This window comes from Agromyces salentinus (assembly GCF_009749395.1).
Classification (GTDB): domain Bacteria; phylum Actinomycetota; class Actinomycetes; order Actinomycetales; family Microbacteriaceae; genus Agromyces; species Agromyces salentinus.
The window spans coordinates 1-114,052 of sequence record NZ_WBIR01000010.1 but is presented as its reverse complement, the minus strand read 5'-3'; the positions used below and the strand labels follow the sequence as shown (position 1 = coordinate 114,052).

At 70.9% G+C, this 114,052-nt stretch carries 102 protein-coding genes, 2 tRNA genes and 1 riboswitch (1 of these 105 cut by a window edge); of the genes, 67 read left to right on the top strand and 37 right to left on the bottom strand.

Translation table 11 applies throughout. From position 1 onward, the window contains the following. The 11 genes from GQQ95_RS11685 to mutM all read left to right on the top strand — a co-directional run. Positions 1-1,336 carry the 3' portion of a transglutaminase TgpA family protein gene (locus GQQ95_RS11685; RefSeq protein WP_157427841.1) on the top strand. Its footprint begins 989 nt before the window's first position, so the window shows 1,336 of its 2,325 coding nt (coding positions 990-2,325); the start codon falls outside the window, past its left edge; it ends in the stop codon at positions 1,334-1,336. A 38-nt stretch (positions 1,337-1,374) separates the two neighbouring features. Further along, entirely contained in the window at positions 1,375-1,911 is a 537-nt protein-coding gene (locus GQQ95_RS11680) for a YceD family protein (protein ID WP_157427873.1), read from the top strand. 9 nt (positions 1,912-1,920) lie between these two features. Next, positions 1,921-2,124, top strand: a complete 204-nt coding sequence (gene rpmF / locus GQQ95_RS11675) for a 50S ribosomal protein L32 (protein WP_022887809.1) — start codon at positions 1,921-1,923, stop codon at positions 2,122-2,124. A gap of 76 nt (positions 2,125-2,200) precedes the next feature. Further along, the gene (gene rnc / locus GQQ95_RS11670; protein ID WP_425482576.1) at positions 2,201-2,863 is read left to right on the top strand and encodes a ribonuclease III; all 663 of its coding nucleotides are present in this window, start codon (positions 2,201-2,203) and stop codon (positions 2,861-2,863) included. Positions 2,864-2,929: 66 nt separating this feature from the next. Further along, positions 2,930-4,159, top strand: coding sequence for an ROK family transcriptional regulator (locus GQQ95_RS11665; RefSeq protein WP_157427839.1), 1,230 nt, complete (start codon positions 2,930-2,932; stop codon positions 4,157-4,159). Positions 4,160-4,305: 146 nt separating this feature from the next. Beyond that, on the top strand, positions 4,306-5,520 hold the full coding sequence (locus GQQ95_RS11660) for a glycoside hydrolase family 76 protein (protein WP_212275406.1): 1,215 nt from the start codon (positions 4,306-4,308) through the stop codon (positions 5,518-5,520). A gap of 102 nt (positions 5,521-5,622) precedes the next feature. Further along, a complete protein-coding gene (locus GQQ95_RS11655) occupies positions 5,623-6,972 on the top strand; it encodes an extracellular solute-binding protein (RefSeq protein WP_157427837.1) in 1,350 nt (449 codons plus the stop codon). A gap of 3 nt (positions 6,973-6,975) precedes the next feature. Next, positions 6,976-7,923, top strand: coding sequence for a carbohydrate ABC transporter permease (locus tag GQQ95_RS11650; RefSeq protein WP_157427836.1), 948 nt, complete (start codon positions 6,976-6,978; stop codon positions 7,921-7,923). An 8-nt stretch (positions 7,924-7,931) separates the two neighbouring features. Beyond that, the gene (locus GQQ95_RS11645) at positions 7,932-8,762 is read left to right on the top strand and encodes a carbohydrate ABC transporter permease (RefSeq protein WP_425482573.1); all 831 of its coding nucleotides are present in this window, start codon (positions 7,932-7,934) and stop codon (positions 8,760-8,762) included. Positions 8,763-8,791: 29 nt separating this feature from the next. Next, complete coding sequence (locus GQQ95_RS11640; RefSeq protein ID WP_157427834.1) at positions 8,792-11,827, top strand: alpha-mannosidase; 3,036 nt, start codon at positions 8,792-8,794, stop codon at positions 11,825-11,827. A gap of 37 nt (positions 11,828-11,864) precedes the next feature. Continuing rightward, positions 11,865-12,806 carry a bifunctional DNA-formamidopyrimidine glycosylase/DNA-(apurinic or apyrimidinic site) lyase gene (gene mutM, locus GQQ95_RS11635; RefSeq protein ID WP_157427833.1) on the top strand — a complete coding sequence of 314 codons (942 nt, stop codon included), beginning with the start codon at positions 11,865-11,867 and terminating at the stop codon, positions 12,804-12,806. Here the strand turns inward: mutM and GQQ95_RS11630 are convergent. After that, positions 12,733-13,848, bottom strand: coding sequence for a GNAT family N-acetyltransferase (locus GQQ95_RS11630; protein WP_157427832.1), 1,116 nt, complete (start codon positions 13,846-13,848; stop codon positions 12,733-12,735). The genes mutM and GQQ95_RS11630 overlap by 74 nt on opposite strands. 176 nt (positions 13,849-14,024) lie before the next feature. On the opposite strand from GQQ95_RS11630, the gene smc reads away from it, so the two are divergent. After that, positions 14,025-17,621 (top strand): chromosome segregation protein SMC, encoded by a 3,597-nt coding sequence (smc, locus tag GQQ95_RS11625; protein WP_157427831.1) that lies wholly within the window; start codon positions 14,025-14,027, stop codon positions 17,619-17,621. 69 nt (positions 17,622-17,690) lie between these two features. On the opposite strand, the gene GQQ95_RS11620 is transcribed toward smc, so the two are convergent. Together GQQ95_RS11620 and GQQ95_RS11615 are read right to left on the bottom strand one after the other, a co-directional pair. Continuing rightward, on the bottom strand, positions 17,691-19,352 hold the full coding sequence (locus GQQ95_RS11620; RefSeq protein ID WP_157427830.1) for an alpha-amylase family protein: 1,662 nt from the start codon (positions 19,350-19,352) through the stop codon (positions 17,691-17,693). Next, positions 19,349-20,317: a TIGR03885 family FMN-dependent LLM class oxidoreductase gene (locus GQQ95_RS11615; protein WP_157427829.1), complete on the bottom strand. Its 969-nt coding sequence runs from the start codon at positions 20,315-20,317 to the stop codon at positions 19,349-19,351. The genes GQQ95_RS11620 and GQQ95_RS11615 overlap by 4 nt, the downstream gene beginning before the upstream one ends. A gap of 103 nt (positions 20,318-20,420) precedes the next feature. Between GQQ95_RS11615 and ftsY the strand changes: the two genes are divergently transcribed. The 3 genes from ftsY to ffh are packed head-to-tail and all read left to right on the top strand — an operon-like array spanning position 20,421 to position 23,455. Beyond that, entirely contained in the window at positions 20,421-21,296 is an 876-nt protein-coding gene (gene ftsY / locus GQQ95_RS11610; protein ID WP_157427828.1) for a signal recognition particle-docking protein FtsY, read from the top strand. Positions 21,297-21,325: 29 nt separating this feature from the next. Beyond that, positions 21,326-21,814, top strand: a complete 489-nt coding sequence (locus GQQ95_RS11605; RefSeq protein WP_157427827.1) for a DUF2004 domain-containing protein — start codon at positions 21,326-21,328, stop codon at positions 21,812-21,814. A gap of 60 nt (positions 21,815-21,874) precedes the next feature. Beyond that, complete coding sequence (gene ffh, locus GQQ95_RS11600; RefSeq protein WP_157427826.1) at positions 21,875-23,455, top strand: signal recognition particle protein; 1,581 nt, start codon at positions 21,875-21,877, stop codon at positions 23,453-23,455. Positions 23,456-23,525: 70 nt separating this feature from the next. Here the strand turns inward: ffh and GQQ95_RS11595 are convergent, their stop codons facing one another. Then, positions 23,526-24,326 (bottom strand): spermidine synthase, encoded by an 801-nt coding sequence (locus GQQ95_RS11595; RefSeq protein WP_157427825.1) that lies wholly within the window; start codon positions 24,324-24,326, stop codon positions 23,526-23,528. A 116-nt stretch (positions 24,327-24,442) separates the two neighbouring features. Between GQQ95_RS11595 and GQQ95_RS11590 the strand changes: the two genes are divergently transcribed. Beyond that, positions 24,443-25,894 (top strand): GH1 family beta-glucosidase, encoded by a 1,452-nt coding sequence (locus tag GQQ95_RS11590; RefSeq protein WP_157427824.1) that lies wholly within the window; start codon positions 24,443-24,445, stop codon positions 25,892-25,894. Between the two features lie 4 nt (positions 25,895-25,898). Here GQQ95_RS11590 and GQQ95_RS11585 read toward each other — a convergent pair whose 3' ends face one another. Beyond that, positions 25,899-27,053: a glutamate--cysteine ligase gene (locus tag GQQ95_RS11585; protein ID WP_157427823.1), complete on the bottom strand. Its 1,155-nt coding sequence runs from the start codon at positions 27,051-27,053 to the stop codon at positions 25,899-25,901. 219 nt (positions 27,054-27,272) lie between these two features. Between GQQ95_RS11585 and rpsP the strand changes: the two genes are divergently transcribed. The 5 genes from rpsP (at position 27,273) to GQQ95_RS11560 (ending at position 30,100) form a co-directional block, all read left to right on the top strand. Next, positions 27,273-27,683 (top strand): 30S ribosomal protein S16, encoded by a 411-nt coding sequence (rpsP, locus tag GQQ95_RS11580; protein ID WP_157427822.1) that lies wholly within the window; start codon positions 27,273-27,275, stop codon positions 27,681-27,683. Between the two features lie 3 nt (positions 27,684-27,686). Next, complete coding sequence (locus GQQ95_RS11575) at positions 27,687-27,923, top strand: RNA-binding protein (protein WP_056651189.1); 237 nt, start codon at positions 27,687-27,689, stop codon at positions 27,921-27,923. After that, complete coding sequence (gene rimM / locus GQQ95_RS11570; RefSeq protein ID WP_157427821.1) at positions 27,880-28,515, top strand: ribosome maturation factor RimM; 636 nt, start codon at positions 27,880-27,882, stop codon at positions 28,513-28,515. The genes GQQ95_RS11575 and rimM overlap by 44 nt, the downstream gene beginning before the upstream one ends. 7 nt (positions 28,516-28,522) lie before the next feature. After that, positions 28,523-29,212: a tRNA (guanosine(37)-N1)-methyltransferase TrmD gene (gene trmD / locus GQQ95_RS11565; RefSeq protein ID WP_157427820.1), complete on the top strand. Its 690-nt coding sequence runs from the start codon at positions 28,523-28,525 to the stop codon at positions 29,210-29,212. A gap of 180 nt (positions 29,213-29,392) precedes the next feature. After that, positions 29,393-30,100, top strand: coding sequence for a sirohydrochlorin chelatase (locus tag GQQ95_RS11560; protein ID WP_170297044.1), 708 nt, complete (start codon positions 29,393-29,395; stop codon positions 30,098-30,100). A 15-nt stretch (positions 30,101-30,115) separates the two neighbouring features. Here the strand turns inward: GQQ95_RS11560 and GQQ95_RS11555 are convergent, their stop codons facing one another. The 6 genes from GQQ95_RS11555 to nirB form a co-directional block, all read right to left on the bottom strand. After that, positions 30,116-31,723 carry an FAD-dependent oxidoreductase gene (locus GQQ95_RS11555; RefSeq protein WP_157427818.1) on the bottom strand — a complete coding sequence of 536 codons (1,608 nt, stop codon included), beginning with the start codon at positions 31,721-31,723 and terminating at the stop codon, positions 30,116-30,118. Next, positions 31,720-33,855 (bottom strand): molybdopterin oxidoreductase family protein, encoded by a 2,136-nt coding sequence (locus tag GQQ95_RS11550; protein ID WP_157427817.1) that lies wholly within the window; start codon positions 33,853-33,855, stop codon positions 31,720-31,722. Before GQQ95_RS11550 ends, GQQ95_RS11555 begins: the two co-directional genes overlap by 4 nt. 12 nt (positions 33,856-33,867) lie before the next feature. Beyond that, positions 33,868-35,268 (bottom strand): MFS transporter, encoded by a 1,401-nt coding sequence (locus tag GQQ95_RS11545; RefSeq protein ID WP_157427816.1) that lies wholly within the window; start codon positions 35,266-35,268, stop codon positions 33,868-33,870. A gap of 136 nt (positions 35,269-35,404) precedes the next feature. Then, positions 35,405-36,535 carry a uroporphyrinogen-III synthase gene (locus tag GQQ95_RS11540; RefSeq protein WP_157427815.1) on the bottom strand — a complete coding sequence of 377 codons (1,131 nt, stop codon included), beginning with the start codon at positions 36,533-36,535 and terminating at the stop codon, positions 35,405-35,407. Further along, positions 36,532-37,308 (bottom strand): uroporphyrinogen-III C-methyltransferase, encoded by a 777-nt coding sequence (cobA, locus tag GQQ95_RS11535; protein ID WP_157427814.1) that lies wholly within the window; start codon positions 37,306-37,308, stop codon positions 36,532-36,534. The genes GQQ95_RS11540 and cobA overlap by 4 nt, the downstream gene beginning before the upstream one ends. Continuing rightward, on the bottom strand, positions 37,305-39,914 hold the full coding sequence (gene nirB / locus GQQ95_RS11530) for a nitrite reductase large subunit NirB (RefSeq protein WP_157427813.1): 2,610 nt from the start codon (positions 39,912-39,914) through the stop codon (positions 37,305-37,307). Before nirB ends, cobA begins: the two co-directional genes overlap by 4 nt. A 201-nt stretch (positions 39,915-40,115) precedes the next feature. Here nirB and nirD point away from each other — a divergent pair, with 201 nt between their 5' ends. Continuing rightward, positions 40,116-40,484: a nitrite reductase small subunit NirD gene (gene nirD, locus GQQ95_RS11525; RefSeq protein WP_157427812.1), complete on the top strand. Its 369-nt coding sequence runs from the start codon at positions 40,116-40,118 to the stop codon at positions 40,482-40,484. 66 nt (positions 40,485-40,550) lie between these two features. Here the strand turns inward: nirD and map are convergent, their stop codons facing one another. Beyond that, on the bottom strand, positions 40,551-41,318 hold the full coding sequence (map, locus tag GQQ95_RS11520; protein WP_157427811.1) for a type I methionyl aminopeptidase: 768 nt from the start codon (positions 41,316-41,318) through the stop codon (positions 40,551-40,553). 86 nt (positions 41,319-41,404) lie between these two features. On the opposite strand from map, the gene GQQ95_RS11515 reads away from it, so the two are divergent. The 10 genes from GQQ95_RS11515 (at position 41,405) to GQQ95_RS11470 (ending at position 49,678) form a co-directional block, all read left to right on the top strand. Beyond that, a complete protein-coding gene (locus GQQ95_RS11515; protein ID WP_157427810.1) occupies positions 41,405-41,920 on the top strand; it encodes a hypothetical protein in 516 nt (171 codons plus the stop codon). A gap of 211 nt (positions 41,921-42,131) precedes the next feature. Then, positions 42,132-42,479 carry a 50S ribosomal protein L19 gene (gene rplS, locus GQQ95_RS11510; protein WP_157427809.1) on the top strand — a complete coding sequence of 116 codons (348 nt, stop codon included), beginning with the start codon at positions 42,132-42,134 and terminating at the stop codon, positions 42,477-42,479. A gap of 91 nt (positions 42,480-42,570) precedes the next feature. Next, the gene (gene lepB / locus GQQ95_RS11505; RefSeq protein ID WP_157427808.1) at positions 42,571-43,326 is read left to right on the top strand and encodes a signal peptidase I; all 756 of its coding nucleotides are present in this window, start codon (positions 42,571-42,573) and stop codon (positions 43,324-43,326) included. Between the two features lies 1 nt (position 43,327). Then, positions 43,328-44,029 carry a ribonuclease HII gene (locus GQQ95_RS11500; protein ID WP_157427807.1) on the top strand — a complete coding sequence of 234 codons (702 nt, stop codon included), beginning with the start codon at positions 43,328-43,330 and terminating at the stop codon, positions 44,027-44,029. 5 nt (positions 44,030-44,034) lie between these two features. Continuing rightward, complete coding sequence (locus GQQ95_RS11495; protein WP_156997674.1) at positions 44,035-44,358, top strand: DUF2469 family protein; 324 nt, start codon at positions 44,035-44,037, stop codon at positions 44,356-44,358. A gap of 120 nt (positions 44,359-44,478) precedes the next feature. Next, entirely contained in the window at positions 44,479-44,835 is a 357-nt protein-coding gene (locus tag GQQ95_RS11490; RefSeq protein WP_157427806.1) for a YraN family protein, read from the top strand. After that, on the top strand, positions 44,835-46,373 hold the full coding sequence (locus GQQ95_RS11485; protein WP_157427805.1) for a YifB family Mg chelatase-like AAA ATPase: 1,539 nt from the start codon (positions 44,835-44,837) through the stop codon (positions 46,371-46,373). Before GQQ95_RS11490 ends, GQQ95_RS11485 begins: the two co-directional genes overlap by 1 nt. Next, entirely contained in the window at positions 46,370-47,683 is a 1,314-nt protein-coding gene (gene dprA / locus GQQ95_RS11480; protein ID WP_157427804.1) for a DNA-processing protein DprA, read from the top strand. Before GQQ95_RS11485 ends, dprA begins: the two co-directional genes overlap by 4 nt. Before the next feature lie 22 nt (positions 47,684-47,705). Beyond that, positions 47,706-48,626 carry a metallophosphoesterase gene (locus GQQ95_RS11475; RefSeq protein WP_157427803.1) on the top strand — a complete coding sequence of 307 codons (921 nt, stop codon included), beginning with the start codon at positions 47,706-47,708 and terminating at the stop codon, positions 48,624-48,626. A 71-nt stretch (positions 48,627-48,697) separates the two neighbouring features. Beyond that, positions 48,698-49,678: a tyrosine recombinase XerC gene (locus tag GQQ95_RS11470; RefSeq protein ID WP_157427802.1), complete on the top strand. Its 981-nt coding sequence runs from the start codon at positions 48,698-48,700 to the stop codon at positions 49,676-49,678. Positions 49,679-49,720: 42 nt separating this feature from the next. Here the strand turns inward: GQQ95_RS11470 and GQQ95_RS11465 are convergent, their stop codons facing one another. Continuing rightward, positions 49,721-50,161 (bottom strand): M23 family metallopeptidase, encoded by a 441-nt coding sequence (locus tag GQQ95_RS11465; RefSeq protein WP_246205428.1) that lies wholly within the window; start codon positions 50,159-50,161, stop codon positions 49,721-49,723. 555 nt (positions 50,162-50,716) lie between these two features. Here GQQ95_RS11465 and rpsB point away from each other — a divergent pair. The 9 genes from rpsB to GQQ95_RS11420 all read left to right on the top strand — a co-directional run bounded on the left by rpsB (position 50,717) and on the right by GQQ95_RS11420 (position 57,400). Continuing rightward, positions 50,717-51,646 (top strand): 30S ribosomal protein S2, encoded by a 930-nt coding sequence (gene rpsB / locus GQQ95_RS11460; protein WP_157427801.1) that lies wholly within the window; start codon positions 50,717-50,719, stop codon positions 51,644-51,646. Positions 51,647-51,685: 39 nt separating this feature from the next. Then, entirely contained in the window at positions 51,686-52,510 is an 825-nt protein-coding gene (tsf, locus tag GQQ95_RS11455) for a translation elongation factor Ts (RefSeq protein WP_157427800.1), read from the top strand. Positions 52,511-52,680: 170 nt separating this feature from the next. Continuing rightward, positions 52,681-53,412, top strand: coding sequence for a UMP kinase (pyrH, locus tag GQQ95_RS11450; RefSeq protein ID WP_157427799.1), 732 nt, complete (start codon positions 52,681-52,683; stop codon positions 53,410-53,412). A gap of 32 nt (positions 53,413-53,444) precedes the next feature. Continuing rightward, positions 53,445-53,999, top strand: a complete 555-nt coding sequence (frr, locus tag GQQ95_RS11445) for a ribosome recycling factor (protein WP_157427798.1) — start codon at positions 53,445-53,447, stop codon at positions 53,997-53,999. 9 nt (positions 54,000-54,008) lie between these two features. Beyond that, complete coding sequence (locus tag GQQ95_RS11440) at positions 54,009-54,989, top strand: phosphatidate cytidylyltransferase (RefSeq protein ID WP_157427797.1); 981 nt, start codon at positions 54,009-54,011, stop codon at positions 54,987-54,989. Positions 54,990-55,009: 20 nt separating this feature from the next. Beyond that, entirely contained in the window at positions 55,010-55,564 is a 555-nt protein-coding gene (locus GQQ95_RS11435) for a DivIVA domain-containing protein (RefSeq protein WP_157427796.1), read from the top strand. A 65-nt stretch (positions 55,565-55,629) separates the two neighbouring features. Then, complete coding sequence (locus GQQ95_RS11430; RefSeq protein ID WP_246205427.1) at positions 55,630-56,283, top strand: aggregation-promoting factor C-terminal-like domain-containing protein; 654 nt, start codon at positions 55,630-55,632, stop codon at positions 56,281-56,283. Between the two features lie 62 nt (positions 56,284-56,345). Beyond that, positions 56,346-56,648, top strand: coding sequence for a hypothetical protein (locus tag GQQ95_RS11425; protein ID WP_170297043.1), 303 nt, complete (start codon positions 56,346-56,348; stop codon positions 56,646-56,648). Continuing rightward, positions 56,645-57,400, top strand: a complete 756-nt coding sequence (locus tag GQQ95_RS11420; RefSeq protein WP_157427795.1) for an alpha/beta hydrolase — start codon at positions 56,645-56,647, stop codon at positions 57,398-57,400. Before GQQ95_RS11425 ends, GQQ95_RS11420 begins: the two co-directional genes overlap by 4 nt. A 56-nt stretch (positions 57,401-57,456) precedes the next feature. On the opposite strand, the gene GQQ95_RS11415 is transcribed toward GQQ95_RS11420, so the two are convergent. Continuing rightward, the gene (locus tag GQQ95_RS11415) at positions 57,457-58,521 is read right to left on the bottom strand and encodes an AI-2E family transporter (RefSeq protein WP_157427794.1); all 1,065 of its coding nucleotides are present in this window, start codon (positions 58,519-58,521) and stop codon (positions 57,457-57,459) included. A 17-nt stretch (positions 58,522-58,538) separates the two neighbouring features. Next, a complete protein-coding gene (locus tag GQQ95_RS11410; protein WP_246205424.1) occupies positions 58,539-60,194 on the bottom strand; it encodes a coiled-coil domain-containing protein in 1,656 nt (551 codons plus the stop codon). A 116-nt stretch (positions 60,195-60,310) separates the two neighbouring features. Here GQQ95_RS11410 and GQQ95_RS11405 point away from each other — a divergent pair, with 116 nt between their 5' ends. Together GQQ95_RS11405 and GQQ95_RS11400 are read left to right on the top strand one after the other, a co-directional pair. Then, positions 60,311-62,308: a DUF8094 domain-containing protein gene (locus GQQ95_RS11405; RefSeq protein WP_157427793.1), complete on the top strand. Its 1,998-nt coding sequence runs from the start codon at positions 60,311-60,313 to the stop codon at positions 62,306-62,308. Beyond that, positions 62,305-63,246 (top strand): tetratricopeptide repeat protein, encoded by a 942-nt coding sequence (locus GQQ95_RS11400; protein WP_157427792.1) that lies wholly within the window; start codon positions 62,305-62,307, stop codon positions 63,244-63,246. Before GQQ95_RS11405 ends, GQQ95_RS11400 begins: the two co-directional genes overlap by 4 nt. 60 nt (positions 63,247-63,306) lie before the next feature. On the opposite strand, the gene glgB is transcribed toward GQQ95_RS11400, so the two are convergent. Further along, positions 63,307-65,496, bottom strand: a complete 2,190-nt coding sequence (glgB, locus tag GQQ95_RS11395) for a 1,4-alpha-glucan branching protein GlgB (protein WP_246205423.1) — start codon at positions 65,494-65,496, stop codon at positions 63,307-63,309. A gap of 4 nt (positions 65,497-65,500) precedes the next feature. After that, positions 65,501-67,522: an alpha-1,4-glucan--maltose-1-phosphate maltosyltransferase gene (locus tag GQQ95_RS11390; RefSeq protein ID WP_157427790.1), complete on the bottom strand. Its 2,022-nt coding sequence runs from the start codon at positions 67,520-67,522 to the stop codon at positions 65,501-65,503. Between the two features lie 83 nt (positions 67,523-67,605). Here GQQ95_RS11390 and glgP point away from each other — a divergent pair, with 83 nt between their 5' ends. Next, on the top strand, positions 67,606-70,179 hold the full coding sequence (glgP, locus tag GQQ95_RS11385) for an alpha-glucan family phosphorylase (RefSeq protein ID WP_157427789.1): 2,574 nt from the start codon (positions 67,606-67,608) through the stop codon (positions 70,177-70,179). A gap of 15 nt (positions 70,180-70,194) precedes the next feature. Here the strand turns inward: glgP and ybaK are convergent, their stop codons facing one another. Both ybaK and glgX read right to left on the bottom strand, forming a co-directional pair. Continuing rightward, positions 70,195-70,698, bottom strand: coding sequence for a Cys-tRNA(Pro) deacylase (ybaK, locus tag GQQ95_RS11380; protein ID WP_157427788.1), 504 nt, complete (start codon positions 70,696-70,698; stop codon positions 70,195-70,197). Further along, positions 70,698-72,839 carry a glycogen debranching protein GlgX gene (gene glgX / locus GQQ95_RS11375; protein ID WP_157427787.1) on the bottom strand — a complete coding sequence of 714 codons (2,142 nt, stop codon included), beginning with the start codon at positions 72,837-72,839 and terminating at the stop codon, positions 70,698-70,700. The genes ybaK and glgX overlap by 1 nt, the downstream gene beginning before the upstream one ends. A 39-nt stretch (positions 72,840-72,878) precedes the next feature. Here glgX and GQQ95_RS11370 point away from each other — a divergent pair, with 39 nt between their 5' ends. The 17 genes from GQQ95_RS11370 to GQQ95_RS11290 all read left to right on the top strand — a co-directional run bounded on the left by GQQ95_RS11370 (position 72,879) and on the right by GQQ95_RS11290 (position 91,412). Beyond that, entirely contained in the window at positions 72,879-74,126 is a 1,248-nt protein-coding gene (locus GQQ95_RS11370) for a cysteine desulfurase family protein (protein ID WP_157427786.1), read from the top strand. Between the two features lie 46 nt (positions 74,127-74,172). Beyond that, positions 74,173-75,294 (top strand): tRNA 2-thiouridine(34) synthase MnmA, encoded by a 1,122-nt coding sequence (mnmA, locus tag GQQ95_RS11365; protein WP_281352030.1) that lies wholly within the window; start codon positions 74,173-74,175, stop codon positions 75,292-75,294. Between the two features lie 220 nt (positions 75,295-75,514). Further along, complete coding sequence (locus tag GQQ95_RS11360) at positions 75,515-76,348, top strand: YrzE family protein (RefSeq protein WP_157427785.1); 834 nt, start codon at positions 75,515-75,517, stop codon at positions 76,346-76,348. Positions 76,349-76,409: 61 nt separating this feature from the next. Then, positions 76,410-77,171: an aminoglycoside 3'-phosphotransferase gene (locus tag GQQ95_RS11355; RefSeq protein WP_157427784.1), complete on the top strand. Its 762-nt coding sequence runs from the start codon at positions 76,410-76,412 to the stop codon at positions 77,169-77,171. A gap of 77 nt (positions 77,172-77,248) precedes the next feature. After that, on the top strand, positions 77,249-79,576 hold the full coding sequence (gene ligA, locus GQQ95_RS11350; RefSeq protein ID WP_425482575.1) for an NAD-dependent DNA ligase LigA: 2,328 nt from the start codon (positions 77,249-77,251) through the stop codon (positions 79,574-79,576). Between the two features lie 22 nt (positions 79,577-79,598). Continuing rightward, positions 79,599-81,389 (top strand): alkaline phosphatase family protein, encoded by a 1,791-nt coding sequence (locus GQQ95_RS11345; RefSeq protein ID WP_157427782.1) that lies wholly within the window; start codon positions 79,599-79,601, stop codon positions 81,387-81,389. Positions 81,390-81,456: 67 nt separating this feature from the next. Beyond that, entirely contained in the window at positions 81,457-81,759 is a 303-nt protein-coding gene (gene gatC, locus GQQ95_RS11340) for an Asp-tRNA(Asn)/Glu-tRNA(Gln) amidotransferase subunit GatC (RefSeq protein WP_157427781.1), read from the top strand. Beyond that, a complete protein-coding gene (gene gatA / locus GQQ95_RS11335) occupies positions 81,756-83,288 on the top strand; it encodes an Asp-tRNA(Asn)/Glu-tRNA(Gln) amidotransferase subunit GatA (protein WP_157427780.1) in 1,533 nt (510 codons plus the stop codon). The genes gatC and gatA overlap by 4 nt, the downstream gene beginning before the upstream one ends. Beyond that, positions 83,288-84,805 carry an Asp-tRNA(Asn)/Glu-tRNA(Gln) amidotransferase subunit GatB gene (gene gatB, locus GQQ95_RS11330; protein WP_157427779.1) on the top strand — a complete coding sequence of 506 codons (1,518 nt, stop codon included), beginning with the start codon at positions 83,288-83,290 and terminating at the stop codon, positions 84,803-84,805. The genes gatA and gatB overlap by 1 nt, the downstream gene beginning before the upstream one ends. 199 nt (positions 84,806-85,004) lie before the next feature. After that, positions 85,005-85,619 (top strand): hypothetical protein, encoded by a 615-nt coding sequence (locus GQQ95_RS11325; protein WP_157427778.1) that lies wholly within the window; start codon positions 85,005-85,007, stop codon positions 85,617-85,619. Positions 85,620-85,659: 40 nt separating this feature from the next. Then, entirely contained in the window at positions 85,660-86,955 is a 1,296-nt protein-coding gene (locus GQQ95_RS11320; protein WP_157427777.1) for a DNA polymerase IV, read from the top strand. A 29-nt stretch (positions 86,956-86,984) separates the two neighbouring features. Beyond that, complete coding sequence (locus GQQ95_RS11315) at positions 86,985-87,317, top strand: hypothetical protein (protein WP_157427776.1); 333 nt, start codon at positions 86,985-86,987, stop codon at positions 87,315-87,317. Positions 87,318-87,434: 117 nt separating this feature from the next. Then, positions 87,435-87,535, top strand: a riboswitch (TPP riboswitch). Between the two features lie 36 nt (positions 87,536-87,571). Continuing rightward, positions 87,572-88,210 carry an ECF transporter S component gene (locus GQQ95_RS11310; RefSeq protein WP_157427775.1) on the top strand — a complete coding sequence of 213 codons (639 nt, stop codon included), beginning with the start codon at positions 87,572-87,574 and terminating at the stop codon, positions 88,208-88,210. Position 88,211: 1 nt separating this feature from the next. Continuing rightward, complete coding sequence (locus tag GQQ95_RS11305; RefSeq protein WP_246205419.1) at positions 88,212-89,711, top strand: ABC transporter ATP-binding protein; 1,500 nt, start codon at positions 88,212-88,214, stop codon at positions 89,709-89,711. Beyond that, complete coding sequence (locus tag GQQ95_RS11300) at positions 89,708-90,487, top strand: energy-coupling factor transporter transmembrane component T family protein (protein ID WP_157427774.1); 780 nt, start codon at positions 89,708-89,710, stop codon at positions 90,485-90,487. The genes GQQ95_RS11305 and GQQ95_RS11300 overlap by 4 nt, the downstream gene beginning before the upstream one ends. A 10-nt stretch (positions 90,488-90,497) precedes the next feature. Further along, positions 90,498-91,142 (top strand): nucleoside/nucleotide kinase family protein, encoded by a 645-nt coding sequence (locus tag GQQ95_RS11295; protein ID WP_212275404.1) that lies wholly within the window; start codon positions 90,498-90,500, stop codon positions 91,140-91,142. Between the two features lie 9 nt (positions 91,143-91,151). Further along, positions 91,152-91,412 carry a hypothetical protein gene (locus tag GQQ95_RS11290; protein WP_157427773.1) on the top strand — a complete coding sequence of 87 codons (261 nt, stop codon included), beginning with the start codon at positions 91,152-91,154 and terminating at the stop codon, positions 91,410-91,412. 40 nt (positions 91,413-91,452) lie between these two features. Here GQQ95_RS11290 and GQQ95_RS11285 read toward each other — a convergent pair whose 3' ends face one another. The 6 genes from GQQ95_RS11285 to GQQ95_RS11260 form a co-directional block, all read right to left on the bottom strand. Then, complete coding sequence (locus GQQ95_RS11285; protein ID WP_157427772.1) at positions 91,453-92,715, bottom strand: D-alanyl-D-alanine carboxypeptidase family protein; 1,263 nt, start codon at positions 92,713-92,715, stop codon at positions 91,453-91,455. A gap of 24 nt (positions 92,716-92,739) precedes the next feature. After that, positions 92,740-93,087: a metallopeptidase family protein gene (locus tag GQQ95_RS11280; RefSeq protein WP_157427771.1), complete on the bottom strand. Its 348-nt coding sequence runs from the start codon at positions 93,085-93,087 to the stop codon at positions 92,740-92,742. 56 nt (positions 93,088-93,143) lie between these two features. Then, positions 93,144-93,219 (bottom strand) — tRNA-His (locus GQQ95_RS11275). Positions 93,220-93,263: 44 nt separating this feature from the next. After that, entirely contained in the window at positions 93,264-93,884 is a 621-nt protein-coding gene (gene orn / locus GQQ95_RS11270) for an oligoribonuclease (RefSeq protein ID WP_157427770.1), read from the bottom strand. Between the two features lie 119 nt (positions 93,885-94,003). Continuing rightward, positions 94,004-94,076, bottom strand: a tRNA-Arg gene (locus GQQ95_RS11265). A gap of 29 nt (positions 94,077-94,105) precedes the next feature. Beyond that, positions 94,106-95,353, bottom strand: a complete 1,248-nt coding sequence (locus tag GQQ95_RS11260) for a cation:proton antiporter (protein WP_246205416.1) — start codon at positions 95,351-95,353, stop codon at positions 94,106-94,108. Between the two features lie 85 nt (positions 95,354-95,438). Here GQQ95_RS11260 and nadE point away from each other — a divergent pair, with 85 nt between their 5' ends. Then, on the top strand, positions 95,439-96,260 hold the full coding sequence (gene nadE, locus GQQ95_RS11255) for an ammonia-dependent NAD(+) synthetase (protein WP_157427769.1): 822 nt from the start codon (positions 95,439-95,441) through the stop codon (positions 96,258-96,260). 75 nt (positions 96,261-96,335) lie between these two features. Here the strand turns inward: nadE and GQQ95_RS11250 are convergent, their stop codons facing one another. Both GQQ95_RS11250 and GQQ95_RS11245 read right to left on the bottom strand, forming a co-directional pair. Continuing rightward, positions 96,336-97,004 (bottom strand): hypothetical protein, encoded by a 669-nt coding sequence (locus tag GQQ95_RS11250; protein WP_157427768.1) that lies wholly within the window; start codon positions 97,002-97,004, stop codon positions 96,336-96,338. A gap of 110 nt (positions 97,005-97,114) precedes the next feature. Next, entirely contained in the window at positions 97,115-98,122 is a 1,008-nt protein-coding gene (locus GQQ95_RS11245) for an aldo/keto reductase (protein WP_157427767.1), read from the bottom strand. 241 nt (positions 98,123-98,363) lie between these two features. Here GQQ95_RS11245 and GQQ95_RS11240 point away from each other — a divergent pair, with 241 nt between their 5' ends. The 4 genes from GQQ95_RS11240 (at position 98,364) to GQQ95_RS11225 (ending at position 101,671) form a co-directional block, all read left to right on the top strand. Next, positions 98,364-98,939: a single-stranded DNA-binding protein gene (locus tag GQQ95_RS11240; RefSeq protein WP_157427766.1), complete on the top strand. Its 576-nt coding sequence runs from the start codon at positions 98,364-98,366 to the stop codon at positions 98,937-98,939. Positions 98,940-99,009: 70 nt separating this feature from the next. Beyond that, positions 99,010-99,504, top strand: coding sequence for a DUF6993 domain-containing protein (locus GQQ95_RS11235; protein ID WP_157427765.1), 495 nt, complete (start codon positions 99,010-99,012; stop codon positions 99,502-99,504). A gap of 5 nt (positions 99,505-99,509) precedes the next feature. Beyond that, positions 99,510-101,192 carry an energy-dependent translational throttle protein EttA gene (gene ettA, locus GQQ95_RS11230; protein WP_157427764.1) on the top strand — a complete coding sequence of 561 codons (1,683 nt, stop codon included), beginning with the start codon at positions 99,510-99,512 and terminating at the stop codon, positions 101,190-101,192. A 2-nt stretch (positions 101,193-101,194) separates the two neighbouring features. Continuing rightward, the gene (locus tag GQQ95_RS11225; RefSeq protein ID WP_157427763.1) at positions 101,195-101,671 is read left to right on the top strand and encodes an acyl-CoA thioesterase; all 477 of its coding nucleotides are present in this window, start codon (positions 101,195-101,197) and stop codon (positions 101,669-101,671) included. A 72-nt stretch (positions 101,672-101,743) separates the two neighbouring features. Here GQQ95_RS11225 and GQQ95_RS11220 read toward each other — a convergent pair whose 3' ends face one another. Then, a complete protein-coding gene (locus GQQ95_RS11220) occupies positions 101,744-102,238 on the bottom strand; it encodes a QcrA and Rieske domain-containing protein (protein WP_157427762.1) in 495 nt (164 codons plus the stop codon). Between the two features lie 95 nt (positions 102,239-102,333). Next, positions 102,334-103,221 carry an acyl-CoA thioesterase gene (locus GQQ95_RS11215; RefSeq protein ID WP_157427761.1) on the bottom strand — a complete coding sequence of 296 codons (888 nt, stop codon included), beginning with the start codon at positions 103,219-103,221 and terminating at the stop codon, positions 102,334-102,336. A 92-nt stretch (positions 103,222-103,313) separates the two neighbouring features. Here GQQ95_RS11215 and GQQ95_RS11210 point away from each other — a divergent pair, with 92 nt between their 5' ends. Then, entirely contained in the window at positions 103,314-103,994 is a 681-nt protein-coding gene (locus GQQ95_RS11210) for a DUF8185 domain-containing protein (protein WP_157427760.1), read from the top strand. A gap of 84 nt (positions 103,995-104,078) precedes the next feature. Here GQQ95_RS11210 and GQQ95_RS11205 read toward each other — a convergent pair whose 3' ends face one another. From GQQ95_RS11205 to GQQ95_RS11170, 8 genes are all read right to left on the bottom strand, one after another. Next, positions 104,079-105,755 carry an FAD-binding dehydrogenase gene (locus tag GQQ95_RS11205; protein WP_157427759.1) on the bottom strand — a complete coding sequence of 559 codons (1,677 nt, stop codon included), beginning with the start codon at positions 105,753-105,755 and terminating at the stop codon, positions 104,079-104,081. Between the two features lie 47 nt (positions 105,756-105,802). Continuing rightward, positions 105,803-106,216 (bottom strand): globin, encoded by a 414-nt coding sequence (locus tag GQQ95_RS11200; protein ID WP_157427865.1) that lies wholly within the window; start codon positions 106,214-106,216, stop codon positions 105,803-105,805. Between the two features lie 77 nt (positions 106,217-106,293). Beyond that, the gene (locus tag GQQ95_RS11195) at positions 106,294-107,391 is read right to left on the bottom strand and encodes a mechanosensitive ion channel family protein (RefSeq protein ID WP_157427758.1); all 1,098 of its coding nucleotides are present in this window, start codon (positions 107,389-107,391) and stop codon (positions 106,294-106,296) included. 87 nt (positions 107,392-107,478) lie between these two features. Next, positions 107,479-110,052: an aminopeptidase N gene (pepN, locus tag GQQ95_RS11190; RefSeq protein WP_157427757.1), complete on the bottom strand. Its 2,574-nt coding sequence runs from the start codon at positions 110,050-110,052 to the stop codon at positions 107,479-107,481. Between the two features lie 49 nt (positions 110,053-110,101). Then, positions 110,102-110,788, bottom strand: coding sequence for a response regulator transcription factor (locus GQQ95_RS11185; protein WP_157427756.1), 687 nt, complete (start codon positions 110,786-110,788; stop codon positions 110,102-110,104). Continuing rightward, positions 110,785-112,101 carry a sensor histidine kinase gene (locus tag GQQ95_RS11180; RefSeq protein WP_157427755.1) on the bottom strand — a complete coding sequence of 439 codons (1,317 nt, stop codon included), beginning with the start codon at positions 112,099-112,101 and terminating at the stop codon, positions 110,785-110,787. Before GQQ95_RS11180 ends, GQQ95_RS11185 begins: the two co-directional genes overlap by 4 nt. A gap of 10 nt (positions 112,102-112,111) precedes the next feature. After that, a complete protein-coding gene (locus tag GQQ95_RS11175) occupies positions 112,112-112,966 on the bottom strand; it encodes an ABC transporter permease (protein ID WP_157427754.1) in 855 nt (284 codons plus the stop codon). Beyond that, entirely contained in the window at positions 112,963-113,874 is a 912-nt protein-coding gene (locus GQQ95_RS11170) for an ABC transporter ATP-binding protein (protein ID WP_157427753.1), read from the bottom strand. The genes GQQ95_RS11175 and GQQ95_RS11170 overlap by 4 nt, the downstream gene beginning before the upstream one ends. Positions 113,875-114,052 lie beyond the last annotated feature (178 nt).

Genomic DNA, 114,052 nt, shown 5'->3' with positions numbered 1-114,052 from the left:
TCCCGTCGGCCTCGAGGCCGAGGTCGAGACATCCGAGCATCCGATCGAGGTGCTCGTCAACGAGGTCCGCACGACGTGGCTCCCGGTCCCGTACCCGTCGACGCGGATCGACGGGCTCCAGGGCTCGTGGTTCTGGGACGACGAGTCGCTGACCGTGCGCAGCGCCGACACCAACACGGCTGGGCAGCGCTACGAGGTCACGCGGCTCGAGGTCGAGCCGACCGTCGAGCAGCTTCGAGGTGCCGGCTCGTCGGCGGGCATCGACGGCCGCTACCTCGAGCTGCCCGAGGAGATCCCCGAGATCATCCCCGCCACCGCGGCGAGCCTGGCGTCCGGATCTGGTTCCGCCTACGACACGGCCGTCGCGATCCAGGCCTTCCTCCGCTCGCCCGAGTTCGCGTACTCGACCGAGGCGCCCGTCGAGGGCGGCTACGACGGCGGGGGCTTCGAGGTGATCGGGTCGTTCCTCGAGCAGAAGCAGGGGTACTGCGTCCACTTCGCGTCGACGATGGCCGTGCTCGCGCGCGAGGCGGGCATCCCGTCGCGGATCTCGATCGGGTACACCTCCGGATCGCCGACGACCGAACGCGTCGACGGGGTCCAGCGGGTCGAGGTCGACTCGCACGACCTGCACGCGTGGCCGGAGCTGTACTTCGAGGGCGTCGGATGGGTGCCCTTCGAGCCGACGCCCGGCCGGGGCTCGGTGCCGGCGTACTCGAGACCGGGTGCCGGCCAGTCGCCGACCTCCGTCCTCCCCACGGGGCCGGCGTCGACGACGGCGCCGAGCGGACGACCCGACCTCGACCCCGACCGCGGATTCGCCGGGCCCGCGAGCGATCCGTTCACGAACAGCGGCTCATGGCGCGTCGTGGCGCTCCTGCTCGGCGTGGCGGCGCTCCTGTCCATCCCCGCGCTGACCCGCGTCCTGCAACGCGCGATGCGGCACCGTCGCATCCGGCGCGGCGATCGGTCGGCGGATGCCGCCTGGCAGGAGTTCGTCGCCACGGCCGCGGACCTCGGCATCGGCATCGCCTCGGGCACGCCTCGCGCGATCGCCTCGTCGGTGGCGGGGCGACCGGCCTTCCGCGATCCCGACACGAGCGCGGCGATGCTGCGGTTGCGCGACGCGGTCGAGCGTGCGCGCTTCGGGCCCGACGATGTCGTCGAGCCGCCACCGCAGGCTCGTCATGCGCTCGCCGACGACCTTCGAGCGGTCAGACGGGCGATGCTGCACGATGCCGGTGCACGAGACCGCCTGGCGGCTGCGCTGCTTCCACGGTCGCTCGTGGAGCGTGTCGTGCGCGTACCCGGCGTTCGTGCAGGCGGCGGAGCGTAGACTCGTCGTTCGTGGCCATCCAGTATTCGCCGTTCCGCATGAACGTGCGCGACATCCTGAACCGTCCGGGCGAGATGCGCGAGCACCGATTCCAGGTGCCCGCGCGCGAGCCCTTCGGAGAGGGACTCGTCGCCGTGCGCGAGGGTTCCGAACTCGATCTCGACGTGCGTCTGGAATCCGTTCACGAGGGCATCCTCGTGAGCGCGAGCGTCGATACGGTGGCCGAGGGGGAGTGCGGTCGATGCCTCATCGACATCGCCCTGCCTGTCGAAGTCGAGTTCCAAGAGCTTTTCGCGTATCATTCTGGAGAAGCTTTCGAGTTCGAGGTTCAAGACGACCACGTGGATCTTGAACCACTCATCCGAGATGCGGTAGTGCTGTCACTGCCGTTCCAGCCGGTCTGCCGGCCGGACTGCCCGGGTCTCGACCCAGAGACCGGGTTGCGACTGGCTGATCATCCGGAACTCGACTCCCCGAATGTGCGCGATCCTCGATGGGCCGCGCTCGCAGGGTTCCAAGCTTCCGAAGACCAGGGCCCGGATGTCGCATCCGACGCCGACCCGAAGAGAGATTGAGAGAGTGTCATGGCTGTTCCCAAGCGGAAGAAGTCGCGAGCAAACACCCACGCGCGTCGTTCGCAGTGGAAGGCTGAGGTTCCCACGTTGGTGAAGACCGTCGAGAACGGCAAGGTCACCTACAGCCTCCCTCACCGCGCGAAGGTCGTCGAGGACTCGGCGGGCACCCCGCTGTTCCTCGAGTACAAGGGCCGCAAGGTCGCCGACGTCTAGTCGACGCCTGACGCAGCATCGACCGGTCGTGACGCGCACGGAGCGCAGAGGGCTCGAGAAGCCGAACCTCGAAGAACTGCAGCAGAAGCTGCACATCGAGATCGATCCCGAGTTACTGCTCCTGGCGCTCACGCACCGGTCTTTCGCGTACGAGAACGGCGGCATCGCGACGAACGAGCGGCTCGAGTTCCTCGGCGACTCGATCCTCGGGCAGGCCGTGACCGTGCGGCTGTTCCGCGATCACCCCGACCTCGACGAGGGCGAACTCGCCAAGCGAAGGGCGAGCCTGGTCTCCAGTGCGGCACTTGCCGAGGTGGCGCGCTCGATCGGACTCGGACCCTACATCCGGCTCGGCCGCGGCGAGACCCTCACCGGTGGCGCCGAGAAGCCGTCGATCCTCGCGGACACGGTGGAGGCCATCATCGGCGCCGTCTACCTCGACGGCGGCGGAGACGTCGCGACGCCGTTCGTGTTGAGCCTCATCTCGCCGCTCATGCTCGACCCCGATCGGTTCGGCGCGTCGATGGACCCGAAGACGAGCCTCCAGGAGATCGCGGCGAAGCGCAACGTCGCGCCGCCGGTCTACACGGTCGTCGAGAGCGGGCCCGACCACCACAAGCACTTCGTCGCCACCGTCGTCGTCGGCGCGCTGGTCACGGCCTCGGGCGAGGGCTCGAGCAAGAAGCAGGCCGAGATGGCGGCAGCCCTCGAGGCCTGGACGTCGCTGAACTCGGCCTGAGCCTCCTCCGTGCATCCGTCGGGCCGAGCGTCATACTGGGTGGCAGACGGTTCGAGGGAGTGACGCATGCGCCGAGGCACCAACGTCCATGCCCTCGGCGGCTTCAACCAGATCGTCATCCTCGACACCATCCGCCGCAGTCGCGAGGGCCTCAGCCGTGTCGAGATCGCCGAGCAGACAGGGCTCAGCGCGCAGACCGTGTCGAACGTCTCGCGCCGGCTCCTCGACGACGGCGTCATCCGCGAGGCGGGTCAGCGCATCCTCGGGGTCGGCAAGCCCCGCATCATCCTCCAACTGGATCCCTCGGGCGGCTATGCGATCGGGGTGCACCTCGATCCGTCGGTCGTGACCTACGTGGTCCTCGACCTCGATGGCAGGGTGGTCGCGCACAGCGCCTCGACGACGCCCTCGGATGTCGCTCCGGACCTGATGGTCGAGCGCATGCGGGAGTCGATCGACGCGATCATCGTCGAAGCGGGCGTGGACCCCGCCAGGATCCTCGGAGTCGGCATCGCGGCGCCCGGCCCGCTCGACCTGGAGCGCGGCGTCGTCCTGGACCCGCCGCTGCTCGAGGGCTGGCACGGCGTCGCCCTCCGGGACGCATTGGCGGAGGCGACGGGGCTCGTGGTCCTGCTCGAGAAGGACGTGACCGCGGCGACGATCGCGGAGTTGTGGACGGGGTCGTCGCACGAGCGCGATGACTTCATGTTCTTCTACTACGGCACCGGCGTCGGGCTGGGCCTGGCGATCGGCCACGAGGCCGTGCGCGGTGCGACGAGCAATGCGGGCGACATCGGCCACCTCATCGTCGATCCGGATGGACCTCTGTGCAGTTGCGGCCGCCGCGGGTGCCTCGGCGATGCGATCATGCCGCGGAGCGTCGTCGCCGGCGCGATCTCGACGGGGCTCATCGGTGCGCATGCGGGCCGGCCCGACGCCGTGGAGGTCGACGAGGCCCTCGCGCGCATCGCACTCCTGGCGGAGTCGGGCGACCGCGGGGCATCCGCAGCGCTGGAGGTGGTGGCGGCGCGGATCGCGGTCGCCGTCGTGACGGTCGCGAACCTGCTCGACCTCGACACGGTCGTGTTCGGCGGCCCGTACTGGAACCACATCTCCGGATCGGTCCTCGAGCGGATCTCGGTCCTCGTCAACACGTCGCCGGCGCTCGTGACCACGCATCCGATCGCCGTGACGGTGTCGAGCATCGGCAACGACGTGGCGGCGGTGGGCGCGGCGTGCCTGGTGCTCGATGACGTCCTCTCGCCGCGGCCCTCGGCGCTCCTCATCACGACCTGACGCGGCGGGTCCGGTCGACCACGGTGCTCGTGCACGTGGTGGGGAAACGGTTGACATGGATTAGTCCATGCGTTTTAGTTATACGCATCGGACCCCCCGATCGGGTGACAGCGGGGGACATCACTTGGAATCAAAGGAGATCCATGATGAAGAGGCGCCTCAACGGAGCGCTCGCGATCGCGACGGCTTCGGCGCTCGCGCTGGCAGGCGCGGCGGTCGCACCCGCAGCGGTCGCCGCTCCAGTACCCGCAGGGCAGACGGGGCACGGCCATCCCGCAGTGGATCGCGTGCTGAACTCGGTTCGCGCCAACGCCGCCTTCCGGGCGATGCAGGAGCACTTCTCGGTCGACGACGGCAGCGGCCTCTACCTCGAGCAGGTTCCCGCGGAGGCCGACGACCGGCCGTACGCGTTCGAATGGCCGTTCTCCCAGGCGCACATCGCCATCGCCGACCTCGCGAACCAGCCACTGACCGGGCACCGCTACGACGATGACCTCGCGACCGCGGCCGCCGCGCAGGAGCACTACTGGGACGCCGACGGCGGCACGACGGGCCTTCCCGGATACGCCTCCTACCCGGTCGGCGCGTACGGCGACGGCGGCGACTACTTCTACGACGACAACGAGTGGGTCGGCCTGCTCGACGTGCAGCGCTACCTCACCGACGGCGATGAGGCGGCGTTGGCCCGCGCGGAGGAGATCTTCGCGCTCGTCGTCTCCGGGTGGGACACCGACCCGACGCACCCGAACCCGGGCGGCGTCTTCTGGACGCAGGCGCCCTGGAGCAGCGACCGCAACACCGTGTCGAACATGCCGGGCGCGCAGCTGGGCCTGCGCCTGCACCAGATCACCGGTGAGCAGTCCTACCTCGACTGGGCGCTGAAGATGTACGACTGGACGAACGAGAACCTGCAGCGTCCCGACGGGCTGTACTCCGACCACGTCGACCTCGCCGGGGTCATCGAGCCCACGGTGTGGTCGTACAACCAGGGCGTCCCCGTCGGGGTCAACGTGCTGCTCTCCCAGGTGACGGGCGAGCGTCGGTATCTCGACGAGGCGAAGCGCATAGCGGAGGCCGCGTACCGCTACTACGTCACCGAGGGACGCCTCGACGACCAGCCCGCATTCTTCAACTCGATCTTCTTCAAGAACCTCCTGCTCCTCGAGTCCGAGACCGGCGGGTCGACCTATCGCACGGCGATGCAGGACTACGCCGACCGCGTGTGGGCCGAGCAGCGCGATCGCTCCACCGGCCTGTTCGTCTTCGAGGGCGAGCACACCCAACTGCTCGAACAGGCTGCGATGACCCAGATCTACGCGGTCCTGGCCTGGTCGCCGCGCCAGTGGCGCGACCTGTACTGAGACGGCGGATGCCGCCGGCATCCGTTCGACCACCGAGACCGTCCGCCGGCAGCAGTGAGGCCATCGGCGGGCGTCCACCAGAGGTACTCACAAGGAGATTCGATGAAGCGCACCATCACGGCCGCCGCGTTCGCCGCGGCCGGCCTGCTCGCCCTCTCGGGTTGCTCGGCCGACGACGGCGGGTCATCCGACACCATCAAGGTCGCCTACCAGAAGTTCGGCACCTTCACCCAGCTCGATGACCACATGAAGCAGGTCAAGGCCGACTTCGAGGCCGAGAACGAGGGCATGACCGTCGAGCTCGTGCCCATCGAGGCGCAGCAGAACGACTACTTCACCAAGCTCGCGCTCATGAACAAGTCGGCGTCCACGGCACCCGACGTCATGTACGAGGACACGTTCATGGTCGAGTCCGACGCCGACGCCGGGTACCTGGCGCCCCTCGACGAGTACACGGCCGAGTGGGAGGACTGGGATCAGTTCTACGACAACGCCAAGAGCGCGGGCCTGGGCGGCGACGGCAAGACCTACGGCATCCCCATGGGAACGGACACCCGCGCGCTCTGGTACAACACCGAGGTCTTCGAGCGGGCCGGCCTGCCCGTCCCGTGGGAGCCGAAGACCTGGGACGAGGTCCTGGATGCCGCGGCGAGCGTCAAGGCCGAGCTGCCCGACGTGGTGCCGCTGAACGTCTACTCGGGCAAGGCGCAGGGCGAGGCGGCCGCGATGCAGGGCTTCGAGATGCTGCTCTACGGCACGGGCGACACGTTGTACGAGGCTGACTCCAAGAAGTGGGTCACCGGCTCGCAGGGCTTCGTCGACTCGCTGGCCTTCATCGAGGACCTGTACCAGGGCGGGCTCGGCCCGACCCCCGAGCAGGCGCTCGACAAGAACGTCGGGAACCTCGTCTCCGCCGAATGGTTCCCGCAGGGCGAGCTGGCCATCGGCCTCGACGGGTCGTGGCTCAGCGGAACGTGGCTCGAGACCGGCACGGCGCCGTGGCCCGAGTGGAGCGAGGTCATGGCCCAGGCGCCGATGCCCACCCAGGAGGGCCAGGAGCCGGGGGCGACCAGCATGTCCGGCGGGTGGACCCTCGCGATGGGCTCGAAGTCCGCGAACAAGGATGCCGCGTGGGACTTCATCGCCCTGGCGCTCGACAAGGACAACTCGCAGTCCTACGACATCGCGGCAAGCCAGATCGCGGTCCGCGGGGATGTCTCCGAGGACCCCGACTACCAGGCGGCCAACCCCACCTTCGGGTTCTTCTCCGAGATCGTCGAGGTCACGAACTTCCGACCGGCGACGAGCGACTACGGCCAGATCTCGAGCGAGATCACCATCGCCATGGAGGCGGTCATGACCGGTCAGCAGTCGCCGGAGGAGGCCGCCGCCGCCTACGACGACGCGGTCGCCGGCATCGTCGGCGAAGAGAACACGACGAGCGCGAAGTAGCCAATGTCGACGCTCGCAGCGGCGCCGCCCGCGACCGCGCCGGGCCGGGGAGATGCTCCCCGGCCCGGCCGGCGGAGGGCCGGGGCCCGCAGGTCGCTCGTGCGCAGCATCCCGCTGCTCCCGGCGATCGTGCTCCTCGTCATCTTCCTGCTCGGCCCCGTCATCAGCTCGTTCTACGGCTCGTTCACGGATGCCTCCCTCACGGGCGCCTCGGCGCAGGGCTCGTCGTTCGTGGGATTCCAGAACTACGCGGAGTTGTTCGCCGACCCCGACTTCCCGAAGTCGGTCATGCTGACGCTCGTGTTCCTGGTCGCCTCGGCGATCATCGGCCAGAACGTCATCGGGCTCGGCCTCGCGCTGCTGATGCGCTCCTCGAGCGGGATCGCGCGGGGACTGGTCGGCACCTTCGTCGTGACGGCCTGGGTGCTCCCCGAGATCGTGGCCTCGTTCGCCGCCTACGCGTTCTTCAACGACACCGGCACGCTCAACACGATGCTCGCCTGGGCGGGGCTCGAGGGCACCAACTGGCTCTACGCGACCCCGATGCTCGCGGTGATCCTCGCCAACATCTGGCGTGGCACCGCGTTCTCGATGCTCGTGTACTCGGCGGCGCTCCAGGACGTGCCCGCCGAGATCACCGAGTCGGCGGAGGTCGACGGGGCGCGGGGGTGGCAGCGGCTCGCGTTCATCACCGTGCCGATGATCCGGCGCAGCATCACCACCAACCTCATGCTCACGACCCTGCAGACCCTGTCCGTGTTCACGCTGATCTTCGTGATGACCGGCGGCGGGCCGGGGACCGACAGCTCCACCCTGCCGGTGCTCGCGTACCAGGAGGCGTTCCAGTTCGGACAGCTCGGATTCGGAACCGCGATCGCCACCATCCTGCTCCTGGTCGGGGCGCTGTTCTCCATCGTCTACCTGCGCGCGCTCAAGCCGGAGGCGGACTGACCATGGGCATGACCTCTCCCAGCCGTCGAAGCCTGCGTCTCGTCTCCAACGGCGTCCTGCTCCTCGTCGGCCTGGCCTTCGCCCTGCCGCTCGTCTGGCTCGTGCTCGCCTCGCTCGACGAACGGGCGACCCTCTCGATCAAGCTGCCGGACGAGCTCTCGCTGCAGAACTTCGTCGAGGTCATGACGCCCGAGAAGGCGTTCATCCCGCTGATGAACAGCCTGATCCTCTCGGCCGGGTGCGCCGTGATCACGGTCGTCGTCGCGGTCCTGGCGGCGTATCCGCTCTCGCGCTACCGCATGCGCATCAACAAGCCGTTCCTCTACGGCGTGCTCTTCGGCACCTGTCTCCCGATCACGGCGATGATGGTGCCCGTCTACAGCCTGTTCGTGGCGTTCAACCTCATCGACTCGATGGCGGGCACCATCCTCTTCCTCGCCGCGACGAGCCTGCCCATGGCGATCTACATGACGAAGAACTTCATGGACGGCGTGCCGGTCACGCTCGAGGAGGCGGCGTGGATGGACGGCGCCTCCATGATGTCGACGCTGACGAGGATCGTCGTCCCGCTGATGCGCCCGGGCCTCGCGGTCGTGTTCATCTTCGTGTTCATCGGCGCCTGGGGGAACTTCTTCGTCCCGTTCGTGCTGCTCCTCTCGCCGGACAAGCTGCCGGCGGCGGTGAGCATCTTCGCCTTCTTCGGCCAATACGGTTCCGTCGCGTACGGCCAGCTCGCCGCATTCTCCCTGCTCTACTCCGTGCCCGTCATCGCCCTGTACGTCCTCGTCTCGCGGGTGCTGGGCGGATCGTCCGCGCTCGCGGGCGCCGTCAAGGGCTGATCGCACCCGATCCGATTGGAACCCACTCCATGCACGACAACTCCTCCCTCGTCCGCGCCCGCATCGCCCGCTTCGTCGAGGAGCGCGTGAAGCCGGCCGTCCACAGCGCGAGCGCACCGCTCTCGCTCACCGCCTGGGAGGTGCCCGACGAGCCGGTGCCGTTCGCGGAGGCGGTGACGCAGCGATTCGACCCGTTCGAGGTCGGGTCGACCTGGGGCAAGCCGTGGGGGACCACGTGGTTCCACGTCACCGGGGAGGTGCCGGTCGGCTGGGATGCGTCCGAGCGGTCGATCGAGGTGCTCGTGGACCTCGGCTTCCTCTCGGGCCAGGCCGGGTTCCAGGCCGAGGGCCTCGTGTTCGACCCCCGGGGACGCATCCTCAAGGCGATCGAGCCGTTCAACAACCACGTCCCGATCGAGGTGGGGCCCGGCGGCCGGATCGACCTCTACATCGAGGCGGCGTCGAATCCGGATGTCGGGAGCGACTGGAGCTTCCGACCGACGGCGGTCGGCGACAAGGCCACCGCGGGAACCGATCCGATCTACCGGCTCGGCCGGGTCGATGTCGCGCTGCGCGAACCGGAGGTCTGGGAGCTCGAGATGGACATCTGGACCCTGATGGGCCTGATGGACGAACTCGGCGACGACCTGCCTCGCACCGCCGAGATCCGACGCGCCCTCGAGACGGTCGTCGATCGCATGGATCCCGACGACGTGGCCGGCACCGCGGCCGTCGGGCGCGCGATCCTGGAGCCGGTGCTCGCGAAGCCGGCATATGCCAGCGCCCACCGGGTGGTCGCGGTCGGACACGCGCACATCGACTCGGCCTGGCTCTGGCCGGTGCGCGAGACCGTCCGCAAGTGCGCCCGCACCTTCTCCAACGTGCTCGACCTGATGGACCGCGACGAGGGCTTCGTCTTCGCCGCCTCGTCGGCCCAGCAGTACGCCTGGATGAAGCAGCACTATCCCGACCTGTTCGAACGGATCCGCGCACGCGTGCTGGAAGGCCGCTTCGTGCCGGTCGGCGGCATGTGGGTCGAGTCGGACACGAACATGCCCGGGGGCGAGGCGCTCGCGAGGCAGTTCGTCGCGGGCAAGTCGTTCTTCATGCGCGAGTTCGGCATCGAGCCGCTCGAGGTCTGGCTGCCCGACTCCTTCGGGTACACGGCGGCCCTGCCGCAGATCGCGACCGCGGCGGGGTCCCGGTACTTCCTCACCCAGAAGACGAGCTGGAACGAGACCAACACGATGCCGCACCACACGTTCTCGTGGGAGGGCATCGACGGGTCGCGCATCTTCACGCACTTCCCGCCGGTCGACACGTACAACTCCGTGCTCTCGGGCGAGGAACTCGCGCGGGCGCAGCGGCAGTATGCGGAGAAGGGAGCGTCGAACGTGTCGCTGGTGCCCTTCGGCTTCGGCGACGGCGGCGGCGGGCCGACCCGCGAGATGGTCGCCGCGGCCGCCCGGACCGCGTCGCTCGAGGGATCGCCGACGGTCGAGGTCGCCTCGCCGCACGCCTTCTTCGAGGAGGCGGAGCGCGACTACCCGAACCCTCCGGTCTGGTCCGGAGAGCTGTACCTCGAGTTCCACCGGGGAACGTACACGTCGCAGGCGAGGACGAAGTCGGGCAACCGTCGCAGCGAGCACCTGCTGAGGGAGGCGGAGCTCTGGGCCGCCACCGCCGCGGTGCGTGCGGGCGCCGACTATCCGCACGAGCGCCTCGCGCAGATCTGGCAGTCGGTCCTGCTGCTGCAGTTCCACGACATCCTGCCCGGCACCTCGATCGCGTGGGTGCACCGGGTCGCCGAGGAGACCTACGCGCGCATCTCGGCCGACCTCGAGGAGATCATCGCCGAGGCGATCTCGGCGCTCGGCGCGCCCGCGCCCGGTGCAGAGGGGGCACCGGTCGCGTTCAACGCATCCCCGTTCCCGGTGGAGGGCGTCCCCGCGTTGGCCGCGGGCCCCATCGCGCCGGCCTCCGCGGTGGCGGCGACGCGCGACGAGCGCGGCGTGACGCTCGAGGACGACCGCCTGCGGATCACGATCGACGATCGCGGCCTCGTCGTCTCCCTCGTCGACGTGGCGACCGGGAGGAATGCCATCCCCGAAGGCCGGCCCGCCAACCTGCTGCAGGTGTTCAGGGACACCCCGACCCAGTGGGATGCGTGGGACCTCGACCAGCACTACCAGCGGTCGGGCACCGACCTGCTCGAGGCCGAGTCCGTCGAGGTCGTGACGGATGCCTCGGGGCGGCCCTCGGTCCGCGTCGTGCGACGGTTCGGTGCCTCGCGGGTGACGCAGGTCCTCGCGCTCTCGACGCGCTCGGCCGCACTCGAGATCGAGACCGAGGTCGACTGGCACGAGCGGCAGAAACTGTTGAAGCTCGCGTTCCCCCTCGACGTGCACGCCGAACGCGCGGCATCCGAGGTGCAGTTCGGCCATGTCCACCGGCCCACGCACGTCAACACCTCGTGGGATGCCGCACGGTTCGAGACCTGCGCGCACCGCTGGGTGCACGTCGCCGAACCGGGTTTCGGGGTGGTCGTCGCGAACGACTCGACCTACGGTCACGACATCACGCGCACGACGCGGGCGTCGGGCGGGACGACCACGCTCGTCCGGCAGTCGCTGCTCCGCGCCCCGCTCTTCCCGGACCCGTCCAGCGACCAGGGGCGCCATCGCATGCGCACGTCGGTGGCGATCGGCGCCGACGTGCTCGATGCGGCCCGGGTCGGGTACGCGCTCAACCTCCCGCTGCGCCACGTGGGGCAGGGGGCGGTGATCGAGCCGCTCGTGCGGACCGATTCGCCGGCCATCGTCATCGAGTCGGTGAAGCTGGCGGAGGACCGGTCCGGCGACGTGGTGGTCCGGCTCTACGAGGCGCGCGGCGCGCGCGCGGAGGGCGCGCTGCACGTCGGGTTCCAGTCGGCCGGCATCACGGAGACCGACCTGCTCGAGCGCGAGGTCGCCGAACCGTCGGCGCTGGTCGCCGCGGGGGACGGGACCACGAGGCTGCGCCTGCGTCCGTTCCAGCTCGTGACGCTCAGGCTCTCGCGACGCTGACGGCCGTCGCCCCGGGCGGCGACGGTACCCTCGAAGGATGCCCGAACTGCCCGAGGTCGAGGTCGTCCGTGCCGGCCTGGCGCCGGCCGTCACCGGCGCGCGCATCGCCGCCGTCGACGTGCTCGACGTCCGAGCGCTGACCCGACACGATCCCTCGTCCGGCGACTTCGAGCAGCTGGCGACGGGCGCGACGATCGGGGCCGCGGTGCGCCGCGGCAAGTTCCTGTGGCTGCCGCTCGACTCCGCCGGCGGGCCGCGGGCGATCGTCGGGCACCTCGGCATGAGCGGCCAGTTGCTGCTGCGGACGCCCGACCACCCCGGTGACGACCGGCACGCGCGCATCCGGCTGCACCTGGAGCATCCGGCGCACGGCGAACTGCGGGTGGACTTCGTCGACCAACGCACCTTCGGGTCGCTCGCGGTCGATCGCCTCGTGCCCACGGCCGACGCGGAGATCGCCGGCTTCAGCGGCGAGGCGACGGGGGAGTGGGCGCGCCTGGTGCCCACGCAGGTCGCCCACATCGCACGCGACCCGCTCGACCCGGCCTTCGACGACGACCTCTTCTTCCATCGGATGTCGCGGCGCGCCTCCGGGGTCAAGCGGGTGCTGCTCGACCAGGGGCTCATCAGCGGCATCGGCAACATCTACGCCGACGAGTCGCTGTGGGCGGTCGCCCTGCACGGCGAGCAGCCCGCGTCCTCCCTCACCCGCCGTCGCCGACTCGACCTGCTCCGCGCCGTTCGCGACGTGCTCGGCAAGGCGCTCGTCGAGGGCGGCACGAGCTTCGACGAGCAGTACGTGAACGTCAACGGCGAGTCGGGCTACTTCGCCCATTCGCTGAACGCCTACGGCCGGGCGGGCCTGCCCTGCCCGCGCTGCGGCACGCCGATGGTCCGCGAGGCGTTCATGAACCGGTCGTCGCACCGGTGCCCGCGGTGCCAGCGTCTGCGTCGGCCTCGTGCTGCCAGAGGGCGCTGAGCCCGCGCACGGTGAACCCGAGGGCGATGTTGATCGCGAGCATGTGCTCGTTCTCGTCCGCGTTCCAGGTGACGACCTCGGTGCGCTCGGGCGCCGCCCGGGCCAGGAGGGCGAGGTTCGCGACCTTCATCCGCATGCCGAGGCGGTGCCCGCGGTGCTCCTTCAGCACGATGGTGTCCCATTGGAACGCCGCGCTGGAGCCCGCGGGCAGTGAGAGCTCGGTGTAGCCCGCCACCCGGCCCTCGTCGGACACGGCGGCCGTGACCAGGGTGGTGCGGCGTCCGTCGAGTGCCTGCTGCTCGGTCGCCCGGACCCGCGCGGCGTCCCAGACCTCGATGTCGTAGGTCGCGGTGCCGGACGGAGGATCCGTGGACATCGCGGCATGGGCGACCGCGAGCTCGTCGAGCAGGTCGTCGGGAGCCCGGTCGATCCACGAGCGGAGCCGGTAGGTCGTCGCGGCGGCCTCATGCCGGGCGGATGCCTCGGCGAACTCCGCCGCGCGATCCGCGACCGGCAGCGCGCTCACGCGTTCGAGCTGCGCGAGCCGGAACCCGTGACGCAGCGCGAAGGCGGCGCCGGTGTCGCCCGCCGGGATCGAGCCGCTCCCGTCCCGCGCCTCCAGCCTGGGCCCGCGCAGGTCGAGGGCTTCCGCCGGGACATCCGACATCGCCGTGATCGTGGTGCGCCCGAGCCCGTCGGCGACCGCGCGCCCGGCGGCGAGCAGGGCGGTCCCGACTCCGACGCGCCTGGCCTCCGGCAGCACGCCGAGCGCGAGATCGACGGTCTCGGCCGCTGCGTCACGCTCCCACGTGCACTCGATGCGGCCGACGCACCGGTCACCGCTCCACGCGGCGAACGCCTGCCGGCCCTGGTAGCCGTCGTGGTACATCGGGAGGAGCTCGTACGCGTCGTACGCGAACCTCCGATGACCCCAGACCGATTCCTCGACGAGCGCGGCGGTCTCGGCCATGGCCTCGAACTCTGCGGCATCGGGCCCGCCGAGCGTCACGGGGACCGGGACGGGTCGGATCTCGATCGCCATGCGTCCTCCTCGTTCGCGTCCTGCCGCACGGGCGGCGCCGGCGCAGCCGATCAGGTTATCGAAGGCGAGCGTCCGCGGCAATGCCGATCGGCTGCAGCACGGCGAGGGCGAACGGATGCCGCCTCGACCTCGGCTACGCTCGACCGCAGCGCGCTCGCGAGTCGGAAGGGTGGCACGTGTACCTGAAGAGCCTGACGCTGAAGGGCTTCAAGTCCTTCGCCCAGCCGACGACGTTCGCCTTCGAGCAGGGCGTCACGTGCATCGTCGGCCCCAACGGCTCCGGCAAGTCCAACGTCGTGGACGCCCTCGCCTGGGTCATGGGCGAGCAGGGCGCGAAGACCCTCCGCGGCGGAAAGATGGAGGACGTCATCTTCGCCGGCACCTCGACGCGAGGCCCACTCGGGCGCGCCGAGGTCAGCCTCACGATCGACAACTCCGACGGCGCGCTGCCGATCGAGTACTCGGAGGTGTCGATCTCGCGCACGCTGTTCCGCAACGGCTCCAGCGAGTACGCCATCAACGGCGAGACCTGCCGCCTGCTCGACGTGCAGGAACTGCTCTCCGACTCCGGCCTCGGCCGGGAGATGCACGTCATCGTGGGACAGGGGCAGCTCGATGCCGTCCTCCGCGCCACGCCCGAGGACCGGCGCGGCTTCATCGAGGAGGCCGCGGGCATCCTGAAGCACCGGCGGCGCAAGGAGAAGACCCTCCGCAAGCTCGACGCGATGCAGGCGAACCTCACCCGGCTGTCGGACCTCGCCGGTGAGATCCGGCGCCAGCTGAAGCCACTCGGCCGCCAGGCCGAGGTGGCGCGCGAGGCCGCGACCATCGCGGCGGTCGTGCGCGACGCCAAGGCGCGGCTCCTGGCCGACGAGGTCATCGGGCTCCGGCGGGCCCTCGAGGACCACGGTCGCACCGAGCAGCAGCGCCACGCCGAGCGGCTCGTGCTGCAGGACCAGCTCGAACAGCGCCAGGCCCGCGTCACCGCACTCGAGCAGTCGCACCTCGGCGACGACGTCGACACGGCCCGCGCCGCGAACTTCGCCCTCGAGCAGGCCCGCACCGCCCTCCGGTCGCTCGACTCGCTCGCGAACCAGCGCATCGCGCTGCTCTCCGCGGCCGATGAGACGACGGATGCCGCGCCCACCGTCACCCGTTCGATGATCGAGGACGCGGTCGCCGAGCTCGACGAGATCCGCGAGGGCATCGACGTCGCGGCATCCGCGCTCGAGGTGGCCCAGGATGCGACCCGTCGCACGCGGCTCGAGCTCGACGCGGTCGACCTCGACATCGCCCGGCGCAGCGCCGAGGTGCAGGCGTACGACCTCGAGGCCTCCAAGCTGTCCGGGCTCGCCGATTCCGAGGCGTCCAAGCTGGCCGCGGTGCGCGGCGAGGTGCTGCGGCACGCGAACGCCCTCGACGCCTCCTCGCAGCGCCGTGAGGCGGCCGCGATCGCGCTCGCCGAGGCCACGAGCGAGGCCGAGGTCGAGCAGACCGCCGAGACCGACCTCGACGAGGCGTACGAGCTGGCCCAGGCGGCCGTGTTCGAGGCCGAGGCCGAGATCGAGCGACTCCGCGACGAGCTCCACGAGGGGGAGCGCGAGCAGGGTGCGCTGGCCGCCCGCAGCCAGGCCCTCTCGCTCGCCCTCGACCAGAAGGACGGCTCGGCCGCCCTCGTCGCGGCGAAGGTCGCCGGCGTGCGCGGCCTCCTCGCCGAATCGCTCCAGGTCGCCCCGGGCTACGAGGCGGCGATCTCGGCCGCACTGGGCTCGTTGAGCGACGCGGTGCTCGTCGACGACCTTCGCGCGGCTCACGACGCGCTCGTGACCGCCGAACGCGGCGACATGGGCCGGGTCGCACTCGTGCTCGCCGCGCCGGCCGGCGGAGCCCGCCCGAGCGGCGACGCGCTGCCCGAGGGATTCGTCGCGGCATCCGACGTCGTCACCGCCCCCGCGGGCGTTCACGGCCTCCTCGCCGAGGTGCTCGTCGCCGACGACCTCGATGCCGTGCGCTCGGCCGAGGCGACCCTCGCCGAGCGGGCGGTCCCCGCGACCGTGATCACGCGCGACGGCACGCTCGTCGGTCGGTACGTGGTCCGCGGCGGCACCGGTCGCAAGCAGAGCCGCATCGAGCTGCTCGCCGAGCGCGACCGGGCCGCGGCGCGCCTCGACGAGGTCCGCAGCGAGATCGAGCGCCGACGCGCGGAGCTCGGCGAGCAGCGCGAGCTGCACGCGCGGGCGAAGGAGGCTGCGAAAGCCGCCCTCACGGCGCTCCGCGAGTTCGACGCGCAGCTCGCACAGCGGGCCGAACGCCTGAACCGGGCGCGCGTGCAGGCCGAGGCCGCCGAGGCGGACTCCGAGCGACTCCGGCAGGCCGTCGCGAACGCCCAGGAGCGGGTCGCCGACGCCGAGGCCGCGTCGGCCGCGGCGAAGGAGGCGCTCGAGACCGCACGTGCCGTGCCGAGGCCCGTGCTCGACCCGAGCGCCCGGGACGCGGCATCCGCCCGCCTGGATCGCGCACGCGAGGCCGAGGTCGAGGCGAAGCTGCGGCTCGAGACCGCGCGCGAGCGGGTCCGTGCCGAGGAGGCCCGCATCCGGGCGATGCAGGCCCAGCACGATGCCGAGCGGCAGGCCGCGGCGGAGGCCGCGAGGCGTGCCGTCGTGCGCCGCTCTCAACTGGCCGCGGCAAGCGCGGTGGCGTCGTCGCTGCCCGCCGCGCTCGCCTCCGTCGATGCATCGGTCGCCGAGGCGGGCGTCGCGCTCGCGCGTGCCGAGGCCGAGCGGTCGGCCCGCAACGAGGAGCTCCAGGCGCTCCGCCGCGACGAGGGCGTCGTGCGCGAGCGCCTCCATTCCGTGACGGAGGACGTCCACGGCCTCGAGTTGCGCATCTACGAGAAGAAGCTCCAGCTCGGCAGCATGCTCGAGCGTGGCGAATCGGAGCTCGGCCTCGACGAGGCGGTGCTCGTGGCCGAGTACGGCCCCGAGGTGCCCATCCCCGTCGACGGCCCGGGTGAGCCGGCCGAGCGCCGCGACGCCGGAGCGGACGCCGGCGACGAGGCGCCTGACGACGGTGGCGAATCGGCCGTTCCGACCCGTCCGTACCGCCGCGAGGAGCAGCAGCGACGGCTCGCCGCGGCGGAGCGCAAGCTCGCCCAGCTCGGTCGCGTGAACCCGCTCGCGCTCGAGGAGTTCGCGGCGCTCGAGCAGCGTCACCGGTTCCTCACCGAGCAGCTCACCGACCTCGCGAACACGCGCAAGGACCTCCTCACGATCATCGAGGAGATCGACGGCAAGATGTCGACGATCTTCCGAGACGCGTTCGACGACACGCAGGCCGCCTTCGCGCAGGTCTTCCCCGTGCTCTTCCCCGGGGGAGCGGGCAGCATCTCGCTCACGAACCCCGACGACATGCTCACGACGGGCATCGAGGTGGCCGTGCGCCCGGCCGGCAAGAAGATCGAACGGCTCTCGCTGCTCTCGGGCGGCGAGCGATCACTGGCGGCGGTCGCCCTCCTGCTCGCCATCTTCAAGGCGCGCCCGAGCCCGTTCTACATCATGGACGAGGTCGAGGCGGCCCTCGACGACGCCAACCTCGGGCGACTGCTGACGACCCTCGAGGACCTGCGCGAGAACAGCCAGCTCATCGTCATCACCCACCAGAAGCGCACCATGGAGATCGCCGACGCCCTCTACGGCGTCTCGATGCGCCAGGACGGCGTCTCGGCCGTCGTCGGCCAGCGCGTGCGCGAGGAGCCGACGGCGAAGGCCAGCTAGCCGAGCGGATGCCGCGGGCCGGCGATGGCCGCGCCGCGGCATCCGCTCGTCGGCGGCACCGGGCTCGGCTCAGGTGATCCGGCGGTCGTCGGGTTCGACGATCCGGAACCAGCGATACCCGTAGGCGTCGAGGTGCACGTCGATGCGCCCGCGCTCGTCCATGGGGTCCTCCTCGACGGTGAACAGGTCGGACAGCACCGTTCCCTCCGCGACCTCGCCGAGTTCGAGCGGGACGACCGTCGGCACGGCGGCGAAGTTGTGCAGCGCCACGAAACGGCCGACGTCGGCCGTGATCCGGTGCGCGAGCACCGTGTCCTGCCCGGTCGGCAGCACGTCGAACGCGCCCCAGCCGATCTCGGGGGAGCTGCGGTAGCGCACCGCGAGTTCCCGGATGAAGCCGAGCAGCGACTCGGGGTCGTGCATCTGCGCCTCGACGTTGACGTGCTCGGGTGCGTAGCCGTCGGACGGCGGCGATGCGACGAGGCGCCCCGGCGCGGCGCGGGAGAAGCCGCCGTTGCGACCGCCCGTCCATTGCATCGGCGTCCGCACCGCCTGGCGGCCGGCCTGCGCGCCGTTCTCGCCCATGCCGATCTCCTCGCCGTAGAACAGCACGGGCGTGCCGGGCAGCGAGAAGAGCAGGCTGTAGACCATGCGGATGCGGCGGGGGTCGCCGTCGAGCATGGGTGGGAGCCTGCGGACGATGCCACGGTCGTAGACGCGCATCCACTCCTCGGGCGCGAAGGCCTCGAACACCTCGGCGCGCTCGGGGTCGGAGAGCTTGTCGAGCGTCAGCTCGTCGTGGTTGCGCACGAAGTTCGCCCATTGCGCCTCGGGCTCGATGGGCGGCCGGCTCGCGAGGCTGGCCGCGAGTGGGCGCGCATCCTGCCGTGCGAGGGAGAGGTAGAGCGCCTGCATCCCGAGGAAGTCGAACTGCATGGTGAGCTCGGAGGCGTCGCCCGCCTTCCCGAAGTACTCGAGCTGCTGGTCGTAGGGCAGGTTGACCTCCCCGAGCAGCACGGCCTCGCTCGACCGGCGCTGGAGGAACCGGCGGAGGTCGCGGAGGAACTCGTGCGGGTCGCCGATGTCCACGCCCTCGGGCGGTTCGATGAGGAACGGCACCGCGTCGACGCGGAATCCTGAGATGCCGAGCTGCAGCCAGAAGCCGAGGGTCTTCGCGATCTCGTCGCGCACGGCGGGATTGGCGATGTTCAGGTCGGGCTGGTGGCGGTAGAAGCTGTGCAGGTAGTACTGGTCGGTGCCCTCGTCGTACTCCCAGATCGAGTCCTCCTCGCCCGGGAACACCGCGTTCGGCGTCTTGGGCGGTTCATCGCGCCACACGTACCAGTCGCGGTACGGCGAGTTGCGGCTCCGCCTGGCGGACTTGAACCACGGATGCCGCGCCGAGGTGTGGTTCATCACGAAGTCGATGATCACCCGCATGCCGCGGTCGCGGGCGGTTCGGGTGAACTCCGCGACGTCGCCGAGGGAGCCGAGGCGCGGGTCGACGCCGAAGAAGTCGGTGATGTCGTAGCCGTCGTCGCGGTCGGGCGTGGGCTGGAACGGCATCAGCCAGATGCAGGTGACGCCGAGGGCGGCCAAGTGGTCCAGCCGGTGCGCGAGGCCCTCGAGGTCGCCGCAACCGTCGTCGTTCCAGTCCATGTACGTCTCGACGTCGAGGCAGTAGACGATCGCCGTCTTCCACCAGAGGTCGCTCCGGTCGGTGATCTTCACTGCCCGGCCCCCTTCAGTTGCGGCAGGACATGCTCGCCGAAGGCATCGATGAAGCCCTCCTGCCGGGTGCCGACGTGGTGCAGGAAGATGCGGTCGACCCCGAGTTCGGCGATGCCCGCCAGGTGATCGAGGTGGCGGCCGGTGTCGGCCGAGGCGAGCAGGGTGCCGGCGACCTGGTCGGGGGTGGCGTCGGCGGTGCGCGCGTCGAAGTCCTCCGGTCGGTCGAGTTCCCACGCGAGGTGCGCGGGGACGAGGCTCTGGCGCCACTGGTCGTGGGCGATCGCGATCGCCTCGTCGTCCGTGGTGGCCCAGCTCAGGTGCACCTGCACCGCGATGGGACCATCGCCGCCCGCGTCGCGGTAGGCGGCCACGAAGTCGCGGAGCGCGTCGCGCGGCTGGTCCACGGTGATGACGCCGTCGGCCCACGCCGCGGCCTCGCGTGCGGTCTCCGTGCTGACGGCCGCGGCCAGCAGGGGCGGCGGGACGTCGGGAAGGCTCCACACCCGGGCGCGGTCGACCCGGACGAGGCCGTCGGCCGTCACCTCCTCGCCGGCGAGGAGCCGGCGGATGACGTCGACGGTCTCGACGAGCCGGGCGTCGCGCTCCTCCTTCTCGGGCCACGGGTCGCCGGTGACGTGCTCGTTGATCGCCTCGCCGCTGCCGAGCGCGGCCCAGAACCGGTTCGGGTACATCTCGGCGAGGGTGGCCAGCTTCTGGGCGGCGACCGCCGGGTGGTAGCGCTGCCCGGGCGCGGTCACGACGCCGAGGGGCAGCGAGGTCGCCTCGAGCGCCGCACCGAGCCAGCTCCAGGCGTAGCCCGAGTGGCCCTGCCGGATGCTCCAGGGCTCGAGGTGATCGCTGCACATCGCGGCGTCGAAGCCCGCGGCTTCGGCATGCTTCACGGCCTGGAGCAGGCGGCTGGGCGGCAGTTGTTCGTGCGAGGCGTGGAATCCCACGATCGTCATTCGCACTCCTTCCGTCAGCCTCGAGGCTCCCAGCGTGGGCGCCGGGCGGGCAACCCCTTGCAGGCGAACCGTCCGCGGTGTACCGGCGCTCTAGGCTGGAGGCATGGCAGAACGTGCATCCTGGTCGCTCGGAGCGGCCCTCCGCGGGGTCTTCGGGGCGAAGACGATCGACGAGGACACCTGGGACGACCTCGAGGCGGCGCTCATCCGCGCGGACTTCGGGCCCGCGGTCACTGAAGAGATCGTCGAGGGCATCAAGGCGCAGGTCGAGCGGTATCGCACGACCGACCCGAAGGACGTCCAGCGGATGCTGCGCGAGGTCGTCGAGGAGCGCCTCGCCAAGTACGACCCGACGCTGAAGCTCACCGAGCGACCGGCCGTCGTGCTCGTCGTCGGGGTGAACGGCGTGGGCAAGACCACGACCATCGGCAAGTTCGCCCGCTTCCTCCGCACCTACGACCGCAGTGTCGTCGTCGGCGCGGCCGACACGTTCCGCGCCGCGGCCGTCGACCAGCTGGCGACCTGGGCGGGCCGCGCCGGAGCCGAGATCGTGCGTCCCGAGCGCGAGGGCCAGGACCCGGCATCCGTCGCATTCCAGACCGTCGACCGCGCCAAGCGGGAGGGCATCGAGATCGCGATCATCGACACGGCCGGCCGCCTGCACACCAAGGGCGGCCTCATGGACGAGCTCGGCAAGATCCGCCGCGTCATCGAGAAGCAGGCCCCCATCAGCGAGGTGCTCCTCGTGCTCGACGCGACCACCGGCCAGAACGGGCTCGCCCAGGCCGAGGCGTTCATCGAGCACGGCGGCGTCACGGGCCTCGTCCTGACCAAGCTGGACGGCAGCGCCAAGGGCGGCTTCGTGCTCGCCGTGCAGGAGAAGACCGGCCTGCCCATCAAGCTCATCGGCCAGGGCGAGGGCATCAACGACCTCACCGGGTTCACGCCCCACGTCTTCGCGCAGAAACTCGTCGGCTGACGCCGACCACTCCACAGGAAGGGCAGGTCATGGCCACCGAGCACGACTACTTCGGCATCGTCGGCGACTACTGGTCGGAGGTGATCGAGTACGCCGACCAGCGCGTCGAGGTCGTCCTCGAGACCGAGGACGACGAGGTGCCCGCCAGCGCGCTCGACACGGCCGCCGCCATGGTGAGCGAGCTCGAGCTCGTCGACGACGAGATCCGCAACGCCTTCGTCAGCCAGCTCGACTCCGGCAGCTCGCCCGTGGTGACGTACCTGAACGCGCTGCTCGACCCCGAGCTCGAGCAGGCCGAGGAGATCGAGGATGCCATCGGCCGCGACTCCGGCGATCGCCAGATCGATGCCCTGCGCTCGATGACCCTCGTGCGCGTCGACCTCCGCCCCGAGCTCTACGGCGAGGGCGAGGGATTCGCCGAATTCGAGTACGGGCTGGCTCCCGAGGAGACCGACGAACGCCTCATCGCCTCGATCGACGTGGGGCGCGAGGTCGTCGACGTGCGCGTCGAGGGCTGATCGGCGAGGTTGCCCCGGCCGCACGGAGCGGCATCCGCGGTCGCTTAGAATCGAAGCACCATGGCTACCTTCGGAAACCTGTCTGACCGCCTCGCCGAGACCTTCAAGAACCTCCGCACCAAGGGCAAGCTCTCTGCGGCCGATGTCGACGGCACCGTCCGCGAGATCCGCCGCGCACTGCTCGACGCCGACGTCTCCCTCGACGTCGTCAAGCAGTTCACGTCGCACGTGCGCGAGCGCGCGCTCGGCGACGAGGTCAACAAGGCCCTGAACCCGGCCCAGCAGGTCGTGCAGATCGTCAACGAGGAGCTCGTCGCGATCCTCGGCGGCCAGCAGCGGCGGCTGCAGTTCGCGAAGAACCCGCCGACGGTCATCATGCTCGCGGGCCTCCAGGGCGCCGGCAAGACGACCCTCGCCGGCAAGCTCGCGAAGTGGCTCGTCAAGGATGGCCACACGCCCATGCTCGTCGCGGCCGACCTGCAGCGCCCGAACGCGGTCAACCAGCTCCAGGTGGTCGGCTCCCAGGCGGGCGTCACCGTCTTCGCGCCCGAGCCCGGCAACGGCGTGGGCGACCCCGTCAAGGTCGCGAAGGATGCCGTCAAGCAGGCCGAGCGCGCCCAGCACGACGTCGTCATCATCGACACCGCCGGTCGACTCGGCGTGGACGCCGAGATGATGAAGCAGGCCGCGAACATCCGCAAGGCGACGAACCCCGACGAGGTGCTCTTCGTCATCGACGCCATGATCGGCCAAGACGCCGTGACCACGGCGAAGGCCTTCCAGGAGGGCGTCGACTTCACCGGCGTCGTGCTCTCCAAGCTCGACGGCGATGCGCGCGGCGGTGCGGCCCTGAGCGTGGCGTCCGTCACGGGGCGCCCCATCATCTTCGCCTCCACGGGTGAGGGCCTCGACGACTTCGAGCCCTTCCACCCCGACCGCATGGCGAGCCGCATCCTCGACCTCGGCGACATCCTGACCCTCATCGAGCAGGCCCAGCAGGCCTTCGACGAGGAGGAGGCCATGAAGGTCGCCGAGAAGCTGGCGACCGAGCAGTTCACGCTCGAGGACTTTCTCGCGCAGATGCAGCAGCTCCGCGGCGCCGGCTCGATCAAGAAGATGCTCGGCATGCTCCCGGGCGCCGGCGGCATGAAGCAGCAGCTCGAGAACTTCGACGAGCGCGAGATCGTGCGCACCGAGGCGATCATCCAGTCGATGACGCCCGCCGAGCGCAAGAACACGAAGCTGCTCAACGGGTCCCGCCGACTCCGCATCGCGAGGGGCGCCGGCATGACGGTGACCGATGTGAACCAGCTCGTGCAGCGCTTCGAGCAGGCCGCGAAGATGATGAAGACCGTGGCCCGCGGCGGCATGCCGCAGATTCCCGGCATGGGCCCGATGCCGGGCGGCGGCGGGCACGGCGGCGGCAAGCGCCAGGCGGCCAAGGGCAAGAAGAAGGCCTCCGGGTCGCGCTCCGGAAACCCGGCGAAGCGCGCGGCCGAGAACCAGGCGATCACCGACGGCCGGCCCGTGGCCGGTGCGCCGGCGGCCTCGGGTGCCGGCTTCGGCCTCGGCACGAAGGGCGGCGCGCCGACGCCGTCGGCCGAAGACCTCGCCAAGGTCCAGAAGCTCCTCGGGCGCTGAGCCCGGCGGGCCGAGGTCGCCGACCAGGCCGGCCGTCTCGCGCGTCCACGGGGTCGTGAGCGACGCCCGTTCAGTCGCGGCTGACCGGCGCCCCGTCGAGGTAGGCCGTGAGGGCGCTGCCGTCGAGCAGGTCGATGCGCCGATGCGTCCGATCGATCCGGCGACGGATGCGGCGCAGCGGCAGTTCCGCCTGCGAGGCGGCGAACACGACGTTGCCCGGCCCGGCCTCGGCGAACACGGCCGGCGCCGCGAGCGCCGCCACGTCGGCGAACACGTCGCGGAGGGTGGCCCCGGCGGTGCGCGAGATCCCGAGCCCGCTCGAGGCGATCGTGTTCACGACGAGCACGCCGGCGGGGCCGAGCAGGCTCGCGATCGCGTCGAAGAACTCGGTGGTGGCCAGGTGCTCGGGGGTCCGGCTGCCCGAGAAGACGTCGACGATCACGAGATCGAACTCGACGCGATGCGCCGCCGAGCGATCCACCGCGACGCGGGCGTCGTCGTACTCGAACGTCACCGTGAGCGCGGGGTCGAGCGGCAGCGCGTCGAGGACGAACTCGACGAGCTCCCGGTGCAGGTCCACGACGTGCTGCACGGATGCCGGGCGCGTCGCGCCGACGTACCTCGCGAGCGTCAGTGCACCCGCCCCGAGGTGCAGTACCCGCGCGGGGGAGGCCGGCTCGAGGCATCCGTCGATCACCGCGGCCACGCAGCGCACGTACTCGAGTTGGAGGTCGGTCGGGTCCGCGGGATTCACGTGCGACTGGGTGATGCCGTCGACGACGAGGGAGACGCCGCCGTTCGCCCCGCGGGCGGGGAGGAGTTCCGCGCGGAGCCCTCCGAGATCGAGGGTGAGCGGGCCTCGGACATCCATGCTCCAACCCTATGCGGGATCGAGTTTGCTTACAGAGCTGTAAGCAACGCGTTCCGGGAACGCGCTACAGTGTTGCGGGCGGTGACCAGCGCCGTGACCACGTGGGGAGCAGCATCATGACGATCGGTTCGGCCGACTACCGCGACTCGGGACTCGCCTTCGGCGAGGACTTCCTCTTCGGCTCGGCGACCGCCTCGTACCAGATCGAGGGCGCCGTGCACGAGGACGGTCGGGGAGCATCAATCTGGGACACGTTCAGCCACACGCCGGGCAAGGTGTGGAACGGCGACACGGGCGATCGTGCATGCGACCACTACCACCGGCTCGAGGAGGACCTCGACCTCATGGTGCGCCTCGGGCTCGAGGCGTACCGCTTCTCGATCGCCTGGCCGCGCATCCAGCCCACCGGTCGGGGCCCGGCGAACGAGGCCGGGCTGGCGTTCTACGAGCGCCTCGTCGACGGGCTCATCGCACGCGGCATCCGCCCGATCGCGACGCTCTACCACTGGGACCTCCCGCAGGCGCTCGAGGACGAGGGCGGCTGGACCGCTCGCTCGACCGCCGAGGCGTTCGCGGAGTACGCGCGCATCGTGGGGGAGCGGCTCGGCGATCGCGTCGCCGTCTGGACCACCCTGAACGAGCCATGGTGCGCCGCATACCTCGGGTACGGTTCGGGGGCGCACGCGCCCGGCCTGATGGACGGAGCGAAGGCCCTGGCCGCCGTCCATCACCTGAACCTCGCGCACGGCATGGCGATATCCGCGCTCCGCGAGGTCGTCACGAACGATCCCGGATACTCGATCACCCTCAACCTGCACGTCATCCGGCCCGTCGGGCCGACTGGCGCAGAGGCGGCCCGACGCATCGACGGGCTGGCCAACCGCGTGTTCCTCGGCCCGCTCCTCGACGGCGAGTACCCGGCCGACGTCATCGTCGACACGGCCGACCTCACCGACTGGTCGTTCGTGAAGCCGGGCGACACCGAGCTGATCCGCCAGCCGATCAGCCTGCTCGGCGTGAACTACTACTCGACCGTGACGGTCAGCATGTGGGACGGCGAGTCGCCGCGCGCCAATGCCGACGGGCACAAGGACATGGGCGGCACGCCCTGGCCCGGGTCCGAGATGGTCGAGTTCCTCGAGCAGCCCGGCCCGTACACCGAGATGGGCTGGAACATCGACCCGTCGGGCCTCGAGGACCTCCTCGTCGCCCTGCACGAGGCCTACCCCGGACTGTCGCTCATGGTCACCGAGAACGGGGCCGCGTTCGCCGACGAGGTCGTCGAGGGCGCAGACGGGCCCGCGGTGCACGACGTCGAGCGCACCGACTACCTGCGCCGGCACTTCACGGCCGCGCACCGCGCCATGCAGCGCGGCGTCGACCTGCGCGGGTACCAGGTGTGGTCGCTCATGGACAACTTCGAGTGGGGCTTCGGGTACTCCAAGCGCTTCGGCATCGTGCGGGTCGACTACGACACCTTCGAGCGCCTCCCGAAGGACAGCGCGCTCTGGTACGCCGAGCTCATCCGCACGCGCTCATTGCCGGAGGCCCCCGTCCCGGAGGCCTGAGGCATCAGCCAGCGGATGCCGCCGCGGCGTCGCCGCGCAGTTCCCGCGCGAGGTGCGCCACGACGGCCGTGAGGTCGCCGTCGTTGGCGGCCGCGACCTGGAGCTGGCGCTGCGAGCTGCCCCCTCGGTCGAGGAGGTCGCCCACGAGCCGGAGCTCGTGGACGCAGTCCAGCCGTTCGGCGACCGGCTCGAGCGTCACGATGAGGTCGCGGAGGTCGTCGGAGACGAGGCGCTCGGTCCCCTCGGCATCGGTGATGACCTCGGCGGCCAGGCCGTACCTCGCGGCCCGCCACTTGTTCTCACGTGTGTACCAGGGCTGCAGCACGGTGAGGGCCTCGCCGTCGTCGAGGCGCGCGCTCATCCACTCGACGAGGCACTGCACGAGCGCCCCGATGGCGGCGAGGTCCTCGGCGGTCGAGACGCCGTCGCACACGCGGACCTCGATCGTGCCCCACTTCGGCGAGGGCCGGATGTCCCAGCGGACCTCGGAGTAGTCCTCGATGACGCCGGTGCGCACGAGGTCGTCGACGTATCGCTCGTAGGCGGCCCAGTCGGGTTGGTGGTAGGGCAGGCCCGCGGTCGGCAACTGCTGGAACATGAGGGCCCGGTTGGACGCGTACCCCGTGTCCACGCCCGCCCAGAACGGGCTCGACGCGGAGAGCGCCTGCAGGTGCGGGAGGTAGGTGAGCAGCCCGTCGAGGATGGGCAGGGCCTTGTCGCGCTCCTCGATGCCGACGTGCACGTGCACGCCCCAGATCATCATGTTGCGCCCCCACCATCGGGTGCGCTCGACGAGCTTGTGGTAGCGCGGCTTGTCGGTCAGGTGCTGGTCGTACCACTGGCTGAAGGGGTGCGAGCCGCTGCAGATCAGCTCGTAGTCGCCGAGTTCGTCGACGACCGCGCGCACCTCGTCGAGTTGGCCCTGCAGGTCGGCCACGGCGTCGGCGACGCGGTCGTGGACGCCGCTCACGAGTTCGACGGTGTTCGTGAGCATCTCCGCGGTGATCCACGGATGCTGCCCGCCCTCGCTGCGTGCGTGCAGCACGTCGAGCACCCGATCGCCGATCGAGGCGAGCTCGCCGGTGGCGCGATCCACGATCGCGACCTCCCATTCGAGGCCCACCGTGGACCGGGCGGAGTGGGCGAACTCGATCGGCATGCGGTCCCCTTTCGCGCGGTGCGTGCTCCACCGTCGGCCCATCATGACATGCACCCCGGGCGATTATCCTTCTGCATGGTTATCTGCAAGAATGGTCAGTCGAGTTCTGTTGCGCCCGACCCTCTATCCGGCGCACGGATCCACTCAGAGCTTCCGCCGAGTGTGCACCCCACGCTCACGGCTGTCAGTTCGCCCACCTCATAACATTTCAGGAGAATTGTGGCTGTCAAGATTCGTCTCAAGCGTCTCGGCAAGATCCGGGCGCCGTACTACCGCATCGTCGTGGCCGACTCGCGCACCAAGCGCGACGGTCGCGTGATCGAGGAGATCGGCAAGTACCACCCCACCGAGACGCCCTCGTTCATCCAGGTCGACTCCGAGCGTGCCCAGTACTGGCTCTCCGTCGGTGCGCAGCCGACCGAGCAGGTCGCGGCCATCCTCAAGCTGACCGGCGACTGGGGCAAGTTCAAGGGCGACAAGGACGCGGTCTCGACCGTGCAGGTCGCCGAGCCCAAGGCTGCCTTCGTCGCCGACGAGAAGAAGAAGCCGGTGCTGAAGCCCAAGGCCGACAAGCCCGCGCCGAAGGCCGAAGAGGCCGAGGCCGCCGAGGCGTCGACGGACGAGGCGTAGGTCTTGCTCCAGTCCGCGCTCGAACACCTCGTCAAGGGGATCGTCGATCACCCTGACGACGTGAAGGTCGTCTCCGCGTCGAGCGCACGTGGCGAGGTCCTCGAGGTTCATGTGAACCCCGAGGACCTCGGTCGCGTGATCGGTCGCGCCGGACGCACCGCGAAGGCGCTCCGGACGCTCGTCACCGCACTCGCCGATGGTCGCCGCGTCCGCGTCGACGTCGTCGACACCGACGACTGACGTGTCCGACGCCCCCAGAACCCAGCTCCGGGTCGGTCGCCTCACCAAGGCGCACGGCCTCAAGGGAGCCATCAAGCTCGAGCTCTACACCGACGACCCCGAGCGCCGGTTCGTGCCGGGCGCCGAGTTCTCGCTGCAGGTGCCGGCCTCGTCGCCGTGGCACGGCAAGCACCTCGTGCTCCGCGAACTGCGCTGGTACAACCAGATCCCCGTCGGCTTCTTCGAGGGCGTCGACGACCGGACGGCGGCCGAGGGCCTCCTGAAGGCGATCCTCTGGGTCGAGAACGTCGACCAGGAGGAGTCCGAACCCGACGCGTGGTACGACCACCAGCTCGTCGGCCTCGCCGTCGTCCGCGACGGCGAGAAGGTCGGCGAGGTCGTCCGCGTCGACCACTTCCCCGCTCAGGACCTCCTGATCGTCCGCGCCGCCGACCGCGAGGTCATGGTGCCGTTCGTCCAGGCGATCGTTCCCGAGGTCGACCTCGCCGCCGGCACCGTCCGGGTCACGCCGCCGGCCGGCCTCTTCGAGGACGTCGCCGATGACGGTGAGTCCGACGAACCGGATGCCGCGTCCGACACGACGGGCGACTGAGGCACGCGTGCGCATCGACATCGTCACGATCTTCCCCGAGTTCTTCTCGGTCCTCGACATCTCGCTGCTCGGCAAGGCCAGGCAGGCGGGCATCATCGACGTCGTGGCGCACGATCTGCGCGCGTTCACTCATGACCGTCACCGCACGGTCGACGACACCCCGTACGGCGGGGGAGCCGGCATGGTCATGAAGCCGGAGCCGTGGGGCGAGGCGATCGACTCGATCGTCGGCCCCGCGGCATCCGAAGCCCTGCTCGTCGTCCCCTCGCCGGCGGGTGAGCCGTTCACCCAGGCCGTGGCGCGCGAGCTCGGGGCCGAGCAGCACCTCGTCTTCGCCTGCGGGCGCTACGAGGGCATCGACCAGCGGGTCTCCGACCACTACGCTACGCGCATGCGCGTGCGTGCGATCAGCCTCGGCGACTACGTGCTGAACGGCGGCGAGGTGGCCGTCATGGCGATGATCGAGGCCGCGGGCCGCCTGGTGCCCGGCGTCGTGGGCAACCCCGAGAGCCTCGTCGAGGAGTCGCACGAAGACGGCCTGCTCGAGTATCCGAGCTATACCAAGCCGTCGGTGTGGCGCGACCTCGAGGTCCCGCCCGTGCTGCTCTCCGGCAACCACGGCGCCGTCGCCGCGTGGCGTCGCGAGCAGCAGCTGGAGCGCACCCGTCGCGTGCGGCCCGAACTGCTCGACGGCTGAGGCCCTCCGCCGGGCCACGTGAGCTGTTCTTCACGTCCCGGAAACAGGCGGGTGCCGATGTGGAAACACGCCGTGCATAACGTCGAAACCGGCGGCTGAGACCCGCCGGGAAGAGCGGGTTGCACCATGCCAGGGTCGAGTGGCGCTGACCTCCCATCCGAGGTCGTCGAAGGTTCCCCGGTGCGACTGGTCGCCGTGACGCACGGCGTCCCGTCCTCGGCGAATCGCGAGGCGGTCCTGCGACTGGTCGACCGCGTGGTCGAGTCGGCCGCCGGGTTGGACGTCGCCATCAGCTTCGTCGACGCGAGCACCGCGGATGTCGCCGCCGCCGTCGCCGCCGCGGCCGATGCCGACAGCGTGATCGTGCCGCTGACGCTCTCGGCCGGCTATCACGTGCGCACGGGCCTGTCGTTCGGCCTGGAGCGCATCGGCGCCGCCGGTCGACTGGCCGCGGAGCTCGGCCCCGACGACCGCATCGTCGGCGCCCTCGCCGACCGCCTCGCGGAGGCCGGTCTCGAGCCCGGCGACCAGGTGCTGCTCGCGGCCGCCGGGTCCAACGACCCCCGGGCCGTGCGCGAGTGCTTCGAGACCGCGCGGCGCCTCGGCCACCACCTGGGCCGTTCGGTGACCGTCGGGTTCATCGCGGCGGCCATTCCGCGGCTGCCCGACGCGATCGAGATGATCCGCGAGGTGCACCCGGGCACCCGCATCATCGTCGCGGCGTACCTGCTCGCGCCGGGCGCCTTCTACGACTCGGTGCTCGCCGCCGGCGCCGAGGTCGTCGCCGAACCGCTCATCGCGGCCGGCCGCCCGGTCCCGCAGGGCCTCGTCGACGTGGTCCTCGATCGGTACGCGGCCGTGGCGGCCGACCGACTGCGGTCCGCCTGAGCATCCGGGTGCGCCTCACACGGTGAGCGTCGGCTCCCCGTCGGGGTCGCCGACCCGCGCGAGCACGTCGGCGATGCGTCCGCGGCATCCGCCGCACCCGGTGCCCGCTCGGGTGTCTCGACCGACACCCTCGACGGTCGTGTTCCCGCAGGCGGCGGACTCCTCGATCCGGCCGACGGTGACGGCGTTGCACCAGCAGACGGTCGTCGCCGGCGAGAACGCGTCCGCGTCGGCGGCCGGGTCGTAGTCGGGCCCGTCGAAGCGCAGGAGCAGGGACCGATCGGCCGGAAGCTCGCCGCCGCGTTCGAACAGCAGGGTCAGCTCGGCCGCCGTGCGCGGCATCCCGACGCTCACGAAGCCCGTCAGGACGCCGTCCTCGGTGACCATCTTGACGTACCTCAGGTGCTCGGGATCGGCCCATTGGGCGATGCGCCGCCGCGGGTGGAGGGCGTCGTCGTCGAACGGATCGCCCGAGATGTCGCCGACGGCGACGACGTCGATGTGCTCGGCCTTCAGCATCACGAGCGGCTCGCGCTCGACGGGAGGCGCGACCGTGGTCGGCCGTTCGACGGCCTCATCGAGGAAGGTGCCGGCGAGCCAGGCGGCCTGGCGCCATCCGGGCGCGATGAGCCCGGACGGCGCGCCTGGCAGCGTGCGCTGGCCGGCCAGTTCCTCGGTGCGCTCGACGACCTGCGCGCAGTCGCCGATGGCGAAGACGGCCGGGTCGCTCCAGGAGGCGAGCGTCGGGTGCACGACGATGCCCGATGCGGTGCGCAGGCCGGCGAGGACGGCCAATTCGGTGCGCGGGCTGACCCCGCAGGAGAGTACGAGCAGGTCGCCCCTGATCTGCTTGCCGTCGGCGGTCACGAGCATGTCGAAGCGGCGCTCGCCGGCGTCGTCGGTGTGGAAGGCGACGGCCTCGGCGCGGCTGTGCGCGATGACCTGGATGCCGGTGCGTCGCAGCGCCGACCTCAGGACCTGGCCGCCGCCGCGATCGAGGTTGCGGGGCATCGGGTGCGGGCCGTGGTGCACGACGCACACCTGTGCGCCGGCGTGGGCCGCGGCGAGTGCCAGCTCGAGGCCGAGCACGCCCGCGCCGAGGACGATGATGCGCTTGCGGCCCTGCACCGCCTCCAGGACCCGTTCGGCGTCCGCGAGGTCGCGCAACGCGGTGATGCCCGCCGGCAGGTCGTCATCGCGGGCGATGAGGCTGCGGCCGTACTTCTCCAGCGATGCGAGGTCCCGGCGGTTGCGCTCGACGCCGTCGAGCGTCGGGACGTTCGCCCGTGCGCCCGTGGCGAGCACGAGCCGGTCGTACGCCAGGGACTCGCCGGTGCTGAGCCTCACGGTGCGCGCAGCTCGATCGATGCCGACGACGTCGACGCCGGAGAGGACGCGGGCGCCGGCCTCCTCGGCCGATTCGCGGTCCCCGATGAACATCGAGTCCAGGTCCGTGTTGCCGACCGCGTACTCGGCGACGAGGACCCGGTTGTAGGCCTCGACGGGTTCGCCGGAGAGCACGGTGAGCGCGACGGCTCCGCTCCGCACGCCGGGCAGCAGCTCCTCGACGAATCGGGCGCCGACCGGACCGTAGCCGACGAGGACGACCTTCAAGGGGCTCATGCGGGCACTCCGGTCTCTGCGCTGCGCAGTGAAGCGGCGGCGATGCGGCGGATGCCGACGACGCTGGTCTTGAACTCGGGCATCGCCGAGATCGGGTCGACGGCGTCGGAGGTGAGCAGGTTCGCCGCCTGGTCGTCGCCGTAGTGGAAGGGCAGGAACACCGCATCGGGTCGGATGTCGGGGGTCAGCCGGGCACGGCAGCGCACGACGCCGCGATGGTTGGCGAGTTCGACCTCGTCGTCGTCGTCGATGCCGAGACGCAGCCCGGTCGCGGGATGCAGCGTCGCGATCGCCTCGGGACGGGCCTCGAGGAGTTCGGGAACCCGCCGGGTCTGTGCACCGCTCTGGTAGTGCTCGAGGAGCCGCCCCGTGATGAGGGTGATCTCGGCGCCGATCGGGGCGGGGCGAGCCGTCTCGCGCACGGCGACCGGGACGAGCCGTGCGAGTCCGTCGGGGTGCGCGAATCGTTCGGCGAAGAGGCGAGGCGTTCCGGTGCCGCCGCGCGGGTAGGGCCAGTGGGCCGCCTCGCCGCGGTCGAGCATCGCGTAGTCGATGCCCGAGTAGTCGGCGATGCCGCCCTCGGAGGCGAGGCGCAGTTCCTCGAAGACGGTTTCCGGATCGGTGTCGAAGGCGGCCGTGCACCCGAGGCGCTCGGCCAGCTCGTGCAGGATCCAGAGCTCGTCGCGCACGCCGGAGGGCGGCGTGATGGCACGGCGCCGCCGGATGACGCGGCCCTCGAGCGAGGTCATCGTGCCCTCCTCCTCGGCCCACTGGGTGATGGGCAGCACGACGTCGGCCAGTGCGGCCGTCTCGGAGAGGAAGAAGTCGCACACGACGAGCAGGTCGAGCCGTTCGAGCCCGGCGCGCACGTCGAGGACGTTGGGCGAGCTGACCACGAGGTTGGAGCCGTGCACCATGAGCGCCCGCACGCCGCCCGGCGCACCGAGCATCTTCAGCAGCTCGACCGCCGGTACGCCGGGCCCGGGGATGGCCTCCGGGTCCACGCCCCACACCCGCGCCACGTGGGCGCGCGCCTCGGGGTCGGTGATCTTGCGGTATCCCGGGAGCTGGTCGCACTTCTGGCCGTGCTCCCGGCCGCCCTGGCCGTTGCCCTGCCCGGTGAGGGTGCCGTACCCGCTGCCGACCCGGCCCGGGAGGCCGAGCAGGAGTGCGAGGTTGATCGCCGCCGTGGCGGTGTCGGTGCCGTCGACGTGCTGCTCGACGCCCCGGCCGGTGAGGATGTAGGTGCCGCGGCCGGACGCGAGCCGCCGCGCGAGCCGCTTCAGCGTGAGCGCGGCGACGCCCGTGACCGACTGCACGCGCTCGGGCCACCACGCGGCGACGCTGCGCCGCACGCGCTCGAACCCCACGGTCCGGGAGTCGACGTAGTCGAGGTCGACGAGTCGTTCGGCGATGACGATGTGGATCAGGCCCAGGAGCAGGGGGAGGTCGGTGCCGGGGACGGGCTGGACGTGCAACCCTCGTCCGTCCTCCGTCAGTCGCGCGGTCGCCGTGCGGCGGGGGTCGACGACCACGAGGCCGCCGGCGGCCTGCGCTCCGGCGAGGTGGCCGATGAACGGCGGCATCGTCTCGGCGACGTTCGTGCCGAGCAGCAGCACCGTCTCCGCCCCGTCGAGGTCCTCGAGCGGGAAGGGCAGGCCCCGGTCGACCCCGAATGCCCGGTTCCCGGCCGCCGCGGCCGAGGACATGCAGTACCGGCCGTTGTAGTCGATGCGGCTGGTGCCGAGCGCCAACCTCGCGAACTTGCCGAGCAGGTACGCCTTCTCGTTCGTGAGGCCGCCGCCGCCGAAGACGCCGACCGCGTCGGCACCGTGCTCCGAGCGGATGCCGCGGAGTGATGCCGCCACGAGGTCGAGCGCGTCGTCCCAGCTCGCCTCGTGGAGCACGCCGTCGGCGCCCCGCACGAGCGGGGCGCCGAGGCGGGACGGGGCCCGGAGCAGTTCCGCCGACGTCCAGCCCTTCTTGCAGAGACCGCCCCGATTGGTGGGGAAGTCGCGCCCCGTGACGGTCACCGGTGTGGTTGCGGCATCCGCTGCGGCATCCGTCGGGGTCAGCGTCATCGCGCACTGCAACGCGCAGTACGGGCAATGGGTGTCGGCGGAAGGGCTCAAGCTGGTCTCGATTCAGATCTTGTGGGCGCTGAGCTTGTCGGACCGCACGTACACGGCCCAGGTGAGCACGAGCAGCAGCACGTAGGCCGCGATGAACCCTGCGAAGGCGGCGCCGTAGCCGCCGGTGGACTGGAACGAGAGGTTCAGCGCCTGCGGGATGAGGAAGCCGCCGTAGGCGCCGATGGCGGAGATGAGGCCCAGTGCCGCTGCGGCCTTGCGCTGGGTCGAGACGTCGCCCGTGCCGCCGCCGCGAACCGCGAACACGATCGGCACCATGCGGTAGGTGGACCCGTTCCCGATGCCCGCCGAGGCGAAGAGCAGCAGGAAGAGGCCGAGGAAGAGCCAGAAGTTGCCGAGCGGCAGGGTGACCAGCACGGCGATCGTGATGAGCGCCATCGCGGCGAAGGCGACCATCGTGATCCGCGCGCCGCCGAACCGGTCGGAGAGCCGTCCGCCGTAGGGCCGGGCGAGCGAGCCCACCAGGGCACCCAGGAACGCGAGCGGCACCGCGGCACCGCCGATGGCGATCGCGGAGAACTCCGGGAACTGGTCGGCGATGAGCTTGGGGAAGACGCTCGCGAAGCCGATGAACGAGCCGAACGTGCCGATGTAGAGCAGGGAGAGCAGCCAGAGGTGGGGTTCCTTCAGCGCGGCGGCCGATCCGCTGAAGTCCGCCTTCGCGTTGGAGAGGTTGTCCATGTAGCGGGCGGCGCCGAACATCGCGACGAGGATGAACGGGATCCAGATCCAGCCGGCGACCGGGAGGTTGAGGGTGGCAGCGGCGCCGATCGTGATGGCGATCGGCACGACGAACTGGGCCACGGCGGCGCCGAGGTTGCCGCCGGCCGCGTTCAGGCCGAGCGCCCAGCCCTTCTCGCGCTGGGGGTAGAAGAAGGTGATGTTCGACATGGAGCTGGCGAAGTTGCCGCCGCCGAAGCCCGCGAGCGCCGCGGCCCCGAGCAGGACCGGGAAGGGCGTGTCGGGGTTGGAGACGCAGACGACCATCGCGATGGTCGGCGCGAGCAGGAGGCCGGCGGAGATGATGGTCCAGTTGCGTCCGCCGAACTTCGGCACGAGGAACGAATAGGGGATCCGCAGCGTCGCGCCGACGAGGCTCGGGATCGAGATGAGCCAGAAGATCTCGCCCGTGGTCAGGTTGAAGCCGGCCGCGGGGAGGGCGACGGCGACGACGCTCCAGAGCTGCCACACCACGAATCCGAGGAACTCCGCGAAGATCGACCAGTTCAGGTTCCGGCGCGCGATCGCCCGGCCCTGCGACTCCCACTGCTCGGTGTTCTCGGCGTCCCATCCGTCGATCCACCGGCCCGGCCGCCTGCGCAGCTCGGGCGCCGCGGCCGTCGTATCGGGCGATGCGGATGTCGCGGCGGGAGCGGTGCTCACGGTCTGGGTCATCGGTGCCTCCGGGGTTCGATCACGAGTGGATCCTTCGACTCGAAGCTATTGACGTCGTGTTTCTGCGGATCGGTCCGGTCGTAAACCCTGCGTCTCCACCTGCTCACCGGTGCCGGTGACGGATGTGAGGCGATGCTCACACGTCGATGCGGTACCCACGCTTGACGACCGTCGCGATGAGGCCCGGCACGGCGAGCGTCTGGCGGAGCCGGCTCAGCGCGACCTCGAGCGCATGCTCGTCGCTCGTCCCGGGCAGGCCCGCGGCCAGGCGATCGCGCGCCACCACCGAACCGCGGGCCTGGACGAGCGCCCGCAGGATCATCAGGGCGACCGGGGCGAGCGAGACCCGCCGATCGGCGACGTCGACGATCGACCCGCGCAGCGCGAGCGTGCCGTGCCTCGTCTCGAGCCGCACGACGCGATCGTTCTCGAGGTGCTCGCACACGAGCCGGATGAGCGCGCCCATGCGGTAGCGGTCGGGCTGGATCGGCTCGATCCCCGCGGCGGCGAGCGGCAGCGCGGTGACGGGTCCGACCGCGGCGGCGACGACGGGGCCGCGCATCGCGTCGACGAGGTCGTCGTAGCGCCCCATGGCCTCGGCTGCACCGAACAGGGCGTGCACGGCCGGCGCGCTCGTGAAGGTGATGGCGTCGAGCCCGCCCGTGCAGGCCGACTCGATGAGCCGCTCGACGCGGTCATCGGACTCGTCGATCTCGACCCAGCGGTACGGCGCGACCGTGAGCACGCGAGCATGGGACGCGTCCAGGCGTTCGAGCTGGGAGGGCTCGAGGAACCCGTGCAGCTGCACGGCGACCGTGAGCCCGGAAGGGTAGTTCGCGAGCACCTCGTCGATGAGCGATTCCGTGGTCTCCTGCGCGCTCATGCCGACGTCGTTGAGCCCGGCTGCGCGGATGCCCCCGCGCGCCTTCGGCCCGCGCACGAGGATCGCCGTGTCGGCGAGCGCGTCGAGGAGGTCCTCGCCGAGCCCCGCGGCATCCGCGACCTCGAACCAGCGGCGCACGCCGTACGCGGTCGTCGCGAGCAGCACGTCGGGGCGGGCGTCGATGATCGCCCGGGTGTCGGCGATGACCGGGTCGTCGGAGAGCGCGTTCGTCATGCGCAGCGTCGGCGCATGCACGACCGTCGCGCCCCGGCGGGCGAGGGCGTCGATGAGGTCGGCCGAGCGACGGTCGCTCGTCACGCCGATGCGGAAGCCCGCGAGCTGGTCGGCGCGGAACCCGGGTGCGCACTCGAGGAGGTCGCTCACCCGGCCACCGCCGCGAAGCCGGCTGCGCGGTCCATGAGCTCGGCCGCGCTCGCATCGCCGTCGTGCGCGAGGCGCACCACCTCGCCGATGACGACGACGGCGGGGGAGGCCACGCGGGCACGCCCTGCGGTCGTGACGATGTCGGCGAGTTCGCCGATGGTCGTGCGCTGCTCGGCCGAGTACCCGCGTTCGATGATCGCGACCGGCATCCGCTCCGCCATGCCGGCACGTGCGAGGCCGGCCGTGAGCGACGGCAGCGTGTTCACGCCCATGAGCACGACGATCGTGCCGCCGAGCCCGGCGAGATGCCCGAGCTCGTCCGGAGTGAGCGGGGCGTGGCCGGAGACGACGGTGAACAGGTGGCTGATGCCGCGGTGCGTGAGCGGGATGCCCGCAGCGCCCGGCACCGAGATGGCGCTCGTGACGCCCGGGACGACCTCGACGGGCACGCCGGCCCGATGGCATGCGAGCACCTCCTCGCCGCCGCGGCCGAGCACGTAGGGGTCGCCGCCCTTGAGGCGCACGACCCGCCTGCCCGCGAGGGCGTGCTCGACCAGCAGCGCCTCGATCTCGGCCTGCGGGATGGCATGGTGCCCCGGACGCTTGCCGACGTCGACGAGCACGGCGCCCGGCGCGAGCTCCGCCAGTCGATCGTGGGGCGCCAGGCGGTCGTAGAGCACGACCTCCGCGTCCAGGAGTGCCCGGACGGCGGCGACCGTCAGCAGGTCCTCCTGGCCCGGGCCCCCGCCGACCAGCGTGACGCTGCCGCTCATGCGTCCACCCCGCGGACCGGGATCGTCGTGCCGGCGACGAGGACCGCCTCGCCGCGATCGCGCTCCTCGGCGGTGGCCGGCCGCATCTGGCCGCGCTGGTCCGGGACCCGCGCGATCGAGGGGTCGGGGACGTTCGGCGCGTTGACGAACGAGCGGAAGCGGCGCAGGCGCTCGGGGTCGGCGAGGGTCGCCGCCCACTCGTCCTCGTACGAGTCGACGTGCCGGTCGACGGCCGCCTCCAGCTCGTCCGCGAGGCCCAGCGAGTCGTGCACGACGACATCGCGCACGTGGTCGAGGCCGCCCTCGATGTCCTCGATCCAGCGTGCCGTCCGCTGGAGCCGGTCGGCGGTTCGCACGTAGTACATGATGTAGCGGTCGATGTACTTCAGGAGCGTCTCGTCGTCGAGGTCGCTCGCGAGCAGTTGCGCGTGCGCCGGCTGGAAGCCGCCGTTGCCCCCCACGTACATGTTCCAGCCCTGGTCGGTCGCGATGACGCCGACGTCCTTGCCCCTGGCTTCGGCGCATTCGCGCGCACACCCCGAGACGCCGAACTTGAGCTTGTGCGGCGACCGCAGGCCCCGGTAGCGGAGCTCGAGCTGCACGGCCATCGCGACCGAGTCCTGCACGCCGAACCGGCACCAGGTGGAACCGACGCAGCTCTTGACGTTGCGCAGCGCCTTGCCGTAGGCCTGGCCCGACTCGAAGCCGGCATCGACGAGTCGCTTCCAGATCTCGGGAAGCTGGTCGAGGCGGGCGCCGAACAGGTCGATGCGCTGGCCGCCGGTGATCTTCGTGTAGAGGCCGTAGTCGGTCGCGACCTGCGCGATGACGGCCAGCTTCTCGGGCGTGATCTCGCCCGCCGGGATGCGGGGGACCACCGAGTAGGTGCCGTCCTTCTGCATGTTCGCCATGGCGCGGTCGTTGGTGTCCTGGAGGCCGCCTCGGCCGCCGTCGAGGATGTACGACCCGAGCTGCGTCGCCAGGATCGAGCCGACGACCGGCTTGCAGACGTCGCATCCGCGACCCGTGCCGAGCCGTGCGACGATGTCGTCGAACGAGGTGAGCTCGAGCACGCGGATCGACTCGAACAGCTCCTGGCGCGAGAGCTCGAAATGCTCGCAGAGGGCCCGCGACGGCGTGAAGCCCGCCTTGGTGAGCTCGGTCTCCATGATCTTCTTCACGAGCGGCACGCACGACCCGCACTGGGTGCCGGCCCGGGTGCACGCCTTCAGCGCGCCGAGTTCGCTGCAGCCCTCGGTGTGCTCATCGCCGTTCACGGCGTCGCGGATCGTGCCCGCCGCCACGTTGTTGCACGCGCAGACCAGGGCGGATGCCGGGAGCTCGTCGCCCGCGGGCGCCTCCATGCCCGAAGCCGAGAGGTAGGCGGCGGGCTCGGACGAGAGCTGCATGCCGAGCATGGGGCGCAGCGACGCGTAGGGGGAGGCGTCCCCGACGAAGATGCCGCCCAGCAGGGTCTTCGCATCGTCGGTCATGACGAGCTTCTGGTAGAGCCCGCGGGCGGGGTCGGCGTAGACGATCTCGAGGGCCTGCTCGGTGCGCGCGAGGGCGTCGCCGAAGCTCGCCACGTCGACGCCCGACAGCTTGAGCTTGGTGGCGTCGTCGACGCTCGTGAACTCCGCGGCACCGCCGAGGATGCGATCCGCGACCACCTCGGCCATGGCGTTCGCCGGCGCCACGAGGCCGGTGCAGCGCCCCTCGAAGCTCGCGACCTCGCCGATCGCCCAGATGTTCGCCGCCGACGACGCGCAGCTCGTGTCGATCGCGACGCCGCCGCGCGGGCCGAGTTCGAGCCCGAGGTCGCGGGCGAGTTCGTCCCGAGGGCTGATGCCGATCGCGAAGACCACCAGATCCGCCTCGATGACGCGCTCGTTCGTGAGCTCGACCGCCACGACGACGTCGTCCTCGACGCGGATGGCCGCGGGGCGAGCACCGAGGTGGAGCCCGATGCCCTGTCCCGAGATGATGCGTCCGAGTGCACGTCCGGCGCCTTCGTCGAGCTGCGCCGACATGAGCCAGCCGCCCGAGTGCACCACCGCGACGTGCGCGCCGAGCTTCGCCAGTCCTCCTGCGGCCTCGAGGCCCAGCAGGCCGCCGCCCGCCACCACCACCCTGGCCGGCCGGCCGTGGTGCCGGGCGAGTTCCCGCGCCTCGGAGACGAGGTTGTCGACGTCCTCGATCGTGCGGTAGACGCGAGCGCTGTCGGAGCCCGGGATGTCGGGCACGGGTGCGCTCGACCCGGTCGCGAGGACCAGGTCGTCCCAGTGCAGCTCGGTGCCGGCCGACGTGGTCGCCGTGCGGCTCGTTCGGTCGATGGAGGTGACGCGCTCGCCCGTGATCAGGCGAACGTGCCCCTCGTCCCACATGGAGGTCGGATGCAGCGTCAGGTCGGCGTCGCCGTCGGCGAGCCGCGTGCTGAGCGCGACGCGGTCGTAGGGCCGGTGCGGTTCGTCGCCGACGACGGTGACGTGGACGGTGCGCTCGGCGTCGCGTGCGTGCAGGCTGTCGGCGAGTCGGTGGGCCGCTGGGCCACCGCCGACGATGACGATGTTGCGGACGTCGTCGCGGGCGCGGTCGGTCTCGGTCATGGGTCCTCCGTGGCTCGATTGCTGCGAGCGTACGACCGGGCCGTTTCGGCCCTGTTACGTCGGGGTAACTGCTCTTGTCCCCGAGCGCACGCGGTGGTACCGGCGCTGTGAGGGGGGTTTCACGTCGGGGAAACACGAACCGTACCGAGGAGGAAACACCGTGCTCGTAGCGTCGGAGCACGCAGAGAAGAGGAGCCCGCCATGAGCATGACGATCGAATCGACCACACTCTGGATGCGCGCCTGCGGCCTCCGCGACCTCGAACCGGGCTGGGGCGAGGTCGCGTTGCTGGGCGGCCGGCAGGTGGCGCTCGTGCGCGTGTCGGCCGACGAGGTCTACGCCGTCGACCACCTGGACCCGCACACGGGCGCACCGGTGATGGCCCGTGGCATCACGGGCTCCCGAGGAGAGCGTCCGACCATCGCCTCACCCCTGCACAAGGAGGTCTACGACCTCGCGACCGGGGAGTGCTTCACCGACCCGGCACTCTCGCTGCGCACGTATCCGTCCCGGATCGTCGATGGGGCCATCGAGGTCGCGATCGAGGCCGAGCCCGAGGTCGCCGCCTGACGATCGGAAGCCGCGACGAGCTGACGCGGCGTCCGACGGATGCCGCAGGCGAGCGGATGCCTCGGCTCAGCCGCGCTGCGTGAGCACGATCGGGTCGCCCTCGGTGATGGCGATCGTGTGCTCGGAGTGGGCCCCGCGCGACCCGTCGGCGCTGCGCAGTGTCCAGCCGTCGGGGTCGGTGAAGATGCGGTCGGTCGTCTGGAGGAGCCACGGCTCGATCGCGACGACCAGCCCCGGCTTCAGGGGGAGCCCCCGGCCCGGGCGGCCGTTGTTGGGGATGTGCGGATCGCCGTGCATCGTACGACCGACGCCGTGCCCGCCGAAGTCCGTGTTGATCGAGTAGCCCTCGCCCTTCGCGACATCCGCGATGGCACGTGAGATGTCGCCGATGCGGTTGCCGGGGCGCGCCGCGGCGATGCCGGCGTCGAGCGCGCGGCGCGTGGTCTCGATGAGGCGGAGGTCCTCGTCCCGTGGTGTACCGACGACGATGGAGACGGCCGAGTCAGAGACCCAGCCGTTCACGGAGGCCGCGAAGTCCAGGCTCAGGAGGTCGCCGTCGCGCAGGCGGTAGTCGTGGGGGAGTCCGTGCAGCACCGCGTCGTTCACCGACGTGCAGATCACCTTGCCGAACGGGCTCGCACCGAACGACGGGTGGTAGTCGATGTAGCAGCTCTCGGCACCCGCCTTGCGGATCATCTCGTGCGCGAGCGCGTCGAGCTCGAGCAGGTTCACGCCGACGGCCGCGGCCTTCGACGTCGCCTCGATGACGCCGGCGACGAATCGCCCGGCTGCCCGCATCTCGTCGATCTCGGCGGGGGTCCTCAGTTCGATCACGCTCATCCTCTCCGCGTCCATTCTGCCCGGTCAGCCCTGAGTGAACACCCGGCGCCCCCACGGCGTCGCCGGGTTACGCTGTGGGCATGCTCTTCCGGCGCATCTTCTTCCGATGGATCCAGGCGGCGATCGTCGTGCTCCCGATCTGGCTGGCGGTCGGCTGGGCCGTCTTCGGCGGTGGCGGATGGGGCACGCTCGGCCTGCTCATCACCGTGCCGCTGACCTTCATCTCGCTCGCGGTCATCGCCCTGCTGGTGTCGATGCGCCCGAGCGTCCGCGAAGACCGGGCCGCATCCTGGACCGACGTGGGCGTCCTCGGCGCCTGGCACCTCGCGATCATCGGCTTCGGCCTCTCCGGGCCCTCGATGGCCGCCTTCGCGGTGCTGTCGATCGCGCTGGCGCTCGCCGCATTCTGGTTCGCGATCGTGCAGCTCGTCCGCGACGGTGCGAAGCGCATGCAGGAGACGATGTCCGAGTACGAGCGCGCGGCTCGGGCCGGGGGTCCGATCGGCGCCACGCCGCCGGGCGAATCGTCGCCGTCGCAGCCGCCGTACGACCTCGGCGAGATCATCGTCGTCGAGGAGCACCGCGACCGGCCCTGACCCCGAACGCCTCGACGGCAGGAGGCCGAGGCGTGACATCCGCCGCTCGCTTTGGTGCAGCGGCCCGCGCATGGCACAATAGAGGATTGTGCCGCCGCTGGACTCTGCCTCCGGGGAGCATGCACAGCGCGAGTGATCGCGCGGGCGGCACCAGACACTTCCATTCACAGATCCGCGTTCGACCGGTTGCGGGCGCAGAGAGCGAACCATCATGCACATCCTCGACCACGTCGACGCTGCGAGCCTGCGAACGGACGTCCCCGACTTCCGCGCGGGCGACACCGTCAAGGTGCACGTCAACATCATCGAAGGCACGCGCTCGCGCGTCCAGGTGTTCCAGGGCGTCGTCATCGGCCGTTCGGGCGAAGGCGTCCGCGAGACCTTCACCGTCCGCAAGGTCAGCTTCCAGGTCGGCGTCGAGCGCAAGTTCCCGGTGCACTCCCCGGTGATCGACCACATCGAGGTCGTCACCCGCGGTGACGTGCGCCGCGCCAAGCTCTACTACCTGCGCAAGCTCCGCGGCAAGAAGGCCAAGATCAAGGAGAAGCGCGACGCCTGATCCGGCTTCGCGGCCCCGCGCGTCCCGCGCGCTGCGGCCATCGACCTGAGCTCCTCACCCCTACACTGGGGTGAGGAGCTCAGGCGGTTAAATGACAGAAGACATCAGCACGACGCGCACAGATCGCGACAGTGCATCGGCGAACCGTCGACAGCGAGGCGCACTCCTCTTCCTGAGGGATCTGCTCGTCATCTTCGTGGTGGCGGTGCTCGTCTCGTTCCTCATCAAGACCTTCCTCATCCGGTCGTTCTTCATCCCGTCGGAGTCGATGGAGATGACGCTGGTCAAGGACGACCGCATCATCGTGAACCAGCTCGTCCCCGAGGTCACGCCGCTGGAGCGCGGCGACGTCGTGGTCTTCAAGGATCCGGGCGGATGGCTGCCGGCCCGCGTCGAGGTGCAGCAGCCGCCCCTCGTGGCGGCCGTCGACTGGTTCCTCGCGTTCGTCGGGCTCTCGGCGCCCGACTCCAACGACCACCTCGTGAAACGGGTCATCGGCCTGCCGGGGGATCAGGTCGTCTGCTGCAACGCGCTCGGCCAGATGAGCGTCAACGGCGTCCCGCTCGACGAGCCGTACGTCGTGCTCCCGGCCGGGGAGTCCAAGGTCTCGCGCGACGACTTCGACCAGGTCGTCCCCGACGACTCGCTCTGGGTCATGGGCGATAACCGGTACAACTCCAAGGACTCGCGCTACAACGCCGACACGCCGCTGAAGGGCTTCGTCCCCATCGAGAACGTGGTGGGCCGGGCCTTCGTGGTCAGCTGGCCGGTCTCGCACTGGGCGTGGCTCGGCAACTATCCCGACACGTTCGCCGGTGTCGGCGAGGCGGCCGAGGGCGGAGACTGAGATGGCTCCGTCGGTCGTGCCGAACCTCCGCGTCGAACGGGAGCTGCTCGATTTGGGAGCGCCGGTCGTCCTCGCCTGCGACGAGGTCGGGCGCGGCGCGCTCGCCGGTCCGGTCGCGGTGGGGCTCGTCGTCATCGACGCATCCGTCAGACGGATGCCGGCCGGGTTGCGGGACTCGAAGCTGATGACCGAGCCGAGGCGGGAGGCCATGGCTCCCCGCGCCGGTGCCTGGGTACGCGGCTGGGCCGTCGGCGAGGCGAGTGCCGCCGAGATCGACGAGCTGGGCATCATGGCGTGCCTCGGCCTCGCCGGGGCGCGTGCGTTCGAGGCGCTCTCCGCGTCGCAGCAGGCGGCCGGCGTCGGTCACGAGCTCGTCGATGCCCCGCTCCTGCTCGACGGCAACCACGACTGGTTGAGCCGCGCGATCCAGCACCGCGTCAGGGTCACGACTCGCATCAAGGCCGATCGCGACTGCGCATCCGTGGCCGCGGCATCCGTCCTCGCCAAGGTGCACCGCGACCGTGGCATGCACAGATCCCACGCCGAGATCCCGCTCTACGCATGGAATGAGAACAAGGGCTACTCGAGCCGTGCACATTTCGAGGCCATCGCCGAGCACGGGCCGAGCGGCCTGCACCGCCGAACCTGGCTCAAGGAGCCGGCTGCGCCGATGCCCGCGCTCTTCGACCTCGGCGTAGGATGAATCCGATGGATGACGACGAGTTCGAAGACTACGACCGCGAGGTCGAGCTTGCCCTGTACCGCGAATACCGCGACATCGTGACGCAGTTCAAGTACGTGGTGGAGACCGAGCGTCGCTTCTACCTGGCGAACGAGGTCGAACTCGTGCGCCGCGACACCGAGCACGACTTCTACTTCGAGCTCACCATGAAGGACGTCTGGGTCTGGGACGTCTATCGCGCCGACCGGTTCGTCAAGTCGGTCCGCGTCCTGACGTTCAAGGACGTGAACGTCGAGGAGCTCGCGACCCGCGAGTTCGAGCTTCCGAAGGAACTCGCGCTCGACGAGTAGTCGGAGCATCCGACCGACTCGTCCTCACAAGGGTCATCCAGCCGCGAGATGAACCGCGTTCGCGGCCGTTCGCGATCCGCCGCCGCCACCACCGCCACGCTGGTCGCGGAGGTGGTGCTGATGGCCCACAATGCTGAGCTCGGTCGACGTGGCGAACAACTCGCGGTCGAGCATCTGGAGGCTCGCGGACTGCGAGTGGTCGAGCGCAACTGGCGGTGTCGCCTCGGCGAGATCGACATCGTGGCGCGCGATGGGGACGCGACGGTCTTCATCGAGGTCAAGACCCGCACGTCGCACGACTTCGGGCATCCGTTCGAGGCGATCACGCCGATCAAGCTCGCGCGGCTGCGGCGCCTCGCGATCGCGTGGTGCGAAGCGACCGAGGCCGCCACGTCGCGCATCCGCATCGACGCCGTCGCGGTGCTGGCTCCCACGGAGGCCCCGGCCCTCATCGAGCACCTCGAGGGCATCGGCTGATGCCGGTCGCACGCACCCATGCCGTGGCCCTCCTCGGGCTCACCGGCTCGATCGTCGAGGTCGAGGCCGACCTCTCCGCCCAGTTGCCGGGATTCTCCATCATCGGGCTCCCCGATGCCGCGCTCGCGGAGGCTCGGGAGCGGGTCCGCGCCGCGGCCGTCAACGCGGGCTGCCCGCTTCCGCAGCGGAAGCTCACGGTCAACCTCTCGCCGGCCGCGCTGCCCAAGCATGGGTCCGGCTTCGACCTGGCGGTCGCCATGGCCTGCCTGGCCGCGGCCGGCGAGGTGTCCGTCGCCTCCGTCGCGAGCGTCGTCCACCTCGGCGAACTCGGGCTCGACGGGCGACTGCGTCCGATCGACGGCATCCTCCCGTCCGTCCTGGCGGCGTCGCGGGCGGGCTTCGAGACCGTCATGGTCCCGCACGCGAACGCCGGCGAGGCGTCGCTGGTGCCCGGCATCGAGGTCATCGGGGTCGTGTCCCTGCTCGAGGCCGCCATCCGCCACGGCGGGCGGTTCGAGCCGCGCGAGGTCGAGCCGGTGCCGTTCGTCGCCGGCGACGTCGTCGGTGCCGACGCGGCATCCGGAGACCTCGCCGAGGTCGCGGGCAACGAGGACGCCGTCGAAGCGCTCCTGGTGGCGGCATCCGGCGGCCATCACCTCTCGATGATCGGCCCGCCCGGCGCAGGTAAGACGATGCTCGCCTCCCGGCTGCCCGGCATCCTTCCCGACCTCGACGCAGATGCGGCGCTCGAGGTGTCGTGCCTGCGTTCGCTGGCCGGCCGGGCGGTGACCTCGGCGCTGTCGTTCCGACCGCCGTTCGAGGCTCCGCACCACACGGCGACGGCCGCCGCGATGATCGGCGGCGGCAGCAGGTTGATCCGCCCCGGCGCCGCGGCCCGAGCCTCGCACGGCGTGCTCTTCCTCGACGAGGCACCCGAGTTCCCCGCCGCCGTCCTCGACGTGCTCCGGCAGCCGCTCGAGTCCGGCACGATCAACATCCATCGCGCCAATGCCGTGGCGTCCTTCCCTGCACGGTTCCAGTTGGTCATCGCCGCGAACCCGTGCCCGTGCGGCCGCGAGGGCACGAGTGAGTGCACGTGCCCGCCGGCCGCACGGCGGCGCTACATGGCGCGCATCTCAGGACCCCTCCTCGACCGCATCGACCTGCAACTGCGCGTCCCGCGTCTCACGGCGGCGGGGCTTCGACTGGCTCGCGAACGGCCCGGCATGTCGTCGGCCGAGGCCCGCAGACGCGTCGTCGCCGCTCGCGCGGCCGCCTCCGAGCGACTCAAGGGCACGCCATGGCGGACGAACGCAGAGGTGCCGGGGCCGTGGCTGCGTGGCACCGGCGGACTGCACCCGGGTGGTCGCATCACCGCCGCGCTCGACCGGTCGCTCGAACGAGGGGGCATCACGATGCGCGGGTACGATCGGGTCCTCAAGGTCGCGTGGACACTCGCCGACCTCGCGGGGTGCGATTCGCCGACGATCGCGCACGTCGGGCGCGCGCTGTACTTCCGGCAGGGATTCGAGCGATGAGCGCGCTGGCCAGGAAGGCGGCCGCCCGTTGGCAGCGCCAGTTCGCCGTGCTCCGACCCGAGGCCCCGGCCACGCAGTCGCACGACGATCAGCCATCACCGAGCGCGCGAGCTGGTTCCGATGCACCGGTTCCTGCCGAGGGCATGGTCGAGGCATTCTCGAGAGCCGTGCTCGGCAGCCTCGGTGAGCCGGGCGATGGCGTGCTCGGCCGGCTGATCGCCGCGCTCGGGGCGACGTGCACGGCCGAGCTCCTGCTCGACCGTGTCTCCGCCGACCGCCTGAGTGCGACGGCGGCGGACGCCGGCGAAGCCGTGACGCTCCGTGAGGCTGCCAACGGCATCGCGCGGTGGGCACCGCGCATCGACGAGCGCGGCTTCGTCCGCGGCCTGGAGCAGGCGCATCGGGTCGGTGCGAAGTTCCTCGTGCCGGGCGATCCCGGATGGCCGAGGGGCGTCGACGACCTCGGCGCGCACGCGCCCATCGGCCTGTGGGTTCGCGGCTCCGTCGACGCGCTGTCGCTCTCCGGGCGGCCGATCGCCCTGGTGGGCGCCCGGGCTGCGACGGGGTACGGGGAGCACATGACGATGGAGATCTCGGCCGGCCTGATCGATCGCGGGTGCGCCGTCGTCTCGGGCGGCGCCTACGGCATCGACGGCATGGCGCACCGATCAGCGCTCGCGAGTTCCGGCGTCACCGTCGCCTTCCTCGCAGGCGGCGTCGACCGTTTCTACCCCATGGGCCACGATGCGCTGCTGCAGCGCATCGTGGAGACCGGCGCCGTGTTCTCGGAGCTCCCCTGCGGGGCGTCGCCGACGAAGTGGCGGTTCCTCCAGCGCAACCGCCTGATCGCGGCGGCGAGTGACGCGACCGTCGTCCTCGAAGCCGGCATGCGGAGCGGATCGCTCAATACCGCCGGCCATGCCGCGGCGCTCGGACGACCGCTCGGCGCGCTTCCCGGACCCGCAACGAGCCCCGCATCGGCCGGCTGCCACCGGCTCATGCGCGAATACGATGCCGTCTGCGTCGTCGACGCGGACCAAGTGCTCGAGCTCGCGGGCGGAGCGGTGCCGACGGCTGGAAACGCGGTCGCTGGCGCCGGGTCAGGGTCCGCCGCCACGGAAGCGGACGCTGACGCTGAGACCATCCGAGTGCTCGATGCGCTGAGCTCGCGCGCCCCGCGGACCGTTGCAGATCTGGCGAGACGCAGCGGGCTCCCGGCGTCCGACGTCATGGCCGTCCTCGGGATCCTCGAACTCGATGGCGTCGCTCTCTGGCGGGGGAGCGGCTGGATCCGCCGACGTCGGCCGTAGGCTTTCGGCGGGAGGTGGGCACATGGTCCAGTTCGGGAGGTATCCGGCGGCGCGACAGGTCATCGCGCATGTGAGCGACACGCACCTGCTCGCCGGCGGCCAGATGCTCGGCGGTGTCGCCGACACGGTCGGGGCGCTCGCGCAGACGGCGATCCAACTCGGTCGAATGGGCGGTCGACTCGATGCCATCGTGGTCACGGGCGACGTCGCCGACCTCGGCGAAGCCGATGCCTACCGGCGCGTGCGAGGCGTCCTCGCCCCGCTCGCCGACGCGGCCGGAGCCCGCCTCGTATGGGTCATGGGCAACCACGACGAGCGCTCGACCTTCCGAACGGAGCTCCTGATCGGGGAGCGGCCGGCAAGATCTGACGACCGTGCCGACGCACCCGTGAACCATGTCATCGAGGTCGAGGGCCTCCGCATCGTGGCGCTCGACTCGACGGTTCCCGGCTACCACCACGGTGCCCTCGAGGCGCAGACGCTCGACTGGCTCGATCGGGTCCTCGACGAGCCGGCCGAGCATGGCACGATCCTCGCCCTGCATCACGCGCCGATTCCGACGCCCGTCGCGCTGATGGACGTGCTCGAGTTGCGGGGCCAGGACGAGCTCGCGGCCGTCATCCGCGGACGAGGCGTGCGCCTGATCCTCGGCGGACACCTCCACTACGCCACCCACGGAACCTTCGCGGACATCCCGGTCGCGGTGGCGGGGGCGACGGCCTACACGATCGACGCGTCCGCCTCGCCGCGCTTACTCGTGGGGGTCGACGGCGGACGGTCCTTCACGCTGGTGCACGTCTACGACGACGCGGTGACAACAGCCGTGGTGCCGATCGGTGCGGGGCCGGTCGTCTCCGAGTTCGACGGCCGATTCCTCGACGAGCTCGCGGGGCTTCCGCCCGCAGAGCGTCTCGAGCGGTTCTCGCGCAAGTCGCACGTCTGAGACCGGGCGGCAGATCCGCGAGACGGGCGCGCCGTCGGAGCTGCGACGATCGCACGCGGGAGGCTGGACCCATGACGCTCGACGCCCTGGTGGACGACTACCTGACGCACGTGAGGGCCGAACGCGGCTACTCGGAGCACACGGTCGCCGCCTACCGCGCCGACCTGGCGGAGCTCATCGACTTCGCAGAGCATCGTGGGCTCTCGACCGTCTCCGCGATCGACCTGGAGGTGCTGCGCGACTGGCTCTGGGCGGCCACCGAGCGTGGGCTCGCGCGGGCGAGCATCGCGCGGCGTGCGGCATCCGCTCGCGGGTTCACGGCGTGGCTCACGCGTTCGGGCCTCATTCCCGCTGATGCCGGTGCGCGGCTCAAGGCGCCGCGAGCGCAACGCACTCTCCCGCGCGTCGTCGGCCAGCAGGCCCTCGAGGAGGCCATCTCGCGGTTGGAGGCGCGCTGCGCCGACGAACGGCCGACCCCGGCGAGGGACGTCGCGATCATCGAACTGCTGTACGCGTCCGCCCTTCGCGTCTCCGAACTCGTCGGTCTCGACCTCGCCGACCTCGATCGGCGCAGGAGGACGGTGCGCGTGCTGGGCAAGGGGTCGAAGGAACGCGTCGTGCCGTACGGCTCACCGGCGGCGCGCGCGCTCGACCGATACGTCGATCGGGCCCGTCCGGCGATGCTCGCCGCAGCAGGCGCCGCAGCGGGCGGGGATCGAGCATCGGCGGGCGCCGTGGGCGGCAGGGTCGCACGAGCCGCAGCGACGGATGCCGCCGGGGCGGTCTTCCTCGGCGCTCGCGGCGCTCGCATGGGGGTTCGCAGCGTGCACCGGCTCGTGGCATCGGTGCTCGAGGAGCTGCCTGGCACAGGGCCGAGCGGTCCGCATGCACTGCGGCACACGGCCGCCACGCACCTGCTCGACGGGGGAGCGGACCTTCGCGCCGTGCAGGAGTTCCTCGGACATGCCAGCCTCGGCACCACGCAGATCTACACGCACGTGTCTGCGGAGCGCCTCAAGCAGACCTACCGCACGGCGCACCCGCGCGCCTGAGGGAGTCCACGGGCATCGGGCCCTCGGCGGAGCCGCTCCGCCTCAGCCGAGCGGGAGCAGGATCGCCCACGGCACGCCGCCGAGGAACAACATCGGTGACACGTACTCGCCATCGATGCGCACGCCCAGGTGGATGCAGTCCTCGCAGTGCTCTCCGTCGCCGACGGTGCCGATCGCCGCGCCCTGCGCGACCCGATCGCCGACGGCGACGGAGGCCTCGATCGGCTCCATCGAACTGACGACGCCACCGCCGTGATCGATGGAGATCACCGGGCGCCCGGCGACCGGGCCGGCGAACGTCACGACGCCCGGCGCCGGCGCGACGATCGCCTCGCCCTGCGTGGCTCGGAGATCCACGCCGCGGTGTCCCGCGGCGTAGGGCGTGGGCGGAGCCCGGAACGGAGCGAGGACCCTGATCGGGATGGGCGTCGGCCAGGTCCAGGGATCCGCCTCGACCACGTCAACCCCGGGGCGAAGGAGCATCCGGGGGATCACCTCGTTCGACCGGGTACGGACGGGAGCGACCGCATCGGGCGCCGATGATCCGGCCGACTCGGAGCGAGGAGGTGCGGCGACGGCGGCGGCTAGACCTGCATCGCTCGGCCGCACCTCCGCCGCTGGAGCGGACGCGGAGGCGGATCCGCCCGCCGGCATGAACGCCGCGGCCAGCGCGACGAGGAGGAGTGAGAGAGCGCCGCGCGACGCGAGGGCCGGGCCCCGGCGACGCGAGTCGTTCTTCAGTGGACGCCGGTCGGTTCGAACTCTCATGCTGCGATGCTCGTCCGCTCGCGGCATCCGGATTCACGAGGGGCCGGAACCGCCCCGACTCCGCCACCGCCGCCGGTTGGGGAGGACAGGTCGCGATGGTAGAGTGGCAGGAGCACCTCGCCTGTCGAGGTGACTACGCGTGCCATTTCGGCCAACGACTCCACTCAGTCCCGACCCAGTTCTCGCGAACTGCACCGGGCGGAGCCGTGCCGGGCACCAGGGTTCCGGCCGCCGGTCGGAGCGTCAACTGAGAACAAAGGAGTACGGCTCATGGCCGTCGTCACCATCCGCCAGCTGCTCGACAGCGGCGTGCACTTCGGGCACCAGACCCGCCGTTGGAACCCGAAGATGAAGCGGTTCATCTTCACCGAGCGTTCCGGCATCTACATCATCGACCTGCAGCAGTCGCTCGCCTTCATCGACAAGGCGTACGACTTCGTCCGCGAGACGGTCGCCCACGGCGGCACCATCCTCTTCGTCGGCACGAAGAAGCAGGCGCAGGAGTCCATCGCCGAGCAGGCGACCCGCGTCGGCCAGCCCTACGTGAACCAGCGCTGGCTCGGTGGCCTCCTCACCAACTTCCAGACCGTCTCCAAGCGCCTCGCGCGCATGAAGGAGCTCGAGGAGCTCGACTTCGAAGGCACCACGAGTGGCTTCACCAAGAAGGAACTCCTCATCAAGAAGCGCGAGCTCGACAAGCTGCACAAGTCGCTCGGCGGCATCCGCAACCTGTCGAAGACGCCGTCGGCGCTCTGGGTGGTCGACACCAAGAAGGAGCACCTCGCGATCGACGAGGCCAAGAAGCTCGGCATCCCCGTGATCGGCATCCTCGACACCAACTGCGACCCCGATGAGGTCCAGTACCCGATCCCGGGCAACGACGACGCCATCCGTTCGGTCGCACTGCTCACCCGCATCATCGCGGATGCCGCGGCCGAGGGCCTCATCGAGCGCCACCAGAAGCCCGAGGAAGCCGGCAACGTCTCGGCCGTCGAGCCGCTGGCCGAGTGGGAGAAGGAGCTTCTCCAGGCCGGTTCGGAGACCACCCCCGAGCAGGCATCTGCGGAGACCGAGAAGGTCGCCGAGACCGAGGCCGAGGCAAAGGTCGAGGCCGCCGAGGTCGTCGACGAGGCTGCGACCGAGGTCGCCGCGACCGAGTCGGCCGACGACGAGGCCGCTGCCGAGGCTGCAGCAGAGTAATTCCGCCGACCAACTCAGACTCAAAGGAGAATGCCGGACATGGCAATCAGCATCGCCGACATCAAGGCCCTGCGCGAGCAGCTCGGCACGGGCATGGTCGACACCAAGAAGGCGCTCGAGGAGGCCGACGGCGACCTCGAGAAGGCCACTGAGATCCTCCGTCTCAAGGGCGCGAAGGGCAACGCGAAGCGTGCCGATCGCTCCACGAGCGAAGGCCTGGTCGCTGCCAAGGAGTCGCCCGCGGGCTACACCCTGATCCAGCTCGCGTGCGAGACCGACTTCGTCGCGAAGAACGACAAGTTCGTCACGCTCGCCGAGAAGGTGCTCGACGCGGTCGCCGCAGCCGGCGCCGCCGATGTCGACGCCGCCCTCGCGGCACCGCTCGACGGCAAGACCGTCGGCGAGGTCATCGATGAGCAGGCCGCCATCCTCGGCGAGAAGGTCGCGCTCACGCGTGCCGTCACGCTGCCCGGCGAGAAGTTCGCGGTGTACCTGCACAAGACCTCGAAGGACCTGCCGCCCCAGATCGGCGTCGTGGTGTCCTACTCGGGCGATGACGAGGAGACCGCTCGCGCGATCGCCCAGCACATCGCGATGTTCGATCCCACCTACCTGACGCGCGACGAGGTTCCGGCCGACGTCGTCGAGAAGGAGCGCGAGATCGTCACCGAGATCAGCCGCAACGAGGGCAAGCCCGAGGCCGCCCTGCCGAAGATCATCGAGGGGCGTCTGACCTCGTTCTTCAAGCAGGTCGCCCTGCTCGAGCAGGACTACGCGCGCGACAACAAGCAGCAGGTCCAGAAGGTGCTGGCCGACTCCGGCCTCACCGTGACCTCGTTCGCCCGCTTCAAGGCCACGGCGTAAGTCGTCGTGAAGGAGTCCGGATCGCCACGCGATCCGGACTCCTTTGCTGTGTCCGGACGATTCCGGACGCCCGCTGACCGAAGGGTCGCGGAAAACACCGATGCGTCCGGCACCGCGCGGGCGCACGGGAACCACTAGCTTTGTCTCTCAAGGGGAAGGAACGGTCGGGGATGACGGAACGTAGACGAAGGGTCATGCTCAAGCTCTCGGGGGAGGCGTTCGGTGGTGGATCGCTCGGCGTGAACCCCGATGTCGTGAGTGCCCTTGCGCGAGAGATCGCGGACGCGGCGCGGACGGTGGAGATCGCGATCGTGGTCGGCGGAGGCAACTTCTTCCGAGGCGCCGAGCTCTCCCAGCGCGGCATGGACCGTGGCCGCGCCGACTACATGGGCATGCTCGGAACCGTGATGAACTCGCTGGCCCTCCAGGACTTCCTCGAGCAGGCCGGCGCCGAGACGCGGGTCCAGTCCGCGATCTCGATGACGCAGGTGGCTGAGCCCTACATTCCGCGGCGTGCGGAGCGACACCTCGAGAAGGGCCGCGTCGTGATCTTCGGCGCGGGTGCGGGTCTGCCGTACTTCTCGACCGACACCGTGGCCGCACAGCGTGCGCTCGAGATCGATGCGGACGTCGTGCTGGTCGCCAAGAACGGGGTCGACGGCGTGTACTCCGACGACCCGCGCACGAATCCCGATGCGCACAAGATCGACCGCATCACCTACCAGGAGGCGCTCCAGCGCGGCCTCAAGGTCGTCGACTCCACGGCGTTCAGCCTCTGCATGGACAACGGCATGCCGATGCAGGTGTTCGGCATGTCGCCCGGCGGCAACGTCACCGCGGCGATCCTGGGTGCCGATCTCGGCACCATCGTCAGCAACAGCGAGCCGTCGCCGACTCGATAGACTGTACTGAGCAGCGAACCGAAGGAGCCCCCGTGATCGCGGATGTACTGTCCGATGCCACCGCACGCATGCAGAAGGCCGTCGAGGTCGCCAAGGACGACTTCGCGTCGGTCCGAACCGGCCGTGCCAACCCCCAGCTCTTCCAGAAGATCCTGGTGAACTACTACGGCACCGCCACGCCGCTCGCGCAGCTGGCATCGCTCGCCAACCCCGAGGCCCGCACCCTCGTCGTCACCCCCTACGACAAGGGGGCGTTGAAGGACATCGAGCAGGCGATCCGCGACACGCCGAACCTCGGCGCGAACCCGTCGAATGACGGCAACATCGTGCGCGTCACGCTGCCCGAACTCACCGAGGAGCGTCGTCGGGAGTTCGTCAAGATCGTGAAGTCGAAGGCCGAGGACGCTCGCGTCTCCGTCCGGAACATCCGTCGCAAGGCCAAGGACGATCTCGACGCGCTCAAGGGCGAGGTCGGAGACGACGAGGTCGCTCGCGCCGAGAAGGAACTCGAGCAGATCACGAAGTCGAACGTGGATGCCATCGATGACGCCTTCAAGCGCAAGGAAGCCGAACTCCTCGAGGTCTGAGGGAACACCATGTCGGGCGTCCCTGAACATGACGATACGGACGCCGGGGGGCGGGAGCGCAGCGCGCGCCATGAATTCCGGTCTCAGGTCAACGCGAAGAAGGCCGATCTCGAACGCCAGTTCGAGGCGTCCAAGGCGCAGTTCGACCAAGCCCAGGAGAAGATCAACGCCCGCACCGGCCGCAACCTGATCCTTGCGACCCTGATCGGGCTCGTGTTCGGCGGAGCGCTCCTGCTCAGCCTGCTGGTGGTCAAAGAGCTGTTCATGGTGTTCGCGGTCGTCATCGCGGGCTTCGCGACCTACGAGCTCGCGCAGGCGCTCCGCAAGGGCGGATACGACGTTCCGCGTATCCCGACCGTCGTCGCGGCGGTGCTCGCCGTCCCGTTCGCGTATTACGGCGGGGCAGGCGGGCAGTTCCTCGCCGTGCTGGGCGGCATCGCGCTGGTGACCGTCTGGCGGCTCGCGCAGCAACTGTCGAGCGGGCGCAGCTCGGGGAGGGCGCTCGGGCGCGACCTCGTCGCCGGGGCCTTCGTCCAGGGGTACGTGACCTTCCTCGCCACGTTCGCAGTGGTTCTCACCGCTGCAGATGGTGGGCAGTGGTGGACCCTCGCGTTCGTCATCGTGGCGATCTCGGCGGACACGGGGGCGTATGCGTTCGGCCTCATGTTCGGCAAGCATCCGATGGCACCGGTGATCAGCCCGAAGAAGACCTGGGAGGGGTTCGCCGGGGGCGCGGGAGTCAGCATCGTGGCGGGCGTGCTCCTGTCCGTCCTGCTGCTCGGCAACACCTGGTGGTTCGGCCTCATCTTCGGCGTCGCGATCTTCCTCACGGCCACGCTCGGCGACCTCGCCGAGTCCCTGGTCAAGCGAGATCTCGGCATCAAGGACATGAGTTCCTGGCTGCCTGGCCACGGCGGGGTCCTCGACCGGCTCGACTCGATCCTCCCGTCCGCGGCAGTCGCGTTCGTGGCGTTCCGCATCTTCGGGTGAGGCTCGGTGATAATGGGTCGGTGGACTCCACCTTCCCTCGCACGCGCAAGCCCCAGCGCGGCTACAACACCGCTCAGGTCGACGAGTTCCTGCAGGTCGCCCGCCGTGCCTACGACGGGACCCCGTCGCCGGACGACCCGCCGCTGAACTCGGAGCGGATCCGCCTCACCGCCTTCGGCCTGCAGAAGGGCGGGTACGTCACCGCCGACGTCGATGCGGCCCTGGAGCGACTCGAGGACGCCTTCGCCGCCGAGGAGCGCCAGGTGGCTGCTCGTCTCCACGGCGACGAGGTCTGGCTCGCCGAGGCCCGCGCGACCGCGCAGGTCGTGTCGAACCGCCTCGCACGTGTCGAGGGCCACCGATTCGATCGGGTGAGCCCCATCGCCCTCGGCTATCGGGTTCGTGATGTCGACAAGTTCGCCGACAAGCTCACCAGGTACTTCCGCGACGGCTGGCCGATCTCCATCGAAGACGTGCGCAGCGTGGTGTTCACGACCCAGCGCGGCGGCTACCGGGAGTCGCAGGTCGACCTCGTGCTGGACGCGGTCATCGACGTGATGCAGGCCGTCCGCTGAGCGGGCGATCGACCGGCGGACGCCGGTCAGCGAGCATGGACGACCTCCGATACACTCGACGAATCGTGGGCAGGCACAACGGATCCGGGCGAAGCGTCGAGACGCCGACCACGCCGCGACCCGTCACGACCCGCGGCCCGGTCAAGCAGGCCGCAACCGTCGTCTTCGCGTTCTGTGCGGCCCTCAGCTTCGTCGGCGTTCACCTGGTGGATCCGAGCATCGGAGCGACCGCCGGGCCCGACCGCCCCACGATCGACCGGTTCGGGGGCGCGGAGGCGCAGGCCATCGAGGTCGGCGGTGACTTCACGATCGGTGCGAGCAAGGAGCAGTACGCCGTCGAGGCGAAGCCCGCCTACGTCGAGCCGGCGTCGACGAGCGCGAGCGATGGCTGGGCCCCGCCGGCCGTGACGCCCGATCCCGGTTCGGCGCAGGCGTATGCGGCCACAGCGGTCGCAGCGAGGGGCTGGGCGATGACGGAGTTCGACTGCCTCGTCGCGCTCTGGAACAAGGAGTCCGGCTGGCGCGTGAACGCCTACAACGCCGGGAGTGGGGCGTACGGCATCCCGCAGGCGCTGCCCGGCTCGAAGATGGCCTCCGCAGGCGCTGACTGGGAGACCAACGCCGGCACCCAGATCGAATGGGGTCTCGGCTACGTGCAGGGTCGGTACGGCACGCCCTGCGGCGCCTGGGCCCACTCGGAGTCGGTCGGCTGGTACTGACCGACCGCCCCGGGGCAGCGTCGGTGACGAGCGATCCCGTCTCCCGTCCTAGACTTGGACGCATGCCGCGCTCGAACCGATCCCATGGTCGCGCGGCCAAGGCGCGTGAGCCGCACCCCGAACTCGACGTCGAACGCCTGAGTTCCGGCTGGCGCCGAACCGAGTCCAGGGGCGGACGCGAGTGGAACGTCCAGCCCGTGTCCGAAGCCCAGGCCGTCAAGACCTACGTCTGCCCAGGATGCGGGCAGGACGTGTCGCCAGGCGTCGCGCATGTGGTCGTCTGGCGAGCCGACGGCGTCCTCGGCGACGCGGCCGACCTCGCGGCCCGTCGTCATTGGCATCTACACTGTTGGAGGACACGATGACCGAGCCAGAACCAATCGAGATCCGCGCGGGCGCTGAACTTCCGGCGAACCGGGAGGAGGTCCAGCTGCACACGGCGGATGGGCTGACCCTCGTCGGCGAACTCGCCACACCGCTCGACCGGCCCCCGGTCGCTACACTCGTGACGCTGCATCCACTGCCCACGGCCGGCGGGTTCATGGACTCGCACATCCTTCGCAAGGCGGCTGCGCGGCTCCCCGCGCTCGCGGACCTGGCGGTGCTGAGGTTCAACACCAGGGGCACGAGTTCACCTCGCGGAACCAGCGACGGGTCATTCGGCGAGGGGATCGCCGAACGGGAGGATGTCGCTGCGGCGATGGCATTCGTCGCGCAACGCGGGCTGCCGAACCCCTGGTTGGTCGGCTGGTCCTTCGGCACCGAACTCGCCCTGAAGTACGGGCTCGAGCACGACATCGCCGGCGCAGTCCTCCTGTCGCCTCCGTTGCATCGCACCACGGAGGCCGAACTGCAGCGGTGGAACGGGTCGCCGGTGCCGCTCGTCGCGCTCATCCCGGAGCTCGACGACTACCTGCGACCGGATGCCGCGGCCGAGCGCTTCGCCGTGCTTCCACGCATTCGGCGGATCGACGTCGAAGGCGGACGGCACCTCTGGGTGGGGGAGTCGCAGACGCGGCGGGTCCTCGACGAGATCGTCGCAGCCGTCAACCCGGCTGCCTCCCCGCTCCCGACGACCTGGCCGGTCCCTGCGGAGCAGGCTCGCTCGTCGGGCTGAGGCCGTCGCGAGCGTGGATCGCACGTGGTCCGGCGCCGGACGACGCCGATGGAGCGTCAGAGGGTGTTCTGGCGGGGGATCACGACCTGCTTCACGATGAGCAGGATGGATGCCGCGACCGGGATGGCCACGAGCGCGCCCAGCACGCCCAGCAGCGTGCCGCCGGCGAGCGCGGCGATGACGACGAGTGCGCCGGGAACCTTGACCGCGCGGTTCATGATGCGCGGGCTCAGCACGTACGCCTCGACCTGCATGTACACGAGGTAGTAGATCGCGGCGACGAGTGCGGTCAGCGGGGAGCCGAGTCCGGGGATGAGGCACACCAGCACGATCACGATGGACGCGGACAGCGTGCCGACGAGCGGCACGAGCGAGAACATGAACGCGACGAACGCGAGTACGGCCGGGAAGGGCGCCTGGATGATCGAGAGGAAGATGAAGCTCGCCACGCCGTTGCAGGCTGCGAGGCCGGCCTGGCCGAGGACGTAACGGCCGACGGACTGCGTGATCTGCTCCGTGAGGTCGGCGAAGCGGGCGCGACGAGAGGCCGGCACGAGCTGGTAGGCCGTGTGCTTCATCACGTTGAGCGATGACGAGAAGTAGAGCGTGAGGATGAAGACGATCACGGCGGCGAAGATGCCCGCGCCGATCGCGACCGCGACCTGGAACACGCCGCCGGCGAGTTCGGACAACTTCTCGGGGTTGGTGAAGAAGTCGGTGATCGCCGAGGTGGCCTGCTCGAAGATCTCCTCGATCTTGACCTGCGGGAACTGCCGCGTGAGCGCCTCGACCCAGTCCTGCGAGTTCACCCGCTCGACGATCGCGGGCACCTCTTCGACGAGCTGGCTGATCTGCTCGACGACGATCGGGACGACCGCGAGCACGAGCGCCGCCAGGATGAGCCCGACGCCCGTCATGACGATCAGGATCGCCGACCAGCGCGGAAGCCCGCGGCGCTCGAGCCAGCCGATGGCCGGTTCGAGCCCGAGGGCCAGGAAGAGCGCCGCGCCGACGTAGGTCAGCACGGTCGACAGGCTGGCGATCGAAGTGAGGATGAGGATGCCCACCCCGACGCCGAGCGTGCCGGCGAGGCCGATTCGGAACGCGTTCTGGATCTTCACCGGCCCCGCCGTCCGCGCTAGCTGCGGCTCGCGGCGGCGACCTGCTCGGCCTGCGTGAGCACGCCCCGGAGGCTCTCGAAGTACCCGGCCACGGCGTCGCGCTCGATCTTGATCTGCGAGAGCCGGTCCTCGGCGTCGGCCACGAGGGCGCGCGTGCGCTCCTCCGCGTCGGCGATGAGCTTCCGCGCCTGCGCATGGGCGTCGGCGATGCGGTCGCGGGCCTCGTCGTCGGCCTTGTCGCGGACCGCGGCGATCTCGGTGCGCACCTGCGTCTCGAGGCGCTCGGCCTCGGCACGGCTGTCGGCCGTACGAGCGATCGCCTCGGCGAGTTCGGCGTTCGCGTCGTCGAGGAACTTCTGGGTCTCGGCGACCGCGGCCTGGTGGGTGGCGAGCAGTTCCTGCTCGGCCTCGTCGCGCTTGGTGGAGAGCTCCGCCTCGAGGTCGAGGTGGGCCTTCTCGATCTCGCGACGCATGCGGTTGACCTCGTGAGTGGTCTTCTTGCGCATGGACGTCAACTGGTTGTCGAGGTCAATGCGGGACTGCTCCGACTCCGCATCGAAGTCCGCGCGGGCCTGCTCCTGCTCGAGCGCGAGGTCGGCGCGCATCTGGTCGAGGTCGGCGGCGTGCTTGGCCCTGAGGCGCTCGAGTTCGTGCTGCAGCTTGAGGCGGGCGGCCTCGGCCTCGCGGGCCAGGTCGACGTCGGCCTGCTCGCGCTGCTGCGCGAGCTCGGCCTTGCTCGCCGCGAGCTCGCGGTCGAGATCGGTGCGGGCCTGTTCGAGTTCGTGCACCAGGGCGGCTCGTCGTTCGGAGATCTCCGCCTCGATGGCGGCTCGCGCCTCCGTGGCCTCGCGCTCGAGGTCGAGACGCGACTGCTCGGTGTCGGCGGCCAGGTCGATGCGAGCCTGCTCGGTCTCCTTGGCGAGGTCGGCACGTGCCCGGTCGAGCTCGATCGCCACCTCGGCGCGCGTCTGCTCGGTCTCCTGGGCGAGCCCCGCAGCCGTCGCGCGGGCCTCGGTGGCCTCGGTGTTCGCTGCGAGGAGGATCTCGGAGGCCTTGCGCTCCGCACCGGCGACGGCGGCGGCGGCGTCGCGCTTGGCGCTCGTGCGCAGCTCTGCCGCCTCGGTGTTCACGGCGCCGCGGATGGCCGCGGCGTCGCGTGCGGCATCCTGGCGGAGCTGCTCGCTCGCCTCGTGCGCGCGGGAGACCATGTCGTCGGCTTCGGACCGTGCGTTCTCGAGGACGCGTGCGGCCTGGGCCTTCGCCTCGCTGAGGGTGCGCTCGGCGAGCTCGTGGGCGTCGGAGCGGAGGAGGTGGACCTCGTCTTCGGCCGCGCGGCGCAGCTTCTCCGCATCGATGTCGGCCTGCGCGATGAGGCGGGTGGACTGCTCCTCGGCCACGCGGAGGGTGTTCTCGAGCTTGGTGCCGAGGCCGGAGAAGGTCGGGCTCCCGACCTCTTCGAGTTCTGCGCTCAGCTCCTCGATGCGGGCCAGGAGACGCTTGTGCTCCTTGGTCTGCTCGGCGAGCTGGTTGTTCGCGGTGATGATGTCTCGACGCAGGCCATTGATGCTCTTGTCGACTTCGTCTTTGTCGTATCCACGGAAAACCTGCGTGAACTCGGTCTCTTCGACGGCCAATTCTTCCTCCGGGCTCTGTCCCGCATCGTGGGGGCGCACGGGATTCACCTGATTGTACGGGGGAAGTCGCTCGAGCTCGTACCCGTGTGGAGGACGGCGGTCGAGGCGTCCAGCCTGCGATGAGGCGACTCCCAGACAGGAGTCGGTAGGCTTGGATGTCTTTGTTCAACGCCGCATCTGGCGGCACCGGAGGTAACGTGCGATTCGTCTTCGCCATCCTGGCATTCGCCGCGGCCGCGGTCATGATCGGCTTCGGCATCGCCCAGCGCACGGTGTTCCTCGAGCCCGACCGGGTCGCGCTGTCCTCCTCGATCGAGACCGACGTGCCCTTCATCGTGGTCGAACCCAGTGCGCTCGAGGCGTATCCGGGCAAGCAGACGCTCACGGCATCCGGCTCCGAACTGGTCTTCCTCGCGTACGGCCGCACGAGCGACGTCGTCGCATGGATCGGTGACGACGAGTACGCCACGATCGGCTACGACGCCGAGACCGGCGAGCTCGTGACGACGGACTCCTCGGAGCTCGGCACCGAGGGCGAGGAGCCCGGCGACGCGGCCGAGGAGACGAGCTCGCCGACCGCACGCCCGGCTCCCACGGCCACCCCTGCGCCGGAGCCGGCCGACGAGGCCGACACGGATGCCGCGACGGAGCTCGAGGTGGACCCGGCTGCCAATCCCGCCGGATCGGACCTCTGGCTCGACGAGATCTCGGGTGAGCGCTCGGTCACGACCACGATCGACGTCCCGGAGGACATCGCCGTGCTCATCGCCTCGGACGGCACGAATCCGGCCCCCTCGACGGTCGCCCTGACGTGGCCGCTCGACAACGCGACCCCGTGGGCCGGCCCGCTGCTCGCGGGCGGCGGCGTCCTCTTCCTCGTCGGTTTCGCCCTCGTCATCTCCGGGTTCGTGCACCACCGTCGTTCGCGCGGACCTCGACGCAATCAGGGTCCGCGCGGCAAGCTGCCCAGCGGCCCCAAGCCGCAGGCGCTGCGTCGGAGCCAGATGGGAGGGCGGCGATCGATCGGCCGGGCGAAGCGGGTCGCACTCCTGCCCGTGCTCGTGATCCCGGTGCTCGCGTTCACGGCCTGCTCCTCCGACTACTGGCCGAGCTTCGAGCAACCGCCCGCGACGACGGCGCCGGCGACGACCGCGCCGCCGCTCGCCAGCGAGGAGCCGGTCGCGACCGACGAGCCCGACGATGAGGCCGAGCCCGAGGCCGAGGTCCTCGTTCCGGCGGTCACCGTTCCGCAGATGGAGCGCATCATGAAGAGCGTCGCCGCGACGGCGGCGGACGCGGATGCCGCGCTCGATGCCGGTGCGGCCGCCGATCGGTTCACCGGCCCCGCGCTCGAGGCGCGCAAGGCGAACTACGCGATCCGCACGAGCCTGCCCGACCAGGCCGGCCCGGTGCCCGTGCCCGCCACCACGCCGACGCTGATCCTGCCGCAGCAGGTCGCGGGTTGGCCGACGACCGGACGCACGGTGCTCGTCGTGGCGAAGGCCACGGATGACGACACCGTCGCGCCGACCGCCCTGTTCCTCCAGCAGATGGACCCGCGCGACAACTACAAGGTCGTCTATGCCATGGCGCTCGCCCCCGACGCCGACGTGCCGGAGGTCGCGCCCGCCAGCATCGGTGCGCCCCTCATCTCGCCGGAGTTCAAGGGACTCGTGATGCAGCCCGACCAGGTGGGCGCCGCGTACGCCGACGTGTTGATCAACGGCGAGAAGTCCGAGTACGCGTCGATGTTCCAGTCCGAGGACGACCTCCTGCAGCAGCAGCTCGGCGTCGCCGGCCAGCAGGTGACCCGGGACGAGCTCAAGGCCACGTCCCCGACCGCGGACATCGCCTTCTCGAACACGGTCGGCGAGGGGCCCACGATCGCGCTCGCGACGAACGACTCCGGCGCGCTGGTGACCGCGGACATCCTGCAGACCGAGAAGGTGACGCCGAACGACGGCGGCACGATCGGATTCCAGGAGGGCGCGCCGGGCGCGGCCCTCTCGGGATTCACCGGCAAGAGCGCCAAGGGCGTGCAGCGCGTGATCGGCGTCCAGCTGGTCTTCTACGTGCCCGCTGTCGGTTCAGAAGAGAAGATTCGAGTCCTCGGCTGGTCCGAGAGCCTCGTCGGAGCATCGGAGGTACCGTGACCGACCCCACCCCGCACGCCGCGCTTCGCGGAGCCGTGGACCTGTCCTCGCTCGTGCAGCGGCCCCCGCAGTCCGGCACCGGCGCGCCGCCGGTGAGCCCTGGCGGCGACGAGATCGTCTTCCAGACGGATGACGCGGGCTTCGGCGCCGCGCTCGAACTCTCGAAGACGGTGCCCGTCGTCGTGGCCGTCTGGGCGTCGTGGAGCGAGCCCTCGACGGGACTCGTCGAGACGCTCGAGCGGCTGGTGCGCGCCAGGGGCGGACGCCTCGTCCTCGCCGCTGCCGATGCCGATCGCAGCCCTCAGCTGGTCCAGGCCTTCCAGGTGCAGTCGGTGCCGACCGTGGTGGCCGTCGTCGCCGGCCAGCCCGTCCCGCTCTTCGCGGGCGTGCAGCCGGACGAGGTCATCGATCAGGTCTTCGACCAGTTGCTCGAGCTCGCCTCGCAGCACGGCGTCACCGGCCAGGTGGCCGCCGCTGCCGATGCCGACCCTGATGCGGCGGAGCAGGCACCCGCCGAGCCGCCGTTGCCGCCCCTGCACCAGGAGGCGTACGACGCGATCGAGCGGGGCGACTTCGCCGCCGCGGCATCCGCCTACAAGACCGCGATCGCGCAGGACCCCCGCGACCAGATGGCCGTCGCCGGCCTCGCCCAGGCGAACCTGCTCGGCCGCTTGAACGGCAAGACGCTGGACTCGATCCGCAACGCGGCCGCCGCCGGCCCCGACGACCTGCAGGCGCAGCTCGACGTCGCCGACCTCGATCTCTCGGGCGGGCATGTCGAGGACGCCTTCGACCGGCTGTTGACGATGTTCCCGAAGCTCGACGCCGACCAGAAGAAGCTCGTCCGGGAACGCCTCGTCGAACTGTTCGAGGTCGTCGGCACCGATGACGCCCGCGTGGCCGTGGCACGTCGACGACTCACCAACCTGCTGTTCTGATCCTCGGGAACGCGCGCGTTCCACGGGAGGCCTCGCCGAGCCGGCGAGGCCTCCCGTGCCTTATTCGAGCGTGAACCAGACCGCGCCGAGGGGCGGGAGCGTGAACTCGGCGGATGCCGGGCGTCCAGACCACGGCGTGTCGGTCGCGTCGACCGCACCGAGGTTGCCGACCCCCGATCCGCCCCACTGCGCGGCATCCGAGTTCAGGACCTCGCGCCACCGGCCGGCGATGGGGAGCCCGAGCCGGAACCGCTCATGCGGCATGCCGGCGAAGTTCACGATGCAGAGCAGCGGGCGCCGATCGCGGTCGTACCGCATGAACGCGACGACGTTCTGCTGCGCTGCGCCGCCCTCGATCCACTCGAAGCCCGACGAGTCGTCGTCGAGCTGCCAGAGCGAGGCGTGGTCGCGATACGTGCGGTTCAGCGCACCGACGAATTCGGCGAGCTGCTTGTGGCTCGGTTGCTCGAGGATCCACCAGTCGAGACCGCGTTCCTCGCTCCACTCGGAGAGCTGTCCGAACTCCTGCCCCATGAACAGGAGCTGCTTGCCGGGGTGCGCCCACATGAACGACAGGTAGGCGCGCACGTTGGCGAGCTGCTGCCAGTGGTCGCCCGGCATCTTGCGGATGAGCGAACCCTTGCCGTGCACGACCTCGTCGTGGCTGATGGGCAGCACGAAGTGCTCGCTGAAGGCGTAGAGGAACGAGAACGTCAGGTCGTGGTGGTGGTGCGAGCGGTACATCGGGTCCTTGGCGATGTACTGCAGGGTGTCGTGCATCCAGCCCATGTTCCACTTGAACCCGAAGCCGAGCCCGCCGCTCGAGGTGGGCGCCGTGACGCCGGGGAAGGAGGTGGACTCCTCCGCGATCATGACGATGCCGGGGTTGCGCTTGTACGCGGTGGCGGTGGCCTCCTGCAGGAAGGCGATCGCCTCGAGGTTCTCGCGGCCGCCGTGGATGTTCGGCTCCCACTCGCCCTCCTCCCGCGAGTAGTCGAGGTAGAGCATCGAGGCGACGGCGTCGACCCGCAGCCCGTCGACGTGCATCTCCTCGATCCAGAACAGCGCGTTGGCGACGAGGAAGTTGCGGACCCGCGGGTTGCCGAAGTCGAAGACGTACGTTCCCCAGTCCTTCTGCTCGCCGCGCCGGGGATCGGGGTGCTCGTAGAGCGCCTCGCCGTCGAAGCGGGCGAGGGCCCACTCGTCCTTCGGGAAGTGGCCGGGCACCCAGTCCATGATGACGCCGTAGCCCGCCTGGTGCATGCGGTCGATGAGGTACTTGAGGTCGTCGGGGGAGCCGAACCTGCTCGTCGCCGCGAAGTAGCCCGTGACCTGGTAGCCCCATGACCCGCCGAACGGATGCTCCGCAAGGGGCATGAACTCGACGTGGGTGTAGCCCAGCCAGCCGAGGTACTCGATGAGCTCGTCGGCGACCTCGCGGTAGCCCCGCCCGGGCCGCCATGAGCCGAGGTGCATCTCGTAGATGCTCATCGGGCGCTCGTGGGCGTTCGTGGCGGCCCGCCGGGACAGCCAGGCGTCGTCCTGCCACGCATGCGTGGACGCGGAGACGACCGATCCGGTCGCCGGTGCGATCTCGGCCTCGCGGGCCATGGGGTCGGCCTTCATGCGCCAGGTGCCGTCGCCGGTGAGGAGCTCGTACTTGTAGACGGCGCCGGGCTCCAGGTCGGGCACGAAGAGCTCCCAGACGCCGGAGCCGCCCATGCTGCGCATGGCGTGGCCGCTGCCGTCCCAGCGGTTGAAGCCGCCGACCACCCGCACGGCGCGGGCACGCGGCGCCCAGACGGCGAAGGCCGTGCCTTCGACCGCGCCGTCGACGCCCCAGTGCGCGCGGTGGTTCGCCCCGAGCACGCGCCACAGCTCCTCGTGGCGTCCCTCGCCGATCAGGTGCAGGTCGAGCTCGCCGACGCTCGGTGCGAACCGGTAGGGGTCTTCACTGGTCCACGACTCCTCGCCGTAGCCCGCGCGGATGCGGTAGTCGCGGAGCCCCTGCGCGACGACACCTGCCCAGACACCGTGCCCCACGTGCTCGAGCTCGAGCGTCGAGCCGTCGGCGAAGACGGCGTCGACCGCGTCGGCCAGCGGACGTCGGGCACGGATCACGGTGGATGCCCCGGGCTCGCCGGCCACGACGACCGGATGCTGGCCGAGCACGGAGTGCGGGTCGGCGTGACGGCCCTCGGCGACGGCCTGCAGGACGTCGTCGGGGATCACGGGCCCGGCGGGCGGCATCCGGTCAGTCATCGGTTCCCCGGACGACGTGGAGGACGTGGGCGGGCCGGGTGAAGGCGTCGAGCCGGACGTAGTTCGACTCGCCCCACTCCCAGCGATGCCCGGTGACGAGGTCTTCGACGGTGTACCGGCTGCCCGGAGCGAGGCCGATGGCTGCGAGGTCGAGGTGCACGGTGGTCTCCCTGACGGAATGCGGGTCGACGTTCGCGACGACGATGACGGTGTCGTCGCGTCCGTCGGGGGTGAACCGGCCCTCGAGGTGCTTGGAGTACACCAGGACGGCGTCGTCGTCGCTCGCGTGGAACCGGATGTTGCGCAGCTGCCCGAGCGCGGGGTGAGCGGATCGGATCGCGTTCAGGATGCCGAGGTAGAGCGCGAGCGAGCGCCCCTCGGTCTCCGCGGCGGCGAAGTCCCGGGGCTTGTACTCGTACTTCTCGTTGTCGATGGCCTCCTCGGCGCCGGGACGGGCGACCGACTCGAAGAGCTCGAAGCCCGAGTACACGCCCCAGCTCGGTGCCGCCGTGGCCGCGATCGTGGCGCGGACGGTGAAGGCCGCCGGCCCGCCGAACTGGAGGTACTCGGTGAGGATGTCGGGCGTGTTCACGAAGAGGTTCGGCCGCATGAAGTCGGCCGTGTCCTGGGACACGCTCGTGAGGAACTCCTCGAGCTCCTCCTTGGTGTTGCGCCACGTGAAGTAGGAGTACGACTGCTGGAACCCGACCATGGCGAGCGCCTGCATCATCGAGGGCCGCGTGAACGCCTCGGCGAGGAAGACCACGTCGGGGTCCGTGGCGTTGATGTCGCCGATGAGCCGCTCCCAGAACACGAGCGGCTTCGTGTGCGGGTTGTCGACCCGGAAGATGCGCACGCCCTGCTTCATCCAGTGCCGGACGATGCGCTCGACCTCGACGAGCAGCCCCTCGGGGTCGAGGTCGAAGTTGATCGGGTAGATGTCCTGGTACTTCTTCGGCGGGTTCTCGGCGTACCGGATGCTGCCGTCGGGCAGCGTCGTGAACCACTCGGGATGCTCGCGCACCCACGGGTGGTCGGGCGACGCCTGCAGGGCGAGGTCGAGCGCCACCTCGATGCCGAGCGCGCCGGCACGGCGGACGAAGGCGCGGAAGTCGGCGAGCGTGCCGAGGTCGGGATGGATCGCGTCGTGCCCGCCGGCCGTCCCGTCGGCGAGCGGTCCGCCGATGGCCCACGGAGAGCCGGGGTCGCCCGGCGCGGGATCGAGCGAGTTGTTCGGTCCCTTGCGGTTCGTGACGCCGATGGGGTGGATGGGGGGCAGGTAGAGCACGTCGAAGCCCATGGCGGCGACACCGTCGAGCCGTTTCATGGCCGAGCGGAAGGTGCCGGACTTCCAGCTGCCGTTCTTCAGGCGTCGCGCGCCCTCCGAGCGGGGGAAGAACTCGTACCAGGCACCCACGCCGGCGCGACGTCGCTCGACCCTGATCGTGTGTTCCTCGGAGTCGGTCGAGAGCAGCGCGAGGGGACGCGCATCGAACTCGGCGAGCGCGGGGTCGTCGATGAGCGCCCGGCGGGCGGCGACCGGGGCACCGGAGTCGCGGAGCCCCGCCGCGATCGCCATGAGCCGTGTTCGCACGGCCGCCGGCCGCTGGGAGTCGGCCGCGGCTCGGTCGAGCAGCCGCGCGCCGACCTCGTACATGACCTCCACGTCGACGCCGGCATCGACCTTCAGCGCCGCGTCGTGGCGCCAGGTGGCCATCTCGTCGTCGAAGCCCGTGACGTGCCAGCTCCACTCGCCGATCTCGTCGAGCAGTGCCTTCGCCTCCCAGCGATCGGTGCCTGCCGCCGTGAGCGCCATCCGCTCGCGGCGCTCGACACCGGATGGCGACGTGATGACGAGCATCGCTCCCACCTGGTCGTGGCCCTCGCGGAAGACGTTCGCCCGGAACGGGACGACCTCGCCCTCGAACGCCTTCGGTCGCCAGCGCGGATCCGGCAGGGCGGGGGAGAGCCGGGTGACGGGAATGCGGCCGGCGCGAACGGTTCGGGAGCTCACGCAATCGACCGTAGCGCGGAATGGCCCGTCCGGTGAGTCGGGCGTTCACGCATTCGACACGAACGAGCCGTAGGTTTGGTGGGGTGAAGCCCATCCGCAAGTTCACCGTCCGTGCTGTCGTCCCCACCCCGCTCGCCGCGCTCGAGGAACTGGCCGCGAACCTCAGGTGGTCCTGGCACGAGCCGACCAGGCGCCTGTTCGAGGCGATCGATCCCGACCTCTGGCGCGCGTCCAACCGCGATCCGGTCACCCTGCTCGGCGAGGTGGCTCCCGAGCGACTCGAGGCGCTCGCCGCCGACCAGGGGTTCGTGGAGTGGGCCGAGCGCGAGCGCGCCGGGCTGCGCGAGTACCTCGAGCAGCCGCGCTGGTTCCAGTCCCTCGGCGCCGAGGTACCGCGCACCATCGCGTACTTCTCGCCCGAGTTCGGCATCACGGCGGCGCTGCCGCAGTACTCGGGCGGGCTCGGCATCCTGGCCGGCGACCACCTGAAGGCGGCATCCGACCTCGGTGTCCCGCTCATCGGCGTCGGCCTGTTCTACAAGGCCGGGTACTTCTCGCAGTCCATCACCGACGACGGATGGCAGCAGGAGCGGTACCCCGTGCTCGATCCCGACGGGCTGCCGCTGTCGATGCTGCGCCACCCCGACGGGGCACCCGTGCAGGTGACGCTGGCGCTGCCCGACGATGCGGAGCTGCATGCGCGCGTCTGGACGGCCGCCGTCGGCCGGATCCCGCTGCTCATGCTCGACACGGACATCCCGGCCAACAGCGATGCGCTCCGCTCGGTCACCGACCGGCTCTACGGCGGGGGCGGCGAGCACCGCCTGCTGCAGGAGCTGCTGCTCGGCATCGGCGGCGCGCGAGCGGTCAAGGCGTACACCGAGCTCACGGGACGACCGCTGCCCGACGTGTTCCACATGAACGAGGGGCACGCGGGGTTCCTCGGACTCGAGCGAATCTCCACGCACATCGGCGAGGGACTCTCCTTCGGCGAGGCGCTCCAGCTGGTGCGCGCCGGCACCGTGTTCACGACGCACACGCCCGTGCCCGCGGGTATCGACCGCTTCGATCGGGGACTCGTCGAGCGGTACCTGACGCCGTCGCTCGTGCCGGGCGTCGACCTGGCCGACGCCCTCGCCCTCGGCGTCGAACCCGGTGCGGATCCCGAGACGGGCGCCTTCAACATGGCGATCATGGGGCTCCGCCTCGCCCAGCACGCGAACGGGGTCTCCAAGCTGCACGGCGAGGTCAGCCGGCGCATGTTCGGCGATCTCTGGCCGGGCTTCGATCGCGACGAGGTCCCGATCACCTCGATCACGAACGGCGTGCACGCGCCGACCTGGACCGATCCGGCACTGCTCGCGCTCGCCGAGTCGAACCTCGGCACCGGTGACACCGAGCACGCCGACTGGGGGAGCGGTGCGGTCTCCGACGGCGAGTTCTGGAACGTCAAGCGGAGCATGCGTCTCCAGCTCGTCGAGGACGCCCGGCGCCGGCTGGCGGCGGCGTGGAGCCAGCAGCACGAGGGCGCCCAGCCGCCGAAGTGGATCGGCCGGGTCCTCGACCCCGACACGCTCACGGTCGGGTTCGCGCGTCGCGTGCCGACGTACAAGCGGCTGACGCTGATGCTCCAGGACCCCGAGCGCCTGAAGTCGATCCTGACTGATCCCGAGCGTCCCGTGCAGTTCGTCATCGCCGGGAAGTCCCACCCCGCCGACGACGAGGGCAAGCGCCTCATCCAGAAGCTGGTGCAATTCGCCTCGCAGCCCGAGCTCCGCGAGCGGATCGTGTTCCTGCCCGACTACGACATGGGCATGGCCGAGCTGCTCTACCCCGGCTGCGACGTTTGGCTGAACAATCCGCTCCGTCCGCTCGAGGCCTGCGGCACGTCCGGCATGAAGGCGGCCATGAACGGCGCGCTCAACCTCTCGATCCTCGACGGCTGGTGGGCCGAGTACGCCGCCGACGACTTCGGCTGGGTGATCCCGTCGGCGGATGCCGCCGGCGACGCCGGTGAACGCGACGCGCTCGAGGCCGCCTCCCTCTACGACCTGCTCGAGCACCGGGTCGCGACGCGCTACTACGAGCACGACGAGGACGGGGTCCCCGTCGAATGGGTGCGGCGGGTCCGCGCGACGCTCACGGGCCTGGCGCCGGAGCTCGGCGCCGACCGCATGGTCCGCCAGTACGTGGAGTTGCTCTACCGGCCGGCCGCGGAGCAGGCCGATCGCGTCGCGGCCGACAACGATCGCGGTGCCAAGGAGCTGGCCGCATACCGCGACCGGGTGCGCGCGGCGTGGCCGCGCGTGCAGGTCGTGCACGTCGAGTCCGGCGGCGTGGAGTCCCCGCACGTCGGCGACGAGCTGCGCCTGCGCGCCCACGTCGATCTCGGCGGACTCGCGCCCGACGACGTCGCGGTCGAGGTCGTGCACGGACGCAGCCGGTCCGACGAGCGCATCGAGCACGCGAGAAGCACCCCGCTCGCGCCCGCGGTCTCGGGCACGGATGCGGGCGGCGACGTCGAGGGACCGCAGCTGTTCACCGGCTCGATCGTCCTCGATCGGGCGGGCGGCTTCGGTTACACGGTCCGCGTCGTGCCGCGGCATCCGCTGCTCGTCTCGTCCGCCGAGCTGGGACTGGTCGCCGTCGCGAGCTGATCGTGCGGGCCGTGCTCAGCGAGGCCGGGCGCGGGCGATCGGCGCGTAGCGGCCGGCGGTGACGGCGAGCAGGTCGTCGGGTGCGAGTTCCAGGTCGAGCCCGCGGCGCCCGCCCGACACGTACACGGTCTCGCACAGGATCGCCGACTCGTCGAGGACCGTCGGCAGCGGCGTCTTCTGGCCGATGGGGCTGATGCCGCCCACGACGTACCCGGTCTTGCGCTCGGCGAGGGCGGGATCGGCCATCTCGGCGCGCTTGCCGCCGAGGGCGACGGCCAGCGCCTTCAGGTCGAGCTGCATCGCGACCGGCACGATCGCGACGGCCAGCGCCCCGTCGACCATGGCGAGCAGCGTCTTGAACACCAGGTCGGGGTCGAGGCCCAGCTTCTCGGCCGCCTCGAGCCCGTAGGCGGCTGCCCGGGGGTCGTGATCGTACGCGTGCGCTCGGAAGTCGATGCCCGCCCTGGTCAGCGCCAGCGTCGCGGGCGTCCCGGCGGCGGCATCCGGCCGCTTGCTCATCAGGGGCGACCTTCGGGTGCGTCGTCGGCGAGGCCGGCACCGCTCGTGGCATCGCCGAGCGCTCGGTAGAGCTGCATCGACTGCGCGGGCACCACGATGCGCTCGCCCGGGAGGTGCTCGACGTCCGCGCCGGCCGGGTGCTCCTCCGTGGAGTCCCACAGCAGCCCGTATCCGGTGACGCCGTCGTGCGTCGGCAGCACCACCTCGGTCGGCGCCACGTGCGCGTGCACGACGAGGAGGATGCGGTTGAACTCCTCGACCTCGGGCGTGGACGCCGCGAGGTACTGCAGGGTGCGCTCGCCCGGGTCGTTCCAGTCGTCGATCGTCATCGTCTCGCCGTCGGCGTTGTACCAGTCCATCTGGGATGCGCTCGGCGTCGTCTCGCCGAAGACGCCGAACCTCACGGGGCGCAGCGCAGGGTTCTCGCTGCGCAGGCGCACGAGGTGGCGCGTGGTCGCCTCGAGCCCGGCATCGCGGTCATCGGCGGTCCAGGAGAGCCAGGTCAGGTCGGAGTCCTGGCAGTACGCGTTGTTGTTCCCGCGCTGCGAGCGGCCGTACTCGTCCCCGGCGGTCAGCATCGGCACGCCGGCCGAGAGGAGGAGGGTTCCGAGCAGGTTCCGGATGCTGCGCCCTCGCGCCGCCCGAACCGCGTCGTCGTCCGTCTCGCCCTCGACGCCGTGGTTGTACGAGTTGTTGTTGTCGGTGCCGTCGCGGTTGCCCTCGCCGTTGCCGAGGTTGTGCTTGACGTCGTACGCGGTCAGGTCGGCGAGGGTGAACCCGTCGTGCGCGGTGATGAAGTTGAGGCTCGCAAGGGGTCCGCGCTCGCGCGTGAAGGTGTTCGACGACCCGGCGAGGCGGGTGGCGAATCGGCCGATGCCGCTCCCGGCGTCTCCCGTCTCGCGCTCGCGGCGCTGGTCGCCGAGCCAGAAGTCGCGCATGCGGTCGCGGTAGCGGTCGTTCCACTCGATGAAGCCCCGCGGGAAGTTGCCAGTCTGCCACCCGCCCGGGCCCACGTCCCACGGCTCGGCGATGAGCTTGGTCGCCCCCAGCACGGGGTCGGCGAGCATGGCCTGGAGCAGCGGATGGTCGGGCGTGTAGGCGCCGTGGTCGTCGCGGCCGAGGGTCGCGGCGAGGTCGAGGCGGAAGCCGTCGACCTGCAGTTCGTCGGCGAAGTAGCGCATCGAGTCGAGCACGAGCCGTCGTGACTCCTCGCGGCCGAAGTCGAGCGTGTTGCCGCAGCCGGTCGTGTCCACGTAGTGGCCGTGGGCGTCGTGGCGGTAGTAGGCGGCGTTGTCGATGCCCCGGAAGGAGTGGGTCGGGCCCTGCCGGCCCTCTTCCGCGGTGTGGTTGTAGACGACGTCGAGGACGACCTCGATGCCGGCTGCGTGCAGCTGCCGCACCATGTCGGCGAACTCGCGCCGCACGGCGTCGGCACCGTTCGCCTGAGCTCTCGCGGTCGCGTAGGGCGCGTGGGCGGCGAAGAAGGCGAGGGTGTTGTAGCCCCAGTAGTTCACGCGGCCCTGGCGCTTCAGGCGGTGCTCGGAGACGAAGGCGTGCACCGGGAGCAGCTCGACGGTCGTGACGCCGAGGCCCGTCAGGTACTCGACCGACGCGTCGTGGCCGAGACCCGCGTAGGTGCCGCGCAGTGCCTCGGGCACCGCCGGGTTGAGCTTGGAGAACCCGCGCACATGCGCCTCGTAGACGACCGTGTGGTCGAGCGGCACGCGCGGCTTGGCGACCCCGGCCCAGTCGAACGGATCCGTGCCGGCGGCAGCGCCGTCGACACCGCCGCCGGTGAGCGGACCGAGCGCGACGCCGCGCCAGGATCCGTCGCCCACGGCGGCCAGCCCGCGCGCGTACGGGTCGAGGAGGGTCTGCGCCGGGTTGAAGGCGTGCTCGACCCCCGTCGGCCCATCGACCCGCAGGCCGTAGCGCGCACCGGCGATGAGCGCGGCCGAGCCGCCCTGCCAGACGCCGTGCTCGTCGCGCTCGAGGGCGACCCGATCGCTGGCCCAGCCGGCGTCGGCACCATCGAACACCTCGAGCTCGACCGACGTCGCGTGCTCGGACCAGACACGCACCGTGCCCCCGTCGGGACCCGTGCGGACGCCGAGATCGTGGAGGGGATCGCTCGAAGACATGCGATCTAGAGTAGTTCGAGGCGAGTGGAGGGAATGCGCATGGCGGTCTACCTCGACCACGCGGCGACCACGCCGATGCGGACCGAGGCCATCGAGGCGATGGTCGACGCCATGCGACTCGTCGGAAACCCGGCTTCCATCCACAGCGCGGGGCAGCAGGCCAAGCGCGTGCTCGAGGAGTCCCGGGAGCGCATCGCGGCGACCCTCGGCGTCGACGGCATCGAGGTGGTCTTCACCGGCAACGGCACCGAGGCGGTCAACCTCGCGATCAAGGGCCTCTGGTGGAGCCGCCAGGCGGATGCCGGGTCCGACGGTTCCGGCCCGCGCCCGCGTCCTCGGCTGCTCGTTCCGGCGGGGGAGCACCACGCCACCGTCGACACCGTCGAGTGGCTCGCCGTGCATGAGGGCGCCATCGTCGAGGAGGTCCCGCTCGATTCGGTCGGGCGGGTGCGGCTCGACGAGTTCGAGCGGATGCTGCGCCGCGACGCGGCATCCGTCGCGCTCGTCACGATGCTCTGGGCCAACAACGAGGTCGGCACCATCCAGCCGGTCGAGGAGGTCGCCCGGCTCACCGCCGAGGTCGGGGTGCCCCTGCACGTGGACGCGATCGCCGCCTACGGCCAGGTGCCCATCGACGTCCGCGGCATCCGGCGGGCGACCGCGGCGCCGCGCGGAGCCGGGCTCGTGGCCCTCAGCGTCTCCGCGCACAAGATCGGCGGCCCGGCCGGCATCGGGGCGCTGGTCCTCGACCGCTCGGCCGCGCTCGAGCCCCTGATCCACGGCGGCGGCCAGCAGCGCAAGGTCCGCTCCGGCACGCAGGATGTCGCGGCCGCCGCCGCATTCGCCGCCGCCGCCGAGGCGGTGCACGAGACGCTCCACGCCGATGCCGAGCGCATGGCGGCGCTGCGCGACCGGCTCATCGCGGGCGCGCTCGCCGCGGTGCCCGGCGTGCGCCTGTCGGGCGACGCAGACCGCGCCGGTCGCTTGCCGGGCAACGTGCACTTCTCGTTCGACGGCTGCGAGGGCGACTCCCTCCTGTTCCTGCTCGACGCGGCCGGCGTCGCCGTCTCGACGGGGTCGGCCTGCCAGGCGGGCGTGCCGGAGCCCTCGCATGTCCTCATGGCGATGGGCCGCAGCGAGGCCGATGCGCGCGGTGCGCTGCGCATCACGCTCGGCCACGATTCCACCGAGGCCGACGTGGACGCCTTCCTCTCCGCGCTGCCGGCCGCGCACGCGCAGGCGCTGAAGGCCGGGCTCGCCGCCCGGAGCACCTCCTTCGATCGCTGAGGGCTGCACGGGGCATCCGCTCAGGAGGCCTGCCTACACTGGAGGGGTGAAGGTCCTTGCAGCGATGAGCGGTGGCGTCGACAGCGCTGTCGCGGCGGCGCGCGCCGTCGAGGCCGGGCACGAGGTCGTCGGCGTGCACCTGGCGCTCAGCCGCATGCCCGGGACCCTCCGCACCGGCAGTCGCGGCTGCTGCACCATCGAGGACTCGATGGACGCCCAGCGTGCGGCGAACGTGCTCGGCATCCCGTACTACGTGTGGGACTTCTCGGAGCGGTTCAAGGCCGACGTCGTCGACGACTTCATCGCCGAGTACTCCGCGGGGCGCACGCCGAACCCCTGCATGCGCTGCAACGAGCGCATCAAGTTCGCCGCGCTCCTCGAGAAGGCCCTCGCACTGGGCTTCGATGCCGTGGCCACCGGGCACTACGCGAAGATCACGACGGATGGCGCGGGCAATCGCGAGCTGCACCGCGCGAGCGCCGAGGCGAAGGACCAGAGCTACGTGCTCGGCGTCCTGACGTCGGAGCAGCTCGCGCACGCGTACTTCCCGCTCGGCGACACGCCGTCCAAGGCGCTCGTGCGCGCCGAGGCCGCCGAACGCGGCCTGAGCGTTGCGCAGAAGCCTGACTCGTACGACATCTGCTTCATCCCCGACGGCGACACGAAGGGCTGGCTCGCCGAGCGCGTCGGCACCGAGACGGGCGACATCGTCGACCGCAGCGGCGCGGTCGTCGGGTCGCACGAGGGCGCGCACGCGTTCACCGTCGGTCAGCGCCGCGGCATGCGGCTCGGAACCCCCGCCGCCGACGGGAAGCCGCGTTTCGTGCTGGAGGTGCGCCCGAAGGAGAACACCGTCGTCGTCGGCCCGAAGGAGGCCCTCGCGACGGCGCTCATCGCCGGATCCCGCTTCACCTGGGCCGGGCTCGCACCCGCCGACCCGTCGACCGCCTTCGCGTGCGAGGTGCAGATCCGGGCGCACGCCGACCCGGTCGCCGCGGTCGCCGTGCTCGAGGCGGATGCCGCCGGCACGCCCGAGCTCGTCGTGACCCCCGAGACGCCGCTCGACGGGGTGGCCCCCGGCCAGACGGCCGTGATCTACGTCGGCACCCGCGTGCTCGGGCAGTTCACGATCGACCGCACAGTGAGCGCGGTCCCCGTCGACGCCTGATCGGCGCATGCGGCCGCGGCCGATGCCGCACGAGGCATCCGATGCGCCGAGCTTCGCGCTCATCCAGGGGCGCCCGCAGCGGGCAGGGCCTGCACGCAGGTGCTCGCGCGTGGATAGCGGTGCGCCCGCCGTCCTGTCAAGGGTCGGAGCGCCGCGTGCGGGCCGTCCTAGATTGACGCCTACGCCGCCATCCGGCCGGCCCCACCCGAGGAGGACCCCCGTGAGCACCCCCCGAGTTCCCGCGGAACGGGACGCCGAGCGTCCCGCCGCCCCCACTGCCGCCACCACCGTCCTGGACGAGCGGGCCGGCGCCCGCACCGCGGACGATGACCGCGACACCGTCGCGTACCCGACCGCCGCACCCGGAACGAGCGCTCCCGCCGGCGCGCGGCGGGACCTCGACGGACGACCCGCCGATTCCCGATCGGTCGACGCCGCATCCGCCGACGCCGCTCCGGTCGACGAGGACGATGCCGCCCTCCGCGGCGCGGCTGCCAGACGTGTCGTGGTCGGCCGCCAGCGCGAGGCGTTCGGCGGCGTCAAGATCGGCTCGGCCCTCTTCGGATGGCTGGCCGCAACCGGAACCGCCGCGATCCTCACCGGCGCGGTCGCCGGCGTCGGTGCCGTCGTCGGCTTCGACACTCCCGATCGCGCGCTCGTGCTCACCGGTGTCGCCTCCGAGAGCCTCGGCTGGATCGCCGTCGCGGTCCTCGCCGTCATCCTGCTCGTCTCGTACTGGTGCGGAGGCTACGTCGCCGCCCGCATGGCCCGGTTCAACGGCGCCGTCCAGGGCCTCGCGGTCTGGGTGTGGGCGCTCGTGATCGCCATCGTCGTCTCGCTCGTCAGCGTGATCATCGGCAGCCAGGTCGACGTGCTCTCCAACGCCGACCTGTACCCCCGCCTCCGCATGAGCGCCGAGGAGTTCACGGTGGCCGGGCTCATCACCTCGGCCGTGGTGCTGGTCTCCAGCCTCGCGGGCGCCGTGCTCGGCGGCATGGCCGGAACCCGGTACCACCGCCGCGTCGACCGGGCCGGATTCGCCGACCAGGCGTGAGCGACCCGAACACGAGAACGGGGCGGGCGGCCGATCAGGTCGCCCGTCCTTCCGGCGTGCGATGACGCCCACCGACCTGGCGGGACCCGCCGACGGCGGCACGGCCGTGCCGGAGGCGATCGCCGCCTTCGCTGCCGGCGCCGCGGTGACGCCCGTGTGGCGCAACGTCGTTGGCGGACTCACGTTCCGCATCGCTCGCGGAACCCACCCCGGCGGGGCGGTGTTCGTGAAGTGGAACCCGGCGGGATCGGGGGAGTCGCTCGCCGACGAGGAGCGCCGGCTCCGCTGGCTCCAGGACCGCTTCCCCGCACCCCGGGTCGTGGCATCCGGGGCGGATGCGGCGGGCGAGTGGCTCGCGACCGGCGCGATCCACGCGCTCTCCGCGGTCTCGCCGGCCTGGGTGTCGAGGCCGGATGCCGCAGCGCGCGCGATGGGCGAAGGGCTCCGCCTTCTCCACGAGTCGCTCGACCCGGCCGCGTGCCCGTTCGACTGGTCTGTCCCGAGGCGGCTCGAGGCCGCGAGGGCGTCCGGGTCGCCCGTGCCGCGGTCGCTGCACGAGCCTCCGGCCATCGATCGACTCGTCGTGTGCCACGGCGACCCGTGCGCCCCGAACACGCTCATCGACGATGACGGTTCCTTCGCCGCGATCGTCGACGTCGCGAGGCTCGGCACGGCCGACCGGTGGGCCGATCTCGCGGTGGCGAGCTGGAGCCTCGAATGGAACTTCGGGGCGGGGCGGGAGCAGGCGTTCTTCGACTCCTACGGCGTCGCGCCCGATCCCGAGCGGATCGACTACTACCGCCGCCTCTGGGACGCGACGTGACGTTCGGCGCGACCGTCGCCCGGCGAGGGCCGATGCGGCAGGTCGGTGGCCGCTCATAGGATGGCGCTGTGAGCGACATCCCTCAGGACCTCGATACTGCGCACGCCGAATCCGAGGCGCTCCGCGAGCGCATCGAACGCAACCGGATCGCCTACTACAACGACGGCGACACGCTCGTCTCCGACGCCGAGTACGACGCCGACTTCCACCGGCTCGAGGCGATCGAGCGGGCGTTCCCCGAGCTCGGCGGCCAGGACAGCCCGACCCAGCAGGTCGGGGCCGCGATCGTGTCGGCCGGGTTCCCGCCCCACGAGCATGCCGAACGCATGCTCAGCCTCGACAACGTCTTCTCGATCGAGGAGTTCCGCGAGTGGGCGGCGAAGGCCGAGGCATCCGCCGGCCGCCGCGTGCACTGGCTCAGCGAGCTGAAGATCGATGGGCTCGCGATCAGCCTGGCGTACCGCGACGGCGTGCTCGAGACCGCCACGACGCGCGGCGACGGCCGCGTCGGCGAGGACATCACCGAGAACGTCGACCTGATCCCGGTGATCCCGCGCCGGCTCGAGGGCTCCGGGTACCCCGACTTCTTCGAGGTGCGCGGCGAGGTGTTCCTCCGCACGACGGACTTCGAGGCGCTGAACGCGCGCCAGCACGAACTGCAGGCCGCGTTCGAGACGGAATGGGTGGCCAGGGGGCGTCCGGCCGACGCGATCCCGACCAGGTACGCCGAGTTCGCCAACGCGCGCAACACCGCGGCGGGCAGCCTGCGACAGCGGCGGGAGAACAAGAGCGCGGCCGACCTCGCCCTCATGCGCGAGCGGCTCGGGCGACTCTCCCTGTACCTGCACGGCATCGGCGCCTGGGCCGATCCCGATGTGGCCGCGCAGTCCGAGATCTACGGACTCCTCGCGTCCTGGGGGCTCCCGGTCTCGCCGCACTCCCGCGTCTTCGACAGCGTCGACGACGTCGCTCGCTACATCGCCGAGCGCGGCGAGCACCGCCACGACGTCGAGCACGAGATCGACGGCATCGTCGTGAAGATCGACGAGCTCGCGCTCCACGACGAGCTCGGCGCGACCAGTCGCGCCCCACGATGGGCCATCGCCTACAAGTACCCGCCGGAAGAGGTGCACACCAAGCTGCTCGACATCATCGTCGGTGTCGGCCGCACCGGCCGCGCGACCCCGTACGCGGTCATGGAGCCGGTGAAGGTCGCGGGCAGCACGGTGCGCCAGGCCACGCTGCACAACCAGCAGGTCGTGCGCGCCAAGGGCGTGCGCATCGGCGACACGGTCGTGCTCCGCAAGGCCGGCGACGTCATCCCCGAGATCCTCGGCGCGGTCGAACAGCTCCGCGACGGCAGCGAGGTCGAATGGCAGATGCCCGAGCTCTGCCCCGAGTGCGGCACGCCGCTCCGGGCCATGAAGGAGGGCGACATCGACCTGCGGTGCCCGAACGCCCGCGCCTGCCCTGCGCAGGTCCGCGGCCGTGTCGAGCACATCGGCTCGCGGGGGGCGCTCGACATCGAGGCGCTCGGCGAGGTGACCGCCGCTGCACTGACGCAACCGGTGGTTCCCGAGGAGCCGCCGCTCGTGACGGAGGCGCGCCTGTTCGAGCTGCGCCTCGACGAACTGGTGCCCATCGAGGTCATCGTCCGCGACGCCGAGACCGGCGAGCCGAAGATCGACGAGGAGACCGGCCTGCCGGTGCGACGAGCGCCGTTCCAGAAGCTCGGCGCGGCGACGTACCCGCCGGGTGCGGAGTCCCTGACCCCCGCCGAGCGGCGAGCGGCCGGCATCCGCAAGAGCGTGCGCGAGGTGCGCCCGTCCGAAGCGGCGACGAAGCTGCTCGCCGAGCTCGAGAAGGCGAAGACGAAGCCGCTGTGGCGGTTGCTGGTCTCCCTGAACATCCGGCACGTGGGTCCGGTGGCCGCGCGTGCCCTCGCCGACTGGTTCGGCTCGCTCGACGCCGTGCGCTCGGCCTCGCGCGACGAGCTGGCCGAGGTCGACGGGGTGGGCGGCATCATCGCCGACTCCCTGACCGAGTGGTTCCAGGTCGACTGGCATGTCGACATCGTCGAACGGTGGACGGCTTCCGGAGTGCAGTTCTCGACGCCGGGGCATCCGGGTCCCGGGGCTGCGGCACAGGTGGGCGGAGTGCTCGCCGGGCTGACGATCGTCGCGACCGGCTCGCTCGAGGGATTCACGCGTGAAGGCGCCCAGGAGGCCATCATCGCCGCAGGCGGCAAGGCCGCATCCAGCGTGTCCAAGAAGACCGACTTCGTGGCCGCCGGCCCGGGTGCCGGTTCGAAGCTCGCGAAGGCCGAGGAACTCGGTGTGCGCGTGCTCGATGCGGCGCAGTTCGCGGTGCTGGTCACCGAAGGACCGGGTGCGCTCGACGGCTGATCCCGGCGGCGAGCAGGACGAGATGGGGGCGATCTTGGGTGACGACGAGCACAGGCCGGCCGAGGGCGGCGGTACCGGAGCAGCGGGGGTCGACGACGGTGCGTCGCGGCGGGACTTCCTGAAGATCGGCGGGGCCGCCGCGGCGGGCGCGGTCATCGGCAGCGGCGGGGGAGCCGCCGCTGGACTCGCGGTGGGGCAGGCGCGCGGCTTCGCCCAGGGTGCAGAGGACTTCGCCGCCCTCACGCCACGTGAACAGGCGGGGTTCGACCACGTCGTCGTCCTGATGGGCGAGAACCGGTCGTTCGACAACCTGCTCGGCTGGCTGTACACGCCGGACGACGTGCCCGCCGGGCAGCGATTCGACGGGCTCGCGTTCGGCGAGTACGCGAACTCCGGCCCCGACGGCGTCGCCGTGCCCGCGCATGTGTACGACGGCACCACCGACGAGATCATGGGCAAGCCCAACCCCGACCCGGGCGAGGAGTACCCGCACGTCAACACGCAGCTCTTCGGCATCGTCGAGCCGGCCTCCAACGCCGAGGTCGAGGTCGGCGACATGGACGACCCGTACAACGCCCCGCGACCGGGGCAGACGCCGACCATGGACGGCTTCCTCACCGACTACGTCATCAACGCCGAACGGCTGAGGAATGGCAGGCAGCCCACGCCCGCCGAGGCGAACCAGATCATGGGCTCGTTCTCGCCCGAGATGCTCCCGGTGCTCTCGACCCTCGCGAAGAACTTCGCCGTCTTCGACGCGTGGCACTGCGCCGTTCCCTCGCAGACGTTCTGCAATCGGTCCTTCTTCCATGCCTCGACCTCGCACGGGTTCGTGACGAACAAGCACGGCGGCGGCTACGACAAGTGGATCGACGCGGCGCCGGCACCGACGATCTTCAACCGCCTCGAGGAGGCTGGCCTCGAGTGGCGCATCTACTTCGACGAGCTCCAGCTCGTCTCCTTCACCGGCGTGCTGCACGCACCGGTGCTCGAGCAGTACTGGCGCACCGACCACTTCGCCACGATGGACCGGTTCTACGACGACGTTCGCACCGGCCGGCTCCCGGCGTACGCGTTCATCGAGCCGCGCATGGTCTACAACCACAACGACTTCCATCCGCCGTTCGGAAAGCTGCGCGAGTCCGAGGTGGACGGCACGGAGGTGTTCGACAGTGCGGTCTCCGACGTGCGTGCGGGCGAACTGCTGGTGCACCGCATCTACGAGGCCGTGAAGACCAGCGCCAGTACGACCGGGTCCAATGCGCTCAACACCCTGCTGCTCATCACGTTCGACGAGCACGGCGGCACCTACGACCACGTCCCGCCGCCGGCGGCCTCGCCGCCCTTCGAGGGTCAGGATCCGGGTGAGATGGGCTTCCGGTTCGATCGGCTCGGCTGCCGTGTGCCGGCGATCGCGATCTCGGCGTACACCCGCGCCGGCACGGTCGTCCACGACGAGATGCACCACGGTGCGGTGATCGCCACGCTCGCGCGACTCCACGGCCTGAAGCCGCTCACCCGGCGCGACGCCGGAGCGAACGACCTCTTCAGCGTCGTCAACCTCGACGAGCCGCGGCATCCGTGGACGTGGCCGTCGACGACGCCGCAGTTCCTGCCGCCCAACCCGCAGGCCACCGCGCCGCATCCCGCGCACGCGCACAAGGACAAGCCGTTGAGCCCGCCGGCCAGGGGCCTGCTCGGCCTGCTGGTCGCGCGATTCGGACGCGCCGACGACCCAGAGCCCGAGACGTACGCGGACGCGTACGCACTGCTGCACGAGCACGGCGGCGGCCTCTTCGGGGTGCCGGGGTAGCGCAGACGGGCCCGGGCCGTCTCCCCGATAGAATCGGTGCATCCCCATCACGAGACGACGGAGCAGCATGTCCGAAATCACTGCGGAGCAGGTCGCGCATCTCGCGAACCTCGCACGCATCGCGCTCACCGAAGAAGAGATCGCGCACCTCACGACGGAGCTCGGCCAGATCATGCAGGCCGTCGAGAAGGTCGGCGAGGTGGCGACGCCCGACGTGCCGCCCACGAGCCACCCGATCCCGATGCAGAACGTGTTCCGCGACGATGTCGTCGGCGACGACGTGCTCACGGCCGAGCAGGCCGTGGCCGGTGCGCCCGAGGCAGACGGCTCGCGCTTCGTCGTCTCGGCGATCCTGGGGGAGGAGCAGTGAGCGAGATCATCCGGCTGACCGCCGCCGAACTGGGCGCGAAGATCGCCGCGGGCGAGGTCTCCTCCGTCGAGGCCACCCGCGCCCACCTCGATCGCATCGCGTCGGTCGACGGCGCCGTGCACGCCTTCCTGCACGTGAACGACGAGGGCGCCCTCGCCGCCGCCGCCGACGTCGACCGTCGTCGCGCCGCGGGAGAGGCCTTCGGGCCGCTCGCCGGCGTGCCCATCGCCATCAAGGACGTGCTCGTGACCGAGGGCATGCCCTCCACGGCCGGCTCGCGCATCCTCGAGGGCTGGATCCCGCCGTACGACGCGACGCCCGTGCGCCTCGTGCGCGAGGCCGGCATGATCCCGCTCGGCAAGACGAACATGGACGAGTTCGCGATGGGCTCGTCCACCGAGCACTCGGCCTACGGCCCGACCCACAACCCGTGGGACCTCGACCGCATCCCCGGCGGATCCGGCGGCGGCTCCGCGGCATCCGTCGCCGCCTTCGAGGCGCCCCTCGCGCTCGGCAGCGACACCGGCGGCTCGATCCGCCAGCCGGCGCACGTCACCGGCACGGTCGGCGTGAAGCCCACCTACGGTGCGGTGAGCCGGTACGGCTCGATCGCGCTCGCCTCCTCGCTCGACCAGATCGGCCCGGTCACGCGCACGGTGCTCGACGCCGCGCTGCTGCAGGACGTCATCGCCGGGCACGACCCGCACGACTCCACCTCGATCCCCGAGGCGTGGCCGTCGATGGCCGACGCGGTCCGCCGGGCGGATGTCGCCGGCGTGCGCATCGGCGTCGTCAAGCAGCTCGACTCCGGGGGCGTGCAGGCCGGAGTGCGCTCGCGCTTCCACGAGTCGCTCGCCCTGCTCGAGCGCAACGGCGCCGAGATCGTCGAGATCGACGCGCCGAACTTCGAGTACGCGATCGCCGCGTACTACCTGATCCTCCCGGCCGAGGCCTCCTCGAACCTCGCCAAGTTCGACTCCGTGCGCTTCGGACTGCGGGTCACGCCCGAGGGCGGCGGCACGGTCGAGCAGGTCATGGCCGCCTCGCGCGAGGCCGGCTTCGGGCCGGAGGTCAAGCGGCGCATCATCCTCGGCACCTACGCGCTCTCGGCCGGCTACTACGACGCCTACTACGGGAGCGCCCAGAAGGTCCGCACGCTCGTGCAGCGCGACTTCGAGAACGCGTTCGCGAAGGTCGACGTGCTCGCCACGCCGACCGCGCCCACGACGGCGTTCAAGCTCGGCGAGAAGCTCGACGACCCGCTCGCGATGTACCTCAACGACGTCGCGACCATCCCGGCGAACCTCGCCGGCGTGCCCGGCATCTCGCTGCCCGCCGGCCTCGCCCCTGAAGACGGCCTGCCGGTCGGCATCCAGTTCCTGGCGCCAGCGCGCCAGGACGCACGACTCTACAACGTCGGCGCGGCCCTCGAGCGACTGCTCGAGGCCGAGTGGGGCGGGCCGCTGCTGAACCGCGCGCCCGACCTGTCTTCGCACGAGATGGCTGCGGCCGAGGAAGGTGTGATCTGATGGCCCGCGCGGCACTCATGGACTTCGACAAGGCGCTCGAGCTCTTCGAACCGGTCATCGGACTCGAGGTGCACGTCGAGCTGAACACCATGACGAAGATGTTCTCCTCGGCGCCCAACCCGGCGAACTCGGCCTTCCACGTCGCCGAGCCGAACACGCTCATCACGCCGGTCTGCCTGGGCCTGCCTGGCTCGCTGCCGGTCGTGAACGGCGAGGCCGTGCGCTCCTCGATCTCCCTCGGGCTCGCGCTCGGCTGCGAGATCGCACCGTCGAGCCGCTTCGCGCGCAAGAACTACTTCTACCCCGACCTGGCGAAGAACTACCAGATCTCGCAGTACGACGAGCCGATCGCCTTCGACGGCGAGGTCGAGGTCGAGCTCGAGAACGGCCGCGTCTTCCAGGTCCCGATCGAGCGCGCCCACATGGAGGAGGATGCCGGCAAGCTCACCCACGTCGGCGGTTCGACCGGCCGCATCCAGGGCGCCGAGTACTCCCTCGTCGACTACAACCGCGCCGGCGTGCCGCTGGTCGAGATCGTCACGCGCCCGATCTTCGGCGCCGAGGCGGATGCCCCCGCGCTGGCTCGCGCCTACGTGTCGACGATCCGCGACATCGCGATCTCGCTCGGCATCTCCGAAGCGCGCATGGAGCGCGGCAACCTGCGCTGCGACGCGAACGTCTCGCTGCGCCCGCGGGGGCAGGAGAAGCTCGGCACGCGCACCGAGACGAAGAACGTCAACTCGTTCCGCTCGATCGAGCGTGCCGTGCGCTACGAGATCCAGCGCCAGGCGGCGATCCTCGCCGACGGCGGTTCCATCACGCAGGAGACGCGCCACTGGCACGAGGACACCGGCACGACGAGTGCCGGTCGCCCCAAGTCCGATGCCGACGACTACCGCTACTTCCCCGAGCCCGACCTGCTGCCCGTCGTGCCGTCGCCCGAGCTGATCGAGGAGCTGCGTGCCGCGCTGCCCGAGCCGCCCGCGGCTCGCCGTCGCCGGCTGAAGGGCGAGTGGGGCTTCACGGACCTCGACTTCCAGGGCGTCGTGAACAGCGACCTCCTCGTCGAGGTCACCCAGACGGTCGCCGCGGGTGCGACGCCCGCTGCCGCCCGCAAGTGGTGGACCGGTGAGCTCGCCCGCATCGCGAACGCGCAGAACGTGGATGCCGCATCGCTCGCGACGCCCGAGCACGTCGCCGAACTGGCACAGCTCGTCGACTCCGGAACGCTCACGGATCGCCTGGCGCGCCAGGTGCTCGAGGGCGTCATCGCGGGCGAGGGCTCGCCGCAGCAGGTCGTCGACGCCCGCGGCCTCGCGGTCGTCTCCGACGACGGAGCGCTCATCGCCGCGATCGACGAGGCGTTGGCCTCTCAGCCCGACGTGCTCGCCAAGATCCGCGACGGCAAGGTCCAGGCCGCCGGTGCCGTCATCGGCGCCGTGATGAAGGCGATGCAGGGCAAGGCCGACGCCGCGCGCGTGCGCGAGCTGGTCCTCGAGCGAGCCACGACCGACTAGGTCCGCTGCGATCTGCGGGCGAGTCCGGCCATCCGGTCGGGCTCGCCCGCACTGCGGTGCAGGTGCCTCCGGAGGTTCCGCTCCGGTGTGATCCCGGGTTCACGGTGCGGTCGATCGTCGGCGGTGCGCCCCCGCTCCCAGCATGTTCCGGGCTTGGCTCCCTACGCTGATCTTCCCCTGAGCGATTGACGAGGACATCATGGGCTTCCTTGACCGACTGTTCGGCGCACCCGATCCCCGCGCGGCGCAGCCTGCGCTTCCCCGGGCGCCCGCACGGGCGCAGACCGAGGACGAGCGCGCGATCGCGCGGTACCGATACCTGCTCCGCACCGCACCGCCCGAGTCGATCGAGGCCGTGCACGCCGAGGCGTTCGCCAAGCTCACGCCCGCCCAGCGCGCACAGGTCTTCCAGGCGCTCTCCGACCAGGCACCCGCGGGGGAGCGGCTCACGTCCGACGACCCGGCCACCCTCGCGCGCGCGGCGACCCGCGCGGAACTGCGGGCGCCAGGCACCATGGAGCGCACCTTCCAGGCGACGGATGCCGCGGGTCGGCGCGGGGGGCCGGGTGGGCCGTCGTTCGGCTCGATGGTCGGCGGCTCGATGCTCGGCACGGTCGCCGGCGTCGTCGTCGGCTCGATGATCGCGCAGGCGTTCCTGCCCGGACCCGACTTCGGCGGTGACGTCGCCGGAGACGGGGGTACGGGCGACGCCGGCATGCCCGGGGCCTCGGCCGACGGGTCGGGCGATCTCGGCGGCGACGCCGGCGGGTTCGGAGATTTCGGCGGCGACTTCGGCGGCGACTTCGGCTTCTGACCCGCCACCCGATGACGGTGGCCTGGCGTAGGGTCGCAACGTGAGCAAGCAGGACGGCTCGTCGAGACAGGTCACCACCGGGCCGGTCGACGACTCGGAGACCCCCATCCTCCATGTCGACATGGATGCCTTCTTCGTCTCCGTCGAGCTCCTCTCGAGGCCCGAGCTGCGCGGCAAGCCGGTGCTCGTCGGTGGCACGGCCGGCCGCGGCGTCGTGGCGGCCGCCAGTTACGAGGCTCGCCGATACGGCGTCAATTCCGCGATGCCCATGTCCGTCGCGTTGCAGCGCTGCCCGAACGCCATCGTGCTCAGGGGCAACTATCCGGCGTACTCCGAGTACTCGCGCCGGGTGATGGAGATCTTCGGGCAGATCACCCCGCTGGTCGAGCCGCTCTCGATCGACGAGGCCTTCCTCGACGTGTCGGGCGCGAGGCGGCTGCACGGAACGCCGGCAGAGATCGCCTGGAGCATCCGCGACCGCGTGCAGCGCGAGACCGGGCTCACGTGCTCGATCGGCGTCGCGGCGACCAAGTACGTGGCCAAGGTCGCCTCGAGCCGGGCGAAGCCCGACGGCATGCTCGTCGTGCCCGCGCACGAGACGGTCGCGTTCCTCCATCCGCTGCCGGTGTCCGCGCTCTGGGGCGTGGGTCGGGTGACCGAGGAATCGCTGCAGCGAATCGGGTTGCGCACGGTGGGCGATGTCGCCACGATGCCGCCCGACGCGCTCGTGCGGGCCGTCGGCCCCGCGCTCGCCGCCCGGCTCGCCCGACTGGCCGTCGGCGACGACCCTCGCGAGGTCCACACGACCCGGACCGAACGCAGCATCGGCCACGAGCAGACGTTCGGACACGACCTCACCGACCCGATCGTGATCCGCCGCGAGCTGTTGCAACTCTCGGGCAACGTCGCCGTGCGACTTCGGAAGGCGGGCCTCGTCGCTCGAACGATCTCGCTCAAGCTCAGGTACGGCGACTTCCGAACGCTGACCCGTTCCCGAACGCTCGCCGAGCCGACCGATGTGGCGCGACGCATCTACGACGAGGCGTCCGAGGCGCTCGAGGGTCTCGTCGGCGACGGCGCCCGGGTGCGGCTGATCGGCGTGCGCGCCGAGAACCTCCGCGAGTCCGGCACCGGTGCCATGCTCTGGGACCCCGACGAGGAATGGCGGGACGCCGAACGCACGATCGACCAGGTCGCTGCCAAGTTCGGGCGCGGGGCGGTTCGGCCGGCCGCCCTGGTGCAGCGTGAGAACCTTCGCGAGCAGGAGCAGGAGCGGCGGCGTACGGCGAAGGGCGACGAGCCGTTCGATCCGAACGCCGCGGCCTGGGGGTGGTAGCGGGAGTCCTGCGCGGGTAGCGTTGCCACATGGCTGAACTCGTACTGGACCTTGCCGAGACCGTCGCGGGCGTCGGCGTGAAGACCGCCTACGGCGATCCCGTCGACATCGACGGCGTGAAGGTCGTTCCCGTGGCCCTCGGCTACTACGGCTTCGGTGCCGGCAGCGGGGGAGCGACCGACAACGTGCAGGGCAGCGGCGGCGGTGGCGGCGGTCTCTCCGTCCCGCTCGGCGCCTACGTCGGCGAGCAGGGGCGCGTCCGGTTCGAGCCGAACGTGATCGGCCTCGTGCTCGTCGCGACGCCCTTCATCTTCGTCGTGGGCCACGCCCTCAAGACGATCATCCGCGCGCTCAAGCGCTGACGCCGCGACGACGCGAACGCGCAACCCGCCTGAGCCGTGCCCCTGTGGCCGGCCGTCCCGCTGCCGCGCGCGTGAGGGTGAACGCGAGTCATCGTCTGCGTGTACGCTGATCTCGAACACGGGAGTCCGGTGAGCCGGGCTGAGAGGAAGGTTCTCAACCTTCGACCGTCGAACCTGATCTGGGTCATGCCAGCGCAGGGAGGCATTCGCATCTCAATACCCGTGCCGCTTTCATCGAGAGAGAGGGCACGACAGTGCACGCATCATCAACGTCAACGGCCGCACGCGCGGCATCCGGATCCGCCAACCGCCCTTCGCTGCGGTGGCGAGTCGTCGACATCGTCGTGGCGAGCGTCATCGGCGTCGCCGTCGGCGTCGTCTTCTGGGCCTGGGGTGTCGTCTGGGGGCCCATCTCGGCACCGATCGAGGCTCTGCTGCCCGGGCTGCAGGCGGCTCCGGCCGCCCTCTGGGTGGTCGCCGGCGTCCTCGGCGGGCTCGTCATCCGGAAACCGGGGGCCGCGCTCTACACGGAGCTGGTGGCGGCGATCGTCTCGGCGCTCATCGGCAGCCAGTGGGGCGGCCTCCTGACGATCGAGGCGGGCCTCGTGCAGGGCCTCGGCGCCGAACTGGTCTTCGCGATCTTCCTGTACCGCAACTGGCGCCTTCCGGTGGCGCTGCTCGCCGGCGCGGTCGCGGGTCTCGCGATGGCCGTGAACGACCTCGTCCTCTACTACGCGGGAGCCGCTCCGCTGTTCGCCACCATCTACACCGCGTCGGCCGTGGTCGGCGGAGCCGTCATCGCGGGTGGCCTCTCCTGGTTCGCGGTCCGCGGACTGGCCCGCGCCGGAGCGCTCGATCGATTCGCAGCCGGGCGCGAGTACCGGGCGGTCTGACGTGGCCGGCGCCGAAGCGCGTTCCGCGCCGGCCGCAGTCTCGGCGCGCGAGTGGGGCTGGCGGCACGCCGGCCGCCGGGCGCCCGCGGTGCACGGACTCGACCTCGACATCGGCCCGGGGGAGCGGGTGCTGCTGCTCGGTGCATCCGGCGCAGGCAAGTCGACCCTGCTCCACGGCATCGCCGGGGTCCTCGGCGGCGAGGAGGATGGCGAATCGCTCGGGCGACTGCTCGTCGATGGGCGCCCCCCGTCCGCGGCCCGCGGCCGTTCCGGTCTCGTCCTGCAGGATCCCGATGCCCAGGTCGTCATGGCGCGGGTCGGCGACGACGTCGCGTTCGGGCTCGAGAACCTGGGCGTGCCACGCGGCGAGATCTGGCCGCGCGTCGCGCAGGCGCTCGCGTCGGTCGGGCTCGACCTGCCGATCGAGCACTCGACGGCCGAGCTCTCTGGCGGCCAGCGGCAGCGCCTCGCGCTCGCGGGCGTGCTCGCGATGCGACCCGGCCTGATCCTGCTCGACGAGCCGACCGCGAACCTCGATCCCGAGGGCGTTCGCGACGTGCGCGATGCCGTGGCCCGCGTCGCCGAGGAGACCGGGGCGACCCTGATCGTGATCGAGCATCGGGTGTCGGTGTGGCTGCCGATCGTCGATCGCGTGATCGCCATCGACGCCGGTGGTGGCCTGCTCGCCGACGGTCCGCCCGGCGAGGTGCTCGCCGCCCGGCGATCGGAGTTGAGAGCCGGCGGCGTCTGGCTGCCCGATGACGTGCCATGGCGGGCTTCGGCGCCTCCGACCGCGACATCCGCGCTCCTGACCGGAGCGGCCCTGTCCGTCGGTCGCGTGGCAGGTGAACCGGTGCGCGAGGGCATCGAGTTGGAGGTCGATTCCGGACGGATCCTCGCGGTCACGGGCCCGAACGGCGTCGGGAAGTCGACATTGGCGCTGACCATGTCCGGGCTGTTGAAGCCGCTCGGAGGTCGGTTGGCGGCATCCGATGCGTTGGCGTCCGGGTTGCGGGACGAACCGTGGCGGTGGCGCTCCCGCGAACTCCTGGCCCGCATCGGCACGGTGTTCCAGAGTCCGGAGCACCAGTTCCTCACCGGCTCGGTACGGGCCGAGCTCGAGGTCGGCCCGCGAGCCCTGAAGCTGTCCGAGCAGTCGCGGCGTGCCCGCGTCGACGAGCTCCTCGACGTGCTCCGGCTCGCCCACCTGGCCGCGGCCAACCCCTTCACGCTCTCGGGCGGAGAGAAGCGACGGCTCTCGGTCGCGACGGCGATCGCCACCAGGCCGAGACTCCTGGTGCTGGATGAGCCGACGTTCGGGCAGGACGCCACGACGTGGCGCGAGCTCGCGAAGCTGCTCGTCGGCCTTCGCGACGACGGGGTCGGGATCGTCGCCGTCACGCACGACGACGCCTTCGTCGAGGCGATCGCCGATCGGCGTCTCGTGCTGGGCCGCGAGGTCACGGCATCGGCGGCCCGTGCCGGGAGGACGGACGCATGAGCATCGCGAGTGTTCGGCCAGGCCTGCCGTTGGCCCGCGTGAATCCGGTGGCGAAGGTCGCGGCGACCGTCCCGCTCAGCATCGTGCTGATCCTCACCCTCGACATCGTGTCGGCGACGGTCGCCATCGTGTGCGAGATCGTGCTCTTCACACTGGTCGGACTCGGCGGGCTGCTGTGGTCGCCACGGACCCTCCCGGTCTGGATCGCGGCACCGCTGACGGGCATCAGCATGGTGCTCTACGGCGCGCCCTCGGGCGCGACGCTCTGGGACTTCGGCGTGATCCACGTGACCGAGGGCTCCGTGCAGATCGGCGTCGCGACCACCGTCCGGGTCATCGCGATCGCGTTGCCGGCCGTCGTGCTGTTCCTCACGATCGACCCGACCGACCTGGCCGACGGCCTCGCCCAGACGCTCAAGCTGCCCTCGAGGTTCGTGCTCGGTGCGCTCGCGGCGCTGCGACTGGTGGGCTCTGCGGTCGACGACTGGCGCATCCTGAATCTCGCCAGGCGTGCGCGGGGCGTCGGCGACTCCGGCGTGATCCGACGCTCGCTCGGGCAGGCGTTCTCGCTCCTCGTGCTCGCCATCCGCCGCGGTGGCACCCTCGCCACCGCCATGGAGGCACGCGGCTTCGGTGCCGACGTGGACCGCACCTACGCGCGCGCGGCGCACTTCGGTTGGACGGAATGGACGATCATCGGCGTCGGATGCCTCGTGGCCGCGGCGTCGGCCACGGTCGCAATCCTCGTCGGGAGCTGGAATGTCATCTGGTCCTGATCCAGCGTCCGTGCGCGCGGAGGCGGCGTCGCCCGCGTTCGGCCGGACGTCCAGGAGGCTCGTCGGGGCGATCCGGCGTACGCCTCGTCCGCTCGTCCTCATCGACGGGCCGAGCGGTTCCGGCAAGTCGACGCTCGCCGACGCGCTCGTGACGGCATGGGCGGGGAAGCCGCCGGAACTCGTGCGCCTCGACGACGCGTACCCGGGGTGGACCGGCCTCGAGCAGGCCCCGAGGAACCTGGCGCGAACCCTCGTGCAGCCCTGGCTGCGCCGCATGCCAGGAGGGTACCGGCGGTGGGACTGGGGCGCCGACGCCCCCGGCCCCGCCGTGTCCGTCGTGCCCGGGCCGGCGCTCCTCGTCGAGGGCTGCGGCGCCTTCGCCGTGGTCGAGCCGGCCGTCCCGGCGGTGAGGATCTGGGTCGAGGCCGCCGACGACCTGCGGCGCCGTCGGGCGCTCGCCCGCGATGGCGGAGCCTACGACCCGTTCTGGGAGATCTGGGACCGCCAGTGGCGGTCCCACGTGCGTCGGAGCGACCCGCGAGCGGCCGCGACCATCAGCGTCGACGGAGGGTCGGCTCCTCGAACGCCCGGGTACGTCGCGGTGCGCCGACCCGACATCCGTTCCTCCGGTGCGCAATCGCGTCTCGCCGGATAACGTGGATGCATGGCAGCCGAAGCAACCTCAAGCTCATACGTCGTCGAGTACCTCGACGGTCCGCTCGAAGGGCAGGTCGAGCACCGGTCGCTCGTCGACGGCGCACCCGAGTCGCGCCTGGCGACGATCGCGGCGGTCGACGGCAATGAATCCGTGTTCTGGTACGACCTGGTCGAGCAGCGCGACTTCGATGGCGAGGTCCGCGCGACCTTCGCGTTCGATGCCGGGGACTCCGACCCCGTCACGTTCGACGAGGACGACAACGACTGATCGCCCGCTGCCCGCGAGGCGGCGTCGCAGCAGGTCTCGGCTACTCCGCCTGCGCCTCGAGGAAGGCGCCGACCACCGGGAACGGGTGCGTGAGGCGCCAGATGGGCCCCGGGTCGCTGATCGACTCGGTGAGGCGAAGCGGGGACGAGACCTCGTCGTCGCCCGTCGTGACCGTCACGCGACCGACGTCGCGGGCGTCCGACGACGTGCTGAACGGCTCGACGTCGATCTCGGCTCGGCCGAACTCCGCGCCCCACGGGGCATCCGCACGGCTGACCGTCGCGATCACCTTCGAGGTCTCGCCCCAGGCCGACTCGACCGAGGCGTATGCGGCACCCTCCGTGATGACGGTCACGGGTGCGGATGCCGCGGCGGCCGATTCCACGGCCGCCGTGATGGCGGGGTCGAGGGTCTCGTAGTCGGGCATCGTCAACATGGCACCCACGACCCACCGGGATGCATCCGCATCCGCGTCGGCACCCGGCACCTCGATCGTGAAGACGGAGGAGAGGCCGGCCTCGTCGGTGTACCCGCGAGTGATCTCGCGGATCCCGTCGTCGCCGGACCGGTCGACGAGGTCGGGAGCCGCGTGCGCGCCGATGGGAGCCTGGTCGGGATCAGCGAGCATCGCCGAGATGCTCGGGTCGGCCAGTGCCAGCGCGGCCAGCGCCGCGACCTCCGACGCGGTGCTGACGTTCTCGCCGGAGAGGCCGGTCGCATCGTCCACGTGCGTGGAGGTGAAGCCCTGTTCGGCGAGCCAGTCGTTCGCCGCGTCGGCGTACGCCTGCACGCCGCCGAACGCCCACCGCGCGAGCGTGTCGGCGTGGTTGTTGCTCGAGGTCAGCAGGATGGCCCGCACGACGTCGCGCTGGGACCAGGAGTCGCCGGGGGAGACCTGGAGGGTTCGCGTGTCCTCGGCCACGTACTTCAGGTAGTTCGTGTAGTCGTCGGGGCCGATCTTGATCATCGGGCCCTCGCCATCACCGACCGCGGGCAATGGCAGCGACTCGAGCGTCACGAGCAGCGTCACGAGCTTGGCCGCGCTGCCCATGGGCACCGCTTCGGTGACGCCGGACGTCGCGAGCGGCGTGCTCGCCCCGTCTGCGCCGGTGAGCACCATGGCGTTCGCCCCCTGCTCGGGAAGCGCCAGAGCGGCGGCTCCTGGGACGACCGGCGCATCGGGATCGGCGCGCACGGTGACCGCCGGCAGTGGACCGAGGAGCATGGCGGGTGCGTAGAGCAGGAGGCCGAGGATGGCGAGGGAACCGACGATGATGCCGATCACGCGGGCGGGGGAACGCATGGGTTCAGCGTAACCGCGGCGCGGTCATGCCCAGCCCAACTCGTGGAGCCGATCGTCGTCGATGCCGTAGAAGTGTGCGATCTCGTGCACGAGCGTGACGTGGATCTCCTCGCGGAGTTCCTCTTCATCGTCGCAGATCGCGAGCAGCCCCTCGCGGTACAGGATGATGCGATCGGGCATCTCGCCCATGCCGTATCGGTCGCGTTCGGTGAGGGCGAAGCCGTCGTACAGGCCGAGCAGGTCGAGGGAGCCGTCTTCAGGGCGGTCTTCGACCACGAACACGACGTTCTCGAGGCCGTCGATCATCTCGTCGGGCAACTGGTCGAGTTCATCGACCACGATCGCCTCGAAGGCCTCGGCATCGAGCTGCACGGATGACCCCGATCGCCGAACGGACCTTCGTATCGCACTGTCTTGTCGCACTGTCTTGGGGTGAGTAACGGGGCTTGAACCCGCGACCTCCTGGACCACAACCAGGCGCTCTACCAACTGAGCTATACCCACCATGTGCCCGACTACCGCGGTGATCAGGCAACTCGAAGAGCTTACTACACCTTGACGTCGAACTCGTTCACGACGGTGGCCGCGATCGCCTGGAGCTCCGCGCTCGTCGGCCCGGGATCCGCGACGAAGACGGCACGGCGGTAGTACTGGAGTTCGCGGATCGACTCGAGGATGTCGGCGAGGGCCCGGTGCCCTCCGTTCTTCGCAGGCGACTGGAAGTACGCCCGCGGGTACCAGCGGCGAGCGAGCTCCTTGATGGAGGACACGTCGACGTTGCGGTAGTGCAGGTGCCCGTCGAGCCGCGGCATGTACTTGGCGAGGAACGCCCGGTCGGTGCCGATCGAGTTGCCCGCGAGCGGCGCCTTCTGCTCGTCGGGGACGTGCTTCAGCACGTATTCGAGCACCTGGTACTCCGCGTCGGCAACGCTCACGCCGTTGGGGATCTCCTCGATGAGGCCGGATGTGGTGTGCATGCCGCGGACGAACTCGCCCATGTTCTCGAGTGCGCTCGCGTCGGGGCGGATGACGATGTCGAGCCCCTCGTCGACGGGGTTCAGGTCGTAGTCGGTGATCACGACGGCGATCTCCACGAGTTCGTCGACCTCGAGGTCGAGTCCGGTCATCTCACAGTCGATCCAGACCAGTCGGTCGCTCGCGGTTGCCATGCCCGCGAGTCTACCGGTGCGCCCGGACACCGTTCGGATGCCGCCCACGACCTCACGGCACTCGACGGACCGACCGCGGCGTGGAGACCGTGCGGCGCGCACAGGAGTGGCGGTGACGGTGCCCCCGGCAGGAATCGAACCTGCGACCGACAGATTAGAAGGCTGCTGCTCTATCCGCTGAGCTACGGGGGCCGGTGCGCCCAGCTTACCCGTTCGCCGGTTCAGCCCTCGATCGGGACGTCCGTGGTGTCGTCGTGACGCCGCCCCGCGGCATCCGCCCGGCCCTTGCGGATCGCGAGCGCGATGAGCGGGAAGGCGAGCACGGTGATCATGCCGGCGCCGACGAGCGCGGCCGCCACGCCCGTGCCGATCGCGCCGTCGTCGACGCCGATCGCCGTGACCGCGACGATCACGGGCAGGCCGGTGGCGCCGAACAATGCGATGGCCAGCTTGGTCCGGCGATCGGCGCCGACCGGAGCCGCGAGCACCGAAGGCAGGCCGCGGACCAGCAGGAGGACAGCGACGAACAGCGGCACGAGCGAGAGCGTGGCCGGATCCGCGAGCGACGCCAGGTCGAACTCGACCCCGGTGGTGATGAAGAAGATCGGCACGAGGAACCCGTATCCGAGCCCCTCGACCTTCGTCTCGAGCATCTCCACGTCCTGCTTCGGCGCACCGGTGAGGATCACCTTGAGCAGCACCCCCGCGGTGAAGGCCCCGAGCAGCATGTCGAGGTCGAGCACGAGACTGAGGGCCACGAGCGAGACGAGCGCGAGCACGACCAGCCGGACGCCGAACTGACCGCTGGTGTGCATGGTCGAGGTGATGACCACGTGCAGGCGCTTGCCGTGCCCCTTCGCGGCCAGGGCGATGGCGACGCCGGCGATCACGATGAACACGACCAGCACGACCGCGGCGAGGCTCGGGTTCCGGCCGGTCAGGAACAGCGAGATCGCGACCAGCGGTCCGAACTCGCCCACCGCGCCCAGGGCGACGACCGCGAGGCCGAAGGGCGTCTTGAGGTCGCCCGAGTCGCGCAGGATCGGCATGATCGTCCCGAGAGCGGTCGAGGTCAGCGCGATGCCGATGATCGCCGCCGCCGGGATGTCGGGAGCGAAGAGCACGGCGATGCCGAAGCCCGCTGCGAGGGAGATCAGCCAGCCGATGACGGCACGGTTCATCGGGCGACCGCGGATGGCGCGGAAATCCACCTCGTTGCCCGCGAGGAAGAAGAGCATCGCGAGGCCGAGCTCGGACAGCAGGTCGATGAACGGGTCGGGAGCGATCCAGCCCAGGACGGCCGGGCCGAGGAGGATGCCGAGCAGGATCTCGAACACCACGAGGGGGACGGCGACCCAGCGCCCGACGCCGCGGACGAGGAGGGGCGCGGCCACCGCGATCAAGGGCACGAGGACCATGGTCCCGATCGAGATCTCCATGCCCTGCTCCAGACTGCGTGCCGGTGCCACGCCTGCCTGATGCTATCCAACGGACGGGTCTCGCGGCGGGCGCCGCGTTTGCCCGCCCGTAACACGCGGGCGGTATCGTCGTGGCATGCGAGACCTCCAGGCGGCCATCATCGCCGAACTCAACGTCACGTCGGTCGTCGATCCAGCCGTCGAGGTGCGATCGCGCATCGACTTCCTCAAGGACTACGTCCGCGCGACCGGCGCGTCGGGCCTCGTGCTCGGCATCTCGGGCGGCCAGGACTCCTCCCTCGCCGGCCGGCTCTGCCGGTTGGCCGTCGCCGAGTTGACCGCCGAGGGGCATCCGTCGCGGTTCGTCGCCGTGCGCCTGCCGTATGGCGTCCAGCGCGACGCGAGTGACGCGGAACTCGCGCTCGAGTTCATCGATCCCCAGGAGACGGTGGAGTTCAACGTCAAGCGGGGCGTCGACGGACTCGCCGAGGAGTACGCGGATGCCGCCGGCGCGCCGATCAGCGACTTCGGCAAGGGCAACGTGAAGGCCCGGATGCGCATGGTCGCGCAGTACGCCCTCGCGGGCGAGCACGGACTGCTCGTCGTGGGCACCGACCATGCGGCCGAGGCCGTCACGGGCTTCTTCACGAAGTACGGCGACGGTGGAGCCGACGTCCTGCCGCTCACCGGCCTCACCAAGCGCCAGGGCCGTGCGCTCCTCAGCCACCTTGGAGCGCCCGAGCGCCTGTACCTGAAGGTGCCGACCGCCGACCTGCTCGATGGCGACCCCGGTCAGTCCGACGAGGCGAACCTCGGCCTGACGTACGCCGACATCGATTCGTTCCTCGAGGGCGAGCAGATCGACGAGCGCGTCGCCGAGCGCATCGAGGCGAGGTTCCTCCAGACGCGGCACAAGCGCGCCGTGCCCGTCTCGATGTTCGACGACTGGTGGCGTTGAGCCGCAGGCGTACATGAGCGAAGCGCTGGGGCCCCGTCCGAACGGACAGGGCCCCAGCGCTTCGCTCCGGCGCGATCAGGCGCGGGCGTCGTCGGCCTTCGCGAGGGGCTCCGTGGAGCTCTGGGTGGGCGTCGGTGCGGTGTCGGACGTCGTGCTCGGGGCGATCTCGGTCGCCGAGCGGTACCGTTCGTGGTGCTGCTCGGCGACCCACGCGTCCTGCTCCTCGACGGCGGCCTGCTCGGGCTCCTGCCGTTGGGTGCGCCAGCGCAGCAGGTCGTTCTGGAACTGCTTGCGGGCCCGCGACGGATGCCGCTGCCAGTCGAGCATCCGGTCGCGGAACTCCGCGACGGCGGGGTCGAGCTGGTAGCCGAACGTGGCTGACGCCCGCTTCAGCTCGTGCAGCTGATGTGCGGCCCAGTTCGCCGCGACATCCGAACCCCGGATGGGCAGCATCCGGACCTGGATGTCGGCTTGGCCGACCGTGCGGTCGGCGAGGACCTGCTCCTGCGGGGTGAGCGAGTTCCACACCGAGGCCTCGGTCGCGGCGTCGACCAGGGCCGCGATCGCCGCCGTCTTCAGCTCCGCGTCACGCTGGCCGACGACCCGACGCACCGCGGAACTCGCGATCCATGCGGCGAGCAGGCCGGAGGCGAGCACGGCGACGAAGAGCACCGCGCCCGCGAAGAGGGTCGGCTGCGCCTCGCTCGAGGTCAGCCAGGAGATGAGATCGTTCCACCACTGCATGCACCGCAGAGTACCCGGTGCGACTCTCCGCACCGGGACCCGTGCGCGGCGTGCCCGAACCCCGCGTGCCCGAACCCGGCGTGCCGTTCATGGATTCGGGCGGGCCCGGATCAGCCGAGGACGGTGCCGTGGGCCGCGAACGGCTCGATGCGCGCGATCTCGTCGTCGGTGAGCGGCCCGGACTCGAGCGCGGCGACGTTCTGCTCGAGCTGCGCCACGCTGGATGCGCCGATGATCGCGCTGGCGACGAGTCGCTCGCGCAGCACCCACGAGAGGGCCAGCTGGGCGATGCTCTGGCCGCGCGACTCGGCGACCTCGGCGAGGCCGCGGATCCGGGTGAGGTAGTCATCGCTGATGCGGTCGGGGGAGAGGAACCGGCTGGTCGCGGCCCGGGAGTCCGACGGGATCTCGCCCGACAGGTAGCGATCGGTCAGCAGGCCCTGGGCGAGCGGGGAGAAGACGATGCTCGCGGCCCCGACCTCCTCGAGGGCCGGGAACAGGCCGTCTTCGATGTGGCGGTCGAACATCGAGTAGCGAGGCTGGTGGATCAGGAGCGGGACCCCCTCCTCGGCGAGCGCGGCCGCTGCGGCGATGGTCTGCTCGGGCGAGTAGTTGGAGATGCCGACGTAGAGCGCCTTGCCCTGGCGGACGGCGCTCGCCAGGGCGCCCATCGTCTCCTCGATGGGCGTCTCGGGGTCGGGGCGGTGCGAGTAGAAGATGTCGACGTAGTCGAGGCCGAGCCGGCCGAGGCTCTGGTCGAGGGAGGCGAGCAGGTACTTGCGTGACCCGTGATCGCCGTACGGCCCGGGCCACATGTCGTAGCCGGCCTTGGACGAGATGATGATCTCGTCGCGATAGGGGCGCAGGTCGGCGCTGAGGATGCGGCCGAAGTTCTCCTCGGCACTGCCGTACGGGGGGCCGTAGTTGTTCGCGAGGTCGAAGTGCGTGATGCCGAGGTCGAAGGCGCGACGCACGATCTCGCGCTGCGTCTGCCAGGGGCGGTCGTGGCCGAAGTTGTGCCAGAGCCCGAGTGAGAGGGCGGGGAGCTTGAGGCCGCTCCGGCCCACTCGGTTGTAGCGCATGGTGTCGTATCGTGCCGGATTCGCCTCGTAGCTCATGCGATCACTCTATGGCGGTCGACCGACACGATGCGCCTGCGCCGATCCGAGCGGCGACCCGTCCTCCACCGACAGCGAAGGGGACGGGCGATCCACGATCGCGCGCATCGTCGGACCCATCCAGCCGGACGGAGCGAGTCTTGGGTCACGCGGCATCCGGAACCTGAATCGGCACGAGGCTTCCGGATGCCGCGGCCGCCGCCGACCACGGCGGCGACCACATCGAGAATGAGGAGCAGACATGACCGACAACATCACGGTGATCGGCGTCGTCGGAGGCGATCCGCGCGTGCACGTGACCAACCAGGGACTCCCGATCACGTCCTTCCGGCTCGCGTCGACGAGACGGTTCTTCGACCGGGCCAAGGGCACATGGGAGAACGGCGAGACCAACTGGTACACGGTCTCGGCGTTCCGGCAGCTCGCGAAGAACGCGGCGGTGTCGGTGCGGCGCGGCGACCGCGTCGTCGTGCACGGCCGGCTGCGCCTGCGGGCATGGGAGAGCGGGGAGCGGAACGGGACCGCGATCGAGATCGAGGCCGACTCGGTCGGCCACGACCTGAGCTGGGGCACGACGTCGCTGACGAAGAACAGCGGTGGAGCGACGGAGTCGCCGGCCGAGGCCGCGACCGGGCTCCCGTCGGCCGAGGGCGTGCCGACGGGGTGGGCGACGCCGCTCGGGGTCGACGACGACGGCCGCGAGGGCTCTCCCGAGCGTTCCGATGTCGTCGACGAGTCCGGCGACGAGGGGCTGGACGCCGATGCGGCGGAGGACGGAGCCGAGGCCGGCCTCGAGCACGCGCACGTGCCGTTCTGATCGGCGACGGCCGTCGGCCTGCACCTAGACTCGCTTCGAAGCGCATGCAGCGCGCTCGGACGGGGGTCTCATGGCACGGCACACCGGCTCTTCCGCGGCCCTGGCGATCGCCGGGGCCGCGTTGTCCGTCGTGCTCCTGGCCGGCTGTTCCCTGCTGGAGCCCCCAGCTCCGACACCGAGCGCATCGGCGTCCTCGCGGCCGACGCCCAGCGATCAGGAGACGAGCGCCCCGGTCGGGCTCCGGCCCGATCTCCCGGCCGCCGACAACCTGCCGTACTTCGATCAGGTGAACCAGTCCGTCGTGGCGGCGAACGCGGGCGCGCAGGGGCGCGACTTCATCGACGCACTCGTCGCGGCGGGGTTCGACAAGGCCGCGATGCAGGTCACCTCCGACCAGACGAGCCTCGGCGAGCCTGCGGATTCGGTGCAGTTCGCGGTCTCGTTCAACGACGAGTGCCTGGTGGGCCAGTACGGGCCGAAGTCGGGTGGCTACCACGGTGCCGTGCAGCCCGTGCTCGGCACGGGGGGCTGTCTCATCGGGCAGACCCGACCCATAGACTGGTAGGCGACATGGCGGATTACATTTACTCGATGGTGCGCGCCCGCAAAGCGGTCGGCGACAAGGTCATTCTCGACGACGTCACGATGGCGTTCCTCCCAGGAGCCAAGATCGGCGTCGTGGGCCCGAACGGGGCCGGAAAATCCACGATCCTGAAGATCATGGCCGGGCTCGACCAGCCGTCCAACGGCGAGGCGAAGCTCACCCCCGGCTATTCGGTCGGCATCCTGATGCAGGAGCCCGTGCTCGACGAGAGCAAGACGGTGCTGGAGAACGTCCAGGAGGGCGTCGGCCCCATCAAGGCCAAGCTCGACCGGTTCAACGAGATCTCGCTCGCGATGGCGGAGCCCGACGCGGACTTCGACGCGCTGCTCGCCGAGATGGGCACCCTGCAGGAGGCCATCGACGCGGCCGACGCGTGGGACCTCGACTCGCAGCTCGAGCAGGCGATGGACGCACTGCGCTGTCCGCCGGGCGATGAGCAGGTCTCCGTACTGTCCGGCGGTGAGAAGCGACGTGTCGCCCTCTGCAAGCTCCTGCTGCAGAAGCCCGATCTCCTCCTGCTCGACGAGCCCACCAACCACCTCGACGCCGAGAGCGTGCTGTGGCTCGAGCAGCATCTCGCCAAGTACCCCGGCGCGGTGCTCGCGGTCACCCACGACCGGTACTTCCTCGACCACGTCGCGGAATGGATCTGCGAGGTCGACCGTGGTCGCCTCTACCCCTACGAGGGCAACTACTCGACGTACCTCGAGAAGAAGCAGGAGCGTTTGACCGTCCAGGGCAAGAAGGACGCGAAGCTCGCCAAGCGCCTCGCCGAGGAGCTCGACTGGGTCCGCTCCAACGCGAAGGGCCGCCAGGCGAAGTCCAAGGCCCGTCTTGCGCGCTACGAGGAGATGGCGACCGAGGCCGAGCGCACGCGCAAGCTCGACTTCGAGGAGATCCAGATCCCGGCCGGCCCTCGCCTCGGCGACATCGTGCTCGAGGTGAAGAACCTCAAGAAGGGCTTCGGCGACCGAACGCTCATCGAGGGCCTCAGCTTCACCCTGCCGCGCAACGGCATCGTGGGCATCATCGGCCCGAACGGCGTCGGCAAGACCACGCTGTTCAAGACGATCGTCGGCCTCGAGCCGCGCGACGGCGGCGACGTCAAGATCGGCGAGACCGTCAAGATCTCCTACGTCGACCAGTCGCGTGGCGGCATCGACCCCAACAAGTCGCTCTGGGAGGTCGTGTCCGACGGCCTCGACTACATCCAGGTCGGCAAGACCGAGGTGCCGAGCCGCGCCTACGTCTCGACGTTCGGCTTCAAGGGTCCCGACCAGCAGAAGCGGGCCGGCATCCTCTCGGGTGGAGAGCGCAACCGACTCAATCTGGCCCTGACCCTCAAGCAGGGCGGAAACCTCCTGCTCCTGGACGAACCGACGAACGACCTCGACGTCGAGACCCTGTCGAGCCTCGAGAACGCCTTGCTCGAGTTCCCTGGCTGCGCCGTGGTCATCACCCACGACCGCTGGTTCCTCGACCGCATCGCGACGCACATCCTCGCCTACGAGGGCACCGAGGAGAACCCGTCCTACTGGCACTGGTTCGAGGGCAACTTCGAGTCGTACGAGGCGAACAAGGTCGAGCGGCTCGGACCCGACGCCGCGAAGCCGCATCGGTCGGCGTACCGCAAGCTCACCAGGGACTAGGCATGCGCCTCCACGTCCCGACGCCGCTGCGATGGTCCGACCTCGACGCGTACGGGCACGTCAACAACGCCCGGATGCTGAGCCTGCTCGAAGAGGCTCGCATCCAGGCGTTCTGGATGAACGAGGACACCCCCGAGCACGCGGTGGGCGCCACCACTGCGGTCATCGACGCCACCCCGGGGTCGAGCACGCTGACGCTCATCGCGCGCCAGGAGGTCGAGTACCTGGCGCCGATCCCGTATCGGCGCCAGCCGCTGGACGTCGAGCTCTGGATCGGGCATCTCGGAGGCGCCAGCATCGAGGTGTCGTACGAGGTGTACTCGCCCGAGGGCGTCCTGCCCCGCGAACTCCACACCCGCGCGTCGACGACGATCGTGCTCGTCGACGCCGCCTCCGGTCGGCCTAGGCGCATCACCGACGTCGAGCGCGAGGCGTGGACGCCCTACCTCGAGGAGCCGTTGAGCTTTCGGCGCCGTTGACGGCACCACGACGGCCTGGGCCGACGGCACGCCCCGCGGGTAGTGCAGGACCCCTGTCGTCGACCCTCGTGGTCAGGACGCGGCCACGATGCGGTCGCCCGAGATCGACACCGGAATGGCGCGCAACGGTTCCTGCGCAGGGCCGTTGATCACCGCGCCGGTCGCCGAATCGAACTTCGAGCCGTGGCACGGGCAGTCCAACTCGCCGCCGGCCGCCGCGACCGTGCATCCCTGATGCGTGCAGATGGCGCTGAAGGCGACCACCTGCCCCGCCGTCGGTTGGGCGACCAAGGCGGACGCGCCGGCGATCGTCGCGGCGATGCTCCCGCCGACCGGCACGTCGGCGAGCGCAGCGACGTCCTCCCCGGTGGGCGGCTCGTCGGCGGCGTTCGACTCGCTCGGGTTCTCCAGTGTCGGCTCCCCTTCCGGCGGCGTGGATGCGGGGCCCGAGCCGCTCGGCGCCTCCCCGGCCGGTGCGCAGCCTGCGAGGACCAGCGCACCGCTCACGAGGCCGGTCGAACCGAGGGCGAGTACTGCGCGCCTGCTGGGTTCTGCGACATCCGCCATGATCCTGCCCACTCTCCGCTCGAGGGACGGACGCACCTGCGCCGTTGCGCCATTCTCGAACGAGAGTGCGGGTCGGCGCCAGTGCGCCGAGGCCGTCAGGCGGGCGCGCCCGGTGACGGCGCGGGAACGCGGATCATGCCCTCCTGGGCGACGCTCGCCACGAGCAGGCCGTCGCGCGTGTAGATGCGACCGATGGAGAGGCCTCGGCCCCCCTGCGAGGCGGGTGACTCCTGCACGTAGAGGAGCCATTCGTCGACCCTCGCGTCGCGGTGCCACCACATGGCGTGGTCGAGGCTTGCGACGCGAAGCCCGCGAGTCGCCCACGGAACCCCGTGTGCGCGCAGGACCGGCTCCAGGATCGAGTAGTCGCTCGCGTAGGCGAGCGCGGCGCGGTGCTGCTTGGGGTCGTCGGGCAGGCGCCCGACCGCGCGCATCCACACGGCCTGCCGCGGCACCCGGTCTCCTTCGACGCTGAGGTAGATGGGCGAGGGGATGTGGCGCACGTCGAATGCACGGGCGTTCGCCCAGAACTGCGCCATCGCGTGGTCGAGGTGGCCGATGAGGTCGGCGGTCGACGGCAACGACTCGGGGTCCGGCAGGTCGCTCGGCATATCGAGCTGGTGCTCCACGCCCTCGTCCTCGGTCTGGAACGAGGCGATGAGCGAGAGGATCGGTTCGCCCTTCTGGTATGCGTGTGTACGACGCGTGGAGAAGGACCGGCCGTCATGGAGGCGGTCGACCGAGAACGTGATCGGATGATCGACGTCGCCCGGTCGCAGGAAGTAGCCGTGCATCGAGTGGAGGATGCGGTCCTCGTCGACGGTGTGCATCGCGGCGATGAGCGACTGCGCGAGCACCTGGCCGCCGAAGACGCGCCCGAGCGGCATCCACTGCGACGGGCCGGTGAAGATGTCCTCGCTGGTTCGCGCGCCGGTGTCGGTGAGCCGTAGCGTGCTCAACAGGCCGTCGATGGGTCCGTTCATGTTCACTCCGATGTCGGTCGGGGACAGGCCGCGGCGACCGATGAGCGCGGTCGAACCGCACGCGGCCGCGCAATTGGTAGTTTAGACAGCAGATGGTCTCTCAAATCACGCTTGCCGACAGCCTCTCGCTCGGCGATCTGCACACCTACCTGCAACGCGCGGGCCGGGTCGAAGACGGGTCGGTACGACTCATCGCCGGCTCGGGCATCCTTGCCGTGTATACGGCGATCCTGTACCCGCGCGGCATCCTCGACGAGTCGCCGACCGTCCTGGGCCTCCGCACGTTCGCCCTCGAGGACACCGACGACTTCGATTCCGTCGTGCCGATGCGCTCGCTCGTCGAACGCATCGTCCGTGCCCGTGGCGAGCTCGGCGAGGACGACGAGTCACGCCCGGTGTCGATGTCCCGTCCGCCGGAGGTCAACACCGTGACCTGGGCGGGCATCTCGCCGCCACGGGGCGGATGGCGCCCGCTGGGCGAGACGGATGCCGCGACGCTCGAGGCCGCCGCTCGGGCCGGCATCGACGAAGTGGCCGAGGCCATTCCGGCCGGCACGGGGGAGCAGCTCGTCCAGCGCGTGCGGTCCGAGGTCTGGGGCCGCGGCGTCGAGGGCGTCGAGTACATCCCCACGGGCGCGGCCTTCGCGGCGTTCAGCCTCGGGTTCCTGGGCGAGGACCCGGTCCGCCTGTTCGAGACCGGGCCGTGGACGCGCCTGAGCTCCCGCCGTGGCCACGTGCTCGTGCGACGCAAGCCCTGGACGCTCAAGGCCTGACGCTCAAGGCCTGACGCTCGAGGCCTGACGCTCGAGGCCTGACGCTCGAGGCCTGACACCGGACGCGCCCGGAACCCCAGCGGACTACTCCGTCGACGTGCGCGCGATCGCCCGCCCCGCGGTTCGCCCGGTGAAGAGGCATCCGCCGAGGAACGTGCCCTCGAGCGCGCGGTAGCCGTGCACCCCGCCGCCGCCGAACCCGGCGGCCTCGCCGACGGCGTACAGGCCCGACACCGGCGTGCCGTCCGCGGCGAGGGCGCGCGCGTCGAGGTCGGTCTGGATGCCACCGAGGCTCTTACGGGTGAGGATGTGCAGCTTCACCGCGATGAGCGGCCCCGCCTTCGGGTCGAGGATGCGGTGCGGGGTCGCGACGCGGATGAGCTTGTCGCCGCGGTACTTGCGGGCGCCGCGGACCGCGGTCAGCTGGAGGTCCTTCGAGAACTCGTTCGCGACCTCCCGGTCGCGCGCGAGGATCTCCCGCTCGACGTTCTCCGTGTCGAGCTCGACCTCGGTGGAGAGTGCGCGCATGCCCGAGAGCAGCTCGTCGAGGGTGTCGGCGACGACGAAGTCGACGCCGTGCTCCTTGAACGCCTCGACGGGACCGGTCGCGCCCGAGCCGAGCCGCTCGGCGAGGAGCCTCACGTCCTTGCCGGTGAGGTCGGGGTTCTGCTCGCTCCCGGACAGGGCAAACTCCTTCTCGATGATCTTCTGGGTCAGCACGAACCACGTGTGCTCGTACCCGGTCTTCTGGATGTGCTCGAGCGTGCCGAGCGTATCGAATCCGGGGAACAGCGGTACCGGCATCCGACGCCCCTCGGCATCGAACCAGAGCGAGGACGGGCCGGGGAGGATCCGGATGCCGTGCATGGGCCACACCGGGTCCCAGTTGGTGATGCCCTCGGTGTAGTGCCACATGCGGTCGCCGTTCACGAGCCGCGCGCCCGCCCGCTCCGAGATCGGCAGCATGCGGCCGTCGACGTGCGCCGGGACCCCCGAGAGCATGTGCTCGGGCGGCGTGCCGAGCCGTTCGGGCCAGAACTCGCGCACGAGTTCGTGGTTGCCGCCGATGCCGCCCGAGGCCACGACGACGGCCGGCGCACGCACCTCGAAGTCGCCGATGGCGTCGCGGTTGCTGGATTCGCCGCGCCCGGCGGTGTCGGGGGCGAGCACCGACCCGCGGGCGCCCACGACCGCGCCGCCCTCGACGATCAGCTCATCCACGCGGTGGCGGTGCCGGAACTCGACGAGGCCGGCGGCCTCGCCCGCCTTGACGCGCGCGATGAACGGCGCGAGCACGCCCGGACCGGTGCCCCAGGTGATGTGGAATCGCGGCACCGAGTTGCCGTGCCCGATGGCGTTGTACCCGCCGCGTTCGGCCCATCCGACGATCGGGAAGAAGCGGACGCCCTTCTGGTGCAGCCAGGCCCGCTTCTCGCCGGCGGCGAAGTCGAGGTAGGCCTCGGCCCAGCGCCGGCCCCATTCGTCCTCGTCGCGGTCGAACCCCGCGGTGCCGTCCCAGTCCTGCCTGGCCAGGTCGAGCGAGTCCTTGACGCCCATGCGGCGCTGCTCGGGCGAGTCGATGAGGAACAGCCCGCCGAACGACCAGTGCGCCTGCCCGCCGAGGCTCGCCGGGGGCTCCTGATCGAGGATCAGGACGCGCTTGCCGGCGTCCACGAGTTCGGCGGCGGCGACGAGACCGGACAGGCCGGCCCCGACGATGATCGCGGCGGGACGGGCGTGCGCGTCGGGGGTTGCGGGCACAGGGGACTCCTTCGTCTCACGGGTGCGGCTGGATCTCGAGGTCCGGGTCAGTCCTCGAAGGTGTTCACCATCGCGAACGCCGCACGTTGAAGATAGTCCCACAGGGTCTCCTCGGCGAGCGGCGGCAGCTCGAGCGCGTCGACCGCCGTGCGCATGTGCGCCAGCCAGCGGTCGCGCGCATCGGGGTTGACCTTGAAGCCGGCGTGCCGCATGCGCAGCCTTGGGTGCCCGCGCTGCTCGCTGTACGTTCCCGGCCCGCCCCAGTACTGCTCCAGGAAGAGCAGGAGCCGTTCCTCGGCCGGCCCGAGATCCTCCTCGGGGTACATGGGCTTCAGGACGGGGTCGGTGGCGACGCCCCGGTAGAACTCGTGCACGAGGCGCTCGAAGGTCGGACGCCCGCCGACGGTCTCGTAGAACGAGGCGCCGAGGGCGGAGCCGTGCTCGCTGCCGCGGAGGGGCACGGATGCCGGCGGCACGGCCGCGATCGGGATCACGGGCGTGGTCGGCTCCGCGGATGCCGCGGCAGGGGTCTCATCGGTCACGTGCGGTCTCCGGAGGTCGGCGGGTCGGTTCGAGGCGGTTCGGACGGAGAGATGGGGGAGGAGGCCTTCGGACGGAGGGTGCGCTTAACCTTCGCCTTCGCCGTCGCGGCCTTCGCGCCCTCATTCGCGAGCACGGCGTTGGAGGCGGTCTTCGGCGGCTTGGCACCCTTGACCCGGGTGGCGCCGTCGAACCCGGTGAGCACCACCGATGCGAGGCTCGGGAGCTTCAGGCCCATCTCGTCGACCGTGCGCTTGAGCCGCATGCGGAGTTCGCGTGCCACGTCGTCCTTCGACGATGTGCGGACCTTCATGACGACACGGAGCACGACGGCATCGTCGGAGATCGACTCGAGGCCCCAGATCTCGGGACGCTCGAGCACCCGCGAACGCCACTTCGTGGAGTGCGCGAGCTCGCCGGCCGTCTTCAGCAGCTCGGCCTCGACCGCTTCGACGTCGGCCTCGTAGGGCACGGCGAGGTCGACGATGACGCGGGCCCAGCCCTGCGACATGTTGCCGACGCGCAGGATCTCGCCGTTGCGCACGAACCAGAGCGTGCCGTTCACGTCGCGGACCTTGGTGATGCGGATCTGCACCTCCTCGACGATGCCCGTCGCGGGCCCGAGGTCGACGACGTCGCCCACGCCCAGCTGGTCCTCGATCACCATGAAGATGCCGTTCAGGGCATCCTTGACGATGTTCTGGGCGCCGAAGCCGAGCCCCGCGCCGATCGCGGCCGACAGCAGGGCGAAGGAGCCGAGCACGTCGGAGTTGATCGCGTTCACCACGAGCAGCGTCGTGATGATGAACAGGGTCACGTTGATGACGTTGCGGAACACGGACCCGAGCGTCCGGGTACGTTGCACGACGCGGACGGCTGCCAGGGGCGACGCCTGCAGGGCCTGGGTGTCGGTGACGTCCTGCTTGCGCTTGACCCCCGAGACGATCTGGTCGACGACGCGATCGATGACGCTCAGCAGCACCCAGCGCACGATTAGCGCCCCGACGACGATCACGAAGACCTGGATCAGCGTGCCGAGGAACACGGGCCAGGTGTCGTTCCACCACACGATGAGATTCGTCCAGAGGTCGGTCACTGGGTCGCCTCCGCTCGCAGGTCGGTTCGGGGTCGGGTCGGTGTCTGGTCGAACATCGAAGCGAGTCTACTGAGGGCCGCGTGGGAGTCAGCCGAGCGACTCCGCATCGCAGCGACGCGCGCGCAGCGCCCGCTCGAGTTCGTCGAGCTGCTCCGACACGAGGCGGTGCAGCGGCGCGGGCGACGGGTTCGCCGCGAGCCAGGTTCGTGCGGAATCGGCGACCTCGCTCGTGACGAGTGGTGCGGGGAACAGCCGCTTCACGATGAGCGAGGCCATCGTGAAGCTCCGTTCGGCCCAGACGTCCTGCAGCACGTCGAAGTAGTCGTCGACGGTCGAGGCGAGCAGCGTCGGGTCGGAGGTGCGACGCCATCCGTCGGCGATGGCGCGCGCGACGTCGTTGGAGAGCCCCGCATCGGTCGCGACCCGGTGCCATGCAGCGTCCTTCACGGCCTGGTCGGGCCGCGCGGCGCGGGCGGTCTCGGCGAGCCGGTGCCCCTTCGCGGTGTCGTCGAGGGCGAGCGCCGCTGCGATCTCCCCGTCGATCTCGTCGTCGGATGCCGCGAGCAGGGCGGCCCGGGCGATGACGAGCTCCCATCGAAGGTCGAGGTCGATCTCGAGGCCGTCGAGGCGGATCGACCCGTCGAGGAGGCTCCCGAGCACGTCGGCGTGAGCCTGCGAGCTGGCCAGCTGCGTGAACGCCTTCACGAACTGCAGCTGCGCGTCGGAACCGGCGTCGGCGAGTTCGGCGAGCGCCCAGACGCCGTCTCCCGCCTCGGCGGCGACGCGCTCCCGGTGCTCATCGGCGAGGTACCGCCCCAGCGCCGTCTCGAGCCGCGTCAGCGCGAGGCCACGTGCCGAGGACTGCGTCTCGCGCCCGATGCTGCCGAGTACGAGGCGCACGAAGGCTCTTGCCGGCAACTCGGCATCGCGCACGGCGTCCCACGCGGAGCCGAGGACCACCGCACGGGACACCGGGTCGGCGAGGTCCGCGAGGCGCTCGAGGGCGGTCGCGTACGACACATCGTCGAGGCGGACCTTCGCATAGGTGAGGTCGTCGTCGTTCACGAGCAGCAACTCGGGTCGGGGGAGGCCGACGAGCTCGGGCACCTCGGTCGAGGCGCCGTCGACGTCGATCTCGATGCGGTGCGTGCGGACGAGCGCGCCGTCCGCGTCGCTCGCGTAGCAGCCGAGGGCGACCCGGTGGGGGCGGAGGGTCGGGTGCGCCGCTGCCGCGGTCTGCTCGATCGCGGCCCGCGTGATCGTGCCCGCGGCATCCGCCTCGATGACGGCGCGGAGCGTGTTCACGCCTGCGGTCTCGAGCCAGAGCGCCGACCACTCGGTGAGTTCTCGTCCGCTCGCACGTTCGAGCTCGTCGAGGAGGTCTCGGAGCGTCGCGTTGCCGCCGGCGTTGGCGGTGAGGTACGCGCCGACGCCGCGCTGGAACGCCTCGAGCCCGACCCACGCGACGAGCTGCTTGAGCACGGAGGCGCCCTTGTCGTAGGTGATCGCGTCGAAGTTGACCTCGACGTCGCCGAGCGATTCGATCGGCGCCACGATCGGATGGGTCGAGGGAAGCTGGTCCTGCTCGGCGGCGTACGTCTTCTCGTCGCTCGCGAAGGTGGCCCAGACTCCCGTGAACTCGGTCACCTGCGAGGTCGCGAGCGTCGAGGCCCACGTCGCGAACGACTCGTTGAGCCAGAGGTCGTTCCACCAGCGCATCGTGACCGAGTCGCCGAACCACATGTGCGACAGTTCGTGCAGCACGACGATGGCCCGCTGCTCGCGCCGGGCATCGGAGACCCGCGAACGGAAGAGGTAGTTCTCGTTGAAGGTGACCGCGCCGACGTTCTCCATGGCGCCCCAGTTGTACTCGGGGACGAAGATCTGGTCGTACTTGCCGAACGGGTAGGGCACGCCGAAGGCCCGCTCGTAGAACTCGAGACCCGCCTGCACCGTGTCGAACATGACGTCGGGTTCGGCGTGCTCCGCGAGCGAGGCCCGGGTGAAGACCCCGAGGGGGATCTCCCGGCCGTCGGTGCTCGTGGCCGAGCCGTGCCAGTGCGCGTAGGCGCCGGCCACGATCGCGACGATGTAGCTCGAGATCACCGGGCCGGTCTCGAACGCCCACACCGCGGCATCCGCGCCGTCGCCCGTGGGGACCGCCTCGGGCGTGGGCGCGTTGCTCAGCACGACCCACTCGGCGGGCGCGGTGATCGTGAACCGCACGGAGGCCTTGAGGTCGGGCTGGTCGAAGACGGCGTAGACGCGGTTGGCCTCGGCGACCGCGAACTCCGTGTAGAGGTACACGGCGTCGTCGACCGGGTCGACGAACCGGTGGAGGCCCTCGCCGGTGTTCGTGTACGCGCAGGTGCTCACGATGCGCAGCTCGTTCTCGGCCGCCAGGTCGTCGAGTCGGATGCGGCCGCCGTCGGATGCCGCGGTCGGGTCGATGGCCCGGCCGTTGAGGGTGACCTCGTGCACGTCGACGGTGGTCGCCTCGATGAAGGTCGCGGCGCCCTCGGTCGCACGGAACCGCACCACCGTGGTGGAGGCGAACGTGGAGCCGTCGCCCGTCAGGTCGAGCTCGACCTCGTACGACACGTCGGCGACGATCGCCGCGCGTTCCTCGGCTTCGATGCGGGTCAGATCGGCAGCGGGCATGGGCGGGGGCCTCCGGAGGGTCGTGGACGGGCCAGCCCAGCCTACTGACTCAGTGCGCGCCGCCGGCGGAGGGGAGCAGGCCGTGCTGGTAGGCGTAGATCACCAGTTGCACGCGGTCGCGGGCGTCCAGCTTCAGGAGCACCCTGCCGACGTGCGTCTTGACCGTGGACTCGGACAGGAAGAACCGTGCCGCGATCTCCGCGTTGCTGCCGCCCTCTGCGACGGCGATCAGGACCTCCCGCTCGCGGGCCGTGAGGTCGGACAGGCCGGGCGGGGCGTCGTCGCCGGCACGGGGCAGTTCGCGCCCGAACAACTCGATCATGCGACGGATCACCCGCGGTGCGAGGGCGGCCTCGCCGGCGTGCACCGTGCGGATCGCGCCGACCAGGTCGGCGGGGCGCGAATCCTTGAGCAGGAATCCGCTCGCCCCCGCGCGGATCGCCGCGAAGGCGTACTCGTCGAGGTCGAAGGTCGTCAGCACGAGCACCCGCGTCGGGCGCCCGCCGCGCACGATGGCCTCGGTCGCGGCGATGCCGTCGACGCCCGGCATCCGGACGTCCATCAGGATCACGTCGACCTCGTGCGAGTCGACCAGCTCGGCGGCCGCTCCTCCATCGGCCGCCTCGCCGACGACCTCCAGGTCGGGCTCCGCCTCGAGCACCATGCGGAGGCCGGTGCGGACCAGCGACTGGTCGTCGGCGATGGCCACTCGGATCGGAGCGCGGTCGGGGCTCATGTCGCCTCCTCGGCGTCGGAGGGTGCCGTCGATCCGGCGGCGTCGGCGGCGTCCGCGGAACGCAGGACGGCCCTGAGGTGCCAGCCTCGCACGGCGCCCGGTCCCGCCTCGAGGGTACCGCCGTACAGGGCGACGCGTTCGCGCATGCCCACGAGGCCGTGGCCGCCGCCGGGGCTCTGTCGGCCCATCGGGGTCGGCGCGTCGTCGACGACGTCGACCCGTACCAGGCCCTCGGCATGCTCGACCGTGACCTCGACCGCGTGCGCCGCGGCCGCATGCCGGAGCGCGTTCGTCAGGCCCTCCTGCACGATGCGGTAGATCGTCAACTGCAGGTTGGGGTCCTCGACCGGCGCTCCGACGGTCGTCAGTCGCGCAGGCAGCCCGGCGGCGCGGAACCGGTCGACGAGGGCGGGGATCGCGGCGGCGTCGGGCTGCGGCGCCAGGTCGTCGTCGCCGGTGCCCGGTTCGGCGAGCACCCCGAGCATCCGGCGCATGTCGGCGAGCGCCGAGCGGCCCGTCTCGGCGACGTGGCGCATCGCCTCGGAGGCGCGTTCCGGGTCGCGGCTCGCGGTCGCCGACGATCCGTCGGCGAGGGTCACCATCACGGTGAGGCTGTGGGACACGATGTCGTGCATCTCCCGGGCGATGCGGGAGCGTTCGAGCGCCGTCGCGAGCCGCGCCTGCTGGTCCCGTTCGCGCGCGAGGTCGTGGGCTCGTGCGATGAGCGCATCGAGGTAGCGCCGCCGATTGCCGACCGTCACGCCGATGAGCGTCCCGATGAGCAGGAGCACGGTGAACTGCGTCGCCGAGGCCGGGGCGTCGGCGCCGAACGGGGAGACCGTGTCGTCGCCGGCCCACACGGCGAGGTAGGAGGCGAGCGTCGCCACGATCACCGAGCCCGCGAACCCGACCCAGGCGGAGCGCGTGGACCGGTACACGGCGAGCGCGTAGAGCCCGAACAGGGTGGGAACCACGTCCGCCGGGCCGAACGGGGCGGCGACCAGGCAGGTGAGCCAGGCCACGAGGAGCAGTATCCATGGCCGGCGTCGCCGGAACAGCAGGATCGCCGCCGCGGCCGCGAGGATGGCAGCCGGCTGCGCGACGAGGATCCAGGGCTGCAGGGGAGTCGCCGTGGTCTCGGTGGTCGCCGTCCCGACGAGGGTCGGCACGAGGTAGACGGCGGTGATCAGCGAGTCGGTGAGCCACGGATGCCGTGCCCAGAACTGCCGGACGACGCCCGGCGGCTTCGGCAGACGCAGTTCTCCCCCGGCCGCCGCACGCGGGTGGCCGGGGGAGAGTGGTGCTTCCGTCATGGACTGGACTCTACGCGTCGCGCCGCTTCAGGAGCACGGCTGCCCCGACGACGGATGCCGCGACCCAGCCGAGCACGATGAACAGGTTGAGCCAGACGCCGAGCGCGTCGCCGGAGGGGCCCGCGGTGGTCGACGTGAACATGTTCATGCCCGCGCTCGGGAGGAGGTACGGGATGAGGTCCGCTGCCCACTCGGCCGGGATCATCGCGATGACCGTCGGCAGCAGGAGGAGGAGTCCGAGCACCGCGGCGATGCCGCCGGCGCTGCTTCGGAGCATCGTGCCGACCCCGAGGGCGAAGACGGCGACGAGGGCGAGGTAGAGCGCGCCGCCGAGCAGCGGGAGGAACACCGCCGGTTCGGCCAGGCTCGCCGAGACGCCCGTGTCCGCGAAGACCACGGATGAGACCACGAAGGCGAGGAGGTTGGCGACGAGGCCGACGACGAACGTCGCGGCGAAGAGCACGACGCCCTTCGCCGCGAGCGCGGGGAGGCGCTTGGGCACGGCCGTGAGGGTCGAGCGGATCATGCCGGTCGTGTACTCGCCGCTGATGACGAGCACGCCGAGCACGCCGGCCACGAGTTGGCCGAAGTAGACGCCGAACACCGAGGCCTGCAGCACCAATTGCGCCTGCTGATCGGCCGGAGCGCGGCCGGCGTCGCCTCCGCCGTTCATGCCGCTCGCCATGCTCAACGACATGATGAACGCCATCCCGAGCGAGATCGCGATGACGATGACGTACGACCAGGTCGTCGAGCGGAGGCTCCTGAGCTTGATCCACTCGGAGCGGAGGACGCCGCCGAAGGTCAGCGTGGTCGCACGCGCACGCTGGGACGGATGCGTCGTGGGCTGGGTGATCGTGGTCATCGGACGGCCTCCGTGCGGTATTCGACGGCGTCGGCGGTGAGCGCCATGTAGGCCTCCTCCAACGACGCGCTGAGCGGGGTGAGTTCGTGGATGGCGAGCCCGTGCGTGGCCGCGAGGTCGCCGATGCCGGCCGCGGCGAGGCCGGTGACCTCGAGCGTGCCCGCTTCGGAGCGGATCACCGCGACCTCGGGGGCGGCGAGGAGGTCTGCGAGTTGGGACGCCTGCGGCGACTTGACCAGGACGCGGGTGCGCGTCCCGCCCGCGATGATGTCGGCGACCGGGGCGTCGGCGATGATCTCGCCTCGTCCGAGCACGATGAGGTGGTCGGCGGTGAGGGCCATCTCGCTCATCAGGTGCGAGGAGAGGAAGATCGTCCGTCCCTCGGACGCGAGGTGCCGCACGAACTGGCGCACCCACAGCACGCCCTCGGGGTCGAGGCCGTTGACGGGCTCGTCGAGGATGAGCGTCGCCGGGTCGCCGAGCATGGCCGCGGCGATGCCGAGCCGCTGGCCCATGCCGAGCGAGAAGCCGCCCACGCGCTTGCGGGCGACGGACTCGAGCCCGGTGAGCTCGATCACCTCGCGGACCCGGCTCGCGCCGATGCCGTGCGTGGCAGCCATCGCGAGGAGGTGGTTGTAGGCGCTGCGGCCGGTGTGCACGGCCTTCGCATCGAGGAGGGCCCCGACCTCGTGCAGGGGAGCCCGGTGCTCGGCGTACGGCCTGCCGTTGACGCTCACGCGTCCTTCGGTCGGGCGGTCGAGCCCCACGATCATGCGCATCGTGGTGGACTTGCCCGCGCCGTTCGGCCCGAGGAAGCCCGTGACCTGCCCCGGGCGGACGGTGAAACTGATGTCGTTGACGGCGGTCTTCGCGCCATAGCGCTTGACGAGCCCTTCTGCCGTGATCATGCCTGCAACGCTACGCACCGGCGGCTCGGGGGACATCCGCCGTGCGAATGGTCGAGGGCGGGTCGGCGTGGTACCTGGGTACCACGCCGACCCGCGCTCGACGACGGTGCTAGCCCTGCTGCGCGTCGCGCGCCGGCGCGCCCCGCGCACGATCGACGCCCGCGAGCCGCACGACGAC

What these genes read in the sequence shown, in the direction of transcription:
- GQQ95_RS11680 (WP_157427873.1), top strand. Translation starts at nt 1,375, where the DNA reads ATGAACGTGCGCGACATCCTGAACCGTCCGGGCGAGATGCGCGAGCAC.
- rpmF (WP_022887809.1), top strand. Translation starts at nt 1,921, where the DNA reads ATGGCTGTTCCCAAGCGGAAGAAGTCGCGAGCAAACACCCACGCGCGT.
- GQQ95_RS11665 (WP_157427839.1), top strand. Translation starts at nt 2,930, where the DNA reads ATGCGCCGAGGCACCAACGTCCATGCCCTCGGCGGCTTCAACCAGATC.
- GQQ95_RS11660 (WP_212275406.1), top strand. Translation starts at nt 4,306, where the DNA reads ATGAAGAGGCGCCTCAACGGAGCGCTCGCGATCGCGACGGCTTCGGCG.
- GQQ95_RS11655 (WP_157427837.1), top strand. Translation starts at nt 5,623, where the DNA reads ATGAAGCGCACCATCACGGCCGCCGCGTTCGCCGCGGCCGGCCTGCTC.
- GQQ95_RS11650 (WP_157427836.1), top strand. Translation starts at nt 6,976, where the DNA reads ATGTCGACGCTCGCAGCGGCGCCGCCCGCGACCGCGCCGGGCCGGGGA.
- GQQ95_RS11645 (WP_425482573.1), top strand. Translation starts at nt 7,932, where the DNA reads ATGACCTCTCCCAGCCGTCGAAGCCTGCGTCTCGTCTCCAACGGCGTC.
- GQQ95_RS11640 (WP_157427834.1), top strand. Translation starts at nt 8,792, where the DNA reads ATGCACGACAACTCCTCCCTCGTCCGCGCCCGCATCGCCCGCTTCGTC.
- mutM (WP_157427833.1), top strand. Translation starts at nt 11,865, where the DNA reads ATGCCCGAACTGCCCGAGGTCGAGGTCGTCCGTGCCGGCCTGGCGCCG.
- GQQ95_RS11630 (WP_157427832.1), bottom strand. Translation starts at nt 13,848, where the DNA reads ATGGCGATCGAGATCCGACCCGTCCCGGTCCCCGTGACGCTCGGCGGG.
- GQQ95_RS11615 (WP_157427829.1), bottom strand. Translation starts at nt 20,317, where the DNA reads ATGACGATCGTGGGATTCCACGCCTCGCACGAACAACTGCCGCCCAGC.
- ftsY (WP_157427828.1), top strand. Translation starts at nt 20,421, where the DNA reads ATGGCAGAACGTGCATCCTGGTCGCTCGGAGCGGCCCTCCGCGGGGTC.
- GQQ95_RS11605 (WP_157427827.1), top strand. Translation starts at nt 21,326, where the DNA reads ATGGCCACCGAGCACGACTACTTCGGCATCGTCGGCGACTACTGGTCG.
- ffh (WP_157427826.1), top strand. Translation starts at nt 21,875, where the DNA reads ATGGCTACCTTCGGAAACCTGTCTGACCGCCTCGCCGAGACCTTCAAG.
- GQQ95_RS11595 (WP_157427825.1), bottom strand. Translation starts at nt 24,326, where the DNA reads ATGGATGTCCGAGGCCCGCTCACCCTCGATCTCGGAGGGCTCCGCGCG.
- GQQ95_RS11590 (WP_157427824.1), top strand. Translation starts at nt 24,443, where the DNA reads ATGACGATCGGTTCGGCCGACTACCGCGACTCGGGACTCGCCTTCGGC.
- GQQ95_RS11585 (WP_157427823.1), bottom strand. Translation starts at nt 27,053, where the DNA reads ATGCCGATCGAGTTCGCCCACTCCGCCCGGTCCACGGTGGGCCTCGAA.
- rimM (WP_157427821.1), top strand. Translation starts at nt 27,880, where the DNA reads ATGGTCGCCGCGTCCGCGTCGACGTCGTCGACACCGACGACTGACGTG.
- GQQ95_RS11555 (WP_157427818.1), bottom strand. Translation starts at nt 31,723, where the DNA reads ATGAGCCCCTTGAAGGTCGTCCTCGTCGGCTACGGTCCGGTCGGCGCC.
- GQQ95_RS11545 (WP_157427816.1), bottom strand. Translation starts at nt 35,268, where the DNA reads ATGACCCAGACCGTGAGCACCGCTCCCGCCGCGACATCCGCATCGCCC.
- cobA (WP_157427814.1), bottom strand. Translation starts at nt 37,308, where the DNA reads ATGAGCGGCAGCGTCACGCTGGTCGGCGGGGGCCCGGGCCAGGAGGAC.
- nirB (WP_157427813.1), bottom strand. Translation starts at nt 39,914, where the DNA reads ATGACCGAGACCGACCGCGCCCGCGACGACGTCCGCAACATCGTCATC.
- nirD (WP_157427812.1), top strand. Translation starts at nt 40,116, where the DNA reads ATGAGCATGACGATCGAATCGACCACACTCTGGATGCGCGCCTGCGGC.
- GQQ95_RS11515 (WP_157427810.1), top strand. Translation starts at nt 41,405, where the DNA reads ATGCTCTTCCGGCGCATCTTCTTCCGATGGATCCAGGCGGCGATCGTC.
- rplS (WP_157427809.1), top strand. Translation starts at nt 42,132, where the DNA reads ATGCACATCCTCGACCACGTCGACGCTGCGAGCCTGCGAACGGACGTC.
- lepB (WP_157427808.1), top strand. Translation starts at nt 42,571, where the DNA reads ATGACAGAAGACATCAGCACGACGCGCACAGATCGCGACAGTGCATCG.
- GQQ95_RS11500 (WP_157427807.1), top strand. Translation starts at nt 43,328, where the DNA reads ATGGCTCCGTCGGTCGTGCCGAACCTCCGCGTCGAACGGGAGCTGCTC.
- GQQ95_RS11495 (WP_156997674.1), top strand. Translation starts at nt 44,035, where the DNA reads ATGGATGACGACGAGTTCGAAGACTACGACCGCGAGGTCGAGCTTGCC.
- GQQ95_RS11490 (WP_157427806.1), top strand. Translation starts at nt 44,479, where the DNA reads ATGGCCCACAATGCTGAGCTCGGTCGACGTGGCGAACAACTCGCGGTC.
- GQQ95_RS11485 (WP_157427805.1), top strand. Translation starts at nt 44,835, where the DNA reads ATGCCGGTCGCACGCACCCATGCCGTGGCCCTCCTCGGGCTCACCGGC.
- dprA (WP_157427804.1), top strand. Translation starts at nt 46,370, where the DNA reads ATGAGCGCGCTGGCCAGGAAGGCGGCCGCCCGTTGGCAGCGCCAGTTC.
- GQQ95_RS11475 (WP_157427803.1), top strand. Translation starts at nt 47,706, where the DNA reads ATGGTCCAGTTCGGGAGGTATCCGGCGGCGCGACAGGTCATCGCGCAT.
- GQQ95_RS11470 (WP_157427802.1), top strand. Translation starts at nt 48,698, where the DNA reads ATGACGCTCGACGCCCTGGTGGACGACTACCTGACGCACGTGAGGGCC.
- GQQ95_RS11465 (WP_246205428.1), bottom strand. Translation starts at nt 50,161, where the DNA reads ATGCTCCTTCGCCCCGGGGTTGACGTGGTCGAGGCGGATCCCTGGACC.
- rpsB (WP_157427801.1), top strand. Translation starts at nt 50,717, where the DNA reads ATGGCCGTCGTCACCATCCGCCAGCTGCTCGACAGCGGCGTGCACTTC.
- tsf (WP_157427800.1), top strand. Translation starts at nt 51,686, where the DNA reads ATGGCAATCAGCATCGCCGACATCAAGGCCCTGCGCGAGCAGCTCGGC.
- pyrH (WP_157427799.1), top strand. Translation starts at nt 52,681, where the DNA reads ATGACGGAACGTAGACGAAGGGTCATGCTCAAGCTCTCGGGGGAGGCG.
- GQQ95_RS11440 (WP_157427797.1), top strand. Translation starts at nt 54,009, where the DNA reads ATGTCGGGCGTCCCTGAACATGACGATACGGACGCCGGGGGGCGGGAG.
- GQQ95_RS11425 (WP_170297043.1), top strand. Translation starts at nt 56,346, where the DNA reads ATGCCGCGCTCGAACCGATCCCATGGTCGCGCGGCCAAGGCGCGTGAG.
- GQQ95_RS11420 (WP_157427795.1), top strand. Translation starts at nt 56,645, where the DNA reads ATGACCGAGCCAGAACCAATCGAGATCCGCGCGGGCGCTGAACTTCCG.
- GQQ95_RS11405 (WP_157427793.1), top strand. Translation starts at nt 60,311, where the DNA reads ATGTCTTTGTTCAACGCCGCATCTGGCGGCACCGGAGGTAACGTGCGA.
- glgB (WP_246205423.1), bottom strand. Translation starts at nt 65,496, where the DNA reads ATGCCGCCCGCCGGGCCCGTGATCCCCGACGACGTCCTGCAGGCCGTC.
- ybaK (WP_157427788.1), bottom strand. Translation starts at nt 70,698, where the DNA reads ATGAGCAAGCGGCCGGATGCCGCCGCCGGGACGCCCGCGACGCTGGCG.
- glgX (WP_157427787.1), bottom strand. Translation starts at nt 72,839, where the DNA reads ATGTCTTCGAGCGATCCCCTCCACGATCTCGGCGTCCGCACGGGTCCC.
- GQQ95_RS11370 (WP_157427786.1), top strand. Translation starts at nt 72,879, where the DNA reads ATGGCGGTCTACCTCGACCACGCGGCGACCACGCCGATGCGGACCGAG.
- GQQ95_RS11355 (WP_157427784.1), top strand. Translation starts at nt 76,410, where the DNA reads ATGACGCCCACCGACCTGGCGGGACCCGCCGACGGCGGCACGGCCGTG.
- GQQ95_RS11345 (WP_157427782.1), top strand. Translation starts at nt 79,599, where the DNA reads ATGGGGGCGATCTTGGGTGACGACGAGCACAGGCCGGCCGAGGGCGGC.
- gatC (WP_157427781.1), top strand. Translation starts at nt 81,457, where the DNA reads ATGTCCGAAATCACTGCGGAGCAGGTCGCGCATCTCGCGAACCTCGCA.
- gatB (WP_157427779.1), top strand. Translation starts at nt 83,288, where the DNA reads ATGGCCCGCGCGGCACTCATGGACTTCGACAAGGCGCTCGAGCTCTTC.
- GQQ95_RS11325 (WP_157427778.1), top strand. Translation starts at nt 85,005, where the DNA reads ATGGGCTTCCTTGACCGACTGTTCGGCGCACCCGATCCCCGCGCGGCG.
- GQQ95_RS11315 (WP_157427776.1), top strand. Translation starts at nt 86,985, where the DNA reads ATGGCTGAACTCGTACTGGACCTTGCCGAGACCGTCGCGGGCGTCGGC.
- GQQ95_RS11300 (WP_157427774.1), top strand. Translation starts at nt 89,708, where the DNA reads ATGAGCATCGCGAGTGTTCGGCCAGGCCTGCCGTTGGCCCGCGTGAAT.
- GQQ95_RS11290 (WP_157427773.1), top strand. Translation starts at nt 91,152, where the DNA reads ATGGCAGCCGAAGCAACCTCAAGCTCATACGTCGTCGAGTACCTCGAC.
- GQQ95_RS11285 (WP_157427772.1), bottom strand. Translation starts at nt 92,715, where the DNA reads ATGCGTTCCCCCGCCCGCGTGATCGGCATCATCGTCGGTTCCCTCGCC.
- orn (WP_157427770.1), bottom strand. Translation starts at nt 93,884, where the DNA reads ATGGCAACCGCGAGCGACCGACTGGTCTGGATCGACTGTGAGATGACC.
- nadE (WP_157427769.1), top strand. Translation starts at nt 95,439, where the DNA reads ATGCGAGACCTCCAGGCGGCCATCATCGCCGAACTCAACGTCACGTCG.
- GQQ95_RS11250 (WP_157427768.1), bottom strand. Translation starts at nt 97,004, where the DNA reads ATGCAGTGGTGGAACGATCTCATCTCCTGGCTGACCTCGAGCGAGGCG.
- GQQ95_RS11245 (WP_157427767.1), bottom strand. Translation starts at nt 98,122, where the DNA reads ATGAGCTACGAGGCGAATCCGGCACGATACGACACCATGCGCTACAAC.
- GQQ95_RS11240 (WP_157427766.1), top strand. Translation starts at nt 98,364, where the DNA reads ATGACCGACAACATCACGGTGATCGGCGTCGTCGGAGGCGATCCGCGC.
- GQQ95_RS11235 (WP_157427765.1), top strand. Translation starts at nt 99,010, where the DNA reads ATGGCACGGCACACCGGCTCTTCCGCGGCCCTGGCGATCGCCGGGGCC.
- ettA (WP_157427764.1), top strand. Translation starts at nt 99,510, where the DNA reads ATGGCGGATTACATTTACTCGATGGTGCGCGCCCGCAAAGCGGTCGGC.
- GQQ95_RS11225 (WP_157427763.1), top strand. Translation starts at nt 101,195, where the DNA reads ATGCGCCTCCACGTCCCGACGCCGCTGCGATGGTCCGACCTCGACGCG.
- GQQ95_RS11220 (WP_157427762.1), bottom strand. Translation starts at nt 102,238, where the DNA reads ATGGCGGATGTCGCAGAACCCAGCAGGCGCGCAGTACTCGCCCTCGGT.
- GQQ95_RS11215 (WP_157427761.1), bottom strand. Translation starts at nt 103,221, where the DNA reads ATGAACGGACCCATCGACGGCCTGTTGAGCACGCTACGGCTCACCGAC.
- GQQ95_RS11210 (WP_157427760.1), top strand. Translation starts at nt 103,314, where the DNA reads ATGGTCTCTCAAATCACGCTTGCCGACAGCCTCTCGCTCGGCGATCTG.
- pepN (WP_157427757.1), bottom strand. Translation starts at nt 110,052, where the DNA reads ATGCCCGCTGCCGATCTGACCCGCATCGAAGCCGAGGAACGCGCGGCG.
- GQQ95_RS11185 (WP_157427756.1), bottom strand. Translation starts at nt 110,788, where the DNA reads ATGAGCCCCGACCGCGCTCCGATCCGAGTGGCCATCGCCGACGACCAG.
- GQQ95_RS11180 (WP_157427755.1), bottom strand. Translation starts at nt 112,101, where the DNA reads ATGACGGAAGCACCACTCTCCCCCGGCCACCCGCGTGCGGCGGCCGGG.
- GQQ95_RS11175 (WP_157427754.1), bottom strand. Translation starts at nt 112,966, where the DNA reads ATGACCACGATCACCCAGCCCACGACGCATCCGTCCCAGCGTGCGCGT.
- GQQ95_RS11170 (WP_157427753.1), bottom strand. Translation starts at nt 113,874, where the DNA reads ATGATCACGGCAGAAGGGCTCGTCAAGCGCTATGGCGCGAAGACCGCC.